The sequence below is a fragment of the Flavobacterium salmonis genome, from assembly GCF_903819435.1.
GTDB classification, from domain to species: domain Bacteria; phylum Bacteroidota; class Bacteroidia; order Flavobacteriales; family Flavobacteriaceae; genus Flavobacterium; species Flavobacterium chungangense.
In genome coordinates, this window is the sequence record NZ_CAIJDP010000058.1 from 1 (window position 1) to 115,343 (window position 115,343).

A 115,343-nucleotide genomic window follows, 5' to 3' on the forward strand; every position below is an offset into this window, starting at 1 on the left:
ATTACACTAAAAAGATACAAAAAAAGGAGCAGAAAACTTTTAGCTTCTGCTCCTTATTAATTAACAATTTATTTGTGAAAAGACTTTTTCAGTGCCCTCACATTTATCAACGGTTTTTTATTAAATCACATTGCTTTAGGACTGCTTCTATTGCAATTTTAGACCTTCAAACAAATTGCAGTTCCTACCCTTTTTGCTATAAAAGTTAAACCACATTTATCTGGAAACACATCAAGAAAATTAAAATATTTCCTAAATTCACTATTGCAAAAATTTGAGGAGAGAAATCAGCTTTAGACAGCGGAAGCCTGAATATTGATTATACAAACAGGTTGAGACTATAGTTCGAATCCCTATTTTTCTGCTGAAAGCACATAAATGAGGTGCTTTTTTACATTTCAATACTTTCCTTATTTTGCAAAAACCTATATTTTACAAGACTTACGGCTCGTTTTTATAATTAGTAAATGAATTTATTCCATTTTAAGAATTTATGGGGTAATAAAATGTATAGAAAAATATCAATACTTTATTTTAGATCATTTTTGTTGTAAAGTTCTAACCCAAATTATTATATTTATAGACTTTCCCCTTTGATAAAATGAAAAATAAAGAATACCCAATACCACACAATGAAACGGAACGTTTAGCTGCATTAAAACGTTATAATATTCTTGATACACTTCCTGATCATGCTTTTGACGATGCAACAAAATTGGTTTCTTATATATGTGGTGTACCAATCGCTCATATCTCTTTCATAGATGAGAGCAGACAGTGGTTTAAATCTGAAATTGGAGTTGGGGTATCAGAGGTTCCACGGGAAATTAGTTTCTGTAACTATACCATTATGGAATCTAAAATGGTTGAAATCCCAGATACCTTTTTAAATGAACGCTTTAAAGATGATCCTAATGTCACAGGAGGATTTAATGTACGATTTTATGCCGGTATTCCACTTACAACACCAGACGGTTATAACATAGGAACTCTATGCGCCGTAGACCATCTTTCTAAAGAGCTTAATGAAGACCAAAAAAATGCTTTATCAATTATTGCGAAGCATGTGATAAACCAATTGGAATTATCAACAAAAAACATTGAACTCAATACTCAGAGAAAAATTGCCGAACGTGCCGTATTGGCAAAAGATAGTTTTTTAGCAAACATGAGCCATGAAATCAGGACCCCGTTGAATGCTATTATTGGTTTTACAGACTTATTGGCCCAAACAAAATTAGATGTTACGCAAAGGGATTATATTGACAGTGTACAAATTGCAGGAGAGAATCTGCTAATTATTATTAATGACATTCTGGACCTTTCTAAAATCGAATCCGGAAATTTGACTATTGATGCACAGCCCTTTAATTTAAAAAAGACACTTAAACATGTGTATAATTTACTAAAGGTTAAAGTGCCTTCGACTGTTGAATTCAATCTCTTTCTTGACGCTGATTTACCTGAAACTGTAATTGGTGACCAGGGAAGATTAAACCAGATACTGGTTAACCTTACCGGCAACTCTCTTAAGTTTACCGAAGAAGGTGAAGTTACAGTATCTGTAAAAAAAACAGCAGAAACTGAAGATTATTACTCACTTAAATTCTCTGTTAAAGATACCGGAATAGGTATACCGGAGGACAAACTCAAAACTATATTTGAACGCTTTACACAAGCAGAAGAAAGTACGACACGAAGATTTGGCGGTACCGGACTTGGACTTAACATTGTAAAACAGTTAATAGAACTTCAAAATTCTGAAATTCATATAAAAAGCAGACAAGGATACGGTTCAGAATTTTTCTTTGTACTTTCTTATAAAAAGGCGAATCCTATTGAAACAAAAAATGAAACAGTATTAAAAGAAGATCTGGGTAAACTAAAAATTCTTCTTTGCGAAGACAATGCTTTAAACCAGAAACTTGCAAAAAATGTGATTCATAATTTTGGTTTTGAATTAGACATTGCAGAGAATGGTCAGGAAGGAATTGATCTGTTGTTAAAAAATGAATATGATTTGGTATTAATGGATCTTCAGATGCCTGTAAAAGATGGCTACCAAACTACTGAATATATTAGATGTGAAATGAATTTAACCATTCCTATAATAGCCATGACTGCACATTCTCTGGTCGGAGAGCAGGAACTGTGCTACAATGTAGGAATGGATGCTTATGTGCCTAAGCCTTTTAAACAGGCAATGCTTTTAGAAGCTATAAAATCAGTCATCAATAAAGATATAAAGCTCCCTGTAAAAAGAAAGATTGATTTCTCGTTTTTAGATGAAATGTCTTATGGTGATCCCAACTTTATTCAGGAGATGATAGCTTTATTTATACAAAAAATTCCAAATGAAGTGACTCAGCTTGAAGAAGCATTTAACAAGAATGATTATGATGGTGCAAAAAAATTAGCACATAATATGAAATCCAGTTTCAATATTTTCATGTTAGAAGACCTTTCTCATTGTTTGTCTTTTATTGAGCAAGAAGCCATTACGGGACAATTTACCACTAAAAGTGAAGACAGTAAAAATATCTTACATTGTGGTGTTATTGAAGTAGTTAAAATCTTAAAGGACCTATGATAAAAGAGAAATATACTATAGCTTTACGTATCTGATTTTTAAGATACGTTTTACTCAATACAAAATTTAAACCAAATGAATATAGTTATAGCTGAAGATAATGAAATCCTACGCAAATCACTATCTTTTTTCTTAACGGCTAAAGGATTTACTGTTGACCAGTTTTCTGATGGTCAGGAGGCACTCGAGGCTATTGAAAAAAATAATTATGACCTAATCCTCACTGATATTAATATGCCAGGGAAAAGCGGAATGGAAATTACACAATATGTAAGACAAAATATTAATTCAGATATTCCGATCATTATATTTACTTCTTCAGGTGTAGAACAAACAGAATTGGATTCTTTTGACATAGGCGCAAACGAATTTATTGCTAAACCTATTAGCCCTGCTGTTCTTTTTGTAAGAATTAATAAATTACTTAATATCCGTTTGTAATGATGTAAATATGGTAAAAATCTGGGAACTTTATAAAAACAGTCACTGGGTAGAACCTTTTCTAATAGGTTCAATTTTCTTATTTATAGGAATATCAGCCGTCCTTTACTTATTAATTATTGAAAGCCGCACCAGAAAAATAAAACAGGAAAAACTCAGAAATGAATACGACCTAATTATTGTAGAATTAATGTATTCAGTGGTTTTTATGGACGCTCCTTTTTCTTCGGTAAAAGAAGATCAAAATTATGAGATGTTTTTAAAAGACAAGTACTTCAGAGAAGTATTAACAGAATCGGTGATCAATCTTCATAAAAATTACGATGGTATTTATGCAATAAAGCTTGAAGAATTTTATAAAGAGTCCAAATTGATCAATGGCTCTTTAAAAAAACTTAAAAACCATAAATGGGAAGTTAAATGCAAAGGAATTACAGAATTGGCAGAGATGAATATTACTGATGCTTTTGATACTGTTGTAGCTATTTCTAAATCCAAAAATAAAACCTTAAAAATCACAGCCATAAATGCCTGTATTAAACTCGGAGGAACAACAGGAATTATTCATCTTACAGAACATCCTTATCCTATTGATAACTGGACCCAGCTAAATATTATAAATGCTTTCAAAAAACATGATATTGGCGATACACAAGGTGTCGAATACTTGCTTGAATCAAAAAATTCTACAGTTGTGGCACTTGGACTAAAGCTTATTAAAGAACTTAAGTTTACACAAAAACTTTCTCATGTAAAAGAATTGGCAGAGAGGGCTCCAAACACACAAATACAGTATGAAGCACAAAGTATAGTACAGGCACTAACCGTAAACCTTATAAGTAAATGATTTTTAATAGTGAAACAACATGGTTTATCGATGTTTACATACTCCTTATTCTTGGATATGCTGTCCTAATCATGTCATCCTATCTTATATTAGCCTACCTTTCTACAAAAGCGCTAAGGAGTTATCTAAAAAAAAATAGTTTTGTAGATTATGAAGCCCTGCTTACCAGCGAATTTGCACCAAAACTTTCCTTAATTGCCCCTGCCTATAATGAGGGTTTTACTATTGAAGAAAATGTAAAATCCTTACTTTCTTTAAACTACAATAATTATGAGGTAATTGTGGTTAATGACGGCAGCAAAGACAATTCGATGGAAATCCTGATTAACACCTACAATCTTGTCCTCACAGAACTTGCGGTCGATTCAAAAATCGAAACCAAAAAGGTTAGAGGAATATATACTTCCGGAAATGCTGCGTTTAGAAAACTAATAGTTGTTGACAAAGAAAATGGAGGCAAAGCTGATGCTCTAAACGTAGGGCTTAATATTGCACAAAACCCTTACGTAGTATGTATTGATGTTGATTGTATCCTTGATAAAGATTCGTTATTAAAATTAGCAAAACCTTTTTTAGAATCTTATGGCAAACGCATTATTGCTACAGGCGGTGTCGTACGAATAGCAAACCAGTGTGTTATCAGGAATGGTCGTTTAGTTGAAATAAATATCCCTGATGCTATATTACCAAGAATACAGGTTTTAGAATATCTCAGAGCTTTTCTTTTAGGAAGAATGGCTTGGGGCAGGCTCGATGGGCTATTGCTGATCAGCGGCGCATTTGGTGCTTTTGACAAAGAAATAGCTTTATTATCAGGAGGTTACAACACAAAAACGGTAGGTGAAGACATGGAACTTGTCGTAAGAATGCGCCGTTACATGGTTGAAAATAAATTGCCTTACTCGGTTAGTTATATCCCGGACCCGCTTTGCTGGACAGAAGCACCTGAAGATTTCAAAATATTCAAAAAACAGCGCAGCCGCTGGATGAGAGGAACAATCGAAACACTTACTCTTCACAAAAAAATGTTCCTGAACCCTAAATACAAATTATTAGGAATGCTTAGTATTCCTTACTGGACATTTTTTGAATTTCTGGCTCCTGCAATAGAGTTTACAGGTCTCATAATAACACTCTTATTTATATTTTTTGGTTTTATTAACTGGCATTTCTTTTTTTTATTGCTCCTGTTTGTTTACACTTTTGCCGTATTTTTTTCGGTTATAGCTTTATTTAGTGAAGAGTTTACTTATCATAAGTATCCTAAAAAAGCTGATTTTTTTAAGCTTCTGCTAGCTGCTTTCATAGAACCATTGTACTTTCATCCGCTTACGGTATATGCTGCGCTGGTTGGTTATAAAGAAAAAATTATGGGAACTAAAGGCTGGGGCGAAATGACCAGAAAAGGATTTAATAAGAAGGAATAATCACTAAAAAATTCATTAAAGCATTACAGCTATTGCTACTCACTGATAAATATTAAAACAATAAATTCAAAAAAAAACCAAAATAGATAAAGAGTTTTACTCCCAAAAATCAGATTAAAATCAATATGAACAAACAACATTCTATAGCTTTACTTACCTGCTGGTATGGAGATTACCCTTGGTATTTTCCTTATTTCATCAAGTCTTGTATTTATAATCCAACAATTGATTTCGTAATTGTAACCGAAAATACGCAAGAAATCCCAAATAAACCGTCTAACGTTATCATAATAAACAAATCATTAGATGAATTCAAAGCAGAGGCCAGCAAAAAATTGGGTTTTGACTTAAATTTTGATAACGCTTATAAATTATGTGATTTTAAACCCGTTTGTGGATTGTTATTTCAGGATTTTCTTGAAAAATATGATTTTTGGGGACATGGTGATATTGACATGGTTTATGGCAATATAAGAAGCTTTATCACTACCGATATTTTAAACAAATATGATCTTATAAGTGCGCATAAGGACTTTATAACCGGTACATTTTGCCTGTATCGTAATAATGATTTAATGAGAACTTTGTTTATGGAAAGCCGGGATTATCAAAAAGTATTTTCTTCACCCGAATGGGTCGGTTTTGATGAATGTAATTCTTTATACGATGAATTGCAAACACCCGGAGTATCTGTTTTTGACTTTCCAAATCATATACAAAGTATGACTTATGTAGTACGTAAAGCTGAATCAGAAGGCAGGATAAAACCCCTTTTTGAACTTTATTTCTATAAAACCATGCATAATAAAATGAGATGGGATAATGGAAATATAATCTATTCTAACAAGAAAGAGTGCTTATTTTATGATATGATAAAGTATAAAGCCGAATGTGAGAATAAGTCAGTAAATTTTCCGATACCTGATGTTTTTTATTTTAATAAAAAGGGTATTAATAAAAATAGCTTTTGGAGACTATTAGGATTAAAAATAATACGTAAAAAGAAATCCTTAAAAAAAGTACAACTTTTTCATAGTTAAAAATAAAACTCTTTTACGGTACTCTATACCATGAGTACCGGAAGAGTTTCATGAAATTGATTGTTAGTCATCGTGAACGTTTATATAGCAACAAAACTCGACGTTTAGTGATTGTTATTGTTTTTTTTTATATTCTTAATTTACAACACTTTGACTTAAAAGCATATTTATTTCAAACCTCTGATAATTATATAAGCCAATCCTCCAATTCTGTAAACTGCAGCAACCATAAATCTGTAATTTTAGATTTAAAATAATAAACTACAGAATTATGGAAAACTTAATTAATCAGGAGAATCTGGAAGATATCAGGGAATTTATTGAAAATAAGATAGCTGATGTACCGGCAAATTATATACTATATGGTGCAATTGGGTCTTTGCTTTTATCCTCCTACCTAAAAAAAATAGGCAAAAATCAGGCTAGTTCAGTAATTGTCAAACTATCGATCCCTATAATAGCAATAGGGTTAGCAAAATATAAGGACGTTATAAAATCTGAATTTGAAACTTTAGCAGCTCCACAACCTGGTAATGCGTAACTATTTACTACTTTCCTTATTATATTTCAAAATATAATAAGGAAGTATATTTTTAGTTCTTGAAATAAGCTTCATCAGGAAGTTTCGTTTTTTTTGAAGTATGCATCCTTAAAATATATTCAGGAATCTTCTTGCCTTTAAAGATAAAAGCAAAAGAGCAGAAACCCTGCAGCTAAAAATGCTTTATGATTTCTGTTCCTGAAAAATAGGATACCGCTTATTTTAACAGATTCAATAAAAGCTGCTGTCCTACGACATTTGCTTTGTTTTTAGCCGAAACGTTGAAAGTTTTCATAGAGGCATTTTCGCCATCACCTTCTGCTTTTTTAAGTAGCTCATTTTCTTTTATGCAGCTAAAAACATCCAGCGCACAAAAAATGATTTTTCCGCGTCCGTGCGGCATTACAGTTAACGCTGAATATACTTCCTGCTTATGATCGGATACACAGCCAACAATAGTCTCTCCGTTGAACATTCGAAGTCCAACTCGGTTTTTATTGTACGTTGCAAAACACTGGTATTCCCAATTGAATACACAGGATTGCGGTAAACCGTCGAACCATTTGGTTTCTTTTACAAAGTAATTCCCTCCGTACCACGATGTTCCTAATGTCTTGAATCCTCTGTAATCAGCTGCCTCTTTTTTAGCAAAATAAGTCGCCCAGATATCAATATCGTTGATTACGACAATAGTGTTTCCGTTATTTACCCATTCTAAAAGATCCGTAACCAATGGATTTCCGGTCTGTTGTGGCTTAAATCCACCTATTACCAGACAATTTCCGGATGGGTTTCCGCTTTTATAATTTTTAAAATTTATTTTTTCAGAATCAAAATACTTCCCTACAATTCCCGTAGTATCGGCAACCATAATATTAGAGGCAATCTTTTCCTTATTCAGTTTTACAGCAAATAATTCATCGGCTCCGGTGGCTATAACCCTATTGTCTTTCGAAACCAATTCGGCAGTAATCATAGTATATCCTTCTGTTTCCGGGGCAAAATTGTTTTTAGCAGACAATAATTCGCCATAGGTAGTTCCTCCGGCTACGTTTACCGGAATTGTTTTTATCCAGACTGTTTCTTTTTTGTTATTTGTCGCTTTAACTTTCAAATCAAAGGCTCCTTTTATCTCTTTTTCGTTCACAATGAAAAAATCCACGACCGTCGTATCTTTTACAGATAAAACTTTGTTTGTCAGTTTTACGGCTACATACAAAGGCTTATTGTAACGGGCAATTAAATCGGCATCCCCTTTTAAATTTCTGTAATTATCTACAATACCCGAATGGTTTTCCAGCTTCATGCTTTCCCAGCCGTTTACCGCATAACCATCAATTGTATTGTTTATTCGGACATTCTCAATCGTACGTCCCTGATAATAAAAAGATACATTTCCCATTTGTCTGGTCAGGCTGTCCACGTTTGGAAAAGACTTCTGGAAATCATTTTTCTTTAAGAAAGTGTCATAGGCATCGTACCATTTCAAATAATCGTCACTTTCCCAGCCAATGTTTTTGCCTTTTTTCAGAATTTCGTCCCTAATGAGCTGTAATCGTGGCGGTGTGCCAATTGCGCCTTCTTCTCCGTAATAGACAATTTCTTCTTTGTTGTCTGTGAACTTTGCATACTTTTTAGGATTGCTGTACAAATTATCATGATATACACCTGGGCCTCCGGCATGATGCTGGTCGAACCAACCGTAATTGTAAAACCGATTGCTATAAGGCAGCAAGTGTAATTTAAAACGTGGATCAATTCCTGTTTTTATCGGGCCGTTACTCGAATTGTAGGTCATGATTCTGGTTGGATCCAGTTTGTGTCCCGCGAGCATCTGTAAACTGTCTTTTTTTTGAGGCTCTGCTCCTCTTTCGTTATGCATGTTATAAATTACAAGCGAAGGATGGCTCCTGTCCCGTTTGATCATTCTGAAGAACTTTTCGTCCCGCGCGGCAAAATAAAAATCAGATTGTTTTTTTTCCAGTTCATTTTTAGGATTGAATTGATTGGCCGGATATTGATTTCCTCCAGGCTCCTGATAATACAGTAAGCCCATTTCATCGGCATAATCTAAAACGTTAGTCTGCCCAATAGTTCTGTGAAAATTCAGCATATTCAAACCAACGGCTTTGGCATCTGAAATTTGTTTTTTTGCCAGTTCGTCACTTGGTGCAATTCCGTTTATCGGCCAAAATCCCCATGATATTGCGGTTCTTACGACAATGCGTTTGTTATTCAGATAAAACTGTTTGTCTCCATTAACTTCTTTGACTTCAAACCAGCGAAAACCAAATTTTTTCTCTGTGACATCTTTTACTTCTTTGTCGTTTTTAAAAGAGGCTTTAAAAACATATAAATTAGGATGATCAACGTCCCAAAGGTTTGCATTATCTATTTTTATGGAAAAAGACAGCGGTGTATTATCTCCTGTTACTACCTCAACGGGAAAGCTTTTTTCCCAAACGGATTTACCCGATTTTTTCTCTCTTACTTCTAATAAAACATTTCCTTTAAAAGCTGTTGGAGTGTTGTTTGTCAACGAAATTTCGGCATCGATTTCATTCACCTTCGGTTTATTTTTGATAAAAATATCATTTATAAAAACATGATCAGTGGCTACAAGACTTACTTTTCCGGTAATTCCGCCAAATCCGTGCGTAGGATTGGTACGATAGTCTCCCCACATATAATTGGAACTGTCCCTCCAGTCGAAATTCCCGTTTGGATCGGTAATTCGGACCGCTACAGCATTGGATTTTCCTACTGTCACATAATCGGTAATATCTACGTCAAAAGGAGTTCCGTTGATTAAATCATATCCTGCCAGTTTTTCGTTTACAAAAACCTCAGCCCTGAAACGAACGCTTTCAAAGTGCAGAACAATTCGTTTGCCTTTCATTGATAACGGCACCTTAACTTCGGTTGTAAACCAAGAAATCCCTAAATAATTACCTGAAACCCCAAAGGCATTTTTATTCCATCCCCAATGAAACTCTTCAACCGTTGCCGGAAGATGTACCGCTTTGCTTTCGCCTTTCTGAAGTGCCTGCCAGCCACCGGTTGGAATATTAACAGGTATTTTTTTGACATCAACTGGCGGAGTAAATAATACATCATTTTGCCATTGTGCCATTGGATCCAGCCAAAGTTTCCAGTTGTTATTAGATATATCCTGCACGATTCGCTGGTTTTGTGCAGAGGTAATAGCGACTACTGAAAAAATAAGTAAAACTGCTACATTTTTAAACATTATAAAATCCTTTCTCATAAATTTCAATTGTTATCTTTTATTTCTTTTTAATGAAAATTATTTTGCCTTAAAAATGTAAATTTCCCCTTTTGCTGTATTAATCGAACTCAGGTTATTTCTACTATTTTTTAAAATGAATCTTTCATTCCTAATTCAAATCAAGGATTGAAATACCTTAGACTTAAAAGCATTTCACCCCCTGACCGAGTCAAAAACTATAGTCAGCAGAACTATTCTATAAACCATGTTTAGCTTTCCAATTGGTATATTCTGAACCTATTAACCCATTTGGCCAGTTGCCGTACCATGAATATCCTACTCTTCTTTCATTATCAATTTCGGCTAAAGTCTTTTTGGGAATTCCGTCTCGTCCGCAGAATAATGGCAGGTTATTTTCTAAATCATAAAATCTTGCCCAAAGCACACTACCGGGAGAAGAAACAACTATTACATCCTGACCTGAAGCTTGTGAAGAGTCTGTGATTTTTTTAGTAGCTATATCCATAAGTTTAGCGCCATTAAACCAGTCGACAGCATCTTTTACGGCTTGCTTTACTGCGGAAGACGGCTGTTCTACCAACATTAAAATTCGTACGATGCCTACTGATTCTGAGCCGCTAAAAGAAGGTAATTCATAAGCTCTGGCTAATGCCGGTTTTAAGGTTACTTCATCATGTTGCGCACACCAAACCGTCTTTTTGCCTTTGTATGTAATCTGTGTTTGCAATATAATGTCAATTCCTTTGTTGAATGCTGTTGCCGCTTTGTCTTTATAAGCCGGATTTACAAGGTCTAAATTATTTTTGCCTTTAGTAATATCCCACATTAGATTCATAACATTGGCAATTGCGCCATCATTATATGTGATATGATGCCTGTAGCCACTTTTGTCCGGATAATATTGAGGCCATCCTCCATTAGCATATTGTGCAAGGAATAGCCAGTCAATTGCTTTTTCGGCTGCAGCAAGGTAATTAGGATTTTGGGTTGTTTTGTAATCTGCAAGCAGCCATCTTAATTCTGTTACTATATGCCCGTTATCTATTGTGGTATCGGTATTGTTTTTTGATGCGAGTGCTGCTGCTTTTTGTTCTGTAGTCTGTGCAACGTTATATAGATTTAAATCAGCAACAGCTTTCCCCCAGCCTCCGTTACTCCTTTGCCAGATTAAGATGCTTTCTGCCCTTACCGTTGTAGCATACACAGCAGTAACACCAGTAATCGTTACTTCTATTTGAGCACTTTTTCCGCTTCCGTCAGTCGTTGTTGCCGTTACCGTAAGGTTTCCATTAATTTTAGGAGTCAATAATCCTTCCGGGCTTATAGTAGCTATCGCATCGCTTGAAAGACTCCAGGTTACTGTTTTATTGGTTGCATTTGCAGGAGCAATCTGAGTGGTTAATTGCAAGGGCTGACCATTCGTTATAGTAGCCGGTGTAATAGAAACCGTTTGGATAAATACCGCTGGTTCCGTAATCCCGGAAACAGTATAGATTTTTTCTGCAGTAATGCCCGAACCGTCTTTTGCCGTAGCAGTAACTTTTACAGTCCCATTTTTTATCCCGGTTAATAGCCCGTTTTCTGTAATGAAAGCTATTGTGGGATCAGAAACACTCCATGTTAGCTCTTTATTGATCGCTTCATCAGGAAGCACGATGGCCGTTAGCTGTTTAGGCGTTCCATTTACAATATCGCCATTAATTATAATTGTTTTTACCTGTGTTGCTTTTTCAGTTCCATCTGATGAACAGGAGAACAAAAAAACCGAAAAAATTAAAATTATTGCATTCTTCATAAGCTATATTATTTTATTAATTCTGAACTATTTTATATTTTGTGAAAACTATTTACCTTCTATCGCAAACTGTCACCATTTATTCCTTAATCAGTTTGATTGTAGAAGTTCCTTTCTCAGATTTTACAGTGATAATATAAACTCCGGATGCGTCAGCTATAGCCCCAACTTCGGTTTGGTTTTCTCCTTTTCCTGATCCTATTTTTTGTCCTGACAGGTTATAAATGGTGTATGTGAATTTCCCCAAAGCTGTAATAGTAAAAGTCTGACTTGCAGGGTTTGGATACAGAACTGCATTGACTGAAGAGGGTGCAATGGAAAAATCATCATTACCCAGAGTTGCTGTTGTTGCAACTATATTAGGCTGTGTCTGTGCTGCCATATCTACTCCCAAATAAAATCCAGGATGCGGAGGCTGATTGTAACCCGAATTTTGCCAGGCAATTGCTGCTCTGTATTGTGTGTCGTGCATCAAAGTATATAATCTGTTTGTTGTTGGAATGGAGGTAGTGTAAATTCTAATAGAAGTATTATCTGTTTTGCGAAAGATAACTTCTTCACGCCAGTCTCCAAAAATATCCGCACTTAAACATGGTGTAGATTTAGTTGTATTATTGGAAGAATATCCTGTTGCAGTTAGTAAATTAACACTTTTCGAAATAAGGTGGTTCCATTTGTCAATTTTATTCGAATCTAATAATTCCCGATTCAAATCACCATCCCACCATATTGAGAAATTTTGTGAAGGTTTTGAGTTGCTGATAAGATTCCCTTTGCAATCCATTAAATAGTTTACACCACCAGTACTGCCCCAGCACTCATATCCTTTGATAAGTGGGTTAATATCTGCAGCATTGCAGCGGCCTACATCACCTGTTCCGGGTATACCCCAAATAGTACTTCCCGTTTTGGCATCTAAAAATACAAGACCGTTTGTCTTGTATTTGGCTGGCTCTTCCAGACACTGCCATATTTCCATTCCCGGAAGATCCGGATCCATATCGCTCATATGAAGCGCATCACCATGTCCTAAAGAGTTGGCATATAATTTTGTACCATCATCATTTATAGCACTTGAGCCGTTAAAAATTTCGTCTTTACCATCTGCATCTGAATCACCAACAGTCATTTGGTGATTTCCCATACCAGCATAAGCCGAATTACCGGAAGCAGCACTATCGAAAATCCATCGCTGTGAAAGCGTGTTGTCTCTCCAATCCCAAGCCACACGAACGAGCCTTGTGTAGTAACCACGTCCCATTACCAAACTTGGTTTTGATCCGTCGAGATACGCCACAGCTGCAACAAAACGGTCTACACGGTTTCCATAACTATCTCCCCATGAAGAAACGGTACCACGGGCAGGCAAGTAATTGGTGCTGGCCATTGCTTTTCCGGTTTGCCCGTTAAAAACCGTTAAAAATTCAGGTCCTGTCAAAACAAATCCGAATGATTTACTGGCACTGTCATGGACTCTGTAATCTGCAGTCCCGTCTCCAATAACAACTCCTGTTCCGTCTATGGTTCCATCTGAAGTTCTGCAGGCCAATTCAGCTTTTCCGTCAGAATCTAAATCGTACACGATAAATTGGGTATAATGTGCACCGGCACGGATATTTTTTCCTAAATCAATTCTCCAGAGGTGTGTTCCATCCAATCGATAGCAATCCATATAAACATTACCCGTATAACCCGTTAACGAATTGTCTTTTGAATTGGTTGGATCCCATTTTACAAATATTTCATATTGGCCGTCACCGTCTACATCTCCTACGCTGCAATCGTTTACGTCGTAGGTATAGGCCAGACCATCAGGGGTTGTTCCACCGGCAGGAACCTGCATGGCAATATCCAAATAAGGGTTTGCCCATACAACAGCAGTTTCTGAATTATTTTCTTCTATTCCGTTTATAACGGCACGTACGGAATAAACGCCATTAGTTGTAACGTTGTGGGTATAGTTAGTTGTGTTTACAAAAGGACTAACTGAAATTTTTACATCATCGCAATATAAATTATAACTCACATCAGTTGGTTCGGTTCCCAACATTCTCCAGCCAACATAGACCTGATTGGCATTTAAACGCATAGAAATTAGACCGTGATTGAGTTTCTCGACGGTTCGCTGGGCATAAATGTCTGTGGTTATTCCAATGAAAAAGAGCAATAGAAGAACTGCTTTTTTTAAAAAAAAGTTGGTAGTTTTCGGGTTCATACATTATTTGGTCGGTTAGGTTAGTAAATTCAGTCAATGCTAAATTTGAAATTAAAACAGTAATTTAAATATAATTTGACTAAAAGCAAATATAAAATTTCACCCAACTTAACAAGGAGACAAAATGCAATATTTAGGGGTATAAATTGCTATTTTCTTTAAAAGACCTATTTACTTCGTTCGAAATATCAAAAAAAGCTTTAGAAATTTACACTGCCATTTTTATTCTTCTTTGGAAACTATATCTTTTTTCTTTACTTCAAACATACGAGTCTGTTCCCGGAATATTTCGCAGGATTTTATACCTTTTCCATAGAAATAGTTTCTTATTATTTCCTATATTCGCTACAATGAAATTAGTAGAAAACTACAAGAATACGAACTGTTTTCAACTGTTACATTCAAGTTTAGCAACTATTTTTCGGCATACATTTCAGAAAAATGATTAAAATAAAATTGTTCTTTCAGACTGGTTTTCAAAGTATTTTAATCTGAGACTGAACACATAAATAATTTCCTAATTAATTAATAATGACATTCCTTTTCTTTTTTAGTGCTTTAGGAGCTTTTAATGGGTTTCTGCTTTCATTTTATTTTGCCATAAATGCTAAAAAGAAAATTTTTACAAACTATTTTTTATCATTGCTATTACTGGTTTTAAGCATTAGAATTGTAAAATCAGTATTTTTCTATTTTAATCCGCACTTATCCAGTATTTTTATTCAGATTGGTCTTTCTGCCTGTATTTTGATTGGTCCATTTCTTTTTTTATATCTGAAATCCTATAGTGTTGAAAAACCGAACTGGAAAAAACATATCATACCTTACCTGGCAATAATGACAGCTTTAGGGATTTTTTATCCATATGTCGAACATTTAGAAATCTGGAAATTATTTATTGTTAAAGCAATATATCTTCAATGGTTTATTTACATTGTCTTCTCTTTTAAATATATCGGGCCGATTATTCAAAAAACCAATAAAAAAAGTAGTTTAAAAAAATTAGAAGTCTGGTTTCTAAGTATTTATATGGGTGTTGCTTTTATCTGTCTTGCTTATATTGTTGCTGCTTATACTTCTTATATAGTAGGTGCTTTATCCTTTACTTTTGTTTTGTACCTGATTATTTTACTTTTAATTTTTAGAAATAGTAATGAATCTACTTTTTTTAATGAAAAAGAAAAATACCAAAACAAAGAAATTGACAAGGCAACACTGCTTCTGATTGACCAAAAAATAGCGCTAATAATCGAAAAAGAGTTATTTGTTAATCCAAATTTTAATCTTGAAGAAGCTGCCAAAGAGCTCAAAATAACCAAACATCTTTTATCACAGTATGTAAATGAAATATTAGGCAAATCGTTCTCTAGTCTTATTAAAGAATATAGGGTTGAAAAAGCAAAAAAATTATTAGAAACCGAAAAAAACTATTCAATCGAAAGCTTAGGATATGATAGCGGCTTCAACTCAAAATCAACATTCTTTACTGCCTTTAAAAAAATAACCGGCTTAACTCCTGCCGAATACCAAAAATCGTACTCAAAATGAGTTCTGTTTTATAAAATCAAACTACTTCATTATAAACTAAAACCTTTAAAATAGCTGACTCCCGGATATTTGCCCTCATTATTAATAATTAATTTTTTAAGATGAGAAACATGTTTTTGTTTATAGCATTCATGCTGAGTACTGCAATAGTGGCACAGGTTAAAATTTCCGGAAAAGTGGTGACGATAGAAAATAATCCTGTAGAATATGCCGAAGTCATTCTATTCTCAGACAAGTCAGTTCCGCTGATTAATTCCCTGACAAATGAAAAAGGTGAATTTAATATCGAATATCAAAAAGGTATTTACAAATTAGAAATTCGTCAATTTAAAGAAATCTTATACGCAAAAAACATTGAATTGAATTCGGATTTTGAAGCAGGAAACATACCTGTAAATACAACAAATACATTAGAAACGGTCGTAATTTCAAAAAAGAAAGAACTCATAGAAAGAAAGGTTGACCGACTTGTTTTTAATTTAGAAAATACAATCAGCGCAGTTGGTGGTGATGCTCTGGAAGCCTTAAAAATTACTCCTGGTGTACAGGTTAGAAATGAGAACATCACCATTGTTGGTAAACAAGCAATAAGGGTTTTGATTGATGACAAAATGCTGGAACTTGGTGAAGAAGATTTGGCGAATTTCTTAAGATCAATTCCCGCTGATAATATCAAAAGTATTGAAGTCATTACAACACCACCAGCTAAATATGATGCTGCTGGTGGGAGCGGATTAATTAACATTAAACTGAAAAAATCTCAAAAAGATGCCTGGAGCCTTACTCTAGGAAGTACTTATCTGCATCGATCCAAAGATGATGAGGGATCGGTTACCAGTAATTTTATGTACAATAAGAATAAGTTAAGCCTTAATTCTTCATTAAACTACAGAAACGGCGGAGAGTCTTTTGATTATCAGGATTATATTTACTTTTCTGACGAATTTTGGAACACCAAACAAACCTTTAACAGAGATTACAACAGGTTAAACGGAGTCCTGGGTATACAGTATGCTGCAACTTCTAATTGGGCTTTTGGCTTTCAGTACATTACAAATCTTAATAAAACAAAAGCTAACAGACCTGCAGGATCATTTGTTTATGAATATCATAACGATGTCCCTTTTAAAAATATAACAGCTGCGACAAATTCTAATCAAAAACCTGATTTTCACTCCATAAACTTTTTTAATGAAATTAAACTTGATTCTATTGGAAAGAAAATTATCCTGAATCTGGATTATTTTAATTTTTCAAATAATGATTCGAGACCTTACAAAGGAACTTCGGAAATAAGGGATCCGTACAATATCCAGTATTTTAAAGGAATCAACAATAATATGCAAAGCACTAATAATTATTCTGCTAAAATTGATCTCGAATTACCTGCCAAATTTGCTGATTGGAGTACGGGAGGAAAAATTTCAGTTTCAAATACAGAAAATAATATTGCAGCATTCAATAGCGGACTTGTCGATAATCCTGTAACCGATATGCCGCAAATAAGCCATCGATTTGATTATGACGAATATGTTCAGGCGTTGTATTTTTCTGCAAATAAAAAATTTAAAAATTTGGAAGTACAGGCCGGACTGAGGATGGAAGCTACCCAAACAAAATCGCATGATGGAAATTTAAATGCAGTGGTAAATAATGATTACATAAAACTATTTCCTACAATCAATTTATCCTACTCTCCTGCCGAAAATTCTACATACAGATTTAGTTACGGAAAAAGGATAGGACGTCCTAATTTTTCAGAATTGAACCCAAACATAACTTACGTAACCCCATTTTTGAGCGTTGAGGGAAATCCTGTTCTAAGGCCTTATTTTGTAGATAATTTTGAACTGATTTATTCCTATAAAAAATTAGAAAGCAAGCTTTATTACAGTATAGAAAATAATATGTATAACCAAATAGGACTGCCTGATGACAATACTTCTGTTGTTCGCCTGACTAATAGAAATATGTTTAATATAAAAAGATATGGGATTTCAGAACTCTATGTTTTCGATACATTTAGCTGGTGGAGCAGTTACACTACGTTTGTTTTAAATTATTTGACTGCCGAAACTATTAATATACCGGCAAATGGCGTGGATGGTTTTTACTCCAACTTTTCTACCAATAATGATTTTGTTTTAAATAAGGAAAAAACAGTATTGTTAAATTTCAATTTCCAGTGTATGCCTGTAGGGACTTATGGTGTTAACAGGCTTGATTTATCCAGCTCAACTTCTCTTTCTGCCCAATATTTATTACTTAATAAAGATTTAAAAATTACCCTGAAAGCGAATGATATTTTTAAGACCGACAAAATGAGGTTTAATTCAACTGTTAATGGGATATATCGTGATTCTAACTATTATTTTGATACCCAATACCTGCAATTGTCTTTCAACTATAAGCTTGGAAGCAATAAAGTAAATGTTGCAAAAAGAAGAACCGGAAATGAAGAGGAAAGAGTGAGAACAGGAGTTTGATAATTACATGCCTTCCTCCTAATTAACAAATGATGGATTCATAATAAAATAAGATCCCTCGTTTTAAAAATGGTATCTAATCCTCCAAATAAACTTTATTGGTTTACTGGAGGAAAATTTTATAATGACAAACAAAACAGATGATCTGATGACTTTTGAATTCTCAAACATTATTACAAATATACAGCAGTTACAAAAGATTTAAGATTAAACTAAACCAATACCCCAATCTCAGGTAAGAGCTTTTAGCAGACATTTATCCTATTATTTCTGCAGTCAGAATTTGACACAATAGTTTTGTTGATGATTCAATTTTAACTTTAAAACTTATGTAGAAAATTAAGAATGCAGCCGATAATAATATTATAAAAAAATTCCAGGTAAAAAAGCTGCTAATTGGTTTTATAAAAAGAAATATTGCAAAAGCTAAATTCAAAATTATAATTATAAATATTGGAAGTTTTAGATAGTCTTGCACTTTAAATTTTAAATTAACTAAACTATAGTTTTCATGCTTTTCTATCTTTCCATTGATTTCTGGACGTAATTGATTTCTGGATCCATAATCAAAAGTTGGAAATATTTGAAATTCGGAATTGTATATCTTACCTTCGAATTTATATTTGTTTCCAGAGTTTGTATGAAATTTTTCTGTCACAATATTTAGTTTGTCAATAACTTCAGTAACTCCTAAATCGGTTTTTAATATTTTATTAAATGTCATTTTTAATTTATGTTTATTAATATGGTTACTGACTAATGTTCAATTCATTCAAAACTACTTTTAAATATTATTGTAACCCGTTGGGTGAAATTAAAAATAAGTGTCTGGCTGCGTCCATTCGTCTTCGCTCAGGATAAACCTAGTCGAAGCCCTTTCGTATTCAAAAGCCTTCGACTCCGCTCAGGATGACATCAATGCCCTAAGTTATAAAATGATGTTTTACTCACGATTTTATACTTTTTTTAGTCAAATCAATTTTTTTAATCAATTTCACACAACGGGTTATTGTAATAATTTATTTTGTTATTCCAATTATCACTCCGAAATTACCATCTGTTTGTATCCAGTTTTTTTCTGGTAAATACGTTCGTGAAACAAATCCATCCAAATATAAGGCATTTAAACAACCTAGTTTTTTAAAGTATTCTGCAAACTGATAGAAATTTATTTCCTTTTTGGACATTGCAAATACTATTTCGTTGTTTGGGAGAATTCCAACACCATTTCGAATATTTAAGTTTGTCGAATTTTCTTTAAAAGCGGGGTGAATTTTTCCGTTAATTACTAACATTGGCCCTGATTGCGTGGCATATTTTATTTTACCATTATCTGTAAAATCATTTGTTAAGCAAATAATTGGTGTTGTGTTAGTAGTTATGTAAAAAACTCCATTTGGTTTAAGATAAAAATTTCCCTCACCTTGAGTTGTATCGATTTCAACTTTCTTAACCTTATTCTCAATGTAGAGCCCTTGTGGTGAGCTGTCTTTTTTATACATTCCTCCATTGGTTGCAAAAACAAGTTCTCTTTTTTGTTTTGTCAATTCAACCTTTAGATTTTCAGCATTTTTAAAATTTTCACCTTCCTGGTTTTTCCAATAAAATTCAACTTTTAGTTTTTTTGGATTAACGGTATAGCTAATGAAACGTTCATCATCATTTTTTGGTTCTTTAGATTGTACAAAAAAGCCAACTGAAGTGAACAAAATTATAATTAATACTATGACAGCTTGTTTTCTCTTCATTTTTTTAGCATTTGGAAAAGCTTCCTGCAACAAATTCGATAACTAATTAAAATTTAATTTCGGCTGTGAAACTTAATTTTTAACAGTTGAATTCATAATTTTGATTGTTTTTGAAATATCGATGAAGTCTTTCATGTATTTATTTTTTTCGTCTTCATCAATTGTATTCAGTACCACAATAACAATAGTTGTTTTACATTCTATGACTAATGTAATTTGCTGGCTTTTGTCTAAATAATCATATGTTATAACCTTATATTTTCCGGTTAAAAAATTATCTTTATGAATATTCTCGAATTTTAATTCCTGCTCTCCAATTTTTACTCCTTTATTGTTTTCTTTTTGATATTGGTTTTCAATTTCAATCCAATTATCAATTTCAGGTGCGGTTTCATAATCGTTACCAAAAACATAAATATAAGTTTTATCACTTACATTTTTTTCATCAGGGACAATAAAAAAAGGAACAGGACCATCCTGAACCTGAATCCAGTTTTTAGGCATATCTACCAATAAAGTATGCTTTTTTGATACAATCATTTTAGTTTGAGCTTTTGAATAATTAATGCTCATTACAAGTATAAATAGAATAAAGTATCTTTTACTTTTCATTATGGTTGTTATTATATTAGGTTGTCTTAAGTTTTCTGTTAAAATTTGTGTTGCTGTACAAGATAACAAGTTGTGGTTATGGTTTCTTGCACAATCTATTTTTGTCTTTATAACTCAATTATTTTTTATAAATATTTTTTACTCAAAAAATCAGCAAGCCGTTTTATACTGACTAATCTTGACTAATCAAGAATGTCGGCTGTATTTTTATTCAGACAACAATTTATAAAATTCAGAATTATTTTGAATTTCAGCGATTATTTGCCCTCTCTCTTGTTCGTTCATCATTCCGCCCAATCTCCAGTAACTTAACTCAATTTTTCTATTTAAGAAATTTATGTAGTAATAAGTATATTCATTTTTATTTCTGGTTTCTTTTGTTGCTGTAACATTTTTAAAAGAATTTTCTAATTGGGCTTTTAAATCTTCTTTTTTGTGGTTTTTCAGCAAAGCATTGAATGTAATATTTACAAGTTCAGAATTACTTGCTAAACCATTTTCAATAATGTTTGGTATTAAAATATCATAAGCTTTCTCTTCTTGATTTAGACCCAAATAACATTTAGAGTACATTTGCGCCATATAAATTTCTTCCGCAGCGAATTCATTTCCGCAAAAATGGCGATATGGATATTTTTTAGTTAAATCAAGGTAACTTATTGCGCCTTGAAAATTTTTATTTTTTATCTCTAAATCAGCAAGTATTTTGCAAGCTCTGTTTTTATAATTTGCATAGGGCTCTCCCATTAATCCTGAGCCAATTCCACCTTTTTCTTTGTCATTTGCTTCACTTTCTAAGACTTTTAAAAAAGTGTTTTTAGCATTCTTGTAATCCTCAAGTTCAAATTCTGCAAATCCTTTGTTATTTAAAGCCCTGAAAATAAGTTTTGATTTTGGATATTCTGCTATTAATTCTGTGTAGTTTTTAATTACTTTATTTAGAATTTTTTCTTTGATTTCAATAGAAAAATTCTGTTTTATTTTTTCGTCCTTATCTATGCCAACCGTGTCTCTTGCACTTACAATTTGATATAATTCATCATGCAATAGTTCTTGTATTGCTACTGTTTTCTCAAATAAAATTAAATCTTCATTTAAGCTCTTTTTCTGTCCAAAACTAATTGATGAAAATAAAAGCAAGATTGTAATTAAAATATTTTTCATGATTTTGAAATTTTGAAATAGCATTATCAACGGTTCACAACTATCTACTGCTTATGGAAATAAAAACGAAGTTATGGAAAAAACTCTTTCCCATAAAAACAAAGCCAGCAATTTGAGGAAGTTGCTGTTAGTAGTTTTTGCGTTCTTTCCCCAAACTTTTCATATATAGTTGTCGATTTAAAACGAATTATTTTCTGCTTTTCAAAAAATTAAAAAAATGCTAATATTCATTAAACTTATAATAGACATACACGAGGGTTGTAGGTATTTTTATTTATCCATCTCATCGAAAATAAGAAGTTCATTGAGATAAATCCCTAATTGGCATGGCAATCTATCTTCTTCTTTAAAAGAAGCTGTTCCGCTTAATCTTCTTAAGCTCTCCTTTTCACTAGTTGAATTATCGGATTCAATTTTGTATTCTACTTCTCTACCCTGATATTTCATTTTCGTAATGTAAGGATTAGTTCGTTTTCGAAATAGTCCTGGTTCATTTTTTTCAAAGATCCAAACCTGATCATCTCCTTGAATATTAATGATTAATTTCGGTTTCTTCCATATCCAACCCCAATATTCAATACTCCCAATTTTATTTGATTCTAATAGAATCTCAAATCCTTTAACAGTGAAAAATTTAGAAATTGGCTTAATATGATATGTCTTGCCCTCAGTCTGTAGCTCTCCTGTCAAAGTTGACATAATCATCAATGTAGACTTTATCGAATTTTCGTCTATAATATTGTAATTCATTCTGTTATGGAAGCTATAGAGAGGATTTACAAAAACCGTTTTTTTAGTAAATGATATTTTTCTATTCATACATGTGTTCAATAAAATCAATCATATATTCAACCCATTTTAGGTAAATTAGTGTAAATTATATTGCATATTATTATTTTCCGAATATAATAAAATTATTTTCACAAATCATCTATAGCGTATTTTGGTTGTCCTTAAATTCTCCAAGGCTCAACTGCCATTTTTAAAATCATAAAACCTATAATAGTCAGCAATAAAAAAATGCACGAAAAATATATCTTCGTGCATTTTTAGGACCCTACCGTATATTTTATTTTTTAAAATTAGAGTTTAATTCCTTCATCCCCTGAAAAACTAATCTGGCTACCTCAACTCCTCCTTTTGTTTGAAAATGAGTGTTGTCTTTCTGGCCTTCCGGATAGGCTTCATATACCCCTGCGGGTAAATTCATGAAGTAGTTTTCAGTAACGTAAGGCTGTCCTTTTTTGGTAAAAAATTCTCTTGAAGCTTTGTTTAAATCTATTAAAGAAACCTTCATCTCTGTGGCAACATCTTTGGGTGCTTTATCATATTCGCCATGGGCATTGTTTAAAATATTTTCTTTCCACGGGAAATTCCTTGCTACAGGAGTCAGGATAATAGGATATGCTCCTTTTTCTCTTGCCTGCGATACAAAAAGCCTTAAAAACTCTTTGTACCCTTCAACATCTACATATCTTTCTGTTTTATCTACAGCTCCGTCATTATGTCCAAACTGCATGATAACTACATCTCCTTTTTTAAGGTTTTCATATACGGATCTCCAGCGTCCTTCCTGAAAAAATGTTCTGGTGCTTCTTCCTCCTCTTGCCCGGTCATCTACAAAAACACTATCTGTTTTTATTAAATTCTTTACTTGTTTTAAACTGTCTTTCGCAAAAAATTGTTGAAAAACCTGTCCCCAGCCAGTCACCGGATATCTCGTTTTCATATAATCTTTTCCCGGTTCATAATTATTGGCATAATCTGCCATAGTCGAATCCCCGATTAGATAAACGGTTGTTATATTGGATTTTTTTATTGTGAAAGCCATAATCATAAGGCTGGCAGCAATGCAAAAAATTGAAACTGTAAATTTTGAATTCATTATTTATTTAAGTTTTTAATTAAAAAATCATAGATATAATTGACCGTAGGATCAACCCAGGGTTCAAACAGCCAGAAGGGATGCATTTTTACATCAAATTTATGAACTTCGGTATAAATTCCCCATTCTTTCATCATCCCGACTAACTCGTCCTGACCTGCATGAAATCTCGAAAATCCACTGTTAATGAATAAAACGGGACAGGAATTTTCGTTTGCCCAAAAAATACCGGAAGCGTCTTTCCAGATTTCGGGCTTTTCATAAAATGTACCTCCCAGCCATTCTACATCCGGAGAATTTGGTTTTCTGTTTAAATTTAGAGACGATGGTGCCATAAAATCGACTACCCCATCAATATCAACAATAGCCTGAATTTCACTTGAAAAACCTAAATTTCCATGATCGCCTTCTTTATATTGCACCCCATTTGTTAGTCCGACCAACATTGCCAGCTGTCCACCAGCCGAACAGCCGGAAATAGCAATTTTATTAGGGTCAATATGATACTTTTCTGCATTTGCCCGCATCCATCTGACAGCCGATTTGATATTGAAAACAGCTGCCGGATATTTTGCTTCCATCGAAAGCTGATATTCTACACATACTGTTACTATGCCTTTGGCAGCTAATTTTTGTGCCATCGGAATTTGTAATGATTTATCTCCCGATCGCCATCCTCCGCCATGAACCATAATCAAAGCAGGATATTTTCCTGATTTCTTTGGAGAGAAAACATCGACATGCAAATCCCTGTCTCCAAAAGGAGTGTTTTTTAATGTGGTGTAAATAATCTGTCGGTGTTCTACAACTCCTGCCGGTAAGATATCTTTAGCTACTTTGATATCCGGAAAATGCCTGAGGTTCTTCTTAAACTCATTTGCTGCAGCAAAAGAAGTATCTCTTGGAATAACACTTACTGTCTTCTGTGCCCAAATTTGGAAACACAGAAAAAAAATTAGAACGAAAATGATTTTATCAAATCTCATTTTTTGCTTATTAAATAATGTAATCAAAATCAATAATAGGATTGAACTTCAAATATACTGACAGTAATCAATTTATTCTTTGATAAACTTCGTTGTTTTAATTTTACCATTATCCAATATAATTTGTATAAAATAGTAACCCACAGAAAATCCTTCAACATTAATGGTTTGTTGAGTTGAATCATTCCCTTTCATCTCTTTTATTTTTGCACCGAAAAGATTATAAATTACAATTTTTTCAATCCCTGTGTCAGTACTCACTGTAAAATCATTGCCTTTTACCGGGTTTGGATAAAAAGAAAATTTATTAGTAAAATTTACATCCTTCACTGATAAATTACATGATGTTGGAACTCCAGTCGTTGTATTGATGCCGCTTATTGTGTTGCTTCCGTTTACTGTTTCTGCTTTATAAGGAATAATCGCATCACCATTAGGAATACTAATAGAAGAGCAGTTTTGGAATACAAGCCCTGTTACAAAATTGGCAACCATTCCCTTCTTTGCGCTAATCTTCACATTATCGAAAACAACATTGGTAATAAGGGATTCCGGCAAACCATAAAGTACTCCTGCATTGGCTGAATTGTTTACAGTAATATTTTTGAACGTAATATTTTTCCAGGTTGGTGTTGTACTTGTAACTGTTCCGGGAGTTAATGTTGATGGTGACGCTGTAGGCTCTTTTGGATACCAACTTGTAATTGCAAACGGAGTCGATACATTTTCCATCGTAACATTCGAATAGTAAAATGTAGTTTCATTTCCCCCACGATCAATAGCTGATTTCAGACGGAATCCGTTGGAAGTGCCGTTAAAACTGCAATTATCGACAAAAACATTGTTTACATTAGAAGTGTAGCTTCCCACCGAAACACCGTGACCCTCACCAAAAGCACAATTTTTAATTTTAATATTCTGAGAATTGGCATCTACTGCCACATCATCGTCACCCACAGAGAATTTACAGTTCAGCACATCCAATCCGTCCCAGTACCATACATCCAGTGCATCTGTGTTTGGAGCAGTTTCCGGTGCAATAACTGTTACATTTTTGATTGTTCCGTTTCCACCACGGCCACTGCCGCTTTTTCCCATGGTAAGACTAACATTTGGGGCGTTGTGTACTGTAATATCAGAAATTAAAACCTTATTACAGGCCTTAAAACGTATTATCCCCGGACGGCCGATACCAGTAGCATCAAAGGCTGTCCACCAGGCGCTGCCATCTCCTTCTATAGTTCCCCCTCCGGTTATGGCAATATTGGTAAGGTTTTCTCCATAAATAAAGGTTGTATAACTATCCGTTGTTCCGCTGTTTGGATAAGAACCGGCAGGAGATCCATTTCCGTTTCCGTAAGGCATCAACTGTAGGGTCGCACCGGCCGAAATTTGAAGATTAACATTGCTTTTCATCGTAATGGGACCACTAAAAAAAGGTGAAGCAGCGGCAGGAACGACAACGGTTCCCCCTCCTGCAGCGTTTGCGGCAATAATAGCTGCATTTATAGCTGCCGCATTATCAAGATTGAAAGTGCTTCCCCCATATAATGCCTCGGTAATCACATATTGAGTGGCAGGTATGTTAGGCAGGATTTGTGTAGTGGCGGCATCAGGAAAAGTCTCTGCCACAAATTGTGCAACACGGGTGGTATTTGCGGTCATAGCAAACGTAATTGTTCTATTTGTCGAAACAAGAGTTCCGTTACCATCTACCCATTTTGAAAAAACATATCCATATTCTGGATTTGCCGTCAAACTTATCTGGATTCCTTCTGCATATTGGGTACCGGATAGATTCCCAATTATTGCTCCCGATGAAGCAGGACTCACATTGGTTGTCAAACTATACATGGTAACACTGGGGTCATTGGTCACTTTTTCAAAATAATCAAAATTACCTACATAGTTATTTCCCGAGACAGGTTTAAATACAAAATACAAATCATGTGTGCCTGCCGTTTGGCTTATTGCAGCAGAAACAATTTGATAAGTTGTCCAATTTGCCGTTGAAGTCGCATTAACACTGGCTGTACCAATCAGAGTACCAGCAACTGCATCTATTCTTATTTCAACAGTCCCGGCCAAAGTCCCAACTGTTTGTGATCCGGTTTGCGTTTTACTGGCAGCTGCGATATCAAAACGGGTATCATATTGACTAAAAACATGTCCTGCGAATTTAACCCAATATCCATTTTTGCAACTTCCGATATTCTTACCTCCGGAGAGAGCCGCATTAGCTTCTTTAGATACACCATTGTAGGCGCTATAGTTTTCTGCTTCAATACGCTGAATTGTTTGCGAAAATACTGTTAATGAATAGAGTACCAGTAATAAGGAAATAAAATATTGTTTTTTCATATTTAATTTTTTTTAGTTTTTAATCACTTTTACTTTATATACTACTCCTTCTGTATTTTTCATACTAATAATGTAAACACCGGAAGTCAATGTGCTTAAATCTACTGATCGGGTTGTATTTGCTGCTAAAACACCTTGCTTAACCTTTTGTCCCAGAATTGAATAAACTTGATAATTTACGCTTCCGGTTCCTTCTGGCAATGTTAGGTTCACGATATTATTTGTCGGTATTGGATATGCACTTACTTCTTTTGATTGATTTTTCGTCCCTAAACCCAAAGTACCCAAAGTACTGATAGCGCTCAAACCACCATATTCACTAACAGATTGTACTGTATAAACATAATTACCTCCTGCTGTTGCACTAATATCTTCATAAGCTGCATCAGTTGTAATTGCCAGCACCTTGCCGTCTCTGCTTACAACATAACAAATCGCATATTGATTATCATCCCATTTTAGCGTGTTGTTACCAAGATTCAAAAGATTAGTTGGAGCAGCAACTTGTTCCACCACCAAACGCGGATCCCATTTGTCTGTACCGCTAAGGACATTCTCTATAGTGTATTGATCTGCCTGTGCTTTGGTCAAAATTGGATTATAATTTCCTGTCTGATTAACACCTCTTACTGAAAATACATTGGTTCTGTTCGCAGTATTGACCGCTACTCCACTTCCATTTACACTATTATATTCTGCAAAAAGTGCCGGTAAAGTTCCCATACTTGCCCAACCTATTGTATTTGGCTCATTTACCATTGTAGTATTTATATAAACAGCTCTTGGCGCATTTTGCCAGGGACGGCCTAAATAATAACTGGTAGTTGCAGTAATGGTATTGTTGTTAAAAATATATCCGTACTGAACATCGGCAGTATGATTTGGAGCCACGATGTAACCGCCTCCTGAAGTCAATTTACATTCTTCAAACCAGTGTGTTCCTCCTCCACAGATAAAATCTACATCACCTTCAATAGTTGATTTATAGTAAAAACTTCTATTTCCGCCTGTAACCTGGGTATCCTGCTTGCTTCTTAATTTGATTCCGTTATATACATTTCGGTCTCCGGCAGGGTTTAGTGCTGGTCTTTGGCCTGATGTTGTGATTCCGTCTTTGTGTTCTATTGTTATATTCTCCATGTATAAATCATTGGCTTCAATAGAAAGAACCGCATTCTTGATTCCCCATCCCGGATTTCCCTGAAGTATTACCTTGTCTTTTGACTGAGCAATTAAGGATACATTATTTTTTCCTGACGGAAGCTGAAGTACAATTCCCTGAGGGCTTGTTCCGTCACCTCCAAGATTATAAGTTCCGTTCGTAATCAGTATCAAAAATCTGGCTGATGAATTCGAGGGTGCTGCAGTAAATGCCTCTGCAATGGTTTTTACGTATTTTCCTGAAGCTATTTGATCTACTGTTGCATTTGCATCAACAATTAAATTGAATACACGTTTTGCAGGAACCGGTTTTTCCATTGTTTTAAATGATAGAGAAACTGCCGCAGCATTATTACCCGAAAGATCTGTAACCAATCCTGCTGGCAGACTAAAAGTATATTGTGTATTATAGTCTAAACCGAAATAGCTGAATTTTACTGTTTTATTTACAAATTCTGCCGTTAAATTTTTTCCGTTAAGTGTTGCCAATCCTGTACCTAACTTCACTTTTTCATCGTAATTAAGGATAATATTTCCGCTGGCACCAGCCGTTGTTGAAGCATTCGCAGGAAGTGAAGACAAAAGCACAGGAGCAACTGCATCCGAAACTAAAACTTCTTCTGCTTTGATTATCACATTAGACAATACTGTTGCAGTTACATCAGTTGCACTTCCGTGTTTTGGTCCGTTCACATTTGGAAACCATCTCAGATATATTTTTGCTTTTCCTTCTGCTTCAACCGGAAGTATTCCTCCGATTGGCGTAACTGAGCTTGTATTTATGGTTGTTAAGCCTGAAATATTCTGAAAAGTCACACCATCAAGTGAATATTGAAAAGTCCATTCGTCACAGCCATAATAGTAACCAATAAGCCCTGATGAAATAGTAATATTTTTATATCCAACCGTTGAAAAAGAGGTACTAAAATAGAAGAAATCGCCTCTAACCGTATTCCAAACACAGAAACCATTTTTCCCGCCTCTATTTTGCAGTCTCACATTCGGAGCAAAAACATTATCTGCAACATTATAAGCAGATAGCTCAGGTTTGTTTTCAACTTTAGAAAACAATTCGGCAATTCTTGGATTAGCATACTGATCGTTCTTGAAGGTCCAGCCTGCTATAAATGTTGCGTTATCGTAAGTTCCTGTGACAGATCTGTTTTCAGTCATTGTAACAGCAGTACTTAAAGCAGTTGATCCGTCTGACCAATTGTTGAATTTAATAATATCATTTTCGACCGCCGTAATCGTAACATTTGTGCCTGTTTCGTAAACAGAGAATGCACCATCTTTACCAGCAGGAGAAACCGTATATTCGCCCAAACCGAAAGCGCCTGCAACATTTACATTTAAGCTATAGGTATTTACTGCTGCATATTCTGCAACCAAATTAGCATTTGAAGTGATCGTAAAAGTATATGGATTTGCCGTTGAAACAGGAGTTCCGTTTCCATCTGTCCATCTAACAAAGTTATAACCAAAGTTTTTATTTGCGGTTACAGTAATGGCAGTTCCATCAACAAAACTAACTCCCCCGGGATTCGAAGAAACTGTACCCGATGCGGCAGGACTTACATTCGTAGTTAAACTATAAGTAATCGCACCCGGAATGGTAGTCACTTTTTCTAAATAATCTAAATTAAATAAGTAACCCGTATTGGTTGTATGCTTAAAAACCAGATATAAATCATGTGTTCCGGTTGTAGGTATAATTGTTGTTGAAAATTTTTTGTAATCGGTAAATCCGGTTGATCCGCTTACTGTTACAGTTCCAATTAAAGTTCCGGTTGCCGAACCCAATCGCAACTCAATCGTCCCTCCTGTTGCTCCGGCTGCCAAAATATTAAAGCTACTGTCGTATTGATTAAAAAAATGTCCGGTAAAGCTAATCCAGGTATTATTTTTAATGTATCCAACATTTTTTCCTCCGGAAAGCGCAGCATTATTTTCTGCTTTTGCGCCTGAAGCCGTATTAAATGCTTCTGCTTCAATTTTTTGAATGGTTTGTGAAAATCCCATTACTGAAAAGAGCATCAGTAACAAGAACATAAAGCATTGTTTTTTCATTTGTGGTTTGGTTTTAGTTAGTAAGTTATTTTTTCCTGCTCCGATTTTAATTTCGGAGAAAGGTTCATTCTATTTAATTTCTCATATTTAAATAATTTTCATCAGTTCGAGTAATCCCGCCCAAAAGCGGGATTGTATAGAGAACCGTAAACTATCAAAACGGTTCCCTATAGATTTTTTTCTATATCGATTACAGAAAACACTCGAATTGATTTTTTTAATATTTTAATTATAATCCTGAGCTTAGAACTAATCACTAGGGACTATTTACTAAGGACTAAGGACTAATCACTAATTACTCAACAAGTTTTACCTCGTCTTTAATTGACTCCAGCACTTTTATATCTTCATCAAAAGTCATTTTCTGACCATTTTTCTTCAATGATATTTCTTTTGTAGAAGTACCTCCAACCCAAAACAATTGGTTTTCTCCGGTAGCTTTAAAACTTCCGACATTTATATTCTGGCTGTTTGAAAGACTGATCGCTATACCCGGTTTATCCAATCTTAGATCAATATTTTCAAAATCTATTTTACTTCCATAATTGATTTGGATCCCTGCTTCTGATCGAATAACCATGTTTTTAAATTGCAGGTTTTCAACAGGCATTTCCGGGATTCCCATAATTTTCAAAGCTTGTCTGGCGCCGTTTACATAAATATTTTTGAAATACATGTTTTTAAAGGAAGGAGTCTCTTCTGAAACTGCCATTTTTTCAACCGTCATTTCGCCTGTTTCCGGATCTTCATCAATTGCTTTTCCAAAATAATACAGGTTGAAATTGATTGCATCCGTTGGAATATTGTTCATTTTTATATCTTCCATCCAAATGTTTTCAACTGCACCGCCACGACCTCTGACTGATTTAAACCGTAAACCGCAATCGGTACCGTTAAACGTCAGGTTCTTAACAAATATATTTTTAACACCACCTGACATTTCGCTTCCAATTACAAAACCGCCATGAGCATGATACACAACGCAGTCTGTAATTACGAATAACTCTGTTGGTTTTCCTCGATCCCTTCCTTCTTTATCTTTACCTGATTTAATGCAGATCGCGTCATCCCCTACATCAAAACGACAGTTGGTTACCGTACCGATTCTGCAGGATTCTAAGTCAAGACCATCTCCATTTTGAGAATACCATGGATTGCGAATCGTTAGATTACTTAAAGTAACATGCTCGCACATTAACGGATTGACATTCCACGCTGGAGAATTCTGAAAAGTAACCCCATCCAACAGCAGTTTTTTACAATTCACCAAACTTACCATTACCGGACGAAGCGCCTGTTTATAAGGCTCCATGTTTTCTATAGTAGCCGTTTTAGGAAGTTTGTCTTTTTCTTCATTGCCAATATAAGCTCCTTCAGAAGGGTACCAAATTTTGCGGTCTTTAGATAATACTCCTCCGGATTTGATAAGATCTTTCCATTGTCCGTCGGTCATTTTGCCAATTTTAACCGGACGCCATACCGAACCATTGCCATCAAAAATTCCTTCTCCTGTAATGGCAATATTTTCTAAGCCAACTCCCATAATTGGAGATTCACAGCGAATAACCTTGTTTCCTTCAAAATAGGATTCTATCAGTTTGTATTGTTTTACATCACTGGTAAACAAAATAAAAGCACCATTTTTGGTATGAAGATTTACGTTGCTTTGCATCTTTATCGGACCCGTAATCCACATGCCTGACGGAATCACAACAACACCTCCACCCGATTTTGAGCATTTTGAGATAGCTTCATTAATCGCTTTTGTACAAAGTTGTTCCGTATTTGGAACAGCCCCGAAATCAACAATATTCAACGTGTCTTTTTTAAACTTTGGAAGCTGTACTTCCGGCATATCAAAAGGAAGTTTCATTTCTGTTCCTGCCTTGTTTTTTTGTTTAGATTTATTTTGAGCAACAATATCGTTACAGAAAATCAGGAAGAACATTACTAATCCAATGAGGGAAACGGCTTTAATTTTTATCATAATTAATTTATGTTTTAATAGCTGCTATAATTTTTTGAAGCAGAAAAATTGAATGTTTTCAGGCGTGTAGTCCCGCTATTCGTTACAATCTTTTGCGCCGAACACCGGCACAAAAGGATTTTCACTGCTATCGGGGCTAGATCGAGATATTTTGCTTTTTATAGTCATGAAAATCAAATTATCTTTTATCCAAAATCTTTTGTAATTCTATACCCGCCATAATAAACGGACCAACTGCTTTTGCATCATTATCCCTTATAGGTTCTGAAATATAATATTCGAATGAACCATCACGGTCTTTAGGATTCTTTCCTCCTAATCCGGCAACGGCGCAGCATTTCGTAATAGAAATAGTGCCATCTGTATTTTCTTTTATGAACTGTTTCTGGATTCCGTTAAAACCAATTTTTGCCGATTTCAGAAACTTTGAACCTACATATCCATTTCGATACGCCTTCGTAAATGAGTAAACAAACATGGTCGAACAGGTTGATTCAAGATAATTCCCTTTTCGACCCGGCTGATCCATCACCTGCCACCAAACTCCTGAATCTTTTTCCTGTGCTTTGAGAACAGCTGAGAACACTTTTTGGACAATTTTGATTAAATCTTTTCGCTTGGGATGATCCTTTGGAACGAAATCTAAAATATCCACCAAAGCCATGCAATACCAGCCCTGAGCGCGTCCCCAAATGTAAGAGGAACGTCCTGTTTCTTTCTTTGCCCAAAATTGTGCACGCTTCTCATCATAGCCATGAAAATTCAGACCTGTTTTTGAATCAAAAGTGTGTTTTTGAATTAGTTCTGCCTGTAAAATCGCATCATCAATGGACTTCGGAACATTAAAAACGGCTCCATATTCTGCAGAAAAGGGATCTGCCATGTAAACACCGTCAAGCCACATCTGCCATGGATAACTTTTTTTATGCCAATAGCCTCCATCGGAGTTTCTTGGATGACCTTCCAACTGTTTGTGGAGTGTATCCATTGCTTTTTTATAGCGATCCTCACCCGTCTTTTTATATATTTCAAAAAGAATTTTTCCGGAGTTTATTAAATCAAGACTGTACTTTTCCAGTTCATAACCTCCCAATATTTTTCCGTTCTTGTCAATCAGCTGGTCAGCGTACATGATTCCGTAATCCCAGTACTTTTGTTCTTTCGTATAGTCATATAACTGCTGATTTGCAAGCGTTACCAATCCGTTTGTATAATTCCATTTAGGAAATTTTACCCCATCAAGAAATACCGGATTTGGAGTACGCTTTTGGTCAGAATCAGCCATTTTTTTTGCCCATTCAATCGGTGCAATTTGATTGTCCTTTGGTTTTGATTGTCCAAATGAAGCCAAATGGCAAACTACCAAAGAGAGAACACAATATTTGATTTTACGTATCATATTTTTAATTTTCTTCTACTCTAAACCAGTCGTAATCTGCATAACTGCTGTCATTAGTAGCCTTAGTTCCTGTTGCAAATAATCCAATCTTTGCTCCTACCCAACGTCCTGCACTTGGTTTGAAAGGTTTTCCAAATTCTTTGAATTTTTTGCCGTCAGTACTGTAATAAAAAGTGACTTTAGCATCATAAGGCTCAATGTTTTGTACCATTTCAACTTTGGCACGGAAAAACACATTTTTTTGATCAATAGCAATAGATGTTATTTCTGTCTCTATATCTTTAGAAGTACGAGCGTTTTTCATTTGGCGCTGTACCAATTTCAAACCGCCTTCTTTACCTTGCTCTATTGCGATGTATGAGTAATCTTCGCCAAATACAATTAATCCAGTTCCGGACTCTTTTGCATCGGGATTATTTTCGAAACTAAGTTTTGCTGTAGCAGTAAAATTAGCACCCGGAAATTTTTGCAATAACAAATTCGGCATCATCCACATCGATTTTATACTCTCATTGCGGGGAATACAGTTTAGGCGCATAAATCCAAGATTAGCAGACGACCATCCCCAATGCTCCCCAGAATTTTGATTTGCCTGCCACTGCCATTGCAATCCTAATTGATGACTATTGAATTCATCTGAAGTAACCAAGGGAGTCGCAGGATAATTTTTACCCACATTTGGTTTTGTATATTCCATAACCGGTTCTCCAATACCATCATTGTTGCTGTCTTTTCCCATAATTGGCCAGCCTTCTTTCCAGGTAACAGGCTGAAGATTCACAACTCGCCCGTATGCCCAACGATCCTGAAAGTGTATAAACCATCCGTCTCCATTAGGTGTTTCAACATATCCACCCTGATGTGGTCCGTTCATTTTTGTATCACCCTGATGCAAAACGATTTTAGATTCATAAGGTCCCCAAACATTTTTAGAACGCATGGCCAGCTGCCATCCTGGTTTTACACCTCCGGCAGGAGCCATAATCCAGTAATAGCCATCTTTCTTGTACATTTTAGAACCTTCAACAGTTGTATGACCATTATGTCCGTCAAAGACCATCGCCGGATTACCAATTAATTTGGTACCATCTGGCGCAAGTTCTGACAACATTAAAACAGTCTTTACAGCCGCACGGCTACCTGCAAATGCATAAGACAGATACGCTTTTCCATCTTCATCCCAAAACGGACAGGTATCAATGATTCCTTTTGCTTCTTTTACCAATACCGGGTCTTCCCAAGTCCCTGCCGGGTCTTTGGTTTTAACCATATAAATTCCGAAATCAGGATCACCCCAATAAATATAATATTCGCCATTGTGATAGCGAATTGATGGAGCCCAGACACCATCCCCATGACGAACAGTACGATAATGCTCTACGGGAAATTGATTTTGTAATGCGTATCCAATTAACTCCCAGTTTACCAGATCATTTGAATGCAGAATCGGAAGTCCAGGTGAACTGTTAAAGCTGGAAGCAGTCATATAATAACCATCTTTCCCTGCACATACATCCGGATCTGAATAATCCACATGTAAAATAGGGTTTTTGTACTTTCCGTTTCCTAAATCGCCATTCCATCCCTGAGCATTTGCTCCTAATCCATAAACTGTCAGACCTATGGACAGTACTAATTGTTTTAATTTCATTTTAAAAAGTATTTAATCAACATGTTTTTACTAAAAAACATTTATAATAACAGGCACTGATTATCTCCAGACTAAAGTGTCTGAGGTATCAGCATTAGAAAAAACATGGTAGGAAAAAGAAGTATCCGGGGTTAGGATACTTCTTTTTTTAACTAAACAATTAACCAGCAGGAATTAAGGAAGCCATCTAAGATCACCCACTTTGTTTGTAACAATTGGAGAGTTTGAATCTTTGATTGTTAAATCTCCTGCTTTTGGATTTACGAATAAGTCTTGTGCACTTATTCCTAATGCGGTACCCTGAATACTCGAAGGTCCCAGCAGATAATTTGTAGTGGTATAATTATTACTGAATGAAGTTGTACTGCCTGCAGCAATTGACTGGATAACTTTACCACAAGCTGAGGCTAATAATACATTTTTGAAAACCAAAGTAGATCCTACAGCTGCCGGAAGATTAATCAAACCGCGATTATAAGCATAATCATAAATCGATACATTGGTGTATTCTAAATAAATTGGATAAGTAGACGTACCATAATCGAACAGGTTTTTAAAATTGTACGTATTATTGGTTGTCCCATAATAGTCTCTCATAAAAGTACAATTTTTGAAAATGGCTTCTTTAAAATTGTCAGCTCCGGCAGAACCAAGAACAAAGGTACCATAGGTTCCTGAATGACCTCCTACTTCATCCAGAGTACAATATTCCATCTTAAAGCTTCCTACTTCTTTGTATTTTCCGCTTCCCTGATGTCTCCAGAAACCGCGTTTAAAATTATTAAAGTCGCAGTTGTAAATGATAACCTCTCCAATTTTCCATGAAGTTCCGCTATTAAAGAAATAACTGGCATCAATAGTCTGATAGAAACGAATGTTTTCAAACTCTAATGAGGTTAAAAATGATCCTTCGGTAATATTCCAGTTTCCGTTCATCTCAATTTGAGGTTTTGCTCCTTCTGTACCACCTTTAAGTTTAAAACCTTTTGAAATCGTAAATGGTGTAATCTTGAATAACGAACCTGCTTCAAGGAAATATACTGTTCCTTCTGGAATTGTGGCATCAGTATTGTTTTTTCTCAACAATGCATCTAAATCATCCCCTTTCATAACCAAAATTTGTCCTGGTGATGGTCCTGCCGAACGGAAATTAACCTGATTGTATGGCCTGTCATAAACACGCGGCTTATTATTGTCGTAAACATTTACATTGTAGGCTGTACTTTTTTCAAGACCTTCAATTTTAGCCTGTCCAAGACTTATTTCAGCCTGAGTCAATTTACGTCCTATAGCCGGAATTTCCTTAGACTGTGCCGGTGCAACAGAAATACTATCTACCGGATTAGCCGCATCGATTGTCCAGCTTACGGTTACTTCAGTTTCAGTAATATTTACTTTCTCTACAGGTTTCAATATTTGAGCATACGCCGGACGTTCTTCTGTCAAAGCATTTGTATAGGCCCATTGCGAATTAAATTTAGGATTGTCGTTATTCGCACGAACCCTAATGTAGAACTGTGTTTTATAAGGAATATCATCCATCAAAATTTGCGTACCTGTAATCGTATATGATTTGAACAGACTGGAATAGTAATTGTCTAAATGCAATTCTACCGTATAGGAAGCAGCATCATTTACTTTGTACCATACTACAGCAATAGAATTACTTTTAACCACAGGTGCGGTAAGCACAAACTTGGGCTGAAACAAATCTCCAACCTTAGCATAAGCAAAATCGTCTTGCTGGCAGGAGTTTAGCATTCCTCCAAACAAAATCATGCTGAGGAATGATAAAATATAAATAGCTCTTTTTGAATTTTTCATATGTAATTCAATTAATAGTTAAAACCATAATAATTCTGAATAGCCCCACGATGATCCGAAATCACTTTTGAAGGATAAGGGCATAAATAACGCAATGGGTCATTTGGAGATTTAGTTGAAGCGTTATTGAAGTTTATGAAACCTCTAAAACTCCACTTAACCTCGTTGTTTGGTTCATAAGCCTGCGTATCGTTATTTAAGGCATACCATTTTGTGGCAAAAGCCGTTTCTGTATAACCTGCGGGTTTGGCTTGTAAAACCGGATCAATTCCTTTTATATCTAAAATTATTCTGCCTCCATTAATTGGATCCGGAATCTCTTTCCAGTAAACGCTTCCCGGAACATTGTCTACACCCGGAACATAAGCTCCATTGGCTACTTTGCCCCAGTTCACGAATTTGTTATATTGATTGTAAATTACCTCGCTGTATTTATTCCAACGGGCTAAGTCAAATTTACGTTTGCTTTCTCCGCCAAGTTCCCAGGCACGCTCATCCATAATGGCCTGAAAAAACAGATCCGGATTTGATTTTGAGGAAACATAGCTATCTACTTTTGCTCCCCAGTCTGCCTGATCAAATGCTCTGCGGCGCACTCGTTTTAAACATTCCTGAGCATCCTGACGAGGACCAAATCGTTCGTTTACCGCTTCAGCATACATCAACAGTACATCTGCAAATCGCATCCAGGAGTAGTTGATACCTGTTCCTTTAGTACTTGTACCTCCTTGTGGGGCTGAGTAAAGTTTTGACCATTTTCCAACAGCCAGCTTAGCTAAATCCAGACGAATTACCTGTTTTAAATTGGCATCATACGAATAAGGTGCGCAGGTAAGATCACGTCTCAAATCTTTACTGTCAAACGAGTACAAATAGGTTCCTGCTAAATTGAGACTTCCGGAAGCGCTTCCGTAAGGGTGAGTTCCTTCTGTAATTGGAATACCAATAGCATAGCCATATTCGCCTGAGATAGATTTCAATAATGGCAATGAAAACATTACATCATCATTAACCGGAGTTACCCAATTGTTTTGCGTAATCCAAAAATTGCGATAACTTAATTTAAGGTCATGCTGTCCTTCATTAATTACTTTTCCTAAATACTGAATGGCAATATCATAATACAATTCATGATTTTCCCCACGAACCATATGACCAATACTGGCTGCATCACTATCCGGGCGTAAAGTCCATCCTCCTCGTGTAAGGGCAAGCAAACCAATCAAACCCTGATTAAAACTTCTTGAGGCGCGTTCTGTACCATACTCTACTACGCTTGCATATTGCATTAATGGCTCTACCGATTTTAAATCATCTATTAGAAATTCAAGAATTTTATTTCTGTCTGTAACTCCTACTCTAAAATCCTCGTCACCTGTTGATGATTTGGTACGAAACACAACATCTCCCCAAATTCGGATCATATCTAAATATATCATGGCACGGATTGTTTTAGCTTCTCCATACATTTGCGTAATTTTTGAAGGCTCAGTTTTGCTGGCTGTTTTATAAAGATCAGAACCTTCAATTCCTTCAATAACATCATTCGCAGCATTGATAATCTTGTACATGGCATTCCAGGTAGAATTCAGGGTTGTCCAATACGGTTTCGGTTCAAAACAGGCAATGTCAGAGCCGTTAACATTAACTGCAGTAGTGCTTACCGCTGCCATCTCTACATCTGTATTCGGATTAAAAACAAAGGCAAGACGATTAGAATACGTATCATCAGTCAGCATAAGTGTATATACCCCTGCAAGTGCAGATTGTATTTCACTTTCAGAACTAAAAACTTCATCCCCGGTAAAACCGGTTGCCGGCTGTACGTCTAGATAATTATCGCAAGCTGTAAAGCACAGTGCGAAACTAAATAGCATACTTAATAATATCTTTTTATTCATGATTTTAAATTTTGATTTAATTAAAATGATAACTGAGCTCCTAAAGTGTAGTTTCTTGTCCTTGGATAGGCATTGTAATCAATGTTAGGTGTCAGTCCTGTTGACAGATTAACTTCCGGATCATAGCCTGAGTAATTCGTCCAGACATATAAATTAGTACCGGTTACATACAAACGAACTCTGTTAAATATTAATTTTTTGGATACGTCTATTGGAATTGTATATCCTATAGAAAGTGTATTCAATCGTAAAAAAGAACCATCTTCAACGGCATAAGACGAAGCAATAGGACGACCGATTGATGTTGGGTTCCACATAGTGGCATTTTTATTGAAATCTGCCAAGAGTGCCGGAGAGTAACGAAGATCGTTCCCCATATCATCAAAGTTACGCCAACGGTTATTCATCGACACTTCCATTCCTAAGTTGTTTTGGTTGTTTTGATACCAGGAAGTCATCATAACTTTGTTGGCGTTGAAAACATCAAACCCATATACAAAGTTGAAAAAAGTAGAGAAATCAAAATTTTTCCATACTGCATTCAGTCCAAAACCTCCTGAATATTTTGGGTTTGTATCTCCAATCACTTTTCTGTCATTCGCACCAATTACATACGTATTTGAATCTGATGCATCAACAGGCGTCAGTTTTTTAAATTTAGCATTTCCCGGACGCGGATCACCTGACAGGTTTTTGGAGTTTGCCACACCTTCTTTCAGTTTCCATGTTTTTGTTAATGGGTCAAATGAGTCGAAATCATCCATGGTGTAAAAACCATCATTAACAAAACCATAAATCAACCCTTTTGTACCGCCTACATAAGCACGATAATCGTCATCATTTAACAATTGTGTTCCTGCCCATCCTGAACTAAGAATCCATTCATTCTCTCCGGTTGAAAGTGCGTCAATTTTATTTTTATTATATCCAATATTGAAATTTACATCCAGGTGAAAATCTTTTTTCTGAATCAGATTGGCATTAATTGCAAATTCAACCCCTTTGTTGGATGTCTGTCCCACATTGGTCATAATTTTACTAAAACCTGATGATCCGGGAATATCAGAAGGCACTAACAAATCTTTTACCGTGTTTTGGTAAAATTCGATATTACCGGTTAGACGTTCTTTAAAAAAGCCGAAATCAACACCTATATTGGCAGTATAAGTTGTCTCCCATTTCACGTTAGGATTGTTTAAATACGTTACACTCTTACCGCTCGGATTATAAAAGTTATAGTAGTAATGACTCTCCTCTCCCCAGCCTACTGATCTGTCTTGTGAAACACCATAATATTTGGCGTACAAATCGCCATCAATTCTATCATTACCCGAAACTCCGTAACTTAAACGTAATTTTAAATTTGAAACGGTTGTACTCTCTTTTAAGAATTTTTCATTTGATATTCTCCATGCAAATGCTCCGGCTGGAAATACTCCCCAGCGATTTGCAGGACCGAACTTTGTGGAACCGTCTGCACGAATTGTAAATGTTGCAAGGTATCTGTCGTCATAACCGTAATTTACACGACCGAAGAATGATGAAATTTTATTAGGCGAACCTTCTTTTGATGAGTTATTATAACCTTTTCCTAGGGCAAGATTATCCAATGCTTTCTCTGCTGTTATACTTTCAGGAAAATAACCCGTGTAATAAGTTTTACTGGCACTCCTCTGATCCTTCATTTCCTGCCCCACCATAGTTTGAAAATCATGAACATTATTGATTTTGAAGCTATAATTTAATACATTGTTCAATTGTGTACGAGGACTTTGAGTCATTTGCCAGCCCACTACCGGCAGACCTCCATTAGCATTTGCCGTACCGGTCTTTAAGCCCCAAAAACGGCCATCTTCTTCATACTGGTATTCAAAACCGAATGAGCTGCGAAAACTCAATCCTTTCATTAAATTCCAGGTTAATGCCCCCACTGTATTGAATGTACGTGCAGTACGCTCCCGATAATTTCTTTCGGCTTCCTGTATCGGATTGAAACGCGGAACAGGTTCATAATCTTCCGGATCAAAATAAGTATCATCATCAGGCAATGTCATATAATCCTGTAAACCCAGTGTTGGTGCCTGACGCAGTGCAGTAAGCAAATTAACCCCTTCTGTACCTGCTCCTTCAATTTTCTTGTTTATAAAGCGGGACTGGAATTCAAAAGTAAATTTATCAGACAGTTTTGTATTAAGCGTTAGGTTCATGTTGGTCTGCTTTAAACCAGTTCCTATTAATACTCCGGGCTGATCCTGATTGGTTAGCGAAAACTTGAATTTGGTTTTTTCATTACCTCCATTCATACTAAAATCAAGGTATTTAGTAATCGGGTTAGTACCAAAAATTTCGTCCTGCCAGTCTACTCCATGATCACCTTTATAAATATACATTTCATTTGCCTGCCCATAACGATTGTAAAAAGCAGTCGGATTTGAGGATCTTCCTTTTTCATACTCATATTGCATCATAACATATTCATACGGATCCATTACATCCAGACGGTTCGCTAAGGTTTTTATTTGCATGTAACTGTTTATATTCACTGAAACCCTTCCTGCTTTAGGATTTTTTGTAGTAACTAAAATAACCCCGTTAGCACCACGGGCACCATAGATAGCAGTAGATGCAGCATCTTTTAATACCTCTACCGATTCGATGTCTGTTGGCGGAATATCATTTAAGGTAGCAACCTCAAACCCATCAACCAAAATTAAAGGTGCATTGTCCTGAGTAATAGAACCTCCCCCACGAACTCGTATCATTATCTCGGAACCAGGAGAACCGTCTGCAGAAGTAATCTGAACACCCGGCAATTTACCTACCAGCGCTTCTGCTACGTTACTGGTTGGAACTTTTTCTAATACTGTTCCTTTGATACTGGATACGGCTCCGGTCAGGTTTGCACGTTTTTGAGTACCGTAACCAATTACCACTACTTCATTCAGTTCACTGGTCGATTCCTTCATCTCGATGTCAATTCCGGAGGTGCGCCCATTTAAAGGCACCGTTATATCTTCCATACCAATAAACTTAACAACCAAAACTGCTGTTTTAGGGTTCGTTACTTTTATGGAAAATTTTCCGTCAAAATCACTGGAAGTATTTGATTTTTCATTTTTTACAATAATTGTTGCGCCGGGAATAGAGCCCATTTTATCTCTCACCACCCCGGTCACAGTTTCCTGAGCATAACCGCCAATCGCAAAAAACAAGACGATTAACGTGCTCATGATATGTTTTTTTATCATCATAACTACTATATTTTATTTTGATTTAGATTTGTTTTCAAATCTGTTCATCATTGAATTTTATTTATCTGGTCTGTACAACTCCATTAATGGTCACTACATAATCTTTAATGATTGGTGTATCGGGATCATTAAGATTAAAATCGATATTAGTAACACCGTTTCCTAAAATTGGAAAAGAGCCTTCAATTTCTTTTGTTTTTACTACAACCAAATCGGCTGTCATAAACTCAATACGAATCGTAACATTATTCGCTGCTTCATCAGTCTGAAATACAATAAAATCGTCTAAGTAGTTAATTCCTCCTGTGGTCGTTTTCTTAGATCTGGAAACGGTCATATCTCCTTTTACAAAGGTTTCATCGGAGACTTTGTATCCGTTACGTTTTACAGAAACAGTAGTTTTTATGACAGCATAACCTGGATCGGCTACGATGTCTTTTGACTTCAGACGTAATGTCCCTGTTCTAGTAAGAATGTTCATGGTAAGCTTTTCCTCAAATGGTGTTGCATAAGGAACCACTGCCGATAAATTTACTTTTTGATCAGCATTGACTGACTGAGGAACAACAAAATCATTCAGATTAACCGGTAACGGAACCATTTCTGCCGGAATATCAGATGCAATAAACTTGTAACTTCCTTTTTCAAGGGCAAAACGATAAAGCGAACTGTAGTTGCCAAAATAATCACCGTTATCTTTATAAATAAAAATAGGTCTTGTCGATATACCTACATTTATATTCCAGGGATTGCCATTCAGCTGAAGTGCATAGTCTCTCACAACAGAGGGCTCGTATTTCATTTCATCACTAGAGCAGGAAGTCATGATAAAAAGAAGTACGCCTACTCCGAGTATTAGTTTTTTTATGTTTTTCATATCCTATTATTTTAATTGAAACTGTTTATCTGCTAAATATTCGTCTGTTAAGACCAATACGCCAGTTAATAATAGAATGAGAGTCTGGTTTGTTTTCATAAGTTTTGGTTATTAATAGTTAGTTAAAAATTAGTTAAAGACTTTTGGTTTATGCAGCAAAACTAGAGATAGCGAGCTGGAAAATGGTGTAAATATTGCTTTTCGAGGAGGGTGAAATCACTAATTCGAGTAGTAATAATTAATGATTAGTCAATTAATTAGGATATTTTTTACATTTTGCGAAAAAATAACCGCTAATAAAAACGAACTATCATTGTATTTAACTCAAAATCAAGTTTAGAAGATGTATAAATAGGATCTTTATATCTATTGTCAGGCTGAGCTGAGTCGAAGCCCTTTTCCAATAAGTTGGCACAATTAAAAAACTTTCAGAATGTTTAAATGAAACAACTCAGAAAAACCGCATACAGAAAACATAGTATTAAACGAGCCTTCGACTTCGCTCAGGATGACAGTTGTATTAGTTATAAAATCTGTGTTCATATCAGGCTGAGCGAAGCTAAAGCCCCCGTTCCAATTGACACACATTTAGGTATTATTCGATAAAACAAGCGAAAACAGAATCAAACCATCCTATTGTTAAGTATTTTTCCTGCTTTAACTGAATGATTAATTTTTAAAAACTTTTTAAATGAAACAATACTATGTATACATTTTAAAATGTTCTGATAATAGTTATTATACCGGAATGACAAATAATATCGAAAGAAGGTTAAACGAACATATCTTAGGACTAAATGAAGAATGTTATACTCTTGCTAAGAGATCATTAGAATTAGTTTTTTGTACTGAATTCAACGAAGTGAATCATGCCATCTCGTTTGAAAAACAAATAAAAGGATGGAGCAGGAAAAAGAAGGAAGCAATAATAAGCGATAAATGGGAGGATTTGAAAAAACTTTCAGAATGTTTAAATGAAACAACTCATAAAAACTGCATACAGAAAACATAGTATTAAACGAGCCTTCGACTCCGCTCAGGATGACACTCGAGTCAATTATAAAAGTTTATCTCACTGTCTGGCTGAGCGGAGTCGAAGCTCTCTTAGTCTGAATCAAGTAAATATTGGAATTTTCAACGAAACTGTCTCCTATACTCAGCCGGTGTATAATTAAATTTTGCCCTAAAACACTTTCCGAAATATTTCAGATCATTAAAACCAACTTCAAAACAAATTTCCTTGATCAGCAAATCTTCTTTTTTAATAAGTTCGGCTGCTTCATTCAAACGCATATCGCGAATAAATACTACCGGCGAAACTCCTGTAATACTTTTAAGTTTATTAAAGAAACTAGCGCGCGACATGCACATCAATTTACCTAATTCATCAACTGAAAAATCTGATTTAGACATGTTTTCCTTTACCAGATTTATTACCTGTAACATGAATTTATGATCCTTAGTAGAAATTTGCAATGGCTCTTTTTCAGAAATTTCAGGAATTGTACCCGTAGAATATATCTGCTGAAGGCGTTGACGCTGTTCTAAAATATTTTTTACCCTTGCTTTTAAAAGACTTACATTGAAGGGTTTGGTTATATAATCATCAGCACCGTATTCCATTCCGTCCAACTTACTTTCAATTGCTGTTTTTGCACTAAGCAGAATCACCGGAATGTGACTTGTCGCAAGGTTGTTTCGAATCAATTTAAGCATTTCTATCCCATCCATTTGTGGCATCATAATATCACTGATGATAAAATCAGGAGATAATTCTGCAGCTTTTAAATGTCCCTCTCCTCCATTTTCTGCTACATAAATGGTATACTCTTTTTCTAAAACAGAAACAATAAAGGCTCTCAATTCAGGATCGTCTTCTACAATCAAACCTACAGGATTTTGTTCTTCCTCTTCATCAAATGTCTCCAAAATGGACTCCTCTTCAAATTTGTGATCATTAACAAAATGCTCATCAGATTCGGATTCCTCAAATATAATATCCACATCCTCATTAAAATGTTTATATCCTTTTAAGAAACTAATTTGAAAACAGCTTCCTCTACCGGGAGTACTGTCTACTAAAACACCTGCTCCGTGTTTATCTGCCAAATCCCTGACAATAGAAAGCCCTATTCCTGTGCTTGGGTTATAGGGATTTTCATTGTAGTTTGAAAAACGTATAAACAATCGTTTTTGAAGTACAGGACTAATCCCCGGTCCGTTATCCATCACTTTTAGAAAAACTTCTTTTTCAGATTCTTCCACATATACCTGAACCAAATCTCCTTTTCTACAATATTTAAACGCATTTGAAAGCAGATTAACCAAAATCTTATCAAGACTATCCGGATCAGCCCAAACAACTGGTTTTGAATCACTAATATTTACCTCCAGTTGTATGTTACGCTGAATACTCATTTCACTAAAATTTTCACTTATTTTAGTTGCAAACGCTCCTAAATCTATCTCACTAACTGCAAGTTTCCTGTCCTGAATTCTTCTTAAATCTAAAATCTGATTTACCAGATTCAATAACTTATTGCTGTTTTTTTCAATAATTCGAAGCTGGCCTTTTACAGAATCTTTAATATCATCATCGGTAAGCATTACCTCCAAAGGTGCCGTGATCATGGTAAGAGGAGTACGGATTTCATGGGAAATATCAGTAAAGAATTTCAATTTTAATTCCCCCATTTGTTTCTGCAATTTCACATCACTTCTCAGTTTTAATATGGTAAGAACCGCACGATTAACGACTAAAAATAAACCAATAGCCAATACCAGATAACAGAAATAAGCCAAATTAGTTCCCCAAACAGAAGGCCGAATCGTAATTTTAATCTGCCTCTGATTATCTGCCCATAGATTATGACCATTTGTAGAGGATATCAAAAGGGTATAATCTCCCCTTCCCAAATTCGTATAATTAATGGATTGCCCCCCTTTAAGATAATTCCATTGCTTATCAACTCCTTCCAGCTTGTAGCGATACACAATACTCTCGCTTTTAATGTAATCCAAGGCGGAAATTTGTACTCTGAAAAAATTCTGATCGTGTTGCAGCGTAACTTCTTCCAGTAAATCAGGATTTTTAGGCGTATCAGGATTTATTTCATGTAGTTCTTTATTATTAACCAAAAAACCGGATATTGCCAGGTAAGGCTTGAAATTGAAGGCTTTAATAGCTTCAGGCCTGAAATAAATAACTCCGTTTGAATACCCTACTGCAATTTCACCATTTGCAAGGCGGCATTTTGTTGCTTCTGAAAATATTTCTGTACCAATAAGTGATTTCAGTTCAGGAAACGTTTCGGCAGTATTTTTTTTGGAATCAAATCTAACCAACTGGTTATCACTCATTAACCAAATATTCCCAACTTTATCCTCTTGCATTGCCACCACTCCATCAACAGGAAAAGCTATACTCTCGTTCCAAACGGACTTAATATTTAATTGCTTGTTTTCATGCAAATCATTCAATATCAATCCATTGCCGTTAGTCGCAAGCGCTACCTTATTGTCATGGGTTATTAGAACATCTAAAATATCGTTGCCTGAAACCTGACGATATTCTTTAAACTGCAGTTTTTCTGCCGATTTATTTTCTCCGGAAAAAGAGAATAATTTATGAGATGAAATAAAAAATAATTCATGTTTTTTATTTTCAACTATAGAACGAACTTTATCAGCTGTTCTTATCGGAAAGTTTTTTAGTTCGTTCCTGTAATTAATAAAACGGAATGCATCATTTGACTGACGAATGAGATTGATGCCTCCTCCCCAGGTAGCTATATAAATCTGACCTGATGACGCCTGAAAAATTTTATAAATATCATTTGAACTAATGCTGTATATATTATTTTCATCATATTTATAATGAGTCACTTTGTAGTTAAAAGGGCGTCCTGTAGGAGTTAAACAAAACAATCCATTTCCACGGGTTCCAATCCACACCCTATTTTTGGTATCCTGCATCATGCTGTAAATATCTGCTCCCCATCCCGGACCTGCCTGAGACAATTGTCCGTCAGATGCTAATACACCTATCTTATTTTTTTTCGCATCAAACAAGGTGATTTTTTCAGTACGGCTTGCGGCCCAAATATTACCGCTTTTATCTGTCATCAGACTACGAACATTATGTTTATGACCGTTATTCGATGAATCGAGATTTAATATTGAAAAATTACTGTTGTTAAAAGTGATCAGATCTAATCCCTGCTTGAAGGAACAAAACCAGAGGTTTCCTAATTTGTCGAACATTGCCGTATGCATCACATCAGACACTGTTTCCTTTGATTCTTTAATAGATTGGATAATCGAATATAATTTGTTGTTTTTTTCGTCCCAATAAGCAAATGGTTCACTGTGTGACTGGATCCAGACCTTTCCGTCCGGTGAATTAAGCAGAAAACTTTTTCTTTCGATACCGGCAGAGGCCGGATCAGCTGAATCAACTTTTATATGTCTTAGTTTTCGGGTAACCAAATCAAATTGATACACACCTGCTCCTGCACCCTCAAACCAAAACTGACGGGAATGGCTTGATCCTAAATAATTAACATTCTTATCCGGAAAACCTGCCAATGTTTTACTATTGTAAACATCCAGTTTGCCCGTTTTTGTATCATAAATATAAAAGCCATTGCTGCGTGTTATTAGCAATACTTTGCTTTCGCCCACACTTTCTTCATTAATAATATCTTCGTTAATCCCCAGCTCAAAATCAAAAAAAGTACTTGATTTTTTAGTAAAGCGTGTAAGCTTTCCACGGGCTCCTCCAAACCATATGTCCTCTTTGGTTTCCATGAAAGAAATAAACGAATAAGACTTTCCGGACTGTCCTTTCATATTTACAAAAAAATATTCAGGTCCTGTACCCAGCTTTTTTAGTCTGCAAATACCGTTATCTGTCAAAATCCAGGTTGTTCCCAATCTATCTTCAAAAACATCATGAACTTTACCACAATGCTTGGAAGGGTCTAAAGGAATTTTTTGAATTTTCTTATTCGTTTCGAAAACTGTCAGATAGTTTTTCTTTTCAGGAAACAACCACACTCTTCCGGAAGGCATAACTTTAAATTTTTGAAAAACATTATCAGAAGATGTAACAGATTTTCCTTCAACGGGGTAATGAAAATTTAATTGATGCGTATCAAAATAGTAAACATCATTTTTTTCAGACTGAATCCATATACGCCCGTTTTTATCAAACTTAAATTTAGCAACCCTGTTCGATAATAAATTCATGGTATTGTTTTGTTCTGCCTTAAATTTCTGAAAAGTATTCCCGTCATAACGTATTAAACCATTGAAAGTACCAAGCCAGATAAATCCCTTTTTGTCCTGCTGTATATCAAGGATACGCGACTGACTTAACTTCAGATCATGCGAAAAATGAGTAAGAATACCCGATGGCTGTGACATACAAAGACCACAAATCAAACAGAAAAAAACTATAATTATATTTCGTTTCAGCATTTATCTTTTTATTACGTAATGCACAAAAATATCAAAATTCTTTTCCCAACCTAAGATTCACCCTGTCAGTAGCCAAATACCACCGTTTAAATAGTAATTTGTACCTACTCAATATAGTAAACCAAATTTTTAAATTTTAACAATGAGCTTTATAACGTCCCTTAAATAGTAATTTATCCCAAGCCAAAAAATATAAACATCTAATTTTGCGAAAGAAAAGTAATTGATTGTTCAAAATTTCCGAAATTTATAAAATAATTACCCTACTAACTATAAACCAAATACTTTCAAGAGAATTCCATGAGAAAAATATACCATCTTGTGTTTGTACTAAGCTTTCTGGCAGTAAACACTTTCGCACAGGAAAACTTTGCGTTTAAAAATCCAAATTTACCAACTGATCAGCGTGTTAATGATCTTGTGTCGAGAATGTCAATTGATGAAAAAATAAGTCAGTTAATGGATTCTTCTCCCGCGATTGAACGTCTTGGTGTACCTGAATATAATTGGTGGAACGAATCGCTGCATGGGGTTGCCCGTGCCGGATATGCAACCGTTTTTCCACAATCTATTTCGATTGCATCCTCCTGGGACAGGCAATTAATTTTTGATGTAGCCAATGCTATTTCGGATGAGGCACGTGCCAAACATCACGAATATTTAAGAAGAGGACAGCACGGCATGTATCAGGGACTGACCTTCTGGTCTCCAAATGTCAATATTTTTCGTGATCCACGATGGGGACGTGGACATGAGACTTATGGCGAGGATCCTTATCTTACCGGCCAGTTAGGGCTTAAATATGTTACGGGCCTTCAGGGCACTAATGATAAATACTTTAAGGTAATTGCAACCGCTAAACATTATGCAGTTCATTCTGGTCCGGAACCTTCCCGTCACCAGTTTAATGCAGAAACAAGTGATATCGATTTATATGAAACTTACCTTCCTGCTTTTCGAACTTTAGTAAAAGAAGGACATGTATATTCAGTAATGGGCGCTTATAACCGTTTTAGAGGAGAATCAGCCAGTGCCAGTCCATTTTTATTCAATATACTGCGAAAGGATTGGGGATTTAAGGGTTATATTGTATCAGACTGCGGGGCAGTAACCGATATCTGGAAATACCATAAAATTAGCAGTGATGCTGCAACAGCCTCTGCCTTAGCTGTAAAACAAGGTTTGGATTTGGAGTGTGGAAGCTGTTATAAATCATTAAAAGAAGCTCTTGATCGCAAGTTACTAACCGAAGCTGATATTGACATTACCTTAAAACGTTTGTTTACAGCCCGGTTTAAATTAGGCATGTTTGATCCGGAGGAGATTGTACCTTACGCTCAAATTCCTTATTCGGTAAATAACAACTCAGCCCATGACTGGTTGGCTCGTGTCGCTTCTCAAAAAAGTATCGTTCTTTTAAAAAACCAAAATAATACACTTCCTCTTTCTAAAGATATCAAAACGGTTGCCGTAATAGGCCCAAATGCAAATGATGTACAGTCATTATGGGGCAATTATAGCGGTATTCCAAGCAATCCTGTTACCGTGTTAAAAGGAATTCAAAACAAATTAGAACCTCAGGCTAAGGTTTTATATGCAAAGGGAACCGATTTAGCGAAAGGAGTTCCCGAAATGAAAGTTATCCCTTCTGTTTATTTTCAAAATGAAAATGGGACACAAGGGCTGACAGCAGAATACTTTGACAATAAGGAATGGGAAGGAAAACCAATTTTTACCCGTATAGATGATAATATAGACTTTCACTGGGACATAAACTCTCCAGATACCCGCATGAAAATGGGCAACTACAGTGTGAGATGGACTGGTTATATTGTAGCACCAAAAACGGGAATTTACAATATTTCCGAATGGTCTAAACCTTTTATGACAGTGGAAATTGAAGGTGGAAAAAACACCGGTGGAAAAAACAACCACCACCCGCGCATCCGTTCACAGAAAATTCAATTAGAAGCCGGGAAAAAATATAAAATCGAGGTTAAGTACCAAAACTTCTATGGTGATGCCATCGCACAGCTTTTATGGTCTGAACCTGAAGAAAACATACTACAGGAAGCAATTCAGACTGCGAATCAGGCAGATGCTGTCGTATTGGTTTTGGGCTTAAACGAACGTCTGGAAGGCGAAGAAATGAAGGTTGAGGCAGAGGGTTTTGAGGGCGGAGACCGTACAAGTCTTAACTTACCGGCTAATCAGGAAGAGCTTATGAAAGCAATGATAGCAGCCGGAAAACCTGTAATTCTGGTTTTAATAAACGGAAGCGCACTTTCAATCAATTGGGCCAACGATAATGTGCCTGCAATTTTAACCGCAGGATATCCGGGACAGCAGGGCGGTAACGCAATTGCAGATGTGCTTTTTGGCGATTACAACCCGGCCGGAAGACTTCCGGTGACTTATTATAAATCGGTTGATCAGCTTCCTCCTTTTGAAAATTACGATATGAAAGGCCGTACGTATCGTTATTTTGATAAAAAAACGCTGTATCCTTTTGGATTTGGTTTAAGCTATACCAAATTCAAATACAGCAATCTGAAATTCCCAGCGAGCCCATCTTCTGAAAAAGATTTTGAAGTATCTGTTGATGTAACGAATATCGGTGAACGTGATGGAGATGAAGTTGTCGAATTGTATTTAAAAGATGAAAAAGCCTCTACACCACGCCCGATATTGCAACTGGAAGGTTTCGAACGCATCAGCCTGAAAAAAGGAGAATCAAAAACGGTTCGTTTTACAATAACTCCCCGACAGTTGTCCCTAATAGATAAAAAAGGCCAGCGTATTGTTGAACCGGGGTGGTTTACAATATCGGTAGGCGGAAAACAACCTGATGGTTCTGACGACACACAAAAAGGCCGATTTCAAATTACCGGAAAAACAGTTTTACTGGAAAAATAATTTTTAGATTATTTTTAATTTAATACACAAACTCTTTACATCTTTCGTAAGGGGTTTGTTTTTTTTATTTATTATTAATATTCACTCCAAATAATTTAGTAAGGATCAAAATAAAAATCCTATTTTTACAACCGTGAAACTTACAAATACTATATTATCAATTGTTATTCTAATACTTTCGTGTATGCCTTGTGCAGACATGGGGATAAATAGTTTCGCGCACACTAAATCAGAATTGGTTTCAAAACAAGACAATCATTCACACGAAAAAGAAAATGATTTGTGTTCACCGTTTTGTATCTGCAGCTGCTGTGGTTCACAAATGGCAAGTTATTCACGACCTATAGCAATAGATTTTCCAATACCTTTTAAAGATATAGAAACACAATTGCCAACTTACCAATCTATTTTCACTTCCAATTTCTACGGAAGTATCTGGCAGCCGCCTCAATTAGTATAATGATACCCGGGTAATTCCGATTCCGGGTTAGAAAGCTGTGCTTTGGCACGAACAATGGCAAATATTCTGTTTGCTTATTTCTAATGCATTATACATTTTCAAATGTTAGACAAGATTATACAATTCAGTATAAAGAATAAATTCGTTATACTGCTTTTTACCCTTGTGCTTTTGGCCTGGGGCAGTTATTCCATTAAGCAATTACCGCTTGATGCTTTACCTGATGTAACCAACAACCAGGTACAAATTATTACCACCGCTCCCACTCTTGCCAGTCAGGAAGTAGAGCAGTTGATTACCTATCCTTTAGAACAGGCTGTAAAAACCATTCCCAAAGTAATTGAACTGCGAAGTATTTCACGCTTTGGACTTTCTGTGGTAACGGTTGTATTTAAAGACGAGGCCGATATTTACTGGGCAAGAGAGCAAATCTTTCAAAGAATAAAAGCAGCTGAGGAAAATATTCCAAAATACGCAGGTACTCCTGAATTAGCCCCAATCACGACTGGTCTGGGTGAAATTTTCCAGTATGATGTCTATGCCAAAAAAGGCTATGAAAACAAATACGACGCCGTAAAACTGAGAACCATTCAGGACTGGATTATTATTCCGCAATTGCAGGGTGTCGAAGGTGTTGCCGAAGTAAGCAGCTGGGGAGGAAAACTAAAACAATACGAAATCGCAGTTGATCCTAATACATTAAACAGTCAGGGAGTTACGATTACAGAGATTTTTGAAGCTTTAGAAAAAAACAATCAAAACACCGGCGGGGCTTATATCGAAAAAGACGAATATGCTTACTTCATCCGCGGAGTCGGAATGGCTTCAGGAATTACTGATCTGCAAAATGTGGTAATCAAAAACCGAAACGGTGCTCCTGTTTTGGTTCGAGATGTTGCTACGGTTCGTGAAGGAGTTGCATTGCGTTACGGAGCCTCAACCAAAGACGGCAAAGGCGAAATTGTTTGTGGTTTAGTCTTAATGCTAAAAGGCGAAAACTCAAGCGCAGTTGTAGAAAGAGTCAAAGAAAGAATGGAGCAAATCAACAAATCCTTACCCGAAGGAGTTGTCGCAGAACCTTTTATTGACAGAGGAAAACTCGTCAATAATGCCATTGGAACGGTAACCAAAAACCTCGTTGAAGGAGCATTAATTGTAATATTCGTTCTGATAGTATTCCTCGGCAACCTGCGTGCCGGTTTAATCGTTGCTTCGGTGATTCCCCTATCGATGCTTTTTGCAGTCATACTGATGAATTACTTTGGCGTAAGCGGAAACCTAATGAGTTTGGGAGCAATTGATTTCGGAATTATAGTCGATGGTGCTGTAATTATTGTAGAAGCCACGATGCATCATCTGGCAAACATCAAAAGGAAAAAGGAACTCACTCAGGAAGAAATGGACAACGAAGTTTATTTGTCAGCCTCTAAAATTAGAAACAGTGCTGCCTTTGGCGAAATCATTATCCTGATTGTGTATCTGCCCATATTAGCGTTAATAGGAACAGAAGGAAAAATGTTCAAACCTATGGCAATGACCGTTGGATTTGCAGTTATTGGAGCTTTCATACTCTCATTAACTTATGTGCCCATGATGACTTCTTTATTCTTATCAAAAAAGACGGACCATAAAACCAATTTCAGTGACCGAATGATGGCGTGGTTTGAGAGTAAATACACTCCGCTGCTGAATAAAGCTTTACATTTTAAAAAAGCGGTTCTTTTGGTTTCTGTTGGTTTATTTGCCTTCGCCTTTATTACTTTCCAAAATATGGGAGGCGAATTTATCCCAACCATTGAAGAAGGTGATTTAGCCATCAATACTACAATTATGACAGGAAGTTCTTTGAGCCAAATGGTAGAAACGACTACGAAATACGAAAAGATTTTAAAAGCTAAATTTCCTGAAATCAAAACTATTGTGGCAAAAATCGGCAGCGGCGAAATTCCGACCGACCCAATGCCTATAGAAAGTGGCGATTTAATTATAGTACTGAAAGATAAAAGTGAATGGGTTTCAGCCGATAATTGGGAAGAATTGGCCAATTTGATGAAAGAGGAAATGGAAGCGATTCCCGGAGCCAATATCGAAATTTCCCAGCCTATCCAAATGCGTTTTAACGAATTGATGACAGGAAGTCGAAGCGATATTGCCATCAAGATTTTTGGTGATGATCTGGAAGTTTTAGACAACAAAGCCAAAGAACTTATTGGAAAAATCAGTTCCATTGAAGGGATTGGTGATCTGAAAGCCGATAAAGTTACGGGATTACCTCAAATCACAGTCAAATATGACTATCACAAAATTGCTCTGTACGGATTGAATATTAGTGACATCAATCAAATTATCCGCTCTTCGTTTGCGGGAGAAAGTGCAGGAAAAATTTATGAGCAAAGCAGGCGTTTTGATATAGTGGTACGACTGAATAAAGACAATCGGGCAGATATTTCAGATGTGAGCAATTTGTTTATTCCGTTGCCAAATGGACAGCAGATTCCGCTTTCGCAGGTAGCAACCATCACTTACGAGCAAGGTCCCGTTCAGGTCGCCCGTGAAGATGGAAAACGAAGAATTACTGTAGGTTTAAATGTCCGGGGACGCGATATCAAAAGCGTGGTAGAAGAAATTCAGGAGAAACTGAAAACCAACTTCAAGCTTCCAGCGGGTTACTACGTTACCTATGGCGGACAATTTGAAAACCTGATTGAAGCCAATAAAAGACTTTCAGTCGCACTTCCTATCGCTTTGGGTTTGATTATGGTTCTGCTTTATTTCACCTTTAACAGTATCAAACAATCTTTATTGATATTTACTGCCATTCCACTTTCTGCGATTGGAGGTGTCTTTGCACTTTGGTTACGCGGAATGCCGTTTAGTATTTCTGCGGGAATTGGTTTTATTGCTTTGTTTGGTATTGCCGTTTTAAACGGAATTGTGCTTATTTCCTATTTCAATCAGCTCAAAACTGAAGGCATTACTGACCCGCTTCAACGCGTTTTAATTGGAACCAAAACAAGATTACGTCCCGTTTTAATGACAGCTGCCGTAGCATCTTTAGGATTTATGCCAATGGCGTTATCAACGAGTGGTGGTGCAGAAGTACAAAAACCTCTGGCAACTGTGGTTATCGGCGGATTATTTTCAGCAACATTGCTTACGCTCATTGTATTGCCAATACTTTATTTATTATTCGAACGTGGAATTAAAAGAAAAAACACAATGAATACTTCAATAATTACAACAATCTTTTTGCTGATAAGCACCTTTTCTTTTGCCCAAAATACCCAAACGGTAACTTTGGAACAGGCTCTTGAATTAGCAAAAAAAAATAATGCGACACTGAAAATAGCCGATAAAGAAATCGAAAAACAAAACGCCCTGAAAAAAACTGCTTTTCAGCCGGATCCTTTGCAGATTCAATATCAGGGAGGGCAGTTCAACAGTGCTGATTACGATCATAATGTGTCGGTACAGCAATATTTCCCAATTGGTAAAATAACGAAAGCCAACCGACAATTACAGGAAGAACTGGCAGCATTGGCCGAAAAGCGCAAAGCGATCTCTGAATATGAAATTGAAAAAGCGGTAACTTTAGCTTATTATCAATATTTGTACGGTGTAGAACTACAAAAGTTGAATAACGAGCTGAATTCGATTTATACCAAGTTCCTCAAAAATGCCGAATTACGTTTCAAAACCGGAGAAAGCGGCAATATTGAAGTCATAAGTGCCAAAGCCAAAGTAAAGGAAATTGAAACGATCAAAGCTCAGATTGAATACGATTTAGCTATTTATCAAAAGCAGCTGCAATATTTTGTGCAAAGCGATGCTATCGTCATTCCTGAAACAACCGCTACTTTACAATATAAAAATACGCTTGATGTAAGTTCATCTAAAGCAGAAGGTTTGGTAAACGATTATTATACACAACAAATTTTAGTTAATCAAAAAGAAACCAGTGTTTTTAAAGCACAGCGAACGCCTAAATTAGGATTGGGTTATTTTGCCCAAACGATTGACACTAAATCCTTATTTCAGGGATTTACGGCAGGTTTGCAGATTCCGCTTTTTGGAGGCGTAAATTCGGCTAAAGCCAAAGCATCCGAAATCAGTGTTTCGCAATCACAACTACTGCTTGACAAGAATAAATTAGCCATAAAACTGAAAAAAGAAGAACTGCAGAATGAATTTGACAAACAGCAAAAAGCATTACAGTATTATCAAAACGAAGGGTTGGAATATGCGGACCAAATTATCAATACGGCTCAAAAAAGCTATGCCAATGGTGATATGAGCTATTGGTCGTACATCAGTTTTTTGAATCAGGCTATTGACATCAAAAAGCAAAATGCCGAAGCGGTTAATTTATACAATCAAAGTGCCATTCAGCTGCAGTTTCCATCCATTCCTTACAATTAATTTATACAAGATGAAAAATATAATAGTCAATAAAATACTTCTACTTTCCATTTTCCTTTTTATTTCCTGTGGAGAAAAGAAAACCGAAAAAGAACATGCCGAAGAAAAATCAGAAACCGAAGTAGCATTAACCGAAAAACAAGCCAAAACTATCGGAATTGAAACGGGTAGTATTGAAATGAAAAACCTCAACACCATAATCAAAGCTAACGGTTACACAGCTGTACCACCCCAAAACAGAGCTGATGTTTCGACACTAATTGGCGGAGTTGTAAAAGATATTTTTGTTTTGGAAGGAACATTTGTAGCAAAAGGTAAAACATTGGCAACCATCCAAAATCTGGAAGTTTCTGAAATGCAGGAAGAATATCAGTCGGCAGTGGCGAATATTGAATATCTGGAGCAGGAATTTAAGCGTCAGAAAACATTAAGTGAAGAGAATGTAAATCCGAGAAAAACATTTCAGGAAGTAAAATCAAAACTCGCTTCTGAAAGAGCCAAAGCACAGGCAGCCAAAAACAAATTACAGGCACTCAATGTAAATCCTAAAGGCAGTACTTCCTTAGTCCCTATAGTCTCTCCAATTAGTGGTTATGTGGGTAATATCAATATTACCAAAGGTGCATTTGCAGAAACTGGCGTAACTTTGTTTGAAGTAGTTGACAATAGTCAGATGCACCTCGACCTGAATGTATTTGAAAAGGATTTAGGTAAAATTTCGATAGGACAGGAAGTCGATTTTATACTGACCAATCAATCGAATAAAGCGATTAAAGGGAAAATATTTGGTATCAATAAATCGTTTTCCAATGAAAGTAAAACCGTTGCCGTTCACGCCAGAATAAATCCGGGCAATACCAAAGATTTAATCTCAGGAATGTATGTTGCTGCAAATATCAACATTTCGAATCAGACGGTTCCGGCATTGCCAAAAGACGCTATTGTAAAAAACGGAGAAAAGTATTTTATTTACATTGAAGAATCTGGTAAAGAAGAAGTTGTAAAAAATGAAGAACACCGAAAAGAAGGAGAAAACCATAAAGAAATTCACTTTAAAGCAGTTGAAGTCTCAGTAGGAACAACCGATTTGGGATATACCGAAGTGAAGTTAATTGAAGAAATTCCTTCGGATGCCAAAATTGTGATTAAAGGTGCTTATTATCTTTTATCACAATCAAAAGGTGGCGGAGAACACGAACATTAAAACATTTAAATATGGAACACAAACACCAACATAATGCAGAGGCTAAAGAGTCTTGTTGTACCATAGAACAAAAAATCCATATCCAAACGGATACCCATGATTGCGGTTGTTCTTCCAAAAAACAAAAGCATACAGATCATGAGGGACATGACCATAGCCATAATGCAAATGAAAGCGTCTTCAAAATGTTTCTGCCTTCAGTCATTTCTTTGGTATTGTTGTTAATTGCTATAGTTTTAGACAATTACTTTACACCAATTTGGTTTAGAGACTGGATACGAATAGTCTGGTATGTTGTCGCTTATATTCCTGTCGGCTTTCCTGTTATCAAAGAATCTATTGAAAGTATTAGGTATAAAGATCTTTTTTCTGAATTCCTGTTGATGGTTATTGCTACTGTTGGGGCATTTGCCATTGGTGAATATCCCGAAGCGGTAGCTGTTATGCTTTTTTATTCTGTTGGAGAAGTTTTTCAGGCTTTGGCGGTAAAAAAAGCAAAAAAGAATATTAAATCTTTATTGGACCAACGACCAGATGAAGTTACTATTTTAGTCGGTTCTGAACCTAAAATCATCAAAGCCGAAGATGCCAAAATTGGTGATGTCATTCAGTTAAAGGCAGGTGAAAAATTAGGTTTGGACGGAGAATTAATCTCTGAAACTGCTTCGTTCAACACTGCTGCTTTAACAGGAGAAAGCAAACCTGATACAAAATCTAAAGGAGAAATTGTTTTAGCCGGAATGATCAACCTTAATAAAGTTTCACAGGTAAAAGTGACCACAGCGTATAACGACAGTAAACTTTCTAAAATTTTAGAATTAGTACAAAACGCCACAGCGCAAAAAGCACCTACTGAATTATTCATCCGGAAGTTTGCTAAAATCTATACTCCTATTGTGGTTTTACTGGCAGTGCTGATTACGTTTCTTCCTTATTTGTTCATAGCTGATTATGTTTTTTCAGATTGGCTTTACCGAGCCTTAGTATTTTTGGTTATCTCTTGCCCTTGTGCATTGGTAATCTCTATTCCGTTAGGCTATTTTGGCGGAATTGGAGCAGCGAGTAAAAACGGTATTCTGTTCAAAGGAAGTAATTTTCTTGATGCAATTGCCACCATTCAGAATGTTGTGATGGACAAAACAGGAACCATGACCGAAGGCGTTTTTAAAGTACAGGAAGTTGCTTTTGACTCACAATTCGATGAAAAGGAAATGCTGCAAATGGTAAACACTTTGGAAAGTCAAAGCACACATCCCGTTGCGACTGCGATACATGAATATGTGGGTAAAATTGACACTTCTATTAAACTCGAAAAAGTGGAAGAAATCCCAGGGCAAGGACTAAAAGCAGTCATTGATGGAAAAAGCTTATTGGTTGGCAACTTTAAGTTGATGGATGCCTTCTCCATTCCTTATGATGTTGACCCCAATTCGATAGTGTATACACTGATTGCGGTTGCCTACGACAAAAAGTTTGTCGGTTATCTGACCATTGCCGACAGCATTAAAGAAGATGCGCAGATAACCATCGATAAATTAAAAGCACTGAATGTAAAAACCACTATGTTAAGCGGTGATAAAAACACAGTCGTACAATTTGTAGCTCAAAAACTGGGAATTGCAAATGCTTTTGGCGACTTATTGCCAGAAGATAAAGTCAATAAAGTCAAAGAAATAAAGGCTAAAAAGGAAACTGTTGCCTTTGTTGGCGATGGTGTAAATGATGCCCCCGTTGTGGCACTCAGTAATATTGGTATTGCCATGGGCGGGCTAGGAAGCGATGCCACCATTGAAACTGCCGATGTGGTAATTCAGGATGACAAACCTAGTAAAATAGCGATGGCGATTGATATTGGAAAACAGACAAAAAAAATAGTCTGGCAAAACATCACACTGGCTTTCGTCGTAAAAGCAGGAGTTTTGATTCTGGGAGCCGGAGGTTTGGCAACCATGTGGGAAGCTGTTTTTGCTGATGTTGGAGTAGCCTTGTTAGCTATTTTGAATGCTGTCAGGATTCAACGAATGAAGTTTTAATTTCTATTTCGTTATTTTTTTAAACCCTTACAAGTCTTGACTTTTAAGGGTTTTGTTTTTAGCATCCCCCGGAAACAAACAAACAAACAAACAAACAAACAAACACTGTTTAGTCAGTTCCTAATAATTATATAACAGAAGATTTAAATTTTATAAAAGGAATAAAGAGAATCGTTTTTAAATTTATACTATCCTTAAAAAAGGAAACTGCAAACTCTAAAAAATCAACTGAATAATCTTTAAAATACAAAATCATGACCGAGAAAAATTATGATCCGGACAACGAAAACTGTCCTGAAAAAGACATGGTAGAAAATATTCGGAATTTAAAAATTAATTCTGAAAAGAATAAAAATGCCCAGACTGCTGAAGAATTTATAAACGACAGTCCAAATCGGACTACGGGTAAAAACAGGCTGAATACTTATAATTCAGATTATAATGAGGAAAAAATCAATAGATAAAACAAAAGGCATGCATTTTTTAAAATGCATGCCTTTTGTTTTTTTTTAGACGGGCTATTATTTTATAGAACCAATAATATCATATTTGGTAATAATATGATAATTACCGTTTTTTAAATCTACTAAAACAGCATCATTTTCTTTGGTAAATAACTTTGAAACCTCTTCGATCGGAGTTCCTAATTTTACAATCGGAAATGGTTTTCCCATTACTTCCTTGATTGGTTTTTCGGCTACATTTTTATCGGCTACATAACTTCTAAACAAATCCGTTTCATCCACTGAACCTACAAAACCATTAATATCTACAACAGGAATCTGCGAAATTTTGTACTTACGCATACGCTCAATAGCATGCGAAACCAATTCTTCGGTACGAACTACGATCAGTTCTTTATCAATATGATCCTTGATAACGTCTTCTGCTTTTGTAATATTTTCATCCAGAAAACCGCGTTCACGCATCCAGTCATCATTAAACATTTTACCCACATACCGGCTTCCTGAATCATGAAATAATACTACGACAACATCATCAGGTTTAAAATGTTCTTTTAGCTGCAGCAATCCTTTTATACAAGCTCCGGCAGAGTTTCCAACAAAAATAGCTTCCTCCATAGCAATTTTTCTGGTATAAACAGCCGCATCTTTATCAGTAACTTTTGTAAATCCGTCAATGAGTGAAAAGTCAACATTTTTAGGCAAAATATCTTCTCCAATTCCCTCAGTGATGTACGAATAGATTTCGTTTTCATCAAAAATTCCGGTTTCATGATATTTTTTAAAAACAGAACCGTACGTATCGATTCCCCAAATCTTAATATTGGGGTTTTTCTCTTTTAAATATTTTCCAACTCCTGAAATAGTGCCACCTGTCCCTACTCCAACAACAAAATGCGTTATTTTACCATCTGTCTGTTTCCAGATTTCGGGCCCGGTTTGCTCGTAATGTGCCAGAGAATTCGATAAATTATCATACTGGTTTACATACCATGAATTAGGCGTTTCTTCAGCAAGACGTTTTGAAACCGAATAATACGATCTCGGATCAGTTGGCTCCACATCGGTAGGACAAACGACTACTTTGGCACCTACGGCACGCAAAATATCCATTTTTTCTTTAGATTGTTTATCTGAAATTACACAAATCAATTTATATCCTTTGATAATAGCTACAAGTGCCAGTCCCATCCCTGTATTTCCGGAAGTCCCTTCAATTATAGTTCCGCCTGGTTTTAAGCGCCCATCTGCCTCAGCGTCTTCCACCATTTTCACTGCCATTCTGTCTTTAACAGAATTCCCGGGATTAAAAGTTTCGACTTTTGCCAATACCAAGGCATCAATTTCAGCAACGACTTTATTTAGTTTTACTAAAGGTGTGTTGCCAATGGTTTCTAAAATAGTATTTGAAAAGTCCATTCTATCTGTGTTTAATTTTATTTTAATCGAAATTTTGTTTTATTGGAAGAAATTCCAGACCAATCCAAATCGGATAGTAAAATCACGATATGGATTATTTGGAGCTGCATAATAATTGTTGCCTGAAAAAGAAGAATTAAAATGTTCTGCTTTTAAATAAATTCGGGTTTGACGGATTCTTCCATTCAGGAAAAAATCAAAAGTTGGATAGCCACCAATCTCTTTGGTATTCTGAACAAAAAACTCCCCTATTACAGGATTATAATCGTTTGCGTAATATTTTGTAAAATAATTAAAAATAATCCCGGTCTGGATATACAGTGCTTTTTTAAAGAAATAGGTAGAATAATATAATGTATTTCTGGTTACAAAATCCGGAACATTTAAAATAGCCTCAGACTGATCTACTTTTTGGTATAAAAATGTATTATCTAAGCCAAATTTTCCAAATTTAAACTCTCTGTTTGCTTTAATAGATATGTAATTAATTGCATTTCCATATTGTGCCGGATTTATAATTTGGGTCCTATTTTCTGTCTGTTCAGGTGTTGAAACATCTTCAAAATATAAGTGATTGTTTAATACAGAATACTGAACCTCCCCATTAAGCCATGGTGTATAAATTTTTCCGCTAAACGAATTGATTTTTTCATTTTTAAAAGGATCACCCCAATTATACTGTATATAACTGCTTTGATACAGTTCATAATTATTATTTGGCAGTTTGCTTATGTTTTGGTAGCGAAAATCGAATTGGATTTTCTCGTTTAAATTATATCTCAGCTTGGCATCTAAATCTGAAATTGTCTCTTTTGTAATGGATCTTGTAAGTAAAAATCTTCCGTTCCATTTATTTTTTTGGTATTCGTATTGCGCACCAACATTATTAATTTCTCTATATAAATTATCATTAACAGCAACATTGCCGTCATTATCAAGAATGATACGGTAATATTTATAATTTGAACGGTAATCATCAATAAAGAAATTAAATTTTCCAAGAAGTGAATTCTCATACGCTACTCCTACTTTGTTATACAATTTTTCAAAACGGGTCTGGTCTTTAAGATTACTGGTAACATAAGATTCTCCAAACCTTTGAACAACTGTATTTCCTACGGTTGACAAAACTGTAGGCTGTTTGTATTCAAAAAATTTATTTTCGTAATTAAACTGATGTGTTACATACAAATTATTATTAGCCTGTTTAGGATTTATTCTGAAAGCGTGGTCAAAAAAAAGTCTTTTCCCTTTCAGGAAAGATTCGGCATCTGTCAGATAAACTTCCAGTCGCTGACGATTCGAGAAATTTGGATCTCCGCTTTCAAAATCTTCCGGGGTTGTAATTCCTCCATTTTCTTCATTTAAAACATCCTGATATGCATAATGGAGATATAAAATGTAACGTTTATCGGTAGTATTATAACTGGCTCCAATTCTAAAATTTCCAATACTGGTTAACTGATTGATATATTTTCCTTCTGAACGTAAACCTCTGTATCCGATAAAAAAGTTAAGGTTTTTCGATGTATTTAAAGTAATAAACGAATCGACATTTTGACCTTTTCCAACAGATGTATTAAAGAATAACTCGGTCAATGGTGTTGCAACGTGATAATAGTGAATCTCGCTGGCATCCATAAAATTAAAATGTTTTCCCCGAAAACCAATATCCGGATAGGGAGAAAAATCAGTCAGGCTATATTGTAAGGTATTGTAAGTTTGGCCAATATTTGAGAAAGGCAAAAGGCCAAAATTATCTCTTCTAAGATAATTTTGTTTATAAGCACTTTTTAATGTTAACGAAGTATCTACAATAGTTGTATCGTGCTCTATAGTAACAATTTGATATTGCTCAATTTTGGCTATAAGGGCTTTTTTCTTTTTTACAGTATCCGTAATACTAGAATATTGCGAATTCATATCTAAACTCTTTTTGGGAGCTCCACCCTGAGAAAATAATAAAGAGGGCAGAACTAATAGATATAGAAAAAAAAGTATTCTCATTTGATGGTGTTATGTATGGGTAATGATTTCAATAAAATTACTAAAGCAAAGGTAAATTATAAATATATATAAATAAATAAACACATCAATTTATACGATTGCTTTAGCAAATAGAATAAGAACGTATATTTTTACAGAAAATTTTATAATATTTGTCTTTTAAAATTCAAAAAAATGCTTCAGAAAAATTTTTCAGGATATGTCTTCGAAACCGGGACTGATGAAGCCGGAAGAGGTTGTCTGGCGGGACCGGTTACTGCTGCAGCTGTTATTTTACCTGCTGATTTTGAGCACTCTTTTTTAAATGACAGTAAACAATTATCTGAAAAAATAAGAGAATCTTTAAAACCCATTATCGAAGAAAACGCCGTATGCTTTGCTGTAACACATTTACATCCGGATGAGATTGACGAAATAAATATCCTGAATGCTTCGATGAAAGGAATGCAGGAATGTATTTTAAAATTAAAGCAGATCCCGGAGTTTATTATTGTTGACGGTAACCGCTCGCTAAATGCAAAATTAGGTCTGAAAAATACATTTGGAAAACAATTTTCAGCAACAGAAATCGATTTGCTAAAATCAATTCCTAATCAAAGCATTATAAAAGGAGATTCGAAATTTTTGAGCATCGCCGCAGCTTCTGTACTGGCAAAAACGTACCGGGATGAATTCATGAACGAAATCCATAAAGAATTCCCGATGTACAACTGGAAACAAAACAAAGGCTATCCGACCAAAGAACATCGCGAAGCCATAAGAAAATATGGTACTACAAAATACCACCGAATGAGTTTCAGACTCTTACCGGAACAATTAGAATTGGATTTTTTTGAACAATAAAAAAGGCTTATCACAATTGACAAGCCCATTACAAAAAAATTATCGGTTAAAACTGAAATTTATATCCAAAATCAGGTGAAAAACCAATTTGATCTTTTTGATTCACAGTGTTTGTAAGCCGATTGTATTGTTTGGTAAAAACGTTAGTATTATTAGTAACATTTTGAAAATCAATATAAAATTGATGAAACCTTTTTTTGTTTTTACTATTTAACTTAATTCCAAACTTCACATCCCATCTCAGGTATGGATCATATTGCCGGCTAAATGCATTTGCATCATGCCTGATTTCGTATCCAGCCGCATTTGAAGCTGCCAAATTAACCGGTGTATAATAACGACCTCCCGCTGTTGTAAACTTAGTATCAATCGAAAATACATTATTCTGATCTTTTCCTATTTTAAATTCTTTTCCTCCCAAAAGATTAATGACATAACCATTATTAAAAGGTGAGTTTCGTTCTATCCCATCGCTTCCTTTATATTTACTCTCAAAAACTGAAGTGGTGAACAAACCATAAAATCCCTGACTGAAAAATTTCTCTAAAGTGAATTCAATCCCCTGATTATGGCCTTTCCCGTTACTTATCAAAGAGGTCTTATCAATTGAATAGCCAAAATCTGCACCTTCTGTTAATGACGAATAACTACTTGAAGAAGATTCAACCGCTGCTTTATCAATTTGCTGATAGTACAACTCAACTTTCCCTCTCCATTTATTGGCCAATTTAACATCATAGCCCAAAACATAATGCTCGCTCTTAACCAAATCTAAATTTTTGTTGGTCTGGACTCTGTCTCCATTTATATTTTCACTTAAAAATAAAATTGGAACAGGGACACTTTGATGATGTAATCCGTAACCAAAACTTATTGTATTTTTAGGATTTACAGCATATGATAAGGCACTTCTTGTTTCAAAAACAAATTGCTCATTAATTGAAAAATATTGGGCATGAATACCTCCGTTAAAAGTTAATTTTTCCATTAATCGAAATTGCCCCTGTGCAAATGGCTGTACGATATTAAAATTCCCATCATTACGAATCAACTGAACCAAATCAGGATAACCATCACCATCATTGTCCTGTCGTCTGTCCCTGGTTGCCAAATCTGCATTAAGCGTATAATTTTCAAATAATAAACCCGCCCGGATTGTTATCTTTTTATTTAGTTTTGAATTGAAAAGAGTAGAAAAAGTGATTCTGCTTTCAGAATTGTCTATGTCCGAAAATCTTAATTTATTTTCTGATGGTGTATCGTAATTATAATAGCGGTCATTTTTATAAGTATTCCCGGAATTTGCAAATCCAATAATTGTTTTTAACGATAAATTGCTTCCAATATCTAAATTATGTTTTAATCCTATTGATCCAAATGAAGAAGTTACGAAACCATCTTCGTCCTGAGCTGCAAAAGGATCTTCTTTATTAATATTTTCTCCTAAAAAATCAATTTTTGAAGTACCATATATCCCAAAAAGAGAAAAATTTCCTAATTTACTTTTTCCAAAAGCCACATTAAAACTAATATCGCTGTAATTAGGCTGAGCAGTGGTTCCGGCCAATCCCAGAATCCCAACAAAACCATATCTTGCAGCTGCCACGAACGAACCTCCTTTTTTACCCAGCGGCCTTCTGCCATAAATTCTAATCCGGGATATGCGCCTGCACTTATCATGTATTCATATTCATCAGGATTTCCTTTTCTGAAACCTAAATCAAAAACTCCGGCAATTGCATTACCGTATTCAGCAGGAAAAGCAGAAGTCATAAAATCAGAATTCGCCAGAAGGTTCGGATTTAATGCTGAAACAGGTCCACCTGTAGTTCCTAAAGTTGCGAAGTGATTTGGATTTGGAACTGGCATTCCTTCAATACGCCACAACATTCCGGAAGGAGAGTTTCCACGCACAACGATATCATTTCGGCTATCATCACCTGTTGAAACTCCTGCGAAATTTGAAACCAGACGCGCAACGTCACTTCTCCCGCCTGAAAACCTTGTAACTTCTTCGGGACTAAACTGTTTTGTAGAAACTATAGCCATTTTATTTATAGCTCTAGCTTTATTGGATCCGGAAGTAACTACAATTTCATCTAATGTATTGAATTGTTCCATCATTGAAATAGTCAGCATATTCTCTTTTCCTGTAGTAATATCAAGATCAGAAACTGATGTACTTTCATAACCTGTTAAACTTATCGAAATGCTTTGCCTACCCAGCGGAATTCCGAATAACTTAAAATTTCCTTCTTCATCAGATGTGGTTTGATTTTCATCATTTCCGATGAGCGTAATAACCGCCCCAGAAATTGGTTTTTCAGATTGTTTATCAATTATTTTTCCTTTGACAACTCCTGTCTGGGCAAAAGAAGTTAAACCAAGATGGCTTAAAATAATCAAAAATATTTTTTTCATTTTTTACTTTACTTTATAGTTATTAAAGCAAATGTAAAAAGAGGGTTTTTCTTAAAAATTGACTCAGGTTAAGATTTATTATTTAAAGTTAGACGCGTTCTTATTCTGCTTAAACTCTCCGGTTTTACCCCTAAATAACTTGCAATATATTTGAGAGAAACTCTTTCGACAACCTTTGGGTAGTTTTTTATAAATCTAAGATATCTATCTTCATGAGACAATAATGACATGAACTTATTTCTTCCTGTTAAACCCTGAATGGTTCGCTGCATCATAATCCTTAAAAAATTATTAAAAACCGGATACTCAGAAACTAATTTATCAAAATCATTTTTATAAGCTAAATAAAAGCGGCAATCTTCCAAAGCTTCAATATTCATCATGGAAGGTTTTTCATATAAGAAACTTTCAAAATCAGAATACCATTCGTTTTCAAAGAAAAAATTTACTGTTGATTCTGTTCCATCAACCGAATAATAACAACGAATACATCCCTCTTCTACAAAAAAACCAAAATTGCAAAAATCTCCCTCAAACAAAAGATGCTCATTTTTTTTGATTGTTTTAGGCTTTAGTATACTTTTAAAAGCAAGACTCTCTTTTTCATTAAATTCCATGAATCCGGATAAATCGGTAATTACGCTTTGCATAAATTTGTGGTTTAGAAATAATGTAGTTTCAGTTCTAAAAAAGATTACGTTAAAACACTATTAAAGAGAATTTATCAAAATAGTTATATCGAAAATTTAGCATCTGCATACTTTAATTTACGAGTTGCTTTATTATTTAATTAGCTTATTTTCTCGATTTGGTTTTATGAATTAACCGCTATTGATTTTTGTAATATTACGCTTTTTCTTACAGATTATTCTTTTATTTTATGGATTAGCTATAAAAAATCCATTATAGAAGGGTCGTATTCTTATAGTTTTTGAATGATTAGCTATTATTACAAAAATATACTTACTGAAAATATTAAAAATCACTATAAATAATGATTTAACTGAGTTTAAAAAAAAAGGAGGATTCTAAAAATTCATGATTGTCTTTATTTCTAAATGATAAAAAGAGGATCTATTACAAAAGAGTTACCCAACTTTTATTAAAAAAGTTGCTTAATCTTACTTTTACATCCCTAAGTACTTTAAATCTGAAACAATACCTGCCTCATCAAAAAAAATCTAATTCATTGGTAAAACTATATTGTTACTTTCTGCTTTTCAAAAATTCTGCAAATTGTTTCGTATCAAAATAAAATGGCCTAATAGCAGTAATTTTTCCGTTTTTTAAATCAAAATGTTCCGAGACTGGCATCGAAAGTGTTTTGCCTGACTTTTTTGATTTACAATTTATGGTAAAATAAATAATAACTTCCTTTTTGGAAGCATCACTAAAATAAACAGGTTCTTTTTCTATCTGAAAATCAAAGAACTCGGCTGATTTTGCAAACATTTTGGTCCATTCATTAAAGCCTTTATAAGTTCCTCCATAAGGCAAACCTTCTGCCTGATTATAAACTGCGTCTTCTTCTATTATGGCTGCTATTGTAATAAAATCCTTTGTTTTAAAAAGAGATTCAAAATATTGTGCTACCACTTTAAAATTATCAGCTTCAAGATTTTTCAAAACATCAGCCTCAGACAAAGCTGCATCCATATCCCAAAAACTGATAATTTTACTCACCTGTCCTTTTCCGTTTAATCTGGCAAACTCACGACCGGCCATTATCAGCTTATTTTTAGAATCCTGAATCTTCCAGTCCCAGGTCACATAATTGTCTTTTACCGTTTTTGCCCCGGAAGTTAGTACAGCATCCGGATTTTTTTTATAAAACTCATTGATGACATTATTAAATGCAGCTATACCTTTTATAGAAGCAGAAGGATCTTCGAAAGTGCTGTCCTCGAGCCAAATCGTTTTTATTAATTTTAATCTGGCGTCATTATTGCGTTCCTGCCACGCTTTTTCATAAATCGTAACCGGATATAATTTTTCCTTCTTTTGAGCCAGAAGACCATTACATATAAAAAGAATACAGATGAAGTAAATTTTTCTCATAAGTCAGACAAATTTGATTAATAAATCTTACAATAAAGTATTTACTCAAATTTAGCATAAATACAGAAAAGAATTACAATACTTTCATAATTTGTTATTTATTCAAAATCCTACAAGGTTGAAAAAACCTTACAGGAACATTAACTGATATAATTTATTTGTAAACAAGTTCTGTGCTGTATTAATCGAACTAAGGTTATAAGAAATCCATTTTATAATTTTTATCATTTGGATTAAATACTATTTTCTATCAAAAAACAGTGACTAATTTTATAACATAATGCTGTTTTGTTTTAGATAATTGGTCTTATGTTATATAAATCAAAAGGAGAGGAAAAGAATTTTAAATAGAAAAGAGACAATCAATTATGAAATTTTTTGTCTCTTTTAATTTTTTATTACTACTTATATTTTTTAAAGCTGTCTTTAAATAAATTCAGCCTCAAACAAATGAGTCAAATGTTTGATGATTTTAGCTTTCACTTCCTCTTCGCCTACCTTTTCTACTCCAAGTTCAACGTTTAAAGATGTAACCGCTTTACCACGAATTCCACACGGAATAATATTGTCAAAATACCCCAAATCTACATTTACATTTAAGGCAAAGCCGTGCATGGTTACCCAGCGTGAAGCACGCACACCCATAGCGCAGATTTTACGTGCAAATGGAGTTCCAACACCAAGCCAGACTCCGGTTTCTCCATCGCTTCGTCCACATTCTAAGCCATATTCGTTCAGGGTTAAAATAATGGCTTCTTCGAGAAAACGTAAATATTTATGAATATCTGTAAAAAAGTTCTCTAAATCCAGAATCGGATAACCTACAATTTGTCCGGGACCGTGATAGGTAATATCTCCGCCACGATTGATTTTATAAAAGGATGCTCCTTTTGCTTCGAGCTGTTTTTCGTTTAATAACAAATTTTCGAGATCACCGCTTTTACCTAAAGTATACACATGCGGATGTTCTACAAAAAGCAGATAATTTGGAGTTTCTAAATCCAGTTCTTCTCTTCTGTTTTTAATTTTTAAATCGACTATATCCTTAAAAAGTTCTTCCTGATATTCCCAGGCCGATTTATAATCTTTACTTCCTAAATCCTGAAGTTGAATTTTTTTGTTCATTTTAATTATTTTTCAAACTCAACATCAAAGTTTAGTTTGTCAGGATTCTCCATATAATCCGTGAAAGGGTATTGAATTGTAATTGTTTTTCTGTCCTCACTAAATAAAGCATTCGGATTTGAAACTTTCTTTATTTTTTTAGGAAAATGATATTTTACGATATAATTAGAAGAAGCAAAAATCATTTTTGACATATCTGCTGTCGAATCATTCGCTTTTTCAGTCAGTTTTTGTTTGTCTATTATTGCCTTACGGGTAAATTTCTTTCCGTTATATGTATAGCTTAGTTTACTTTTATTATCACCTAGACCTGCAAAAGGAGTTGATGGATTTGCTCCTCCTTCCAGCTTTTGAAGAGTATTCATCGACTGTAGTACGTCCTGCAGTTCATTTACACTTTTAAAGTCAGTAGCAATGTTCATTAAAAACTGTTTTTGCTCTCCGTTCATTTTTATATTGAAAACAAAATTCTCCAGTTTTTTAATTTCTTTTTGAGCTTCGGGAGATAACTTTGAGATACTGTCTTGTTTTTCTGCAATTAGCTGTTTAAAAGTAAAAGTAGAATCCATGGATTTTTTAGTATCTGCTCCCATCTGGCTGCCTATCTGGTCTCCAGCCATTGCCATTAAAGACGAACCATCCATATCTACAGAAAATTTGCCTGTTCCGTTATCATTGATGGTTATATTTTCAGTAAAAGTGCAGCTTGTAAGTGTTGCCAATAAAAAAGAAAAACTAAGTAATTTATATAATTTCATCATGGTTAATTTTTTATCAAAGATACGAACTTTTTTAAGCTACTAAGATTATGAGATTCTAAGTTGCTAAGTTTTACAACTAGTTCAAGGTTTTATTGCTAACACTTCTACTAAAATGTCTTTTGAAAATAAAAATTTCTAATCTAGCCCCGATAGAAGTGAAAATCCTTTTATGCCGGTGTTCGGCATAAAAGATTGTAACGAATAGCGGGACAAAAGATAATTAAGAAACGTTTTTTCTGCTTCTAATAAAAAACATTGCTCTTTTCTAAAACTTTAGACTTTATGACTTTGCAACTTTGCGACTTAAAAACTATCTTTGCACACTTAAAAAAAGAGCACAAAATGGCATTATCAGAACAAGAAATCATAAGAAGAGAAAAACTTCAAAACTTACGCAACTTAGGAATCAATCCTTATCCGGCTAATCTTTTTCCTGTAAATCATACTTCGAAGCAGATAAAGGAAACGTTTGAAGAAGGTAAGAAGGTGATCGTTGCGGGACGTTTGATGAGTGTTCGTGATCAGGGAAAAGCTTGTTTTGCCGAATTGCAGGATAGTGAAGGACGTTTGCAATTGTACGTAAATCGCGATGTTTTGTGTGAAGGTGATGATAAAACTTTATACAACACGGTATTTAAAAAATTAACTGATTTAGGGGATTTTATTGGTATTGAAGGAGAATTGTTTACTACGAAAGTGGGTGCGCAATGTATTCGCGTTGACGGTTTTACTTTTTTGAGTAAAACACTTCGTCCGTTGCCTTTGCCAAAAGTTGACGAAGACGGAAACATTCACGATGCATTTAATGATGCTGAGTTGCGTTACAGAATGCGTTATGTGGATTTAACAGTGAATCAACATGTTAAAGATACTTTTATCAAACGTACCAAGTTGTTTACTGCGATGCGTGGCTATTTTAATGATGCGGGTTATCTTGAGGTTGAGACTCCGGTTTTACAGCCAATTGCAGGTGGTGCTTCGGCAAGGCCTTTTATTACGCATCATAATTCGCTTGATATTCCGCTTTACATGCGTATTGCGAACGAATTGTATTTAAAAAGATTAATTGTTGGTGGTTTTGAAGGTGTTTATGAGTTTTCTAAAAACTTTAGAAATGAAGGAATGGACAGAACGCATAATCCTGAATTTACCGCTATGGAAATATATGTAGCCTACAAAGACTACAACTGGATGATGGAATTTGCTGAAGGCTTGCTTGAGCATTGTGCGATTGCCGTTAACGGAACCAGCGAAGTTACTTTTGGCGAGCATAAAATCAACTTTAAAGCGCCTTATGCACGTGTGACGATGACAGATTCTATCAAACATTTTACCGGATTTGATATTTCGGGAAAAACTGAACAGGAATTGTTTGAAGCTGCACGCGGAATGGGAATCGAGGTTGACAACACTATGGGTAAAGGAAAACTGATTGATGAGATTTTTGGAGCGAAATGCGAAGGAAATTATATTCAGCCAACTTTCATTACGGATTATCCTAAAGAAATGTCTCCGCTTTGTAAAGAGCACCGTGATAATCCAGACTTAACTGAGCGTTTTGAATTAATGGTTTGCGGAAAGGAAATCGCCAATGCTTATTCTGAATTAAATGACCCAATTGACCAACGTGAGCGTTTTGAAGACCAAATGCGTCTTTCTGAAAAAGGTGACGATGAAGCAAACGGAATTATCGACGAGGATTTCTTAAGAGCCCTTGAATACGGTATGCCTCCAACATCCGGAATGGGAATTGGAATGGATCGTTTGATTATGTATTTAACAAATAACGCTTCTATCCAGGAAGTTTTATTGTTCCCGCAAATGCGTCCGGAGAAAAAACAAACAGTTGAACTTTCTGATGAAGAGAAATTCATCGTAGACTTATTGAAAGGAAATGACAATAAAATGGACCTTCAGCAATTAAAAATTACGGCAAATTTAAGCGGTAAAAAATGGGATGCTTCGATGAAAAATTTATCTAAACATGGTTTGACGAAAGTTGCTGTGGAGGGTGAGTTTAAGTTTGTGGAATTGGTGGGGTAAATTCCTCTAAAATCATATAAAAATTTAAAAAGGAGCTTTTATTGAAGCTCCTTTTTCACATATAAATATTTTCCTTAATTTTGAAAACATGGAAAGAGCAAAACTTATTGTTAAAAATTTCGGCCCTCTAAAAGATATTGATATCGAAGTTAGAGAAATGGTTACTTTTATTGGGGCGCAGGCTTCTGGGAAGAGTACCTTGGCTAAATTGATTTCGATATTGGAAGATGATGATTTTAGAAATGACGACACTGTAACTTTCGAAGAAGAACTCAAAAAATATAATATTTTCAATTATTTAAAAGAAGAGACATTCATTTCTTATGATAATATAAATTACATTGAAAAAAGTCCTTTCTCATTAAAATATAATAAAGGCGTTTTTTCTAAAGCAACTGCTTTTAGATTTTTATCGTTAATCAAAGAAGTAAGTAAAGATGTAAATTCAGATCAAAAAAAAGTAATTAAAAGCTTAAAAAGAAGTTTAAATTCAGAGATAGTAGATTGTTTCTCTAACAATTATGAAAAAACGCTCCATATATTTAATACAAAATCTCAAAAAATAAAATTTACAGAGTTTTTCAAAAGAAGTACTCTGCAAAATTTCAAAGAAAATTGCATCGATGAATTATTCGATATACTTGAAAAAGAAAAAACTACAGAAAATTATATTGAATTATTTGAACAATTAATTGATCTTTTACCTAATTTATATCTATTTGACTCAATATATATTCCTTCCGAGCGGAGTTTTTTGCATTTAATAGAAGGAAAAGTTATGGGGTTAATTAAAAGTGGAGTTAACATTCCTGAACATATATTAAATATAGGAACGGAATATGAAAAAGCATTGCAAACAATAAAAGAGTTACCATTAAGTATTATTGACAAAAAAATTAAATACAAAAGAGAAGGTAAAACATCTTATATCTATCATAACGAAACCGAAAAGGTTGATTTATTAGAATCTGCATCAGGCTTACAATCCATAATTCCAATTTTACTTTTAGTAGAATATTCTAAAACTTTAAAAGAAGAATACAATTTCAATTTTGTAGTCGAAGAGCCTGAATTAAATTTATATCCAAAAGCACAACATGAATTAATTAAATACTTAGTTAAAAACTGTTTGTTTGACCGAAAGAATTTAATCCTTACCACACATAGCCCATTTGTTTTGGCTTCTATAAACAATTTATTATTGGCTTATGATAGAGGGCAAACAAGACCTAAAGAAGTAAATAAAATCATAAAAAAAGAATCCTGGTTAAATCCTAAAAATTTCATTGCTTACGAATTGAAAAATGGTAAAGCAAAAAAAATCATGAATGATAAATTAGGACAGATTTCTGAAAATATGATTGATGGTGTTTCGGATGCTTTTGTTGATGAATTTGATAAACTTTTAGATCTATGAGTTTTGATGAGCTATTGGCTAATTTTCCTAATCTGGAAAAAGATGTTTGTTATAAAATATTAATTGATCCAATTTACTTTCTAGAAGAAATAAAAGATTCCATAGTTACATTTAGATCTGAAGAAGAATATTGGAATCTTTGTTTAGAAAATGAAAATTCGAAAGAAATTTTATTTCTCGAAAACGAATATTCTGTCATGAAGAATGAAAAATCTAAAAAATGTGACTGGGTAGTTTATGAAAACAAAAACATTTATTTCATTGAATCAAAAGATGTCAAACTACGAAATAGAAAAAAAGAAAGAAATGATGCAACAGAACAATTAATTGCAACAATTAAGTTTTATAATTCAGAAATAGATCTAAGTTCATTTTCAATTTTCTCTCAAATTTGTTTTAAATCCAAATCAAGAGTAATTAAAGCCGGAGATCAAGCACGAAAAGTTTTATTCAAACAATATAACTCGGAATTTTCAGAAGGTAATTTTATAAAATTCTAAAATTTCAAACCCGACAGATTTTTAAAACCTGTCGGGTTTATTTTTTTTAAACCAATAATGCCCCTTTATTTTCAATATCATTCTGAACTAAAAGTGATTTTATATTATTAAAAGTCACCAAAGCAATCTGCGTTAAAGCTTCATTGGTAAAAAATGCCTGATGTGCCGTTACTAACACATTTGGAAAACTCATTAATCTTTGAATTGCATCATCCTGAATTATATCGGCTGATAAATCCCTAAAGAACAGTTTCTCTTCCTGTTCGTAAACATCGATTCCTAAATAACCTATTTTCCCTTCTTTTAAACCCTGAATTATACAGGCAGTTTCAATTAATCCTCCTCTGCTTGTATTGATAATCATTACGTGATCTTTCATCAAAGCGATTGATTTTTCATTGATAACATGCTTGGTTTGCTCATTTAACGGGCAGTGAAGTGAAATAATATCACTTGATTTAAAAATAGTCTCTAAAGACACAAATTCAACTCCATCCTTCTCCATTTCAGAGTTTGTCACAATATCATACGCTAAAACTTTACAGCCAAAACCCAAGGCAATTTTCGCAAAAGCTTTTCCGATATTTCCTGTTCCGATAATTCCGATTGTTTTTCCGAATAAATCGAAACCTAACAATCCGTTTAACGAAAAGTTTTGTTCACGGACTCTGTTGTAGGCTTTGTGTGTTTTTCTGTTTAATGTTAAAATCATGGCCATTGCATGTTCTGCAACAGCTTGTGGTGAATACGCCGGAACACGGCACACTTTTAAGTTGTATTTTTTGGCTGCTTCTAAATCGACATTATTAAAACCTGCACAACGTAATGCAATAATTCTCACGTCTCTTTCAGCCAATTGTTTGATTACAGCTTCGTTGACTATATCGTTGACGAAAACACAGACAATTGCTGCATTTTCGATTAGAATAACCGTCTGTGGATTTAGCTGTGTTTCATAAAAATCTAACTGATAACCAAAATCATTGTATTTATTAAAAAAGATTTTATCATAGGGCTGTGTAGAAAAAATAGCAATTTTGTTTGTTGCTGAACTCATACTAACGAATTTTTAAATGTGTTACAAGCGTGATACATTATTAAAATTAAGCAAATAATTCCGTCATTTCATCACCATCACGAAAACCTTTTAAAAAAAATATTCAATTTGTTAAAGAATCTATAATTCTGAGGATCAGATTAAACCTATTTAACTTGATAAAGTCTAAATGATATAACCTTAAAAAAACAAATCATGAAAAAATTATTTATGGCAGCTTTATTATTCGTTGGAGTAGCAAGTTTTGCCCAGGATGGCGATGCCGAGATGGATCAAAAACCAATGCGCGAACAAAGAGAGCGATTAACTCCGGAACAGCGTAATGAAAAACAACTGAAAAAACTAACTTCTGAATTGACTTTAGATGCAAAACAACAAGAGAAAGTAAAGCAATTGATTGCTGAAAGAAGTGCTAAGACGGAAAAATTAAGAGAAGCCCGAAAAGAGCAAAGAGAAAAAGGCACAAAACTAACTGCTGAACAGAGAGAAGCCTTCAAAAAAGAAATGACAGCAGAAATGAATGCAAATGACACTAAAATGAAAGAAATCTTAACTGCCGATCAATACACAAAATGGAAAAAAAATCAGGAGGAAAATAAAGACAAGGTAAGAGATAAAATGAGAGAACGCAAAAATGACAACCTATAACATTAAAACAAGAAAGAGGCCCGAAAGCCTCTTTCTTTATTATTAAAAAGTTTTAGAAACCTTATCAATTGCATTAATAGTAAAATCTAAATCTTCATAAGTTAAAGCATCTGTAATAAACCAGGTTTCGTATGCTGATGGCGCAATATAAACGCCTTCCTGCAACAAACCGTGGAAGAATTTCTTAAACGTTTCGTTATCGCCTTTTGCAGCTGTTTGAAAATCGGTAACCGGATTTGCATCAAAATGTACAGAAATCATTGAACCAACTCTGTTGATTGTAAAGACAATATTATTCGCTTTTAAAACCCTGTCAATTCCTGCTTTCAGATAAGCTGTTTTTTCTTCTAATCGGGTAAAAATTTCAGGATCATTATTTAAAGATTGCAGCATCGCTAATCCGGCAGCCATTGCCAGTGGATTCCCTGATAATGTTCCAGCCTGATAAACCGGACCAAGAGGTGCTAAATGATTCATAATTTCTTCACGTGCAGCAAAAGCACCAACCGGCAATCCGCCACCGATTACTTTTCCGAATGTTACAATATCAGCATCAATATTGAATAATTCCTGAACACCGCCTTTTGCCAAACGGAAACCTGTCATTACCTCATCAAAAATCAGTAAAATTCCGTTTGCGGTACATAAATCTCTTAAACCTTGTAAGAAACCTTTCTGAGGCGGAATACAGCCCATATTTCCTGCAACGGCTTCAATAATAATGGCTGCAATTTCTCCTTTATTAGCTTCGACTAAAGTTTTTACATTCTCTAAATCATTGTATTTCGCCAATAACGTATCTTTTGCAGTTCCTTCTGTAACTCCGGGACTGTTTGGTGAGCCAAAAGTTACGGCTCCACTTCCGGCCTGAATCAAAAAAGAATCAGAATGTCCGTGGTAACAGCCTGCAAATTTGATGATTTTGTCTCTTTTTGTAAACCCACGAGCCAGACGAATCGCACTCATACAAGCTTCTGTACCTGAGTTTACAAAACGGATTTTATCAATATTCGGAACCATTGAAACGGCTAAAGCTGCTATTTCTGTTTCCAGTTCTGTTGGCATTCCAAATGAAGTTCCCAGTTTTGCTTTTTCGATTACCGCATCCACAACCGGCTTATAGGCATGACCCAAAACCATTGGTCCCCAGGAGTTAATATAATCGATTAATTTATTTCCGTCTTCATCAAATAAATAAGCACCTTTAGCACTTTTTACAAAAATTGGAGTTCCACCCACGGCTTTAAATGCTCTAACCGGTGAATTTACGCCACCCGGAATTACTTTTTCTGCTTCAGCAAAAAGCTGACTACTTCTTTTATAAATCATTTTTTTTGAGATTATTAGATCTTAGACTTCTTAGATTTTTTTCCAATTGACAATTTATAATTAACAATTTATAATTAATTATTTCACTTTCAATCTTTGTCCAACGGAAAGCGTATTATCTGAAAGATTATTTTTTTGTTTTAAATCATCAACCAGTATGTTGAATTTTTTGGATATCGAATACAAAGTATCTCCTTTTTGGACTTCGTATAAATTCGGATCGTTTGAATTTGAAACTGAAGACGAAGAAGAACTCCTTACCGGTTCTGACTTATTAATTGCCGTATAATTTTTTCCTGTAACCTGACAATCGTACTGATGCAGATTATAACGCTCAATATAACTGATTAATTTATCCGGATAATTAGGATCCGTCGCATAGCCGCAAGCCCTCAGTCCTTTTGACCATGCTTTGTAATCGTCTTTTTCATACGTAAACAAAACGGCATATCTGTTTTTACCCACCAAAAATAAAGCGTGATCCCGATACGATTCTGACGCTTCTCTGTATTTCCTAAAACATTCCTGAGACGAATCATCGTCATGACGAACACTTTCCCCAAGCCAGTCATTGTGGCATTTTATTCCGAAATGATTATTTGCTGACAACGCCAGATCTCCTCTTCCAGCTCCTGATTCCAGAATTCCCTGTGCCAGAATAATACTTGCCGGAATACCGTATTTTTGCATGTTTCCCATGGCAATATCTTTGTATTGCAAAACATAATCGGTGATTAAACTGCTGGTAACAACTGTTTTTGAAGTCGATTGAATAACTTCAGTTGTGTTATTTGTAGAAGGATATTTAGCAATTGGTTTAGAATAAGTCCCTTTTTTAGTCGAAGCTGTTCCGGGTCTTTGAACCGCTGCCTGTTTTTTAGTTGTTGCGATAGTGGGTTTGCTGGAAGAACAGCTTGCCAATACTGCGACTACGAAGAGTGTAATTATTTTTTTAAACATCAATTTTGAGTATTGGTAATTTTTTCTGCTTCAATTTGATATTCATTCCCGCAATTCCCTGCAATCCACCGGTGTGAATGAGTAAAATTTTTGAATGTGCAGAAAAATAGTTTTTATGGATTAAATCAATAACGCCAAAAACCATCTTTCCCGTATAAATTGGATCTAAAGGCACTTTATTTTCTTCAAAAAAAGAATTGATAAATTCGATTAATTCCAAATTTACCTTGCCATAACCTCCAAAATGATAGTCCGAAATTAAATTCCAGTTATCTTTTTGGGCAAAAATACGAATTTCATCGTTTAAAAAGTTACCTTTTAACGCCGGAAACCCTAAAATTTGCTGATTTGGCAACGCATTATTTATTAATCCTGAAATGGTTCCCCCAGTTCCAACTGCACAGCAAACATAATTAAAAACTGAATCTTCATCAGTCAAAATTTCTTCGCAGCCTTTCACCGCCAGTACGTTTGTACCGCCTTCGGGAACTAAATAAAAATCTCCGAATTTCTCTTTTAAATTTTTAATGTATGATTCTTCGTTTTTTAAACGATAATTTTCTCTGGAAACAAATTCAAATTGCATTCCGTTTTCCTGTGCGAATTTAAGGGTTGGATTTTCTTCTATTTTATCCAAAAGTTCATCACCGCGAATGATTCCGATTGTTTTAAACCCCTGCTCTTTTCCTGCATAAGCCACAGCTGCAATATGGTTCGAAAATGCGCCGCCAAAAGTCAGTAAAGTATCTTTGTTTTCGGCTTTCGCCTGAAGCAAATTGTATTTCAGTTTCCTGAATTTATTTCCCGATACAAAAGGATGAATCAGATCTTCACGCTTTATCGTCAAAGAAATGTCGTTTGAAAACTGAATATTTATGGGCTGATTAAAAACTGGATTCATTTTAATTTTATGTATTTCAGAAACTGAAAAAATGACCGTTTCTTCAGATAAGTTAAATTGGTTTCATTTTCGTATGCCTCTCTTTCAAAACTAATATTTCTATAGGCCAAATCTCTGTTTTTGTATTGGATAGAACGAATAAAAAACTCTAAAATGTACCAAATAAAAAACGGAAGAATCAACATTTCTATTTGCTGTCTTAAATGTATTTTTTCGTGATTTAAAAAAATAACATTTACCTGATCTTTATAATATTTTACTAAAATGAATGGAAAAACAGCCATTCCGCGATAGCCCTTCGGAATTAAATATTTAGCAACAATCAGAAACATTGGCTGTAAAATTTATAAATTTGTAGTTATAAAATTGTTCGATTTCAATAAAATCACAATCGATTAATTGTTTTTCCGATTTAATGAAACGCCAATTGACACAAAATAGTTTATGAAAGAGCAAAGTAATGAAAATAAATTAATCGAAGGCGAAGATTTTTACTATACACCCGAAGGTTATAAGTGCTTTACTGAAAAACACCATTTAAAACGTGGTTACTGCTGCAAAAGCGGCTGTCGCCATTGTCCGTATGGTTTTGATAAACGAACGGGAGAAATAAGGAAATAGATTGTTAGATTTTTAGACTTCTTAGATCTTAGATCTTTTTATTGTCTAAAAACCAGCAATCCTTGAGTCAAATAAAAAGAGATTGTTCCATTTTTCGAAATCTAATAATCTAAGAAGTCTAAAAATCTAAAATGGATATTCGTTCAAGAAAATTTAGGATTACAATACACAAATCCTATCACAGGTCGGATATCCGTTATCCTTAGTCATTTTAATTTAGATAATGTGTCAATTTGAGAATTAGATAATTCTTTACGGCAATTTAAAATTGCACTAACCTAATTAAAAGCAGCTGTTTGATTCTTAACTTCAGAAAATCTAAGAAGTCTAATAATCTAACATCTAAAAATCTAAAAGAAAAAATGACTTTCAAAGAACAAATACAACAAGGGATTCCTTCAATATTGCCGCCAAAGCAAACATACGACCCAGCGATTAATCATGCTCCGAAACGAAAAGAAATCCTTTCGGCAGAAGAAAAAAAACTGGCTCTTAAAAATGCATTACGCTATTTCGATCCAAAACATCACGCAGAATTAATTCCTGAGTTTTCAGAAGAATTAGAAAAATACGGCCGAATCTATATGTATCGTTTTCGTCCGGATTATAAAATGTACGCAAGACCAATTGACCAATATCCCGGTAAATCATTGCAGGCAAAGGCGATTATGCACATGATTCAGAACAATCTGGATTATGCTGTGGCACAGCACCCTCACGAATTGATAACGTATGGCGGAAACGGCGCCGTTTTTCAAAACTGGGCACAATATTTATTGACGATGCAGTATTTGTCTGAAATGACAGACGAGCAGACTTTAACGATGTATTCTGGACATCCGATGGGATTATTTCCTTCTCATAAAGAAGCACCAAGAGTTGTGGTTACAAACGGAATGGTGATCCCGAATTATTCGAAACCGGACGATTGGGAAAAAATGAATGCACTTGGCGTTTCGCAATATGGGCAAATGACCGCAGGAAGTTATATGTATATTGGCCCGCAGGGAATTGTACACGGAACCACAATTACAGTTTTGAATGGTTTCAGAAAAATAAAACAAAATCCGGAAGGCAGTTTATTTGTAACTTCGGGTCTAGGCGGTATGTCGGGCGCACAGCCAAAAGCGGGAAATATTGCAGGTTGTATTACGGTCTGCGCCGAAGTAAATCCTAAAATTACAAAAATCCGTCATGAACAAGGCTGGATTAATGAAGTCGTAACCTCAACAGATGAACTGGTTACCAGAGTCGCTTTGGCGAAAGCCAAAAAAGAAACCGTTTCAATCGCTTATTTAGGAAACGTGGTTGATGTATGGGAACGTTTTGATCAGGAAAACATCAAAATTGATTTGGGATCCGACCAGACTTCGCTTCATAATCCGTGGGCCGGAGGTTATTATCCTGTTGGAATTTCGTTTGAAGACGCTAACAAAATGATGGCTGAAAATCCGGAACTATTCAAAGAGAAAGTTCAGGAAACGTTACGCCGCCACGCAGCTGCCATTAACAAACATACGGCAAAAGGAACGTATTTCTTTGATTACGGAAATGCATTCCTATTAGAAGCTTCCCGCTCCGGTGCCGATGTAATGGCTGAAAACAATATAGACTTTAAATATCCGAGTTACGTTCAGGATATTATGGGACCAATGTGTTTCGATTACGGATTTGGCCCTTTCCGCTGGGTTTGTACTTCCGGAAAACCGGAAGATTTATTGAAAACAGATGCGATTGCCTGTGAAGTTTTAGAAAAAATGGCAGAAACTGCTCCAGATGAAATTCAGCAGCAAATGCAGGATAATATTAAATGGATCAAAGGGGCTCAGGAAAACAAACTGGTTGTGGGTTCTCAAGCCCGTATTTTATATGCAGATGCCGAAGGAAGAATCAAGATTGCAGAAGCCTTTAATCAGGCGATTGCAAAAGGTGAAATCGGTGCTGTTGTTTTAGGACGTGATCATCATGATGTTTCCGGAACCGATTCACCTTACAGAGAGACTTCTAACATTTACGATGGATCACGTTTTACTGCCGATATGGCGATTCAGAATGTAATTGGTGACAGCTTTAGAGGAGCAACCTGGGTATCCATTCATAACGGTGGTGGTGTTGGCTGGGGAGAGGTTATAAACGGTGGATTTGGTATGGTTCTTGATGGTTCTACAGAGGCTTCAAAACGATTAGCATCAATGCTTTTTTGGGATGTAAACAACGGAATTTCAAGACGAAGCTGGGCCCGAAATGAAGGTGCTGTTTTTGCTATAAAAAGAGCAATGGAGGTTCAGCCGTTATTGAAAGTAACTTTACCCAATATTGTTGATGAAAGCTTACTATAAAACAAAACATTTAATTCTAAAAAATTATGAAAACATTCAAATTAGTTCCGATTTTGCTGTTATTGATCCTTACTTCATGCAGCAGTGTTACTGTTTATTCTGATTACGACAAAAATGTCGATTTTACGCCTTATAAAACCTATGCCTTCTTCAAACCCGGAATTGATAAAGTCGAAATTTCTGATTTGGATAAAAGACGCATTCTACACGCAATTGATGCCGAAATGCAGGCAAAAGGATTTACTAAAAGTGAAAATCCTGATTTATTAGTAAACATTTTTACCAAATCAAGAGAGCAGGTAAATGTTAACCAATTTAATGCCGGATGGGGCTACGGTTGGGGATGGGGATGGAATCCGTGGATGATGTACGGAGGAAACCAAACAAGTGTTTCGACTTCTACTGAAGGTACTTTATACATCGATTTGATTGATGCCAAAAAGAAAGAAATGATCTGGCAGGGAGAAGGTCAGGGAACGCTAACCCGAAACATTGACAAAAAAGATGAAAAAATTGCTGATTTTGTAAAGAAAATTTTGGCTCAGTATCCGCCTCAGGTAAAAAAATAATTGATACATTTGTTTCTTGAAACAACAGAAAATGACAAACTATACTAACATTAGTATCGCTATTATTAACATTATTGCAATTCAGCATTAATGGCGGGGTGTTATATAAGTATGTAAAATATAATTTATAAGAACCTCCCAAATGGGAGGTTTTTTATTTTAACAATACTAATCATGAATTTATTTAACGAAGTACTAAATGCAAAAAAACAACTCGAAAATGTTGTTGCTGCAACGCCTTTGACACAGAACCTAAATCTTTCAGACGAATTTAAATCGACTATTTTATTAAAAAGAGAAGATTTACAAATTGTCCGTTCTTATAAAATCAGAGGAGCTTACAACAAGATTTCTTCGTTAACCGATGCCGAAAAACAAATTGGAGTAGTATGTGCCAGTGCCGGAAATCACGCTCAGGGCGTTGCCTATTCCTGTAATTTACTGCGCATAAAAGGCAAAATTTATATGCCTAAAACCACTCCGAAACAAAAAGTAAAACAAGTACAATTGTTTGGAAAATCGTTCGTAGAAATTGTTTTAACAGGAGATACTTTTGATGATGCTTATGCCTCGGCAACTGCAGACGCCATCAAAAATCATAAAATATTTATTCATCCGTTTGATGATGAAAAAGTAATTGCCGGCCAGGGAACTGTAGGTTTAGAGATTCTGGAAAGTTACAAAGAACCCATCGATTATGTTTTTGTTCCGATTGGCGGCGGCGGACTGGCTTCCGGTTTATCCGAGGTTTTTAAACATTTAAGTCCGAATACCAAAATAATCGGTGTTGAACCAAAAGGCGCTCCTTCGATGAAAACTTCTATTGAAGAAAATAAAAACACGGTACTAAAAACGATTGATAAATTTGTAGATGGTGCAGCTGTAAAACAAGTTGGCGACAAAACTTTTGAAATCTGCCGTTATAATCTGGAAGACATTATTCTGGTTCCCGAAGGAAAAGTCTGTACCACCATTTTACGTTTGTACAATGAAGAGGCCATGGTGGTTGAACCTGCAGGTGCTTTGACAATAGCTGCTTTAGATTTTTACAAAGACAAGATTAAAGGCAAAAAAGTAGTTTGCGTAGTCAGCGGAAGCAACAATGATATTGAAAGAACAGCCGAAATAAAAGAGCGTTCTTTGCTTTATGAAGGACTGATGCATTATTTTATGATTCAGTTTCCACAGCGTCCGGGTGCTTTGAAAGAATTCGTGAACAACATTTTGGGACCAGATGATGATATAACTTATTTTCAGTTTGTTAAAAAAACGAGCCGTGAAATGGGTTCTGTTGTGGTTGGATTAGAATTGAAAAACAAAAAAGACATTCTGAATATTAAATTGAATATGACTAAAAACGGTTTTGAATTTCAATATCTGAATGATAATCCCGATTTATATACGCAGTTAATTGGATAAAAATGTATTGCAATGATAAATATCAGCAAATAAAAAAGCTGTTATATCGTATTTTTGCAAATTATGACTTAATTAAAAAACATGGCATCTCGGGACATTTCAAACATAGAAGATATTAAACTTTTAGTGAATACATTTTATGAAAAAGTACAAAACGACGATTTAATCGGATCTATTTTTAATGAAAAAATGACAGGAAGATGGCCGGAACATCTGGAAAAAATGTATCGTTTCTGGCAGACTTTACTTTTAGAAGAACATACCTATTCCGGGAGTCCTTTTCCGCCACACAAACAATTGCCTGTAAACCAATCTCATTTTGATCGCTGGATGGAAATTTTCACTGAAACTGTTGACAATTTGTTTGTTGGCAAATTAGCAGATGAAGCTAAAGTCCGCGCAGCAAATATGGCGTATATGTTCAATTATAAAATTGAATATTTCAGAAATCAGGCAAATCAATAAAATTGCAATAATTTAAAAAATAACTATTTACTTAAAATATGAAAAAACTACTTTTTCTTTGTAGCGTGCTTTGTATGTTCTTTACTATCACCACAAGCGCCCAATCTGCCAAAAGCATGCTTTACAAAGGCACCATTCACGGAAAAACAGCAGTAACATTTTATATCAAAGAAGAAGAAAATCCTTGTATAGGCGGTTTGATGTACACCTCTATGTATCGATATGATAAATCCGAAAAATGGATTCAATTAGACATTACTCAGAATAAAAAAAACAAAAATCAATTTGTATTAGTCGAACATGAATTTTCGGGTGTTATGATTTTAAAGAAAGAAGGAACAAATTTTAATGGCATATGGATCAGTCCTGACAGTAAAAAACAATTAAATGTAAATCTGAAAGAAGTCCGTATGACCAAAAAAGAAACCGAAAGTTACGAGGATAAAATGGAGAAAGTAAATTATGAAAATAACGATTGTTAGAGCAATCTTTTACAAGTGAAATGCTATTTTTGGTTTGTTAATTGTTCTAATCTCTTTAAAGCCTTTTCTAAATCATATTCCTCTTTAGGCAACTCTTCTATAAGTTCATAATTTAGAAATCTATATCTTTTTATTCCGCAACCTTTATCCAGAATATTAAGTTCAGAACATTTTACACACTTAATTATATCAAACTCAAAACTGGGAATTTCATCATCCCTTTCTAATATAAAAGTAACCAATTCTGTTTTACATTTCCTACATTCTGTTGAAAGAGTCTCGTGTCTTTTTCTTTCCTCTTCTAATACTTTTTCTGAAGCTTCTCTTTCGGCTTTTTCAAAATCATAAACTTCAGTGTCATATGTCCAGAAGTTCAGTTTTTCACCAATGCCTTCAATATCTAAATTTTTTGCAATCTCATCAAAATAATCTACTACAAATTCATACTCTTTTGTGTCTAAATCATATGATTCAATTTTCTTAAAATAATCTTCGAATATGTATTCAATTTCCTGATTCGGCTTTATTGAATCAATTGTAGAAATTAAATTTGTTATTAGATTATTAAAATCTTTTTCAAGTTTAATGCATAAGCTTTTTTCAGAAGGATTGAGACCCCGATTTTTCCACTCTTCATCAGAAAATTTTTCTTTATTTTTAAGCTTTTCTAATGCTGAAATCTTGTTAATCATGATTTTTCTTAAGTTTACTGAAACACTTTATTTCAATTTCCTCTCAGATTCGTTAATCGGAATATCATTGATACTCGCAAATCTTTTTTGCATCAGTCCGTTGGCATCAAATTCCCAATTTTCATTGCCGTACGCCCTGAACCAATCTCCTTCAGCCGTTTGATATTCATATTCAAAACGTACCGCAATACGGTTTTCAGTATGTGCCCAATATTCTTTCTTTAATTTATACTGCAGCTCTTTTTTCCATTTCTGAGTTAGAAAAGAGACAATTTCTTCCCTGCCATTTATAAACTGATCACGATTTCGCCATTCGCTGTCAACAGTATACGCTTTTGAAACTCTTTCCGGATCCTGACTGTTCCAGGCGTCTTCTGCCATTTGTATTTTTTGGATTGCCGTTTCTAAAGTAAAAGGCGGCAATGGTAATTTCTGTTCCATATTTTAATTAAGAATTTTTCCGTTTTTATATTTGTTTTTTCCGTCCTGCCAAATGTCATTTTCAGAAGTTCTTGCAAATGTTTTTGGATTTGCCTTTTCAGCAATACTATTTTTATAAAACACGTTTTTGTTATCTTTAGCATAATCCGGAGAGATTATTTCAAAATCTGAAATAGAAGCACCAGTTATTTTTTTTCCATTATAATATACATTTTTGCTGTCTTTTGCATAACCGTAATCTAATGGCTCAAAAGATTCTATATCAATTTCAGGGCATGCTATTCCTTTGTAAATTAAGGTGTCGTTAACCACTATTGTAAAATAATCAATTTCTTTGGTATTTTTAATGGTTTCGAAAGTATGAAGCGTAAACTCCTCTTCTGTAAAAGCAGAAACAACAGCATTTCCTATTTGAACGTATGTATCGTTAATAACCTTGATTTCACCTGCAATTCTTTTATGTTTTCGGACTACTTCATCAACTTCAAAAGCATAAATGCCATCGCCTCTTTGATGGATAATCGAATAAATAAAATGATCATCCACAGCAATTGCATCGTTCAAAGGCTTAAAAGTTGCCTGATCTCCTTCTGTTTTTTTACTTCTGTAGAAGACTGCATTAGCATCCTTGAACCAGCTAATCCGTTTATATTCCGGAAGTGAAGGATCAAGCAACTGATAACTTTTAGGATCTGCTCCTTCTATAATTCCTAAAAAATTATATTCTTTTCCGTTCGTAGTATATACATGGTTTTTATCCTTAATAATTCCGGAGGCATCCACCTGAAACGTTGCATAATCAACAGCTTGCTTTCTTCCTTTCCAAAAAACATCCTTTTTATCTTTTCCAAAATCCCTGTTTATGGGCTGAAAAGATTCAACATCAGACTCAGACTCAAAATATCCCAATTCAAACCAATTGCCCATTGGCGAATGTACAATCAAATTTTTTCTGTAATGATAAAAATACGAATCGGAAACTTTCCTGTTTACCGGATCTCCTATCCGGAATAAAAAATATCTTATTCCTAAAAAGGCCAACACCCCTATTGCTAAAATGATCAAAAAAACGTTCATCCTTGTAAATACCTAAATATACTTTTGTAAAACTAAGTATTTTATTGTTATTTTTTCATGTCTAATTTATCTTCAGCAGGTAATCTGTATTCAACAATTTACTCCAAAAACTCCAAACAACTAAAAACTGATAATTCTCTAACAAAACACTCCTATTATTTAAATTAAATATTAAAAAAATCGTTTTCAATAGCTCAAATTTGTAATTTTACATTTCAACTACAGTTTTTCCCAAATGAATCCGAACATTGAAACAAATCCATTATTAGAAAGATTGCCTAAACATTTAAAGCAATTCATCAAACCTCAGGATTATAGCGATTATACGCCCATTAATCAGGCCGTTTGGCGGTATGTGATGCGCAAAAATGTAGATTACTTGTCGAAAGTAGCCCATAATTCCTATCTGGAGGGTTTAAAAAAAACCGGAATCGAGATTGACTCTATTCCGAGTATGTATGGTATGAACCGAATCCTGACCGAAATTGGCTGGGCAGCCGTTGCAGTTGACGGATTTATTCCGCCCAATGCCTTTATGGAATTTCAGGCGTATAATGTTTTGGTTATTGCTTCGGATATCAGACAATTAGAACATATTGAATATACACCTGCACCGGACATTATTCACGAAGGTGCCGGCCACGCTCCTATTATTGCAAATCCTGAATATGCTGAGTATTTAAGACGCTTTGGAGAAATTGGATGCAAAGCGATTTCATCTCATAAAGATTATCAGATGTATGAAGCAATCCGACTGCTTTCGATATTGAAAGAAGCCGAAGATACGCCTCAGGAAAAAATTGAGGAAGCCGAAAAAGCTGTTGCCGATCTGCAAAACAACATGGGCGAATTATCTGAAATGGCTCAAATTCGAAATTTACACTGGTGGACGGTTGAATACGGTTTAATCGGAACTATTGAAAACCCTAAAATTTACGGCGCCGGACTACTTTCCTCAATTGGCGAAAGTGCTCACTGTATGACTGATAATGTGAAGAAAATACCTTATGATATCTCGGCTGCCAATCAAAATTTTGATATTACGCAACTACAGCCTCAATTATATGTAACCCCAACTTTTTCGCATCTGAGTCTGATTTTAGAAGAGTTTGCCAATAAAATGGCTTTGCGTACCGGAGGTTTGTCCGGAATTCAAAAACTGATTCAGTCGAATGCTTTGGGAACAATTGAACTGAGCACAGGTTTACAAATTTCAGGTGTTTTTACTAATGCTATTGAAGAAGAAGGAAAACCGGTTTACATTCAGACAACAGGAAAAACAGCTTTATCATACCGTGAAAAAGAATTGGTGGGTCACGGAAGTTTAACGCACTCACATGGATTTGGAAGCCCGATTGGGAAACTGAAAGGTTTTAATCTGGCTATTGAAGATATGAGCCCGAAGGATTTGCAGGCATACAGCATCGTAGAAAACGAAACTGTTAAACTGGAATTTGAAGGTAATATCATCGTTGAAGGCGAAATCATTACCGGATCCCGAAATTTGCATGGTGAAATTATTTTAATCAGTTTTAAAAATTGTACCGTAACACATGGGGAAACGATTCTGTTTCAGCCGGAATGGGGTAATTACGATATGGCGATTGGTAAAAAAGTAGTTTCAGCTTTTTCAGGCCCTGCTGACGTGAATAGTTTTGACCTGATTAATATTGTTCCTACTTCTAAAACCATCAAAGCAAAACATACAGAAGAACGAGATGAATTGGAAGTTTTATATTCAACAGTAAGAAATATTCGTAATAATGGAGATTCTAAATCTGAACTCCAATCGGTTTTTGAAAAATTAAAAAACAATCACCCTAACGACTGGCTGCTTGCAGTTGAAATCACCGAACTTTTGAAAGATTTTGACGAAAAAAAGCTTTTACAGGAAGTCTTGGGTTATTTGGAGCAATTAAAAGAAAAACGCCCTGAAGTTGCACATTTAATTTTGGGTGGACTGGACTTGATTTTTGAAAAAGTTTCATAAACTAATCTCTCAAAGGCAAAGAGTAGCAAAGTTTTTAATCCACTTTTGTCATTTCGAGGAACGAGAAATCTCCGTAAGTAACTCCGTAACGAAAATCCAATCTTTGTAGAGCTTCTTGTGAAGATTTCTCGTTCCTCGAAATGACAAGATTGCCGAAAACCTCTCAACCTTTGAATATTACAACTTCAAATCCTGATTTAATTCTGTTTCCGATTCAATAGTTTTTCCATTATATTGTAATTTCCAACCCATAGAATTGGTCATAATCAAAATCTTAGACAATTCACTTATTAATCGGTTTTGAGCGTTTGTTTTAAGTGTAGATTTATCAATTTTCTTAGCCAAATTAGCTTTTACCGATTTATTTATTTTATTGTAATCATCGCCCGTAAAAGGATTCAGTTTACTTTGCTCCACATCATAAAACTGAATATCCGGATTGATTGTAATTTCTTCTTTCGGAATATTGAGAATTGTTATGGTTTTGTTTTTCTCGTCAATATCATATTTCATTTTATGCAAATCGTAGGCAACTGTAACATTTGCGTTTACTACAATAAGCGCTTTCTTCTCAAAAGAAATCATGTTCATTAAATATTTCTGTTGGTTTTTATACGTGATGACTTCAGAAAAATGCCCCTCAGTAACAACAAGTTTTCCAACATTCAAAATTTGCTGCTGAATCAGATTTGTGTTATACTCAATTCCGGCATCATCATTTTTTTTGAATTCACAATATTTGAAAGCCAAAATAATGGCAACTACAATACCGACACCAACTAATATTCTCTTAAGCATAATCTGGATTTACATTTTTATAATGATAGCTAATTTAATACTTTTTTATGTAGGATTCCTTACGATTCCAAAAACGATTTTGATGTAATAATTTAGTCAACATTGGAATTATGTAAGATAATCAGTTTTTTACATAAGCACTAAAACATACTTGTCATGTATTTTTGTAAAAAATGAATTTAACCTGCAAAATTTAAATGTTATGATTGAAAAAATTAAGGAGTTACCAGAAAACATGATTGGTTTTAAAACAGCTGGTCACGTAGTTAAAGGCGATGTTGATTTTGTTAAATCAGAAGTACGTCTTTTAATTGATGAAACACCAAAACTTAATTATTTATTATTTTTTGATAATTCTCCAACTGATTTTACATTAGGTGCATGGCTTCACGAATCCTTGTTAAGCATTAAAAACATAACAAAATGGACGAGAGCCGCTATCGTAACAGACTGTCAGAGAATGATAAATTTTACTAAAGTTTTCAATACAATTATGCCGGGAGAATTCAAAGGATTCAAAAAAGAAGATTATATGCTGGCTGTAGACTGGACATCAGAAAAAATTGACTTGGATTAAACTATTAAAGACAATATCATGCATAAAGATTTAGATAATAAAGAAGCAGTAGAAAAAATAATTTCATTAGTAAAAGAAATTAAAACAGGAATTTTTGTAACTGAATTAACAAAAACACCTCTTCAATCACGACCTATGAGTATTCAGGATATTGATGATGAAGGAAATTTGTGGTTTATTAGTTCTGCGAACAGCAATAAGAATTTTGAAATTTTAAAAGACAATCAGGTTCAATTGTTTTTTGCCAGCAATTCAAGCTCTCAATACATTTCTATTTACGGTGCAGCATCGATATATAAAGATAAATCGATAATTGACGAGTTATGGACGCCTGTTGCCAAAGCCTGGTTTGAGGAAGGCAAAAATGACCCAAATGTTACAGTTATAAAAGTGACCCCTTCGGATGCTTATTACTGGGACACAAAGGACGGAAAAGTTATTTCATTACTTAAAATGGCAGGTTCAGCATTATTTGGAAATACTACAGATATAGGTGTTGAAGGAAAATTAAAACTATAAAAAGAGAGGCTCGAAAAGCCTCTCTTTTAATTTTACAGCTATTTATTTTGCATTCAATTCATCGATTATTTCTTTGGTCAATCGCAGGCTTTTTAATTTTGCCTCATGTTCGAAAATTGGACTGGTAATCATTAGTTCATCAATCTTAGCGTAATCAATAAATTTTTTCAAATCTGCTTCAATTTGTTTTTTACTTCCAACAAAAGAACCTCCGGTCATCTGATTGACATGAAAACGCTCTTCTTCACTCATAATATCTTCCAGAGAATCAACTGGCGGCTGAAGTCCTTTACGGTCATTTCGAATTAAATTCAAAAACATTTGATACAAACTTGTTGAAAGTTTTTCAGCTTCTTCGGCTGTATCGGCTGCAATGATATTTACGCATGCCATTGTTTGGGGCTTGTCCAGAAATTTCGATGGCTGAAAATTGTCACGATAAAATTCAAAAGCCTGCAGCATTTGGCGCGGAGCAAAATGCCCTGCAAAAGCATACGGAAAACCATACGAAGCTGCCAAAGAAGCACTTTCCATACTCGATCCTAAAATCCAGATTGGTACTTTTGTTCCTTCGGCAGGGAAAGCACGTACTTTCGCAGTAGCATTTTCTTCTGAAAAATATTCTTGTAATTTTGATACGTTTTGCGGAAATCGCTGTGCCTGCTCAAAGAAATCCTTTCGAATGGCTTCAGCAGTTGGCTGATCTGTTCCGGGCGCTCTTCCTAAACCTAAATCAATTCGGCCCGGATACAATGTTTCTAAAGTTCCAAATTGTTCAGCTACAATTAAAGGCGAGTGATTAGGCAGCATAATTCCGCCAGATCCTACACGGATATTTTGGGTCTGACTGGCAACATATCCAATCAACACTACAGTTGCAGTACTGGCGACATGCGCCATATTGTGATGTTCGGCAAGCCAAAACCTTTTGTATCCTAAAGCATCTGTTAATTGGGCAATTTCTTTTGTTTTATGTAATGTTTCAGCTGCATTGCTGTCATTGTTGATAATAGCGAGTTCTAATATGGAGAGTGAAATTGGATTTTTCATGTAAATAAATATCTTTTTTACAAAATTAATTCATTTAAAATGAAAGCTAAATTATGCGGTGTTAATTGAATTATAATATTTAAAATGTACTCTAACTTTTTAAATTAAAACTTAAAACCCGAATGATTTAAAGCCTAAATTTGTACATCAAATACCAAATTTGGTTTTAGCATCTCTGCAAATGACACACAAAATTTTAATTATAGACGACGAAGAAAAACTGAGAAGTCTGCTTGTTCGCATTATAAAATCGGAAGGATTTGAAGTTTTTGAAGCGAAAGATTTAAAGTCCGGTTTTAAGAAACTGGAACAAACCGATATTGATGTTGTTTTGTGTGATGTAAAACTTCCCGACGGAAACGGCGTTGACTTTGTTCAAAACATAAAAAGCAGTTTTCCTTTAACGGAAGTTATTCTTTTAACCGCTTTCGGAAATATTCCAGACGGTGTTCAGGCGATGAAAAATGGCGCTTTCGATTATATTGTAAAAGGAGACGATAATGACAAAATTATTCCCCTTCTTTATAAAGCGGTAGAAAAAGTGCATTTACAGAAAAAAGTACAACAACTTGAAAAACGAATCAACGATAAATATTCTTTCAACACGATAATCGGAAAATCAAAAGGAATTGAACAAGTTATTGATTTAGCTCAAAAAGTAGCCAAAACCGATTCAACTGTTTTATTGACCGGAGAAACAGGAACAGGAAAAGAGGTTTTTGCACAGGCGATTCACGAAAACAGCAATCGTACAGGAAAATCTTTTGTGGCTTTAAACTGTAGCACTTTCAGCAAAGAAATTCTGGAAAGCGAACTTTTTGGTCATAAACAAGGCGCATTTACCGGAGCTGTGAAAGATAAAAAAGGTTTTATCGAAGAAGCAAATGGCGGAACGTTGTTTCTGGATGAAATTGGAGAAATGCCAATTGATCTTCAGGCCAAATTATTGCGGGTTTTAGAAACGAGTGAATATATTCCGGTTGGAGATACGACTTCAAAAAAATCAAATTTTAGATTAATTGCAGCGACAAATCGTGATTTAAAAGAAGAAAGCGAGGCGCATCGTTTTCGTTCTGACTTGTATTTTCGTTTGAATATTTTCGAAATCAAACTGCCTTCTCTTAAAGAAAGAGTTAAAGATATTCCGTTGTTGGTTAATTATTTTGTGAAACAATTCTCAGAAAAAACGAATAAAAAGACTTTACAAACTTCTGTTGATTTTATAGAAAAACTAGAAAATTATTCCTGGCCGGGAAATATTCGTGAACTCAAAAATATAATCGAGAGATCTGTTATTTTAAGTAACGGCGACACTTTGACTTCTGATGTTCTTCCTTACGAAATGCAGCATCAAACAGAAAAAGCCAGCAAATCTATGTCCGCTTTTTCTATGCAGAGTATTGAGAAACTGCATATTCAAAAGGTTTTAAATTATACTAAAGGAAATAAAGCTGAAACGGCTAGATTATTGGAAATTGGAATTGCTACTTTGTATAGAAAGTTGGAAGAATATGGGATAGAGAAAATTTAAATTCCAAATATGTTCCGGTTCCTTAATTCTCTAGTTTTCCATGGGCGGTTTTAAAAATAATAATTGGTTTCTAAACTTTAATAAAGCATCGTGCTGTGTGTCAATCATGTTTTGAAAAGTAGCAATATTACTTTTAGTGTAATGCTTATTTGTTCTCAAATCTTCATAAACTTTTTCAGACAATCCTTTTCCATATTCTTCTTTAGCTACATTAAGATAATGCTGAAAGCTTATGTCAGGATATAATAAGTGATCTGCTCCGTTATTATCATCAATATATTTTTGAATTATGGATTGTACTTCTAAATGTAATTTTTGAGTAACTTTAAAAACAGCCAACAAATTATTTCTTTCTTCATCAGGTTTAGAATTAAAAGTTTTCTGATATGTTAACCAAGCTATTATTAGACCTGCTATACCTATAAAAATTTCCATAAATTCATATTTAAGTTTATCAAATATATTGAAAAAAGCCTCATAATTATTTGAACGATTTAATTTAGATATACTATCATTTCAATAAAAGCTTATCATTTTGATAGGCTTTTATTATGCCTGATTTTTGGCAAAAAACTACATTTCTTTTATTGACAGCACTTTAGCTACAACTTGACTTTTTCGGAACATATTTTGGCATAAGGAGAAAGAACATTAAAATTTCATCCAAATGAAAAATCAAGTTACCTCAATCTACAAACAAGCCGAACGGTTTGCCGAAATCACTAAAAAATCAATCATATCTGGTAATATCGTTCGGGCTAAAAAGTGTTTAGCACTCGCTGAACGATTATTTATTACTGGAAGCATGGAAACTAAAAATGCTATTTCTAATGTGTATGTTTTTTCGGTTTCCTCTTTTATGGAAGTGCGTTACTGCAATATTTCACATCTTTTTCCGCAAACGCTTAAAACTGAATACATCAAGCAGGTTAATGCTTCAGGAGTCTAATTAGTGAAATGTTGTTTGTGAGATGTACTGATCACTTTTCACAAATAACATTTTACTTCTCACATTTCACAAATCTAAAAATAATATTATGATCCCTTTTCTTTTAATCGCATTGGCAGTTTTACTGTTTGCCATTTGTTTCCTCTCTGTTGAATTCTTCGAAAAAATCTAAATCATGACAACACTCTTTATTGTTTCAATCGTCGTTTTCGTGTATTTGATTTATGTATTAATCAAACCTGAAAAATTTTAAATCATGTAAAAAGTAAAATGTTTTATGTGAAATGTAAAAGTTAGATCAATTCATTTTACAATTTACATTTCTCATTTTACAATTCACATTTTACAAAACTCACATATTATGAACACAGAATTATTAGGCGTCATAGGTATTTTTATCCTGACAATTGTTTTAGCGATTCCTTTAGGAAAGTATATTGCTAAAGTTTTTTTAGGAGACAAAACGCTTCTTGACCCGATTTTCAATCCAATTGAAAAATTTATTTTTAAAATCAGCGGTATCAATCCAGCTGAAGAAATGAACTGGAAACAGCATCTAAAAGCACTTTTAAGTATCAATATGCTTTGGTTTTTTCTTTGCTTTTTTGTTTTACTTTTTCAAGGTTCCTTACCATTAAATCCGGACAATAATCCATCAATGTCGCCCGATTTGGCATTTAATACGGCTATTTCATTTGTAGTGAATTGCAACTTACAGCATTATTCTGGTGAAACGGGTGTTTCGTACTTATCGCAAATGGTTTTGATGTTTTTACAATTCGTTTCAGCTGGAGTAGGAATCGCTGCTGCAGCAATGGTTTTTACCGCTATGCGCGAAAGAACCACAGACAAATTGGGGAATTTCTACAACTATTTTGTAAAAAGCTGCACTCGTATATTATTACCACTTTCTACAATCGTAGCTATTGCTTTAGTTTTTAGCGGAACTCCAATGACTTTTGAAGGTAAAGATGCGATCACAACTTTACAAGGCGATCACGTTGAAGTTTCACGCGGACCCGCTGCTGCTTTTATTGCGATTAAACATATTGGTACAAACGGCGGTGGATTTTTTGGAGCTAACTCGGCCCATCCTTTAGAAAACCCAACTTATTTTACGAATGCGATTGAACTTTGGGCGCAGATGATTGTTCCCTTTGCGATGATCTTTGCACTTGGTTTCTTCCTTAATAAAAGAAAATTCGCTTATATCATTTTTGCTGTAATGACAGTTGGATTTTTACTCTTGGTAATTCCGACAATGTCAAGCGAAATCAAGGGAAATCCTGCTATCGAAAAAATGGGAATCTCTCAATTAAACGGAGCAATGGAAGGAAAAGAAGTTCGCTTTGGGCCAGCTATTTCAGGTTTCTGGAGTATTGCTACAACGGTAATTTCTACAGGATCTGTCAACAGTATGCACGATAGTTCAATGCCAATGTCCGGAACTATGCAATTATTATCTATGATGGTAAATGCCTTTTACGGCGGATGTGGTGTTGGTATTTTGAACTACTATATTTTCATTATTCTGGCTGTATTTATCTCCGGATTAATGGTTGGTCGAACACCAGAATTTTTAGGAAAGAAAATCGAAGCGCGAGAAGTTAAAATTGCCGCTTTTATCGCCATTCTTCATCCATTACTAATATTATCCGGAACTGCTTTAGCTTCTTATTTTGCTGCACATGATACTGCAATGGGTTATTGGTTTAACGGAAATGCAACAGGCTGGTTAAACAATCCTGGTAACCACGGATTCTCAGAAATGTTATACGAATACACTTCAAGTGCTGCCAATAATGGTTCTGGTTTTGAAGGTTTGGGAGATAATAATCCGTTCTGGAATATCACTACGGGAATTGTATTGCTGCTAGGACGTTTTATTCCAATCATTGGTCCATTAGCAATTGCAGGTTTACTGGCAGGTAAAAAATACATTCCAGAGAGTGCAGGAACTTTAAAGACTGATACCTCGATTTTCGGAATCATGACTTTTGCCGTAATCGCAATTATCGCTGCTTTATCATTCTTCCCAGCGTTGGCACTTGGGCCTTTAGCGGAATTTTTTACTCTAAAATAAAAATGCTGGATAATTTAAACACATAGAAACATAGAATTTAAATCTATAAAAAAGAATAAAAAAAAAACTCGTTTTCACTCATAGCTATGTGAATGTATGCAAGTGAAACGCCTTTTGCGCAAAGTTAAAATATATGTTTCTATGTGTTTTTAAAAATCAGTTAAACAAAATAATATAAAAAATGACAACTAATAAATCCACATCATTGTTTGAAAGTAAACAGGTAAAAGAAGCCTTAGCGCAGTCTTTTGTAAAGCTGAATCCAAAAATGATGATCAAAAATCCGGTAATGTTTACCGTAGAAATTGGAACAGCCATTATGTTTGCTGTCTGCATTTCGATCTTAATGGGCGCAAATGACCAAGGAAGTTTTACTTATAACTTAATTGTATTTTTAATTTTACTGGCAACGCTTTTATTTGCAAATTTCGCCGAAGCCATTGCTGAAGCAAGAGGAAAAGCACAAGCCGATAGTTTAAGAAAAACCCGCGAAGAAACTCCTGCAAGACAAATTCTAACTAATGGAGAAATAAAAAATATCAGTTCTTCTGCATTAAAAAAAGACGATATTTTCGTTTGCGAAGCCGGTGATTTAATTGCTGCCGATGGTGAGATTATCGAAGGTCTGGCTACTATCGACGAAAGTGCCATTACTGGAGAAAGTGCTCCTGTAATTCGGGAAGCTGGCGGAGATAAATCATCCGTAACCGGAGGGACAAAAGTATTATCTGATAAAATTAAAGTAAAAGTTACTTCTGAACCTGGCGAAAGTTTTTTGGATAAAATGATTGCTTTGGTTGAAGGTGCGAGCCGTCAGAAAACACCAAACGAAATTGCCTTAACCATTTTATTAGCCGCATTTACTTTAATTTTCGTGATTGTGTGCGTTACGCTAAAACCGTTTGCCGACTATGCCAACGCACCCATCACGATCGCGGCTTTCATTGCTTTGTTTGTTTGTTTGATTCCAACTACAATTGGAGGTTTGCTTTCTGCGATTGGTATTGCGGGAATGGACAGAGCTTTACGAGCTAACGTAATTACAAAATCGGGTAAAGCGGTTGAAACTGCTGGAGATATTGATGTTCTGCTTTTGGATAAAACAGGAACAATTACAATTGGAAACAGAAAAGCAACCAATTTTTATCCAACAAAAGGAATTTCTTTAGATGACTTTATTAAATCTGCCGTGTTGAGTTCACTTGCAGATGATACTCCGGAGGGAAAAAGTATTATCGAATTGAGCAAAACGATCGACTTAAATGGAAAAATACAATCTGATATTGCACAATTTACAGAAAACATCTCACACAGTATAAAATTTACGGCCGAAACCAGAACTTCTGGAGTAGTATTAAAAGACGGAACTAACATTCGAAAAGGCGCACAAGATGCTGCTAAAAACATTGCAGAACAAGCTGGAAATATTTTCCCTAAAGATACTGCCCAACAAGTTATTACGATTTCATCTAACGGAGGAACTCCATTAGTAGTAATCAAAAACAATGAAGTTCAAGGCGTTATTGAACTTCAGGATATTATAAAAACCGGAATGAAAGAGCGTTTTGAGCGCTTACGCAGAATGGGAATCAAAACGGTTATGGTTACAGGAGATAATCCGCTTACGGCAAAATTTATTGCCGAAGCTGCCGGTGTTGATGATTTTATTGCCGAAGCTAAACCTGAGGATAAAATGAATTATATCAGAAAAGAACAGGCTGAAGGAAGACTAGTTGCCATGATGGGTGACGGAACAAATGATGCTCCTGCCCTTGCCCAAGCAAATGTTGGAGTTGCCATGAACAGCGGAACTCAAGCAGCAAAAGAAGCCGGAAACATGGTCGATCTTGACAATGACCCAACAAAACTAATTGAGATTGTTGAAATTGGAAAACAGCTTTTAATGACTCGCGGAACGTTGACTACTTTCTCTATTGCGAATGATGTTGCTAAATATTTTGCCATTGTTCCTGCTCTTTTTATTACGGCGATTCCGGCATTACAAGGTTTGAATATTATGCATCTGCACAGTCCTGAAAGTGCGATTTTATCTGCTGTAATTTTCAATGCGATTATCATTCCAATTTTGATTCCGCTTGCGCTGAAAGGGGTTGATTATCGTCCAATTGGGGCTAGTGCGATCTTAAAAAGAAACCTTTTGATTTATGGTTTAGGCGGATTGATTGTTCCTTTCATCGGAATTAAAGTAATTGATTTACTTGTAGCACTATTTATGTAAGATGCTAAGGCGTTAAGTTGCTAAGATTCTAAGTTTTTTTTCTTAGAATCTTTAAAACTTATTTATCACAATTAAAAAAACTTAGAAACTTAGAGACTTAGTCTCTTAGAAACTTTAAAGAAATGAAAAATCTATTTTCTATAATAAAACTTACTGCGGTTACACTGATCTTATTCGCAGTTATTTATCCTTTAGCGATTTACGGAATCGCACAAATTGCTCCTAATCAAGGAAAAGGAGAAACTATTTCGGTTAACGGAAAGGTTGTTGGTTATCAAAAAATCGGTCAAAAATTCGATAAGTCGAATTATTTCTGGGGAAGACCTTCGGCTGTTGATTATAATGCGGCAGGAAGTGCCGGAAGTAACAAAGGGCCGAGCAATGCTGAATATTTGGCGTTGGTTCAAAAGAGAATTGATACATTTTTATTGGTTCATCCTTATTTGAAAAAATCTGAAATACCAGCTGATATAGTTACAGCTTCCGGAAGTGGTTTAGATCCGAATATTTCTCCGCAAGGGGCTTTTATTCAGGTAAAACGAATTGCTAAAGAAAGAAAACTGGATGAAGCTAAAGTAAAAGCTTTGGTGAAATCTAAAATTAATACAGCTGTTGTTGGTCCTGAGACCGTGAATGTTTTGGAATTGAATGTAGCGCTGGATGCGCTTCGCTAGAAAAGGTACTGAGGTTCTGAGTTGCTAAGATTCTAAGGTTTTCTATGCGCATTCTTGTCATTTCGACGAAGGAGAAATCTTCGCAAGAAGCTCCGCAAAGAATGTCAAATCTGTGGCGATCTAGCAACGAAGATTTCTCCTTCGTCGAAATGACAAACTGTGGCGAAAATTGGAATCGAAAAACTGAATTCTACAATTGACACCTAACAGGTTTTTAAAACCTGTTAGGATATAAAACTTATTATAATACAAAACGCCTTTTTTACCCCAAATGCCCTAGCCCCGATAGAAACGAAAATCCTTTTGTTTGGGGTTCCAAACAAAAGATTGTAGTGGATAGCGGGAAATAGCTCCTAAAAAATCTACTAATAAATAATTGAATACCACAAAAATGAAAAAAATAATACTTACTGCTTTAATCGCTTTTGGTTGTAGCAATTTACACGCACAGAAAGAATCTAAAAGTCCGTTTACGTTTTCGGGATATGTTGATGTTTATTACAGTTATGATTTCGGGAAACCGGAAAATCATACGCGTCCCGGATTTATTTATAATTATAATAGAAGCAATGAAGTAAACCTGAATCTGGGTTTGGCAAAAGTGAATTATTCGAAGGAAAATGTCCGAGGAAATTTTGCGCTGATGGCGGGAACTTATGCCCAATATAATATGTCGGCTGAACAGGATTTGCTGAAAAATATTTATGAAGCGAATGTTGGCGTGAAGATTTCTTCGAAACATAATTTATGGATTGATGCGGGAATTATGCCATCGCATATTGGTTTTGAAAGTGCGATTGGGAAAGACTGTCAAACTTTGACTCGGAGTATTCTGGCTGAGAATTCGCCTTATTATGAAGCGGGTGTGAAAATTGGTTATACATCAGATTCTGGAGAATGGTATTTGGCTGCGATGTATTTGAACGGCTGGCAGCGAATTCAAAAAATAGACGGAAATCAAACTCCGGCTTTTGGAACGCAGATTACTTATAAACCTTCGGATAAAGTCATTTTGAATTGGAGTACTTATGTTGGAAATGAACAGCTGGATATTGATAAAAAATGGCGCTATTTCAACAACTTTTACGGACAATTTAAAGTAACGGATAAAACAAATGTTACGGCTGGTTTTGATGTTGGTTCACAGCAATCGGCTAAAAACAGTAATAAATACGATACCTGGTTTTCGCCTGTTTTGATTCTGCAATACAAACCGACAGATAAAATTCAACTGGCAGCGCGAGGGGAATATTACAGCGATGAAAAAGGGGTAATTATCCCGATAGCTATCGGGACAGAAACGCCAAACGGATTTAAAACTTACGGATTTTCAGCTAACTTTGATTACTTAGTTTCTGATACTATTATGTTTAGAATTGAAGCGAGAAATCTTTCAAGCAAAGAAGAAATTTTCACAAATAAAGACAATCTTCCAACGGATACGAATACGTTTGTAACGACTTCCCTGGCGATTTCTTTCTAGCTTTAGGCTATAGGCTTTAAGCGGTAAGCTTTTTAAAGTTATACTGCCTAAAGCCTAAAGCTTATTGATTAAAGCAAAAATTATGGAAAACGAAAATAATAACGCACAGCACTTTCTGGATTTGATTCAGAAATCCCGAAAGGGAAAGTTCAAAATCTACATTGGAATGAGCGCCGGTGTAGGCAAAACTTTCCGTATGCTTCAGGAAGCGCATTCGTTATTGAAAAACGGAATCGATGTAAAAATTGGTTACATCGAAACACATATGCGAAAGGAAACGCATGAGTTATTGTCTGGTCTTCCGGTTATTCCGAGGCGGACCATTTTCTATAAAGGAAAAGAACTCGAAGAACTCGACGTTCAGGCAATCATCAACCTTAGACCAGAAGTGGTTATTGTTGATGAATTGGCGCACACGAACGTTGAAGGAAGCAAAAATGAAAAACGCTGGCAGGATGTTTTAGAGATTTTAGATACGGGAATTAATGTCATTTCGGCTGTGAATATTCAGCATATTGAAAGTTTAAATTCAGCTGTAAAACGTATAACAAATATTGATGTTCAGGAACGCATTCCCGACAATGTTTTACGTTTGGCAGATGAAGTCGTGAATATCGATTTAACATCTGAAGATTTGATTGCACGTTTGAAAGAAGGAAAGATTTATACTCCGGATAAAATTCAGACGGCTTTAACGAATTTTTTTAAATCGGAACAAATTCTGCAATTGCGCGAATTGGCTTTGAAAGAAGTAGCAAGTCAAGTGCTTCGAAAAGTAGAAAGCGAAGTACCTCAGCTTCACGCTTTGCGTCATGAAAAATTGCTAGCCTGTATTAGCAGTAATGATAAAACGGCTAAAATTGTGATCAGAAAAGCAGCTCGATTGGCAAGCTATTATAACGGAAGCTGGTATGTTTTGTACGTCGAAACTCCTCAGGAAAGCAGTACAAAAATTGCACTTGATAAACAAAGACACTTAATTAATAACTTTAAACTTGCCGTGCAATTAGGAGCCGAAGTTATTAAACTCGAAAATTCGAATATTTCCAATGCAATTTTGACAACTGTAGAAGAAAAACAAATTACAACTGTCTGCATCGGAAAACCGCATTTGAATTTATTTAAAGTAATTTTGTCTACAACAATTTTCAGGCGTCTGCTAAATAAATTATCATTATCAAACGTCGATCTTGTTATATTATCGTAAAATGTTTTTATGTGAGATGTAAGATTTTTCATTTCACATTTTACAGGAAACATTTCACTCAAAAAATAAAATATGAGAATTAAAACCAAATTGAATCTGGGTGTTGGATTGTTATTTTTGATGATCATCATTCTCTCGTTAGTGAGTGCTTATTCTGTTTTTTTAATTAAGCAGGACACCGAGAATATTCTGAAATCCAATTACAATACGCTGGAATATTCGCGAAATATGATTTCTGCTTTGGACGGAATTAAATTGGGTTCGAAAGAAACCATTCAGAATTTTGAGGAAAATCTCGAAAAGCAAACCCATAATATTACAGAACCAGGCGAAAAGCAGGCAACCGAAAAACTGAAAGAAAGTTTTGCTCTTTTAGCGAAAAATAATGCCGATGAAGCTGTAAAAGCGCAAATCCGTCAGGATATTTTTGCCATTATGAAACTGAATCTGGATGCCATCAAACAGAAAAGTGATATTGCTAAAAAAACGGCAGAAACGTCCAATTTCTCCATTGCTATTGTGGGAACTTTGTGCTTTTTGATAGCGTTTAATTTATTGGTTAATCTGCCAAATAACATTGCAAATCCAATTAGGGAATTAACGCTCAGTATTAAGGAAATTGCGAATAAAAACTATTCAGAACGTGTTCATTTTACGAGTCACAGCGAATTTGGAGATCTTGCAAAATCATTTAATACCATGGCCCAAAAACTGAAAGAATATCACGACAGTAATGTGTATAAACTTCTTTTTGAGAAAAAACGACTGGAAACGCTTATCAATAATATGAACGATCCTATTATTGGTTTGGATAACGAAGGTATTGTTTTGTTTGCCAATGATGAAGCACTGAAAATTATTGGTCTGAAATCAGAAAACATCATTAACACACAGGCATCTGAATTGGCGGTTACGAATGATTTAATCCGTTCTTTAATTTTGAAAGAAAGTGAAAATGAAATTCCGAAAAAACAGCCTTTAAAAATATTTGCCAACGGCAAAGAAAGTTACTTTGAAAAAGAAATTCTCAATATTACGATAACACCGACCGGTGAAGAAAAAGAAATCAATATTGGCGATGTGATTATTCTGCGAAATATTACGCTTTTTAAAGAACTGGATTTTGCTAAAACTAATTTTATTGCCATCGTTTCGCACGAATTAAAGACGCCGATTGCCTCTATTAAATTAAGTCTTCAATTGCTTGAAAATGCCAAAACGGGCGATATGAACGATGATCAGAAACAATTGGTTGAAAGCATTAAAGACGACAGTCAGCGTTTGTTGAAAATCACAGGGGAATTACTCAATTTATCGCAATTGGAAACCGGAAATATTCAGCTAAATATTGAAAAAAGCAATCCGTATGCAATTGTGAATTACGCTGTCGAAGCGGTAAAAGTCCAAGCTGATCAAAAACAAATTCAATTAATTATTAATGCCGCTGAAAATCTCAAAAACGTAAAAGCCGATTCCGAAAAAACGGGCTGGGTTTTGATTAATTATTTATCGAACGCTATTCGTTATTCTTCTGAAAAAAGCACGATTTTTATTAAATTAAAAGAAGAAAATAATCAGATAGTTTTTCAGGTTATCGATACCGGAAAAGGAATTGACCCCAGATACAAAGACAAAGTTTTTGATAAGTATTTCCAGATTCCGGGAAGTCCAAAATCAGGAACGGGACTGGGATTGGCAATCAGTAAAGAATTTATAGAAGCTCAAAACGGAACTGTTGGAGTAGAAAGTAATTTAGGATTGGGTAGTACTTTTTGGTTTGCTTTAAATGTTTAATTTTTTATCTCAAAACAAGAAACATAAAGTATAGGAAACGCCATATTTTGGTTAATATGGCGTTTTTATTTTACAATCTTATTCTTTTGGGTTCATAAAATAATAAACCGGAATTCCAATTAACATAATCAGGATTCCCCAACCACAGGTTGAAAATTTTGTAATCAATAAAGAAACGCTTATCGCCGATGCTACAATAATGTAAAGCAATGGTAAAAACGGATATCCAAATGCTTTATAAGGCCTCTCTGCATTGGGCATTTTTTTACGTAAAATAAAAATCCCGTAAATGGTCAGAATGTAAAAAATCAAAACAATAATGATAACAAAATCTAACAAATCACCATATTTCCCAGTCAGGCATAAAGCCGAAGCCCAAATGCACTGTGCCCACAAAGCCCATGAGGGTACACTAAAATTATTCAGTACTGCTGCTTTTTTAAAGAACAAACCATCGTTTGCCATTGTATAATACACTCTCGCACCCGCCATAATCAAACCATTATTACAGGCAAAAGTCGAAATCATAATCATAATAGCGATAACCAAAGTTCCAATATCTCCAAAAATATATTGCGAAGCTACTACTGCTACCCTATCCGATTTTGCTGTAGCAATTTCATCCAGCGGAATCACTGCCAAATACATCAAATTTGTCAAAACATAAATAATAGTCACGATAAAAGTCCCTAAAAACAAACTTAAACCCACATTACGTTTTGGATTTTTAATCTCTCCCGCAATAAAAGTTACCCCCACCCAGGCATCACTCGAAAACAACGAACCCACCATCGCTGCCGAAATTCCGGTAATCAATGCCTTTCCGCTAACAGGAAGCCATGAACCATTATCTGCATTATAAGAATGAGGTGTCCAGGCATCTGTCCAGTTAGCATCCCAAACTGATGCTTTTGCTGCAAGCGTTAATCCAAAAACGATCAAACCCAGCAATGATAATATCTTAATTATGGTAAGAATAGTTTGAAGTATCTTTCCGTTTTTTACGCCCCGACTATTAATGTATGTCAGTAAAACAATAGTTACAATCGATACAATCTGAGCTGCGTTGAGTTTAAAGGCTCCCAATTCAAATAATACATTTTCATCACTCAGAGGTTCATAAAGATAGGCTGCAAACTTAGAGAAAGCTACACCAACGGCAGCAATCGTTCCGGTTTGGATTACCGCAAAAAAACTCCAGCCATACAAAAAGGCAATTAATTTGTTATACGCTTCTTTCAGGTATACATATTGCCCACCCGCTTTTGGAAACATGGCACTCAGCTCTCCATAACTTACTGCTGCAATAATGGTAATTAATCCTGAAATAAGCCAAATCAATGTCAGCCATCCTGCCGATCCTACTTGTCTGGCAATATCTGCACTCACAATAAATATCCCGGAGCCAATCATAGAACCTACCACAAGCATGGTTCCGTCTAATAATCCGAGTTCTCTCTTAAAATTTTCCTGGTTGTCTTCTTGCATTATTTTTTGGTTTTTTGGGTTGGTTAAAGATATACTTTTTTTGGAAATTTTTTAATTAGCCCACTAGATTGTTAGAATTTTAGATTATTTGATTTTATTCTTTTGGGCGTGTCCCAAGGGCCGGGCTTTCGGCTATATCTTTTGTTTCGTTTCTCTTCACAAAAGGATACCGCCTCTATCCCTCACGCAGCTTTAGTTTTCATAAGGAAATATTTAATTAGCGATTCATAAAGTTATTTAGTGATTGGAGATCTTTTTTATTATTTTTGAAAGAATAATACGAAACAAACCTTCGTGTTTACATTTATTTTTGGGTAGATTGGCGAAGGTTTGTTTCGTATATATACAAGTTAGTGGCAACCTTAAGACAATGAACTACAAAAACGAAATAAAATACCTCGACAAGCAGTTACAGTGCTTCCAAGAAGTTATTTATGCAATTGCTCCGGATAAAATAGGTTATTCCGAGCTGACTTCAGTCATTGGCCCAATTTTAAAATTCAACCTCGACACAGGTAAAAGCATAAAGCTGTTAGCAGAAAATAATCATCTTCGAGACTTAATCATTCTTTCGAGACCATTTATTGAAAGTATTATTAATGTTGGTTTTATTTGCGCTAAAGGAGAAGAGGCTGTTTTAAAATCAAAAAAGTATGCTTATCAAAAGGGGTATCGCGACCTTTTCAGAGAAATAAAACTCAACGATTTTGAAATCAAAAATAAACTAACTGACCATAAAGGATTTATTGACCCTCATAGACCAGAGCACTTGGTTGAGGCGTTGGATGAATACACAAGAAATAACGGCAATGAAGTAAATTCTTGGACTGACGAGACAGCAAAACAAAAGTTAGAAATTATTGGTAAGAAATATGGACTTGGAGTAAATGGGTTTTTGACTTTTGCGTTTTTTAATATTTACAGAGATGTTTCTGAAATTATTCACGCAAGTTATTACGGTGTTAGAATTATGACTGGTATGCAAAATAAAGACATTTCTGCATTCAAGACATCGACTGATGCCGCAGAATATTTTACAGACCATCAGTTCAAACTGGGAACTCTAATTATGCAACAGGTTTCAATTTCAATTGTAGCGATGATCGACATACTGGTTCAAGAATTTAATTCTGAAGCAGTAAAAGCTATTAAAGCAAAATCAGGAGATATTTTAAAAGAATATGCTGACGAAGTTTCGAAGAATAAATAATCACAAGCGGAAAAAATAAATGGATTTTAAAGGTGGAACAATAATTATCGGATCATTACTTTGGGACAAGACACCAATCAGACATAAGTGGCGGACACTTTGCTTAAATGAAATTTCTACAAAGACACCTGTTAAAGTGAAAATTCGTTACGGACGACAATCGCAATCAAGACAGAATACTTATTCAATGATTTTTTCAAATCATCCTACAACGGAATACGGACAAGCTTATATTTTAGGTTTTAAAGAAATAATTAAAAATGCAAGAATATTAGAAAGTCAAGCGTTCGCTTTAGCAAGTGCAGAAGGACTTTGGGGAGACAAACCTTCATTAAATAAATCTTGGGGAACTGTTGGACTGCTAACAAATCCAAACATTGACAGTAAAAACAAAACAGGTGCCGACATTATAAAGAAAAGATGGACTGAAATTTATCAGAACTACAAGAACACATTCAAAGCAACTAAATACTGCATAGACAACGAACTACCAGTGATTGACGACAACGGCTTTCTAAATATTGACTGGACAGAAGAAATGAATGATTACGATTTTCTTATTGCTACACCAGTTGTTCCAAATATTAAAAAAGCTTTGACTGCAAAGGAAATTGCAGACATAATGAAGGAAAACAACTATTTTGAGTATTTCGACAATAACGTAGCTAACGACATAACGACATTTCAAGACAATGAAATTAGACAATCACTTGGACGATAGAAAGGCAGCCACTAACAGCTAGTAAGCAATAGTCGGGAATTAGGCTTAATGGAAAAATGGTTTTGTATTTGGAAAATTAGTGATAATCCGAATATAATTGCTTTATTTAGCCCGACCATCGCCTACTAGCGGGACGTTATGGATTACCTTACCAAGAAACATAGAAAATATGAATTTATATAAAAGAATCATTGAAATAATAGATGCGAACTTGATTCACTGTCTTATTCCAATAATTCTAACGTTAATAGTTATTGAATTTGTTTTCAAAAAACGTTTTGAAACTAAAAAGGTCCTTAATTCAATTTGTTGGCTAATTATTTTATATTCAATAGTTACTTGGACTTATTCATTAATAGCAATGATATTCTATCCTGAAGAATTTGCATTCATTGAAAGAGCGACAGGTCCATATAGCTGGGCTTATTGGACAATGTTCTTATCCGCATTGATTTTACCTTTCACATTATTCATTAAAAAACTATCATCCAATTTTTATTATGTACTATTTGTTGCAATTTTTATGAAAATCGGATTTTATTTCGAGCGTTTTGTTATAATTGTAACCAATTATCATCGGGATTATGGAACACAAAGGAAAAATGTTGAATTTACCGATTCATTCTCATTTGGAATACTAATGATATTTATTCAGGGAATAATAATAGCTCTAACTTCGTTAGCAATATTTGAAATTATAAAAAAGAAAAAAAGGCAAAGTAAAGTGTTGTGAACGGTTTATGGAATTATTTTTAAAAATTAAATCAAAATATTTACACAGAAATATTATTGCAAGATAGAAACTTCAGCAATAAAGATTATGTGGCAATTGCTACATTTCTAGTAAAGAACTCCAGCAAAAAAACTATTCCAAAATACGATTTACCTGCGAAAAAGTTCTTTCGTAGTAAGGCTCTTTGGTTGAAGAGATGATAACTCCGCTATGAGTTGAGGAATGAACAAATTTAATTTCTCCTTCAACTACTTCTACTACCATACCAACATGATTAATTTGGCGTCTTCCATTGGTTTTAAAGAAAATTAAATCTCCCTTTTGAGCTTCCTCTGTATTGATTTTTGTACCAATTCTGGACTGCTCGATTGAACTTCTTGGTAGCTTAATATCAAAATTACCGAAAGTACAGTACATTAATCCTGAACAATCAAAACCTGCTTTTGTGGTCCCTCCGGAACGATAACGCGTTCCTATATTTTCGGTCGCATTTGATATCAATTGGTCTATTAGATCAGAATGATTATTCCCTTTTATTAGTGCAGAATCTTTTTTAATTATTCCTTTATCAGATGCAAATTCAGGAGATTCTAAGGTATCTTTTTTTATTTCCGGAGTTGGTTTTGAAGCCTGTAAAGCATCCGCTTTTTCTTTTGAAGTAAGGATTTTTAAAACATATCCCACTGGTAATTTTTTCCTGATTTCCGGATTCTGTTTTTCTAACTCGGCTACAGTAATTCCGAATTCCTTAGCTATGGCATATTTCGTTTCTTTGGGCTGAACTTTCCTTGAAACTTCAACATCTGTAGTTGTTTGAATGTTTTCAATTGGTTTTTGCAAAGCCGGATCCGCATTCGTATTTGATGGAATGGTAATTTGCTGTCCTATTTTTAGACCTTCTGTCTCCAAAAGTGGGTTTGCTTTTTTTAGATCCTCAACAGAAACATTATATTTTTTTGAGATTCCCCACAGCGTTTCTTTTGCCTGAACATCATGTAAGCCCGGAGTTGTGTTAGCAGCAGTTTCATTAGATTTTATTGTTGCTGACTGATTGGTATTTGGAATTAATAAAACCGAATTTAATTTTAAAATTTTGGGAGCATTTGGATTGGCATTTGCAATATCTTTGGGTTTCACTCCGTATTTCTTAGCGATAGAAGTAAGATTATCACCTTTTGAAATGGTGTGTTTGATATATTTTTCCTGAGAAAAACCTGCTATGCTGAAAAAGAATATTATGATGGCTAATCTAAAAATCATTTGGGGGATTTTTTTTTATTTAACTGTGTATGATACACTTATAAAAATCTAATCAATACAGTGTATACCTATAAAGCGAATTTAACTTTTTAAACTAAAAAAAGCACTTTTTTTAACATGTTTTTAAGTTCTGCTTAAACATTTAAAATGCTTCTGAGATAAATGTTTTTTTTTTTGAATTGAAAACAATATTTATAATAAACACATATGCCCTAGCCCGGATGGAAGCGGCATCCTTTTGTTTTTTGCTGCCAAAAAACAAAAGATACAGCAGACAGCCGGATTGGCTCCTGAAAAAAAACGCCCTGTTTTCACAGAGCGTTCATAATTATAATCGAAATCTTGAATTAAGCTTTTCCGGCAGCAATCAAGTTTAGTGCAGAACCTGCAACAAACCAGCCAATCTGACCTTCGTTGTAAGTGTGATTCGCTAAAATAATATCTTTTGAGCCATCTGTATGAACAAACTCTAACGTCAACGGTTTTCCCGGAGCGAATTCCGTTAAATCTGTAAAATTGATGGTGTCATTTTCCTGAATTTTGTCGTAATCTGATTCGTTAGCAAAGGTTAATCCTAAAAGACCTTGTTTTTTTAGGTTGGTTTCGTGAATACGGGCGAAAGATTTTACCAAAACTGCTTTTACACCTAAGAAACGAGGTTCCATTGCTGCGTGTTCACGAGATGAACCTTCGCCATAGTTGTGATCTCCCACAACGACAGACGGAACGCCAGCCGCTTTGTAGGCACGGGCTACAGCAGGAACCGCATCATACTGTTCTGTTAATTGATTTTTAACAGAGTTTGTTTTTTGGTTGAATGCATTTACAGCACCAATGAGCATGTTGTTGGAAATATTATCTAAGTGTCCACGGAAACGTAACCATGGTCCTGCCATAGAAATATGATCTGTTGTACATTTTCCGAATGCTTTGATCAATAATTTGGCGCCAGTAATATTTTTACCATCCCAGGCATCAAACGGAGCTAATAATTGCAAACGCTCTGAAGTAAGGCTTACTACAACCTGAACTCCTGAGCCGTCTTCAGCAGGAGCCTGGAATCCCGGATCTTCAGCATAGAAACCTTTTTCAGGCAATTCATCTCCTGTTGGTTCATCAAGCATTACTTCTTCACCATCTTCATTAATCAATTTATCAGTCAATGGATTGAAGCCTAAATCACCGGCAATAGCAAGGGCAGTTACCAATTCCGGTGAACCTACAAACGCTAATGTATTTGGATTACCGTCTGCACGTTTGGAGAAGTTACGGTTGAAAGAGTGAACGATTGTGTTTCTTTCTTCTTTTTCTGCACCTTCCCTGTCCCACATACCAATACATGGGCCACAGGCATTTGCAAAGACTGTTGCGCCAATTTTATGAAAAGTGTCAATAAATCCGTCTCTTTCAATAGTAGAACGAACTACTTCTGAACCTGGCGTAATGGTAAATTCAGATTTAACTTTTAAATTTTTCTCTGAAACCTGCTTGGCTAAAGAAGCGGCACGGGAAATATCTTCATAAGAAGAGTTGGTACACGAACCTATTAAGCCAACCTGAATTTGTAATGGCCAGTTATTTTTGATGGCTTCTTCTTTCATTTTAGAAATTGGAGTAGCCAAATCAGGAGTAAAGGGACCGTTTAAGTGTGGCTCTAATTCAGATAAATTGATTTCGATAAGCTGATCAAAATATTTTTCAGGGTCGGCATAAACTTCAGGGTCTCCAGTCAGGTAAGAAGCTATTTTATCTGCGGCATCTGCAACATCGGCTCTGTTTGTAGAACGCAGGTAACGGCTCATAGAATCGTCATAACCAAAAGTTGAAGTGGTAGCGCCAATTTCAGCACCCATATTACAAATCGTACCTTTACCGGTACAGGACATAGCTGTTGCACCTTCTCCAAAATATTCTACTATAGCACCTGTTCCTCCTTTTACAGTCAGAATACCGGCCACTTTAAGAATCACATCTTTTGGAGCAGTCCAACCCGATAATTTACCTGTAAGTTTAACTCCTATTAATTTAGGAAATTTCAATTCCCATGCCATACCGGACATAACGTCTACAGCATCAGCACCACCGACACCAATCGCTACCATCCCTAAACCTCCTGCATTTACAGTATGTGAATCCGTACCAATCATCATTCCGCCCGGAAATGCATAATTCTCCAGTACTACCTGATGAATAATTCCGGCTCCGGGTTTCCAGAAACCGATTCCATATTTATTAGAAACTGACGACAAGAAGTCGAAAACTTCATTACTTTGTGTTTTTGCTCTGGCCAAATCAGTAGCAGCATCTACTTTTGCCTGAATCAGGTGGTCACAATGAACTGTTGTAGGAACAGCAACTTTTGATTTGCCGGCATGCATAAATTGCAATAATGCCATTTGTGCTGTTGCATCCTGACATGCTACACGATCCGGTGCAAAGTCAACATAATCAACTCCTCTTCCAAACGCTTTGGTTGGATTTCCATCCCAAAGATGATTGTATAAAATTTTCTCTGTTAAAGTAAGTGGACGACCAACAATCTCTCGTGCGGCATCAACACGACCGGGCATGTTGTGATACACTTTTTTAATCATTTCAATATCAAAAGCCATACTGTATAATTGTTATTTGTTATTTTTTTGAACAACACAAGTTACAAAAAATAGAACAGCTATTAAAGAAAAAGCCCGGGTTTATCACACGGGCTTTTGAATTATAATTGAAATAAGTATGTTATTACATAACTAACTGCTTGTTTGAAGGAGCAAACTTAGTCAGGTTGATACCTTCTACTGCTGCTGTATATTCTTCTATTGTAGGGGTTCTTCCAAGAATTGTAGATAATACTACAACCGGAGTAGATGAAAGCAATGATTCACCTTTTTTACCTTCAGTATCTTCTACTACTCTTCCCTGGAAAAGACGGGTTGAAGTAGCCATTACTGTATCTCCTTTAGCCGCTTTTTCCTGGTTCCCCATACATAGGTTACATCCTGGACGCTCTAAGTATAACATTTTTTCATATTCTGTACGTGCTGCAGCTTTAGGAGCGTTATCGTCAAACTCGAAACCTGAGTATCTTTGTAGCACTTCCCAATCACCTTCTGCTTTCAATTCATCAACAATGTTGTAAGTAGGAGGTGCAACAACTAAAGGTGCATTAAATTCTACTTTCCCATTTTGTGCTTCAACATTTTTCAACATTTGGGCAAGAATTTTCATGTCTCCTTTGTGAACCATACAAGATCCGATAAATCCAAGATCTACTTTTTTCACTCCGCCATAGAAAGACAAAGGTCTGATTGTATCGTGAGTATAACGCTTAGAAACATCTGCATTATTTACGTCCGGGTCAGCAATCATTGGCTCAGCAATCAGATCAAGATCTACAACCACTTCAGCGTAATATTTAGCATTAGCATCCGGAGTCAAAGCTGGCTTATCACCCGTTTTAATCTCAGTAATTCTTTTATTTGCTTTATTGATCAATCCCTGAAGAACTTGGTTATGGTTATCCATTCCTTTGTCGATCATGATTTGGATTCTGCTTTTTGCAATTTCCAATGATTCAATCAAAGTATCATCTTCTGAAATACAGATAGAAGCTTTTGCTTTCATTTCAGCAGACCAGTCTGTAAATGTGAACGCCTGATCAGCAGTAAGTGTTCCAATGTGAACCTCGATAATTCTTCCCTGGAAAACATTTTCACCTCCAAATTGCTTAAGCATCTGAGCCTGTGTAGCATGAACTACATCACGGAAGTCCATGTATTCTTTCATCGTTCCTTTGAAAGTCACTTTTACAGAATCCGGAATTGGCATTGAAGCTTCTCCGGTAGCAAGTGCAAGAGCAACTGTTCCTGAGTCAGCACCAAAAGCAACACCTTTAGACATTCTTGTATGAGAGTCACCACCAATAATGATAGCCCAGTCATCAATGGTAATATCGTTTAGAACCTTGTGAATAACATCAGTCATTGCGTGATAAACACCTTTAGGATCACGTGCAGTAATCAAACCAAAATTATTCATAAATTTCATCAATTTAGGAATGTTAGCCTGTGCTTTTTTATCCCATACTGAAGCAGTATGACAACCTGATTGATAAGCACCGTCAACGATTGGCGAAATCACTGTAGCAGCCATAGCTTCTAATTCCTGAGCAGTCATAAGCCCTGTAGTATCCTGAGAACCTACAATGTTTACTTCTACACGAACATCAGAACCAGCATGCAATATTTTACCCGGAGTTGAACCAACAGCATTTCTGTTGAAGATTTTTTCAACTGCTGTAAGCCCTTGTCCTTCATGAGAAATCTCTTTTGACGGAGCAAATACTAATGGGATATCAATTCCTAAAACCTTTGCCGCAAATGTTTGAAGTTTTTTACCAAATACAATGGCATAAGACCCACCAGCCTTAATAAATTCCATTTTCTGAGGAGTAAATGATCTTGAAATATCAATCAGTTCTTTATCTCCGTTATAAAGTTTTTTTGTTTTTGTATTAATTGTAAGAACAGTCCCTGTAGCAACTGAATAAACTTCCTCAAGAATTGGATCCCCGCTTTCATTTCGTACAACGTTCCCTTCTGCATCAACTTTCTTAACCCAGTTTTTAAGATCAATTCCAATACCACCAGTAACGTCAACTGTAGTTAAGAAAATAGGAGAAATACCATTCGTTCCTCCAACAATTGGAGAAAAATTTACGAATGGAACATATGGACTTGCTTGTTTACCTGTCCAAAGAGCCACGTTATTTACACCTGACATTCTTGAAGAACCAACTCCCATCGTACCTTTTTCTGCAATTAACATCACCGATTTGTCAGGGTGTTGTGCCTGAAGTGCTTTAATTTCCTCTTGTGCCTGAGGCGTAATCATACATTTCCCGTGAAGTTCACGATCTGAACGTGAGTGAGCCTGATTTCCCGGAGAAAGTAAATCCGTTGAAATATCTCCCTCACCAGCAATATAAGTAACAACCTTAATTTCTTCAGGAGCCTCTGGCAATTTAGTGAAGAACTCAGCTTGTGCATAACTTTCAATAATTTCTTTAGCAATTACATTACCACTTTTAAATGCTTCTTTTAAACGATCTGTATCTGCATCATAAAGATAAACTTGGGTTTTAAGTACATTTGCAGCTTCATTCGCAATAGAAATATCATTACCCAAAGCCAAGTCAAGCAACACCTCAATTGAAGGACCACCTTTCATGTGAGATAATAACTCAAAAGCAAAAGCAGGAGTTATTTCATTTACTACCGATTCTCCTAAAATAATTTCTTTTAAAAATTTTGCTTTTTCACCAGCCGCACTAGTAGTTCCTGGTATAGTATTGTAGATAAAAAATTTAAGAGAATCTTCTCTGTATTCATTATTTACATCTTTAATTTGAGCAAT

84 protein-coding genes (1 of these 84 running past the window's edge) are annotated in these 115,343 nt (G+C 35.1%); 41 read left to right on the forward strand and 43 right to left on the reverse strand.

The window, feature by feature from the left end; all coding sequences use genetic code 11:
* Window positions 1–601: 601 nt before the first annotated feature.
* The 6 genes from FLACHUCJ7_RS04100 (at window position 602) to FLACHUCJ7_RS04125 (ending at window position 6,886) form a co-directional block, all read left to right on the forward strand.
* The gene (locus FLACHUCJ7_RS04100) at window positions 602–2,590 is read left to right on the forward strand and encodes a GAF domain-containing hybrid sensor histidine kinase/response regulator (protein ID WP_180907999.1); all 1,989 of its coding nucleotides are present in this window, start codon (window positions 602–604) and stop codon (window positions 2,588–2,590) included.
* 75 nt (window positions 2,591–2,665) lie between these two features.
* Window positions 2,666–3,031, forward strand: coding sequence for a response regulator transcription factor (locus FLACHUCJ7_RS04105; RefSeq protein ID WP_078227599.1), 366 nt, complete (start codon window positions 2,666–2,668; stop codon window positions 3,029–3,031).
* 10 nt (window positions 3,032–3,041) lie between these two features.
* A complete protein-coding gene (locus tag FLACHUCJ7_RS04110; RefSeq protein WP_180908000.1) occupies window positions 3,042–3,878 on the forward strand; it encodes a HEAT repeat domain-containing protein in 837 nt (278 codons plus the stop codon).
* Entirely contained in the window at window positions 3,875–5,305 is a 1,431-nt protein-coding gene (locus FLACHUCJ7_RS04115; protein ID WP_078227597.1) for a glycosyltransferase family 2 protein, read from the forward strand. Before FLACHUCJ7_RS04110 ends, FLACHUCJ7_RS04115 begins: the two co-directional genes overlap by 4 nt.
* Before the next feature lie 125 nt (window positions 5,306–5,430).
* Window positions 5,431–6,345: a DUF6625 family protein gene (locus FLACHUCJ7_RS04120; protein WP_180908001.1), complete on the forward strand. Its 915-nt coding sequence runs from the start codon at window positions 5,431–5,433 to the stop codon at window positions 6,343–6,345.
* A gap of 271 nt (window positions 6,346–6,616) precedes the next feature.
* A complete protein-coding gene (locus FLACHUCJ7_RS04125) occupies window positions 6,617–6,886 on the forward strand; it encodes a hypothetical protein (protein WP_180908002.1) in 270 nt (89 codons plus the stop codon).
* A 217-nt stretch (window positions 6,887–7,103) separates the two neighbouring features.
* Here the strand turns inward: FLACHUCJ7_RS04125 and FLACHUCJ7_RS04130 are convergent, their stop codons facing one another.
* The 3 genes from FLACHUCJ7_RS04130 to FLACHUCJ7_RS04140 form a co-directional block, all read right to left on the reverse strand.
* On the reverse strand, window positions 7,104–10,154 hold the full coding sequence (locus tag FLACHUCJ7_RS04130) for a glycoside hydrolase family 2 protein (RefSeq protein ID WP_180908003.1): 3,051 nt from the start codon (window positions 10,152–10,154) through the stop codon (window positions 7,104–7,106).
* 217 nt (window positions 10,155–10,371) lie between these two features.
* Window positions 10,372–11,931, reverse strand: coding sequence for a pectate lyase (pelA, locus tag FLACHUCJ7_RS04135; RefSeq protein WP_180908004.1), 1,560 nt, complete (start codon window positions 11,929–11,931; stop codon window positions 10,372–10,374).
* A gap of 79 nt (window positions 11,932–12,010) precedes the next feature.
* Window positions 12,011–14,146, reverse strand: a complete 2,136-nt coding sequence (locus FLACHUCJ7_RS04140; protein WP_180908005.1) for a rhamnogalacturonan lyase family protein — start codon at window positions 14,144–14,146, stop codon at window positions 12,011–12,013.
* Window positions 14,147–14,677: 531 nt separating this feature from the next.
* On the opposite strand from FLACHUCJ7_RS04140, the gene FLACHUCJ7_RS04145 reads away from it, so the two are divergent.
* Together FLACHUCJ7_RS04145 and FLACHUCJ7_RS04150 are read left to right on the forward strand one after the other, a co-directional pair.
* On the forward strand, window positions 14,678–15,694 hold the full coding sequence (locus tag FLACHUCJ7_RS04145; RefSeq protein ID WP_078227591.1) for a helix-turn-helix domain-containing protein: 1,017 nt from the start codon (window positions 14,678–14,680) through the stop codon (window positions 15,692–15,694).
* 101 nt (window positions 15,695–15,795) lie between these two features.
* Window positions 15,796–18,180 (forward strand): TonB-dependent receptor, encoded by a 2,385-nt coding sequence (locus FLACHUCJ7_RS04150; RefSeq protein WP_180908006.1) that lies wholly within the window; start codon window positions 15,796–15,798, stop codon window positions 18,178–18,180.
* Window positions 18,181–18,436: 256 nt separating this feature from the next.
* On the opposite strand, the gene FLACHUCJ7_RS04155 is transcribed toward FLACHUCJ7_RS04150, so the two are convergent.
* The 16 genes from FLACHUCJ7_RS04155 to FLACHUCJ7_RS04230 form a co-directional block, all read right to left on the reverse strand.
* A complete protein-coding gene (locus FLACHUCJ7_RS04155; RefSeq protein WP_078227589.1) occupies window positions 18,437–18,904 on the reverse strand; it encodes a hypothetical protein in 468 nt (155 codons plus the stop codon).
* A gap of 295 nt (window positions 18,905–19,199) precedes the next feature.
* Entirely contained in the window at window positions 19,200–19,928 is a 729-nt protein-coding gene (locus FLACHUCJ7_RS04160) for a phosphodiester glycosidase family protein (RefSeq protein WP_078227988.1), read from the reverse strand.
* 72 nt (window positions 19,929–20,000) lie between these two features.
* Complete coding sequence (locus FLACHUCJ7_RS04165; RefSeq protein WP_123921988.1) at window positions 20,001–20,468, reverse strand: hypothetical protein; 468 nt, start codon at window positions 20,466–20,468, stop codon at window positions 20,001–20,003.
* A 279-nt stretch (window positions 20,469–20,747) separates the two neighbouring features.
* Window positions 20,748–21,704, reverse strand: coding sequence for a tetratricopeptide repeat protein (locus FLACHUCJ7_RS04170; RefSeq protein ID WP_180908007.1), 957 nt, complete (start codon window positions 21,702–21,704; stop codon window positions 20,748–20,750).
* Between the two features lie 270 nt (window positions 21,705–21,974).
* Window positions 21,975–22,523, reverse strand: a complete 549-nt coding sequence (locus FLACHUCJ7_RS04175) for a hypothetical protein (RefSeq protein ID WP_180908008.1) — start codon at window positions 22,521–22,523, stop codon at window positions 21,975–21,977.
* A 250-nt stretch (window positions 22,524–22,773) separates the two neighbouring features.
* Complete coding sequence (locus tag FLACHUCJ7_RS04180) at window positions 22,774–23,589, reverse strand: rhamnogalacturonan acetylesterase (RefSeq protein WP_078227585.1); 816 nt, start codon at window positions 23,587–23,589, stop codon at window positions 22,774–22,776.
* Window positions 23,589–24,575 carry an alpha/beta hydrolase gene (locus FLACHUCJ7_RS04185; RefSeq protein ID WP_180908009.1) on the reverse strand — a complete coding sequence of 329 codons (987 nt, stop codon included), beginning with the start codon at window positions 24,573–24,575 and terminating at the stop codon, window positions 23,589–23,591. Before FLACHUCJ7_RS04185 ends, FLACHUCJ7_RS04180 begins: the two co-directional genes overlap by 1 nt.
* A 72-nt stretch (window positions 24,576–24,647) precedes the next feature.
* Window positions 24,648–26,936 (reverse strand): glycosyl hydrolase family 28 protein, encoded by a 2,289-nt coding sequence (locus tag FLACHUCJ7_RS04190; protein WP_180908010.1) that lies wholly within the window; start codon window positions 26,934–26,936, stop codon window positions 24,648–24,650.
* 12 nt (window positions 26,937–26,948) lie between these two features.
* Window positions 26,949–30,167 carry a pectinesterase family protein gene (locus FLACHUCJ7_RS04195; RefSeq protein WP_180908011.1) on the reverse strand — a complete coding sequence of 1,073 codons (3,219 nt, stop codon included), beginning with the start codon at window positions 30,165–30,167 and terminating at the stop codon, window positions 26,949–26,951.
* A 295-nt stretch (window positions 30,168–30,462) separates the two neighbouring features.
* Window positions 30,463–32,154: a glycoside hydrolase family 28 protein gene (locus tag FLACHUCJ7_RS04200; protein WP_180908012.1), complete on the reverse strand. Its 1,692-nt coding sequence runs from the start codon at window positions 32,152–32,154 to the stop codon at window positions 30,463–30,465.
* Window positions 32,155–32,332: 178 nt separating this feature from the next.
* Entirely contained in the window at window positions 32,333–33,553 is a 1,221-nt protein-coding gene (locus FLACHUCJ7_RS04205; protein ID WP_180908013.1) for a glycoside hydrolase family 88/105 protein, read from the reverse strand.
* Between the two features lie 4 nt (window positions 33,554–33,557).
* Window positions 33,558–35,204: a glycoside hydrolase family 43 protein gene (locus FLACHUCJ7_RS04210; protein WP_180908014.1), complete on the reverse strand. Its 1,647-nt coding sequence runs from the start codon at window positions 35,202–35,204 to the stop codon at window positions 33,558–33,560.
* Window positions 35,205–35,378: 174 nt separating this feature from the next.
* Window positions 35,379–37,028: a DUF5123 domain-containing protein gene (locus FLACHUCJ7_RS04215; RefSeq protein ID WP_180908015.1), complete on the reverse strand. Its 1,650-nt coding sequence runs from the start codon at window positions 37,026–37,028 to the stop codon at window positions 35,379–35,381.
* An 11-nt stretch (window positions 37,029–37,039) separates the two neighbouring features.
* Window positions 37,040–38,929: a RagB/SusD family nutrient uptake outer membrane protein gene (locus FLACHUCJ7_RS04220; protein ID WP_180908016.1), complete on the reverse strand. Its 1,890-nt coding sequence runs from the start codon at window positions 38,927–38,929 to the stop codon at window positions 37,040–37,042.
* A 20-nt stretch (window positions 38,930–38,949) separates the two neighbouring features.
* On the reverse strand, window positions 38,950–42,159 hold the full coding sequence (locus FLACHUCJ7_RS04225; protein ID WP_230408785.1) for a SusC/RagA family TonB-linked outer membrane protein: 3,210 nt from the start codon (window positions 42,157–42,159) through the stop codon (window positions 38,950–38,952).
* 82 nt (window positions 42,160–42,241) lie between these two features.
* Window positions 42,242–43,057, reverse strand: coding sequence for a hypothetical protein (locus tag FLACHUCJ7_RS04230; protein ID WP_180908017.1), 816 nt, complete (start codon window positions 43,055–43,057; stop codon window positions 42,242–42,244).
* 691 nt (window positions 43,058–43,748) lie between these two features.
* Here FLACHUCJ7_RS04230 and FLACHUCJ7_RS04235 point away from each other — a divergent pair.
* Window positions 43,749–44,069 carry a GIY-YIG nuclease family protein gene (locus tag FLACHUCJ7_RS04235; protein ID WP_180908018.1) on the forward strand — a complete coding sequence of 107 codons (321 nt, stop codon included), beginning with the start codon at window positions 43,749–43,751 and terminating at the stop codon, window positions 44,067–44,069.
* Window positions 44,070–44,191: 122 nt separating this feature from the next.
* Here FLACHUCJ7_RS04235 and FLACHUCJ7_RS04240 read toward each other — a convergent pair whose 3' ends face one another.
* Window positions 44,192–48,484: a hybrid sensor histidine kinase/response regulator transcription factor gene (locus FLACHUCJ7_RS04240; RefSeq protein ID WP_180908019.1), complete on the reverse strand. Its 4,293-nt coding sequence runs from the start codon at window positions 48,482–48,484 to the stop codon at window positions 44,192–44,194.
* A 354-nt stretch (window positions 48,485–48,838) separates the two neighbouring features.
* On the opposite strand from FLACHUCJ7_RS04240, the gene FLACHUCJ7_RS04245 reads away from it, so the two are divergent.
* The 6 genes from FLACHUCJ7_RS04245 to FLACHUCJ7_RS04270 all read left to right on the forward strand — a co-directional run bounded on the left by FLACHUCJ7_RS04245 (window position 48,839) and on the right by FLACHUCJ7_RS04270 (window position 60,034).
* The gene (locus FLACHUCJ7_RS04245; RefSeq protein WP_180908020.1) at window positions 48,839–51,454 is read left to right on the forward strand and encodes a glycoside hydrolase family 3 C-terminal domain-containing protein; all 2,616 of its coding nucleotides are present in this window, start codon (window positions 48,839–48,841) and stop codon (window positions 51,452–51,454) included.
* A 133-nt stretch (window positions 51,455–51,587) separates the two neighbouring features.
* Entirely contained in the window at window positions 51,588–51,914 is a 327-nt protein-coding gene (locus tag FLACHUCJ7_RS04250) for a DUF6660 family protein (protein WP_317170869.1), read from the forward strand.
* Between the two features lie 102 nt (window positions 51,915–52,016).
* On the forward strand, window positions 52,017–56,333 hold the full coding sequence (locus tag FLACHUCJ7_RS04255) for a CusA/CzcA family heavy metal efflux RND transporter (protein WP_180908021.1): 4,317 nt from the start codon (window positions 52,017–52,019) through the stop codon (window positions 56,331–56,333).
* 10 nt (window positions 56,334–56,343) lie between these two features.
* Window positions 56,344–57,537, forward strand: a complete 1,194-nt coding sequence (locus FLACHUCJ7_RS04260) for an efflux RND transporter periplasmic adaptor subunit (protein ID WP_180908022.1) — start codon at window positions 56,344–56,346, stop codon at window positions 57,535–57,537.
* An 11-nt stretch (window positions 57,538–57,548) separates the two neighbouring features.
* On the forward strand, window positions 57,549–59,570 hold the full coding sequence (locus FLACHUCJ7_RS04265; RefSeq protein ID WP_180908023.1) for a heavy metal translocating P-type ATPase: 2,022 nt from the start codon (window positions 57,549–57,551) through the stop codon (window positions 59,568–59,570).
* A 254-nt stretch (window positions 59,571–59,824) separates the two neighbouring features.
* Window positions 59,825–60,034, forward strand: a complete 210-nt coding sequence (locus FLACHUCJ7_RS04270) for a hypothetical protein (RefSeq protein WP_078227569.1) — start codon at window positions 59,825–59,827, stop codon at window positions 60,032–60,034.
* Window positions 60,035–60,091: 57 nt separating this feature from the next.
* Here FLACHUCJ7_RS04270 and FLACHUCJ7_RS04275 read toward each other — a convergent pair whose 3' ends face one another.
* Both FLACHUCJ7_RS04275 and FLACHUCJ7_RS04280 read right to left on the reverse strand, forming a co-directional pair.
* A complete protein-coding gene (locus tag FLACHUCJ7_RS04275) occupies window positions 60,092–61,453 on the reverse strand; it encodes a pyridoxal-phosphate dependent enzyme (protein WP_078227568.1) in 1,362 nt (453 codons plus the stop codon).
* A gap of 39 nt (window positions 61,454–61,492) precedes the next feature.
* Window positions 61,493–63,460: a putative porin gene (locus FLACHUCJ7_RS04280; RefSeq protein WP_180908024.1), complete on the reverse strand. Its 1,968-nt coding sequence runs from the start codon at window positions 63,458–63,460 to the stop codon at window positions 61,493–61,495.
* 174 nt (window positions 63,461–63,634) lie between these two features.
* Between FLACHUCJ7_RS04280 and FLACHUCJ7_RS04285 the strand changes: the two genes are divergently transcribed.
* Window positions 63,635–64,303: a ribonuclease HII gene (locus FLACHUCJ7_RS04285; protein WP_180908025.1), complete on the forward strand. Its 669-nt coding sequence runs from the start codon at window positions 63,635–63,637 to the stop codon at window positions 64,301–64,303.
* Between the two features lie 46 nt (window positions 64,304–64,349).
* On the opposite strand, the gene FLACHUCJ7_RS04290 is transcribed toward FLACHUCJ7_RS04285, so the two are convergent.
* The 6 genes from FLACHUCJ7_RS04290 to FLACHUCJ7_RS04310 all read right to left on the reverse strand — a co-directional run bounded on the left by FLACHUCJ7_RS04290 (window position 64,350) and on the right by FLACHUCJ7_RS04310 (window position 70,668).
* The gene (locus tag FLACHUCJ7_RS04290; protein WP_230408786.1) at window positions 64,350–65,909 is read right to left on the reverse strand and encodes a TonB-dependent receptor; all 1,560 of its coding nucleotides are present in this window, start codon (window positions 65,907–65,909) and stop codon (window positions 64,350–64,352) included.
* Window positions 65,798–66,724 (reverse strand): TonB-dependent receptor, encoded by a 927-nt coding sequence (locus tag FLACHUCJ7_RS25275; protein WP_230408787.1) that lies wholly within the window; start codon window positions 66,722–66,724, stop codon window positions 65,798–65,800. Before FLACHUCJ7_RS25275 ends, FLACHUCJ7_RS04290 begins: the two co-directional genes overlap by 112 nt.
* A gap of 68 nt (window positions 66,725–66,792) precedes the next feature.
* Window positions 66,793–67,374: a Crp/Fnr family transcriptional regulator gene (locus FLACHUCJ7_RS04295; protein ID WP_180908026.1), complete on the reverse strand. Its 582-nt coding sequence runs from the start codon at window positions 67,372–67,374 to the stop codon at window positions 66,793–66,795.
* Between the two features lie 556 nt (window positions 67,375–67,930).
* Window positions 67,931–68,782, reverse strand: a complete 852-nt coding sequence (locus FLACHUCJ7_RS04300) for a nuclear transport factor 2 family protein (RefSeq protein ID WP_180908027.1) — start codon at window positions 68,780–68,782, stop codon at window positions 67,931–67,933.
* A 426-nt stretch (window positions 68,783–69,208) separates the two neighbouring features.
* On the reverse strand, window positions 69,209–69,907 hold the full coding sequence (gene lipB / locus FLACHUCJ7_RS04305; RefSeq protein WP_180908028.1) for a lipoyl(octanoyl) transferase LipB: 699 nt from the start codon (window positions 69,905–69,907) through the stop codon (window positions 69,209–69,211).
* 5 nt (window positions 69,908–69,912) lie between these two features.
* Window positions 69,913–70,668, reverse strand: a complete 756-nt coding sequence (locus tag FLACHUCJ7_RS04310; protein ID WP_223255426.1) for a hypothetical protein — start codon at window positions 70,666–70,668, stop codon at window positions 69,913–69,915.
* Between the two features lie 342 nt (window positions 70,669–71,010).
* Here FLACHUCJ7_RS04310 and lysS point away from each other — a divergent pair, with 342 nt between their 5' ends.
* The 3 genes from lysS (at window position 71,011) to FLACHUCJ7_RS04325 (ending at window position 74,628) form a co-directional block, all read left to right on the forward strand.
* Window positions 71,011–72,711 carry a lysine--tRNA ligase gene (gene lysS, locus FLACHUCJ7_RS04315; protein ID WP_180908029.1) on the forward strand — a complete coding sequence of 567 codons (1,701 nt, stop codon included), beginning with the start codon at window positions 71,011–71,013 and terminating at the stop codon, window positions 72,709–72,711.
* Between the two features lie 88 nt (window positions 72,712–72,799).
* The gene (locus FLACHUCJ7_RS04320) at window positions 72,800–74,128 is read left to right on the forward strand and encodes an AAA family ATPase (protein WP_180908030.1); all 1,329 of its coding nucleotides are present in this window, start codon (window positions 72,800–72,802) and stop codon (window positions 74,126–74,128) included.
* Entirely contained in the window at window positions 74,125–74,628 is a 504-nt protein-coding gene (locus FLACHUCJ7_RS04325) for a hypothetical protein (protein WP_180908031.1), read from the forward strand. Before FLACHUCJ7_RS04320 ends, FLACHUCJ7_RS04325 begins: the two co-directional genes overlap by 4 nt.
* A 46-nt stretch (window positions 74,629–74,674) precedes the next feature.
* Here the strand turns inward: FLACHUCJ7_RS04325 and FLACHUCJ7_RS04330 are convergent, their stop codons facing one another.
* Window positions 74,675–75,685: a 2-hydroxyacid dehydrogenase gene (locus FLACHUCJ7_RS04330; RefSeq protein ID WP_180908032.1), complete on the reverse strand. Its 1,011-nt coding sequence runs from the start codon at window positions 75,683–75,685 to the stop codon at window positions 74,675–74,677.
* Between the two features lie 195 nt (window positions 75,686–75,880).
* Between FLACHUCJ7_RS04330 and FLACHUCJ7_RS04335 the strand changes: the two genes are divergently transcribed.
* Complete coding sequence (locus FLACHUCJ7_RS04335; protein WP_078227558.1) at window positions 75,881–76,333, forward strand: hypothetical protein; 453 nt, start codon at window positions 75,881–75,883, stop codon at window positions 76,331–76,333.
* A gap of 42 nt (window positions 76,334–76,375) precedes the next feature.
* On the opposite strand, the gene hemL is transcribed toward FLACHUCJ7_RS04335, so the two are convergent.
* The 4 genes from hemL to FLACHUCJ7_RS04355 all read right to left on the reverse strand — a co-directional run bounded on the left by hemL (window position 76,376) and on the right by FLACHUCJ7_RS04355 (window position 79,855).
* Entirely contained in the window at window positions 76,376–77,662 is a 1,287-nt protein-coding gene (gene hemL, locus FLACHUCJ7_RS04340; protein WP_180908033.1) for a glutamate-1-semialdehyde 2,1-aminomutase, read from the reverse strand.
* 78 nt (window positions 77,663–77,740) lie between these two features.
* The gene (locus tag FLACHUCJ7_RS04345) at window positions 77,741–78,622 is read right to left on the reverse strand and encodes a glucosaminidase domain-containing protein (RefSeq protein ID WP_180908034.1); all 882 of its coding nucleotides are present in this window, start codon (window positions 78,620–78,622) and stop codon (window positions 77,741–77,743) included.
* Window positions 78,615–79,523, reverse strand: a complete 909-nt coding sequence (locus tag FLACHUCJ7_RS04350) for a 1-aminocyclopropane-1-carboxylate deaminase/D-cysteine desulfhydrase (RefSeq protein WP_180908035.1) — start codon at window positions 79,521–79,523, stop codon at window positions 78,615–78,617. Before FLACHUCJ7_RS04350 ends, FLACHUCJ7_RS04345 begins: the two co-directional genes overlap by 8 nt.
* The gene (locus FLACHUCJ7_RS04355; RefSeq protein ID WP_078227553.1) at window positions 79,520–79,855 is read right to left on the reverse strand and encodes a hypothetical protein; all 336 of its coding nucleotides are present in this window, start codon (window positions 79,853–79,855) and stop codon (window positions 79,520–79,522) included. Before FLACHUCJ7_RS04355 ends, FLACHUCJ7_RS04350 begins: the two co-directional genes overlap by 4 nt.
* Window positions 79,856–79,967: 112 nt before the next feature.
* On the opposite strand from FLACHUCJ7_RS04355, the gene FLACHUCJ7_RS04360 reads away from it, so the two are divergent.
* The 6 genes from FLACHUCJ7_RS04360 (at window position 79,968) to FLACHUCJ7_RS04385 (ending at window position 85,418) form a co-directional block, all read left to right on the forward strand.
* On the forward strand, window positions 79,968–80,144 hold the full coding sequence (locus FLACHUCJ7_RS04360) for a DUF5522 domain-containing protein (protein WP_165830187.1): 177 nt from the start codon (window positions 79,968–79,970) through the stop codon (window positions 80,142–80,144).
* A gap of 362 nt (window positions 80,145–80,506) precedes the next feature.
* Window positions 80,507–82,483: a urocanate hydratase gene (locus FLACHUCJ7_RS04365; protein ID WP_180908036.1), complete on the forward strand. Its 1,977-nt coding sequence runs from the start codon at window positions 80,507–80,509 to the stop codon at window positions 82,481–82,483.
* A 26-nt stretch (window positions 82,484–82,509) separates the two neighbouring features.
* Window positions 82,510–83,052, forward strand: a complete 543-nt coding sequence (locus FLACHUCJ7_RS04370; protein ID WP_031456799.1) for a DUF4136 domain-containing protein — start codon at window positions 82,510–82,512, stop codon at window positions 83,050–83,052.
* Window positions 83,053–83,226: 174 nt separating this feature from the next.
* The gene (gene ilvA, locus FLACHUCJ7_RS04375; protein ID WP_078227551.1) at window positions 83,227–84,471 is read left to right on the forward strand and encodes a threonine ammonia-lyase IlvA; all 1,245 of its coding nucleotides are present in this window, start codon (window positions 83,227–83,229) and stop codon (window positions 84,469–84,471) included.
* Between the two features lie 81 nt (window positions 84,472–84,552).
* A complete protein-coding gene (locus tag FLACHUCJ7_RS04380; protein WP_180908037.1) occupies window positions 84,553–84,936 on the forward strand; it encodes a group III truncated hemoglobin in 384 nt (127 codons plus the stop codon).
* Between the two features lie 38 nt (window positions 84,937–84,974).
* Window positions 84,975–85,418, forward strand: a complete 444-nt coding sequence (locus FLACHUCJ7_RS04385) for a hypothetical protein (protein ID WP_078227549.1) — start codon at window positions 84,975–84,977, stop codon at window positions 85,416–85,418.
* A 23-nt stretch (window positions 85,419–85,441) separates the two neighbouring features.
* Here the strand turns inward: FLACHUCJ7_RS04385 and FLACHUCJ7_RS04390 are convergent, their stop codons facing one another.
* From FLACHUCJ7_RS04390 to FLACHUCJ7_RS04400, 3 genes are read right to left on the reverse strand one after another with little or no spacing between them, the layout of a single operon-like run.
* Complete coding sequence (locus tag FLACHUCJ7_RS04390; RefSeq protein WP_180908038.1) at window positions 85,442–86,110, reverse strand: DUF4844 domain-containing protein; 669 nt, start codon at window positions 86,108–86,110, stop codon at window positions 85,442–85,444.
* Between the two features lie 27 nt (window positions 86,111–86,137).
* A complete protein-coding gene (locus FLACHUCJ7_RS04395; RefSeq protein WP_031456795.1) occupies window positions 86,138–86,551 on the reverse strand; it encodes a nuclear transport factor 2 family protein in 414 nt (137 codons plus the stop codon).
* 3 nt (window positions 86,552–86,554) lie between these two features.
* Window positions 86,555–87,628, reverse strand: a complete 1,074-nt coding sequence (locus FLACHUCJ7_RS04400; protein WP_180908039.1) for a DKNYY domain-containing protein — start codon at window positions 87,626–87,628, stop codon at window positions 86,555–86,557.
* A 235-nt stretch (window positions 87,629–87,863) separates the two neighbouring features.
* Between FLACHUCJ7_RS04400 and FLACHUCJ7_RS04405 the strand changes: the two genes are divergently transcribed.
* A complete protein-coding gene (locus FLACHUCJ7_RS04405; protein WP_078227546.1) occupies window positions 87,864–89,618 on the forward strand; it encodes an aromatic amino acid hydroxylase in 1,755 nt (584 codons plus the stop codon).
* A gap of 177 nt (window positions 89,619–89,795) precedes the next feature.
* Here FLACHUCJ7_RS04405 and FLACHUCJ7_RS04410 read toward each other — a convergent pair whose 3' ends face one another.
* Window positions 89,796–90,416: a DUF4230 domain-containing protein gene (locus tag FLACHUCJ7_RS04410; RefSeq protein ID WP_078227545.1), complete on the reverse strand. Its 621-nt coding sequence runs from the start codon at window positions 90,414–90,416 to the stop codon at window positions 89,796–89,798.
* 202 nt (window positions 90,417–90,618) lie between these two features.
* On the opposite strand from FLACHUCJ7_RS04410, the gene FLACHUCJ7_RS04415 reads away from it, so the two are divergent.
* Complete coding sequence (locus tag FLACHUCJ7_RS04415) at window positions 90,619–90,993, forward strand: SpoIIAA family protein (protein WP_078227985.1); 375 nt, start codon at window positions 90,619–90,621, stop codon at window positions 90,991–90,993.
* 18 nt (window positions 90,994–91,011) lie between these two features.
* On the forward strand, window positions 91,012–91,512 hold the full coding sequence (locus FLACHUCJ7_RS04420) for a pyridoxamine 5'-phosphate oxidase family protein (protein ID WP_180908040.1): 501 nt from the start codon (window positions 91,012–91,014) through the stop codon (window positions 91,510–91,512).
* A gap of 42 nt (window positions 91,513–91,554) precedes the next feature.
* Here the strand turns inward: FLACHUCJ7_RS04420 and FLACHUCJ7_RS04425 are convergent, their stop codons facing one another.
* Window positions 91,555–92,562: an LLM class flavin-dependent oxidoreductase gene (locus FLACHUCJ7_RS04425; protein ID WP_180908041.1), complete on the reverse strand. Its 1,008-nt coding sequence runs from the start codon at window positions 92,560–92,562 to the stop codon at window positions 91,555–91,557.
* A gap of 181 nt (window positions 92,563–92,743) precedes the next feature.
* Between FLACHUCJ7_RS04425 and FLACHUCJ7_RS04430 the strand changes: the two genes are divergently transcribed.
* On the forward strand, window positions 92,744–94,093 hold the full coding sequence (locus FLACHUCJ7_RS04430) for a sigma-54-dependent transcriptional regulator (RefSeq protein ID WP_180908042.1): 1,350 nt from the start codon (window positions 92,744–92,746) through the stop codon (window positions 94,091–94,093).
* A 30-nt stretch (window positions 94,094–94,123) separates the two neighbouring features.
* On the opposite strand, the gene FLACHUCJ7_RS04435 is transcribed toward FLACHUCJ7_RS04430, so the two are convergent.
* Window positions 94,124–94,528 (reverse strand): hypothetical protein, encoded by a 405-nt coding sequence (locus FLACHUCJ7_RS04435; protein WP_180908043.1) that lies wholly within the window; start codon window positions 94,526–94,528, stop codon window positions 94,124–94,126.
* 232 nt (window positions 94,529–94,760) lie between these two features.
* Between FLACHUCJ7_RS04435 and FLACHUCJ7_RS04440 the strand changes: the two genes are divergently transcribed.
* The 8 genes from FLACHUCJ7_RS04440 (at window position 94,761) to FLACHUCJ7_RS04475 (ending at window position 104,522) form a co-directional block, all read left to right on the forward strand.
* Complete coding sequence (locus FLACHUCJ7_RS04440) at window positions 94,761–95,042, forward strand: DUF7674 family protein (protein ID WP_180908044.1); 282 nt, start codon at window positions 94,761–94,763, stop codon at window positions 95,040–95,042.
* Window positions 95,043–95,217: 175 nt separating this feature from the next.
* Complete coding sequence (kdpF, locus tag FLACHUCJ7_RS25605; RefSeq protein ID WP_078227983.1) at window positions 95,218–95,295, forward strand: K(+)-transporting ATPase subunit F; 78 nt, start codon at window positions 95,218–95,220, stop codon at window positions 95,293–95,295.
* Between the two features lie 108 nt (window positions 95,296–95,403).
* Window positions 95,404–97,125, forward strand: a complete 1,722-nt coding sequence (gene kdpA / locus FLACHUCJ7_RS04450) for a potassium-transporting ATPase subunit KdpA (RefSeq protein ID WP_180908045.1) — start codon at window positions 95,404–95,406, stop codon at window positions 97,123–97,125.
* A 181-nt stretch (window positions 97,126–97,306) separates the two neighbouring features.
* Window positions 97,307–99,364 (forward strand): potassium-transporting ATPase subunit KdpB, encoded by a 2,058-nt coding sequence (gene kdpB, locus FLACHUCJ7_RS04455; RefSeq protein WP_180908046.1) that lies wholly within the window; start codon window positions 97,307–97,309, stop codon window positions 99,362–99,364.
* A 122-nt stretch (window positions 99,365–99,486) separates the two neighbouring features.
* Complete coding sequence (locus FLACHUCJ7_RS04460) at window positions 99,487–100,038, forward strand: K(+)-transporting ATPase subunit C (RefSeq protein ID WP_180908047.1); 552 nt, start codon at window positions 99,487–99,489, stop codon at window positions 100,036–100,038.
* 391 nt (window positions 100,039–100,429) lie between these two features.
* Window positions 100,430–101,521: a porin gene (locus FLACHUCJ7_RS04465; RefSeq protein WP_180908048.1), complete on the forward strand. Its 1,092-nt coding sequence runs from the start codon at window positions 100,430–100,432 to the stop codon at window positions 101,519–101,521.
* A gap of 82 nt (window positions 101,522–101,603) precedes the next feature.
* On the forward strand, window positions 101,604–102,728 hold the full coding sequence (locus FLACHUCJ7_RS04470) for a histidine kinase (RefSeq protein WP_078227982.1): 1,125 nt from the start codon (window positions 101,604–101,606) through the stop codon (window positions 102,726–102,728).
* A 72-nt stretch (window positions 102,729–102,800) separates the two neighbouring features.
* Window positions 102,801–104,522 carry a HAMP domain-containing sensor histidine kinase gene (locus FLACHUCJ7_RS04475; RefSeq protein ID WP_180908049.1) on the forward strand — a complete coding sequence of 574 codons (1,722 nt, stop codon included), beginning with the start codon at window positions 102,801–102,803 and terminating at the stop codon, window positions 104,520–104,522.
* 78 nt (window positions 104,523–104,600) lie between these two features.
* Here FLACHUCJ7_RS04475 and FLACHUCJ7_RS04480 read toward each other — a convergent pair whose 3' ends face one another.
* Window positions 104,601–106,010 (reverse strand): APC family permease, encoded by a 1,410-nt coding sequence (locus FLACHUCJ7_RS04480; RefSeq protein ID WP_180908050.1) that lies wholly within the window; start codon window positions 106,008–106,010, stop codon window positions 104,601–104,603.
* Between the two features lie 370 nt (window positions 106,011–106,380).
* Between FLACHUCJ7_RS04480 and FLACHUCJ7_RS04485 the strand changes: the two genes are divergently transcribed.
* The 3 genes from FLACHUCJ7_RS04485 (at window position 106,381) to FLACHUCJ7_RS04495 (ending at window position 108,674) form a co-directional block, all read left to right on the forward strand.
* Window positions 106,381–107,220, forward strand: a complete 840-nt coding sequence (locus FLACHUCJ7_RS04485; protein WP_180908051.1) for a DUF5677 domain-containing protein — start codon at window positions 106,381–106,383, stop codon at window positions 107,218–107,220.
* A 19-nt stretch (window positions 107,221–107,239) separates the two neighbouring features.
* Window positions 107,240–107,941 carry a hypothetical protein gene (locus FLACHUCJ7_RS04490; protein ID WP_180908052.1) on the forward strand — a complete coding sequence of 234 codons (702 nt, stop codon included), beginning with the start codon at window positions 107,240–107,242 and terminating at the stop codon, window positions 107,939–107,941.
* Window positions 107,942–108,110: 169 nt separating this feature from the next.
* Complete coding sequence (locus tag FLACHUCJ7_RS04495; protein WP_180908053.1) at window positions 108,111–108,674, forward strand: hypothetical protein; 564 nt, start codon at window positions 108,111–108,113, stop codon at window positions 108,672–108,674.
* 132 nt (window positions 108,675–108,806) lie between these two features.
* On the opposite strand, the gene FLACHUCJ7_RS04500 is transcribed toward FLACHUCJ7_RS04495, so the two are convergent.
* The 3 genes from FLACHUCJ7_RS04500 to FLACHUCJ7_RS04510 all read right to left on the reverse strand — a co-directional run.
* Window positions 108,807–109,934 (reverse strand): C40 family peptidase, encoded by a 1,128-nt coding sequence (locus FLACHUCJ7_RS04500; protein ID WP_110308678.1) that lies wholly within the window; start codon window positions 109,932–109,934, stop codon window positions 108,807–108,809.
* Between the two features lie 347 nt (window positions 109,935–110,281).
* On the reverse strand, window positions 110,282–112,546 hold the full coding sequence (locus tag FLACHUCJ7_RS04505) for an aconitate hydratase (RefSeq protein WP_180908054.1): 2,265 nt from the start codon (window positions 112,544–112,546) through the stop codon (window positions 110,282–110,284).
* A 124-nt stretch (window positions 112,547–112,670) separates the two neighbouring features.
* Window positions 112,671–115,343, reverse strand: the 3' portion of a protein-coding gene (locus FLACHUCJ7_RS04510; protein WP_078227529.1) for a bifunctional aconitate hydratase 2/2-methylisocitrate dehydratase. Its footprint extends 111 nt past the window's final position; the window shows 2,673 of its 2,784 coding nt (coding positions 112–2,784); the start codon falls outside the window, past its right edge — the gene reads right to left on this strand; its stop codon occupies window positions 112,671–112,673.

What these genes read in the sequence shown, in the direction of transcription:
- FLACHUCJ7_RS04100 (WP_180907999.1), top strand. Translation starts at nt 602, where the DNA reads ATGAAAAATAAAGAATACCCAATACCACACAATGAAACGGAACGTTTA.
- FLACHUCJ7_RS04105 (WP_078227599.1), top strand. Translation starts at nt 2,666, where the DNA reads ATGAATATAGTTATAGCTGAAGATAATGAAATCCTACGCAAATCACTA.
- FLACHUCJ7_RS04110 (WP_180908000.1), top strand. Translation starts at nt 3,042, where the DNA reads ATGGTAAAAATCTGGGAACTTTATAAAAACAGTCACTGGGTAGAACCT.
- FLACHUCJ7_RS04115 (WP_078227597.1), top strand. Translation starts at nt 3,875, where the DNA reads ATGATTTTTAATAGTGAAACAACATGGTTTATCGATGTTTACATACTC.
- FLACHUCJ7_RS04120 (WP_180908001.1), top strand. Translation starts at nt 5,431, where the DNA reads ATGAACAAACAACATTCTATAGCTTTACTTACCTGCTGGTATGGAGAT.
- FLACHUCJ7_RS04125 (WP_180908002.1), top strand. Translation starts at nt 6,617, where the DNA reads ATGGAAAACTTAATTAATCAGGAGAATCTGGAAGATATCAGGGAATTT.
- FLACHUCJ7_RS04130 (WP_180908003.1), bottom strand. Translation starts at nt 10,154, where the DNA reads ATGAGAAAGGATTTTATAATGTTTAAAAATGTAGCAGTTTTACTTATT.
- pelA (WP_180908004.1), bottom strand. Translation starts at nt 11,931, where the DNA reads ATGAAGAATGCAATAATTTTAATTTTTTCGGTTTTTTTGTTCTCCTGT.
- FLACHUCJ7_RS04140 (WP_180908005.1), bottom strand. Translation starts at nt 14,146, where the DNA reads ATGAACCCGAAAACTACCAACTTTTTTTTAAAAAAAGCAGTTCTTCTA.
- FLACHUCJ7_RS04145 (WP_078227591.1), top strand. Translation starts at nt 14,678, where the DNA reads ATGACATTCCTTTTCTTTTTTAGTGCTTTAGGAGCTTTTAATGGGTTT.
- FLACHUCJ7_RS04150 (WP_180908006.1), top strand. Translation starts at nt 15,796, where the DNA reads ATGAGAAACATGTTTTTGTTTATAGCATTCATGCTGAGTACTGCAATA.
- FLACHUCJ7_RS04155 (WP_078227589.1), bottom strand. Translation starts at nt 18,904, where the DNA reads ATGACATTTAATAAAATATTAAAAACCGATTTAGGAGTTACTGAAGTT.
- FLACHUCJ7_RS04160 (WP_078227988.1), bottom strand. Translation starts at nt 19,928, where the DNA reads ATGAAGAGAAAACAAGCTGTCATAGTATTAATTATAATTTTGTTCACT.
- FLACHUCJ7_RS04165 (WP_123921988.1), bottom strand. Translation starts at nt 20,468, where the DNA reads ATGATTGTATCAAAAAAGCATACTTTATTGGTAGATATGCCTAAAAAC.
- FLACHUCJ7_RS04170 (WP_180908007.1), bottom strand. Translation starts at nt 21,704, where the DNA reads ATGAAAAATATTTTAATTACAATCTTGCTTTTATTTTCATCAATTAGT.
- FLACHUCJ7_RS04175 (WP_180908008.1), bottom strand. Translation starts at nt 22,523, where the DNA reads ATGAATAGAAAAATATCATTTACTAAAAAAACGGTTTTTGTAAATCCT.
- FLACHUCJ7_RS04180 (WP_078227585.1), bottom strand. Translation starts at nt 23,589, where the DNA reads ATGAATTCAAAATTTACAGTTTCAATTTTTTGCATTGCTGCCAGCCTT.
- FLACHUCJ7_RS04185 (WP_180908009.1), bottom strand. Translation starts at nt 24,575, where the DNA reads ATGAGATTTGATAAAATCATTTTCGTTCTAATTTTTTTTCTGTGTTTC.
- FLACHUCJ7_RS04190 (WP_180908010.1), bottom strand. Translation starts at nt 26,936, where the DNA reads ATGAAAAAACAATATTTTATTTCCTTATTACTGGTACTCTATTCATTA.
- FLACHUCJ7_RS04195 (WP_180908011.1), bottom strand. Translation starts at nt 30,167, where the DNA reads ATGAAAAAACAATGCTTTATGTTCTTGTTACTGATGCTCTTTTCAGTA.
- FLACHUCJ7_RS04200 (WP_180908012.1), bottom strand. Translation starts at nt 32,154, where the DNA reads ATGATAAAAATTAAAGCCGTTTCCCTCATTGGATTAGTAATGTTCTTC.
- FLACHUCJ7_RS04205 (WP_180908013.1), bottom strand. Translation starts at nt 33,553, where the DNA reads ATGATACGTAAAATCAAATATTGTGTTCTCTCTTTGGTAGTTTGCCAT.
- FLACHUCJ7_RS04210 (WP_180908014.1), bottom strand. Translation starts at nt 35,204, where the DNA reads ATGAAATTAAAACAATTAGTACTGTCCATAGGTCTGACAGTTTATGGA.
- FLACHUCJ7_RS04215 (WP_180908015.1), bottom strand. Translation starts at nt 37,028, where the DNA reads ATGAAAAATTCAAAAAGAGCTATTTATATTTTATCATTCCTCAGCATG.
- FLACHUCJ7_RS04220 (WP_180908016.1), bottom strand. Translation starts at nt 38,929, where the DNA reads ATGAATAAAAAGATATTATTAAGTATGCTATTTAGTTTCGCACTGTGC.
- FLACHUCJ7_RS04225 (WP_230408785.1), bottom strand. Translation starts at nt 42,159, where the DNA reads ATGAGCACGTTAATCGTCTTGTTTTTTGCGATTGGCGGTTATGCTCAG.
- FLACHUCJ7_RS04230 (WP_180908017.1), bottom strand. Translation starts at nt 43,057, where the DNA reads ATGAAAAACATAAAAAAACTAATACTCGGAGTAGGCGTACTTCTTTTT.
- FLACHUCJ7_RS04235 (WP_180908018.1), top strand. Translation starts at nt 43,749, where the DNA reads ATGAAACAATACTATGTATACATTTTAAAATGTTCTGATAATAGTTAT.
- FLACHUCJ7_RS04240 (WP_180908019.1), bottom strand. Translation starts at nt 48,484, where the DNA reads ATGTCACAGCCATCGGGTATTCTTACTCATTTTTCGCATGATCTGAAG.
- FLACHUCJ7_RS04245 (WP_180908020.1), top strand. Translation starts at nt 48,839, where the DNA reads ATGAGAAAAATATACCATCTTGTGTTTGTACTAAGCTTTCTGGCAGTA.
- FLACHUCJ7_RS04255 (WP_180908021.1), top strand. Translation starts at nt 52,017, where the DNA reads ATGTTAGACAAGATTATACAATTCAGTATAAAGAATAAATTCGTTATA.
- FLACHUCJ7_RS04260 (WP_180908022.1), top strand. Translation starts at nt 56,344, where the DNA reads ATGAAAAATATAATAGTCAATAAAATACTTCTACTTTCCATTTTCCTT.
- FLACHUCJ7_RS04265 (WP_180908023.1), top strand. Translation starts at nt 57,549, where the DNA reads ATGGAACACAAACACCAACATAATGCAGAGGCTAAAGAGTCTTGTTGT.
- FLACHUCJ7_RS04270 (WP_078227569.1), top strand. Translation starts at nt 59,825, where the DNA reads ATGACCGAGAAAAATTATGATCCGGACAACGAAAACTGTCCTGAAAAA.
- FLACHUCJ7_RS04275 (WP_078227568.1), bottom strand. Translation starts at nt 61,453, where the DNA reads ATGGACTTTTCAAATACTATTTTAGAAACCATTGGCAACACACCTTTA.
- FLACHUCJ7_RS04280 (WP_180908024.1), bottom strand. Translation starts at nt 63,460, where the DNA reads ATGAGAATACTTTTTTTTCTATATCTATTAGTTCTGCCCTCTTTATTA.
- FLACHUCJ7_RS04285 (WP_180908025.1), top strand. Translation starts at nt 63,635, where the DNA reads ATGCTTCAGAAAAATTTTTCAGGATATGTCTTCGAAACCGGGACTGAT.
- FLACHUCJ7_RS25275 (WP_230408787.1), bottom strand. Translation starts at nt 66,724, where the DNA reads ATGAAAAAAATATTTTTGATTATTTTAAGCCATCTTGGTTTAACTTCT.
- FLACHUCJ7_RS04295 (WP_180908026.1), bottom strand. Translation starts at nt 67,374, where the DNA reads ATGCAAAGCGTAATTACCGATTTATCCGGATTCATGGAATTTAATGAA.
- FLACHUCJ7_RS04300 (WP_180908027.1), bottom strand. Translation starts at nt 68,782, where the DNA reads ATGAGAAAAATTTACTTCATCTGTATTCTTTTTATATGTAATGGTCTT.
- lipB (WP_180908028.1), bottom strand. Translation starts at nt 69,907, where the DNA reads ATGAACAAAAAAATTCAACTTCAGGATTTAGGAAGTAAAGATTATAAA.
- FLACHUCJ7_RS04310 (WP_223255426.1), bottom strand. Translation starts at nt 70,668, where the DNA reads ATGATGAAATTATATAAATTACTTAGTTTTTCTTTTTTATTGGCAACA.
- lysS (WP_180908029.1), top strand. Translation starts at nt 71,011, where the DNA reads ATGGCATTATCAGAACAAGAAATCATAAGAAGAGAAAAACTTCAAAAC.
- FLACHUCJ7_RS04320 (WP_180908030.1), top strand. Translation starts at nt 72,800, where the DNA reads ATGGAAAGAGCAAAACTTATTGTTAAAAATTTCGGCCCTCTAAAAGAT.
- FLACHUCJ7_RS04325 (WP_180908031.1), top strand. Translation starts at nt 74,125, where the DNA reads ATGAGTTTTGATGAGCTATTGGCTAATTTTCCTAATCTGGAAAAAGAT.
- FLACHUCJ7_RS04330 (WP_180908032.1), bottom strand. Translation starts at nt 75,685, where the DNA reads ATGAGTTCAGCAACAAACAAAATTGCTATTTTTTCTACACAGCCCTAT.
- FLACHUCJ7_RS04335 (WP_078227558.1), top strand. Translation starts at nt 75,881, where the DNA reads ATGAAAAAATTATTTATGGCAGCTTTATTATTCGTTGGAGTAGCAAGT.
- hemL (WP_180908033.1), bottom strand. Translation starts at nt 77,662, where the DNA reads ATGATTTATAAAAGAAGTAGTCAGCTTTTTGCTGAAGCAGAAAAAGTA.
- FLACHUCJ7_RS04345 (WP_180908034.1), bottom strand. Translation starts at nt 78,622, where the DNA reads ATGTTTAAAAAAATAATTACACTCTTCGTAGTCGCAGTATTGGCAAGC.
- FLACHUCJ7_RS04350 (WP_180908035.1), bottom strand. Translation starts at nt 79,523, where the DNA reads ATGAATCCAGTTTTTAATCAGCCCATAAATATTCAGTTTTCAAACGAC.
- FLACHUCJ7_RS04355 (WP_078227553.1), bottom strand. Translation starts at nt 79,855, where the DNA reads ATGTTTCTGATTGTTGCTAAATATTTAATTCCGAAGGGCTATCGCGGA.
- FLACHUCJ7_RS04360 (WP_165830187.1), top strand. Translation starts at nt 79,968, where the DNA reads ATGAAAGAGCAAAGTAATGAAAATAAATTAATCGAAGGCGAAGATTTT.
- FLACHUCJ7_RS04365 (WP_180908036.1), top strand. Translation starts at nt 80,507, where the DNA reads ATGACTTTCAAAGAACAAATACAACAAGGGATTCCTTCAATATTGCCG.
- FLACHUCJ7_RS04370 (WP_031456799.1), top strand. Translation starts at nt 82,510, where the DNA reads ATGAAAACATTCAAATTAGTTCCGATTTTGCTGTTATTGATCCTTACT.
- ilvA (WP_078227551.1), top strand. Translation starts at nt 83,227, where the DNA reads ATGAATTTATTTAACGAAGTACTAAATGCAAAAAAACAACTCGAAAAT.
- FLACHUCJ7_RS04380 (WP_180908037.1), top strand. Translation starts at nt 84,553, where the DNA reads ATGGCATCTCGGGACATTTCAAACATAGAAGATATTAAACTTTTAGTG.
- FLACHUCJ7_RS04385 (WP_078227549.1), top strand. Translation starts at nt 84,975, where the DNA reads ATGAAAAAACTACTTTTTCTTTGTAGCGTGCTTTGTATGTTCTTTACT.
- FLACHUCJ7_RS04390 (WP_180908038.1), bottom strand. Translation starts at nt 86,110, where the DNA reads ATGATTAACAAGATTTCAGCATTAGAAAAGCTTAAAAATAAAGAAAAA.
- FLACHUCJ7_RS04395 (WP_031456795.1), bottom strand. Translation starts at nt 86,551, where the DNA reads ATGGAACAGAAATTACCATTGCCGCCTTTTACTTTAGAAACGGCAATC.
- FLACHUCJ7_RS04400 (WP_180908039.1), bottom strand. Translation starts at nt 87,628, where the DNA reads ATGAACGTTTTTTTGATCATTTTAGCAATAGGGGTGTTGGCCTTTTTA.
- FLACHUCJ7_RS04405 (WP_078227546.1), top strand. Translation starts at nt 87,864, where the DNA reads ATGAATCCGAACATTGAAACAAATCCATTATTAGAAAGATTGCCTAAA.
- FLACHUCJ7_RS04410 (WP_078227545.1), bottom strand. Translation starts at nt 90,416, where the DNA reads ATGCTTAAGAGAATATTAGTTGGTGTCGGTATTGTAGTTGCCATTATT.
- FLACHUCJ7_RS04415 (WP_078227985.1), top strand. Translation starts at nt 90,619, where the DNA reads ATGATTGAAAAAATTAAGGAGTTACCAGAAAACATGATTGGTTTTAAA.
- FLACHUCJ7_RS04420 (WP_180908040.1), top strand. Translation starts at nt 91,012, where the DNA reads ATGCATAAAGATTTAGATAATAAAGAAGCAGTAGAAAAAATAATTTCA.
- FLACHUCJ7_RS04425 (WP_180908041.1), bottom strand. Translation starts at nt 92,562, where the DNA reads ATGAAAAATCCAATTTCACTCTCCATATTAGAACTCGCTATTATCAAC.
- FLACHUCJ7_RS04430 (WP_180908042.1), top strand. Translation starts at nt 92,744, where the DNA reads ATGACACACAAAATTTTAATTATAGACGACGAAGAAAAACTGAGAAGT.
- FLACHUCJ7_RS04435 (WP_180908043.1), bottom strand. Translation starts at nt 94,528, where the DNA reads ATGGAAATTTTTATAGGTATAGCAGGTCTAATAATAGCTTGGTTAACA.
- FLACHUCJ7_RS04440 (WP_180908044.1), top strand. Translation starts at nt 94,761, where the DNA reads ATGAAAAATCAAGTTACCTCAATCTACAAACAAGCCGAACGGTTTGCC.
- kdpF (WP_078227983.1), top strand. Translation starts at nt 95,218, where the DNA reads ATGACAACACTCTTTATTGTTTCAATCGTCGTTTTCGTGTATTTGATT.
- kdpA (WP_180908045.1), top strand. Translation starts at nt 95,404, where the DNA reads ATGAACACAGAATTATTAGGCGTCATAGGTATTTTTATCCTGACAATT.
- kdpB (WP_180908046.1), top strand. Translation starts at nt 97,307, where the DNA reads ATGACAACTAATAAATCCACATCATTGTTTGAAAGTAAACAGGTAAAA.
- FLACHUCJ7_RS04460 (WP_180908047.1), top strand. Translation starts at nt 99,487, where the DNA reads ATGAAAAATCTATTTTCTATAATAAAACTTACTGCGGTTACACTGATC.
- FLACHUCJ7_RS04465 (WP_180908048.1), top strand. Translation starts at nt 100,430, where the DNA reads ATGAAAAAAATAATACTTACTGCTTTAATCGCTTTTGGTTGTAGCAAT.
- FLACHUCJ7_RS04470 (WP_078227982.1), top strand. Translation starts at nt 101,604, where the DNA reads ATGGAAAACGAAAATAATAACGCACAGCACTTTCTGGATTTGATTCAG.
- FLACHUCJ7_RS04475 (WP_180908049.1), top strand. Translation starts at nt 102,801, where the DNA reads ATGAGAATTAAAACCAAATTGAATCTGGGTGTTGGATTGTTATTTTTG.
- FLACHUCJ7_RS04480 (WP_180908050.1), bottom strand. Translation starts at nt 106,010, where the DNA reads ATGCAAGAAGACAACCAGGAAAATTTTAAGAGAGAACTCGGATTATTA.
- FLACHUCJ7_RS04485 (WP_180908051.1), top strand. Translation starts at nt 106,381, where the DNA reads ATGAACTACAAAAACGAAATAAAATACCTCGACAAGCAGTTACAGTGC.
- FLACHUCJ7_RS04490 (WP_180908052.1), top strand. Translation starts at nt 107,240, where the DNA reads ATGGATTTTAAAGGTGGAACAATAATTATCGGATCATTACTTTGGGAC.
- FLACHUCJ7_RS04495 (WP_180908053.1), top strand. Translation starts at nt 108,111, where the DNA reads ATGAATTTATATAAAAGAATCATTGAAATAATAGATGCGAACTTGATT.
- FLACHUCJ7_RS04500 (WP_110308678.1), bottom strand. Translation starts at nt 109,934, where the DNA reads ATGATTTTTAGATTAGCCATCATAATATTCTTTTTCAGCATAGCAGGT.
- FLACHUCJ7_RS04505 (WP_180908054.1), bottom strand. Translation starts at nt 112,546, where the DNA reads ATGGCTTTTGATATTGAAATGATTAAAAAAGTGTATCACAACATGCCC.